This is a genomic window from Shewanella sp. 10N.286.52.A9 (assembly GCF_041468985.1).
Lineage (GTDB): Bacteria > Pseudomonadota > Gammaproteobacteria > Enterobacterales > Shewanellaceae > Shewanella > Shewanella japonica.
This window is the reverse complement of record NZ_JBFRJQ010000007.1, coordinates 115,343-230,685: the sequence shown is the minus strand read 5'-3', so window position 1 is coordinate 230,685 and position 115,343 is coordinate 115,343. Positions and strand designations below refer to the sequence as shown.

Annotated in this window: 89 protein-coding genes and 1 pseudogene (1 of these 90 cut by a window edge); 53 read left to right on the top strand and 37 right to left on the bottom strand. The window is 41.0% G+C overall.

From position 1 onward, the window contains the following. The 3 genes from fic to AB4128_RS07110 all read right to left on the bottom strand — a co-directional run. Window positions 1-275, bottom strand: the beginning of a protein-coding gene (gene fic / locus AB4128_RS07120; RefSeq protein ID WP_372037321.1) for a protein adenylyltransferase Fic. It extends 853 nt beyond the left edge of the window; only the first 275 of its 1,128 coding nucleotides appear in the window; it begins with the start codon at window positions 273-275; its stop codon lies off the left edge, out of view. A gap of 570 nt (window positions 276-845) precedes the next feature. Further along, window positions 846-2,168, bottom strand: coding sequence for an ATP-binding protein (locus tag AB4128_RS07115; protein ID WP_372037320.1), 1,323 nt, complete (start codon window positions 2,166-2,168; stop codon window positions 846-848). Window positions 2,169-2,664: 496 nt separating this feature from the next. Further along, window positions 2,665-2,802 (bottom strand): hypothetical protein, encoded by a 138-nt coding sequence (locus tag AB4128_RS07110; RefSeq protein ID WP_372037319.1) that lies wholly within the window; start codon window positions 2,800-2,802, stop codon window positions 2,665-2,667. Window positions 2,803-3,349: 547 nt separating this feature from the next. Here AB4128_RS07110 and AB4128_RS07105 point away from each other — a divergent pair. Both AB4128_RS07105 and AB4128_RS07100 read left to right on the top strand, forming a co-directional pair. Continuing rightward, window positions 3,350-3,868, top strand: coding sequence for a mobile mystery protein A (locus tag AB4128_RS07105; RefSeq protein WP_372037318.1), 519 nt, complete (start codon window positions 3,350-3,352; stop codon window positions 3,866-3,868). 8 nt (window positions 3,869-3,876) lie between these two features. After that, entirely contained in the window at window positions 3,877-4,479 is a 603-nt protein-coding gene (locus tag AB4128_RS07100; RefSeq protein ID WP_372037317.1) for a mobile mystery protein B, read from the top strand. A 183-nt stretch (window positions 4,480-4,662) separates the two neighbouring features. On the opposite strand, the gene AB4128_RS07095 is transcribed toward AB4128_RS07100, so the two are convergent. Continuing rightward, window positions 4,663-5,763, bottom strand: coding sequence for a Fic family protein (locus tag AB4128_RS07095; protein ID WP_372037316.1), 1,101 nt, complete (start codon window positions 5,761-5,763; stop codon window positions 4,663-4,665). 901 nt (window positions 5,764-6,664) lie between these two features. Between AB4128_RS07095 and AB4128_RS07090 the strand changes: the two genes are divergently transcribed. Continuing rightward, window positions 6,665-8,182 carry a hypothetical protein gene (locus AB4128_RS07090; protein WP_372037315.1) on the top strand — a complete coding sequence of 506 codons (1,518 nt, stop codon included), beginning with the start codon at window positions 6,665-6,667 and terminating at the stop codon, window positions 8,180-8,182. A 192-nt stretch (window positions 8,183-8,374) separates the two neighbouring features. On the opposite strand, the gene AB4128_RS07085 is transcribed toward AB4128_RS07090, so the two are convergent. Beyond that, entirely contained in the window at window positions 8,375-9,505 is a 1,131-nt protein-coding gene (locus tag AB4128_RS07085; RefSeq protein ID WP_372037314.1) for a hypothetical protein, read from the bottom strand. A 419-nt stretch (window positions 9,506-9,924) separates the two neighbouring features. Here AB4128_RS07085 and AB4128_RS07080 point away from each other — a divergent pair. The 11 genes and pseudogenes from AB4128_RS07080 (at window position 9,925) to rfbD (ending at window position 21,074) form a co-directional block, all read left to right on the top strand. Beyond that, window positions 9,925-10,919: pseudogene (locus tag AB4128_RS07080) on the top strand (DegT/DnrJ/EryC1/StrS family aminotransferase). Window positions 10,920-11,049: 130 nt separating this feature from the next. After that, window positions 11,050-12,216, top strand: a complete 1,167-nt coding sequence (locus AB4128_RS07075; RefSeq protein ID WP_055023137.1) for a nucleotide sugar dehydrogenase — start codon at window positions 11,050-11,052, stop codon at window positions 12,214-12,216. Between the two features lie 333 nt (window positions 12,217-12,549). Beyond that, the gene (locus AB4128_RS07070) at window positions 12,550-12,717 is read left to right on the top strand and encodes a hypothetical protein (RefSeq protein ID WP_372037313.1); all 168 of its coding nucleotides are present in this window, start codon (window positions 12,550-12,552) and stop codon (window positions 12,715-12,717) included. Between the two features lie 37 nt (window positions 12,718-12,754). Further along, a protein-coding gene (locus AB4128_RS07065; RefSeq protein WP_372037312.1) for an IS3 family transposase occupies window positions 12,755-13,914 on the top strand; the annotation gives its coding sequence in 2 pieces (ribosomal slippage) (window positions 12,755-13,004 and window positions 13,004-13,914; 1,161 coding nt in all). Then, window positions 13,911-14,930 (top strand): SLC13 family permease, encoded by a 1,020-nt coding sequence (locus tag AB4128_RS07060; protein ID WP_372037311.1) that lies wholly within the window; start codon window positions 13,911-13,913, stop codon window positions 14,928-14,930. The genes AB4128_RS07065 and AB4128_RS07060 overlap by 4 nt, the downstream gene beginning before the upstream one ends. Window positions 14,931-14,956: 26 nt before the next feature. Continuing rightward, the gene (gene cysC / locus AB4128_RS07055) at window positions 14,957-15,601 is read left to right on the top strand and encodes an adenylyl-sulfate kinase (RefSeq protein WP_055023135.1); all 645 of its coding nucleotides are present in this window, start codon (window positions 14,957-14,959) and stop codon (window positions 15,599-15,601) included. Window positions 15,602-16,091: 490 nt separating this feature from the next. Next, a complete protein-coding gene (gene glmM / locus AB4128_RS07050; RefSeq protein WP_055023134.1) occupies window positions 16,092-17,447 on the top strand; it encodes a phosphoglucosamine mutase in 1,356 nt (451 codons plus the stop codon). A gap of 142 nt (window positions 17,448-17,589) precedes the next feature. Next, window positions 17,590-18,654, top strand: a complete 1,065-nt coding sequence (gene rfbB / locus AB4128_RS07045) for a dTDP-glucose 4,6-dehydratase (protein WP_372037310.1) — start codon at window positions 17,590-17,592, stop codon at window positions 18,652-18,654. Next, the gene (rfbA, locus tag AB4128_RS07040) at window positions 18,654-19,568 is read left to right on the top strand and encodes a glucose-1-phosphate thymidylyltransferase RfbA (protein WP_372037309.1); all 915 of its coding nucleotides are present in this window, start codon (window positions 18,654-18,656) and stop codon (window positions 19,566-19,568) included. The genes rfbB and rfbA overlap by 1 nt, the downstream gene beginning before the upstream one ends. Further along, a complete protein-coding gene (gene rfbC, locus AB4128_RS07035; RefSeq protein WP_372037308.1) occupies window positions 19,555-20,175 on the top strand; it encodes a dTDP-4-dehydrorhamnose 3,5-epimerase in 621 nt (206 codons plus the stop codon). The genes rfbA and rfbC overlap by 14 nt, the downstream gene beginning before the upstream one ends. Further along, complete coding sequence (gene rfbD / locus AB4128_RS07030) at window positions 20,172-21,074, top strand: dTDP-4-dehydrorhamnose reductase (RefSeq protein ID WP_372037307.1); 903 nt, start codon at window positions 20,172-20,174, stop codon at window positions 21,072-21,074. The genes rfbC and rfbD overlap by 4 nt, the downstream gene beginning before the upstream one ends. A 156-nt stretch (window positions 21,075-21,230) precedes the next feature. On the opposite strand, the gene AB4128_RS07025 is transcribed toward rfbD, so the two are convergent. The 3 genes from AB4128_RS07025 to AB4128_RS07015 form a co-directional block, all read right to left on the bottom strand. Then, the gene (locus tag AB4128_RS07025; protein WP_055023185.1) at window positions 21,231-22,598 is read right to left on the bottom strand and encodes an RsmB/NOP family class I SAM-dependent RNA methyltransferase; all 1,368 of its coding nucleotides are present in this window, start codon (window positions 22,596-22,598) and stop codon (window positions 21,231-21,233) included. A 171-nt stretch (window positions 22,599-22,769) separates the two neighbouring features. Next, a complete protein-coding gene (locus tag AB4128_RS07020) occupies window positions 22,770-24,128 on the bottom strand; it encodes a BamA/TamA family outer membrane protein (protein ID WP_372037306.1) in 1,359 nt (452 codons plus the stop codon). A 337-nt stretch (window positions 24,129-24,465) separates the two neighbouring features. Next, window positions 24,466-25,137, bottom strand: a complete 672-nt coding sequence (locus AB4128_RS07015) for a DUF2461 domain-containing protein (RefSeq protein ID WP_055023130.1) — start codon at window positions 25,135-25,137, stop codon at window positions 24,466-24,468. Window positions 25,138-25,668: 531 nt separating this feature from the next. Here AB4128_RS07015 and AB4128_RS07010 point away from each other — a divergent pair. The 5 genes from AB4128_RS07010 (at window position 25,669) to AB4128_RS06990 (ending at window position 30,270) form a co-directional block, all read left to right on the top strand. Continuing rightward, window positions 25,669-26,100: a RimK/LysX family protein gene (locus tag AB4128_RS07010; RefSeq protein ID WP_055023129.1), complete on the top strand. Its 432-nt coding sequence runs from the start codon at window positions 25,669-25,671 to the stop codon at window positions 26,098-26,100. Between the two features lie 4 nt (window positions 26,101-26,104). Then, window positions 26,105-27,010 carry a 30S ribosomal protein S6--L-glutamate ligase gene (gene rimK / locus AB4128_RS07005; RefSeq protein ID WP_220753810.1) on the top strand — a complete coding sequence of 302 codons (906 nt, stop codon included), beginning with the start codon at window positions 26,105-26,107 and terminating at the stop codon, window positions 27,008-27,010. After that, complete coding sequence (locus AB4128_RS07000; RefSeq protein WP_372037305.1) at window positions 27,010-28,020, top strand: succinylglutamate desuccinylase/aspartoacylase family protein; 1,011 nt, start codon at window positions 27,010-27,012, stop codon at window positions 28,018-28,020. The genes rimK and AB4128_RS07000 overlap by 1 nt, the downstream gene beginning before the upstream one ends. 336 nt (window positions 28,021-28,356) lie before the next feature. Beyond that, a complete protein-coding gene (locus tag AB4128_RS06995) occupies window positions 28,357-29,028 on the top strand; it encodes a fumarylacetoacetate hydrolase family protein (RefSeq protein WP_055023126.1) in 672 nt (223 codons plus the stop codon). A gap of 252 nt (window positions 29,029-29,280) precedes the next feature. Then, on the top strand, window positions 29,281-30,270 hold the full coding sequence (locus tag AB4128_RS06990) for a diguanylate cyclase (RefSeq protein WP_055023125.1): 990 nt from the start codon (window positions 29,281-29,283) through the stop codon (window positions 30,268-30,270). Between the two features lie 89 nt (window positions 30,271-30,359). Here the strand turns inward: AB4128_RS06990 and AB4128_RS06985 are convergent, their stop codons facing one another. Next, a complete protein-coding gene (locus tag AB4128_RS06985; RefSeq protein ID WP_055023124.1) occupies window positions 30,360-30,920 on the bottom strand; it encodes a CBS domain-containing protein in 561 nt (186 codons plus the stop codon). 248 nt (window positions 30,921-31,168) lie between these two features. Here AB4128_RS06985 and AB4128_RS06980 point away from each other — a divergent pair, with 248 nt between their 5' ends. Further along, a complete protein-coding gene (locus AB4128_RS06980; protein WP_055023123.1) occupies window positions 31,169-31,843 on the top strand; it encodes a PilZ domain-containing protein in 675 nt (224 codons plus the stop codon). 37 nt (window positions 31,844-31,880) lie between these two features. On the opposite strand, the gene AB4128_RS06975 is transcribed toward AB4128_RS06980, so the two are convergent. Next, window positions 31,881-32,270 (bottom strand): MmcQ/YjbR family DNA-binding protein, encoded by a 390-nt coding sequence (locus AB4128_RS06975; protein ID WP_055023122.1) that lies wholly within the window; start codon window positions 32,268-32,270, stop codon window positions 31,881-31,883. 5 nt (window positions 32,271-32,275) lie between these two features. Beyond that, window positions 32,276-32,923: a hypothetical protein gene (locus AB4128_RS06970; RefSeq protein WP_231919074.1), complete on the bottom strand. Its 648-nt coding sequence runs from the start codon at window positions 32,921-32,923 to the stop codon at window positions 32,276-32,278. Window positions 32,924-33,198: 275 nt separating this feature from the next. Here AB4128_RS06970 and AB4128_RS06965 point away from each other — a divergent pair, with 275 nt between their 5' ends. Further along, on the top strand, window positions 33,199-33,618 hold the full coding sequence (locus AB4128_RS06965; protein WP_372037304.1) for a hypothetical protein: 420 nt from the start codon (window positions 33,199-33,201) through the stop codon (window positions 33,616-33,618). Beyond that, a complete protein-coding gene (locus AB4128_RS06960; RefSeq protein WP_372037303.1) occupies window positions 33,605-34,036 on the top strand; it encodes a hypothetical protein in 432 nt (143 codons plus the stop codon). The genes AB4128_RS06965 and AB4128_RS06960 overlap by 14 nt, the downstream gene beginning before the upstream one ends. A 295-nt stretch (window positions 34,037-34,331) precedes the next feature. Here the strand turns inward: AB4128_RS06960 and yghU are convergent, their stop codons facing one another. The 9 genes from yghU to AB4128_RS06915 all read right to left on the bottom strand — a co-directional run bounded on the left by yghU (window position 34,332) and on the right by AB4128_RS06915 (window position 58,566). Then, window positions 34,332-35,189 (bottom strand): glutathione-dependent disulfide-bond oxidoreductase, encoded by an 858-nt coding sequence (yghU, locus tag AB4128_RS06955; RefSeq protein WP_372037302.1) that lies wholly within the window; start codon window positions 35,187-35,189, stop codon window positions 34,332-34,334. 275 nt (window positions 35,190-35,464) lie between these two features. Further along, window positions 35,465-37,039 carry a methyl-accepting chemotaxis protein gene (locus AB4128_RS06950; RefSeq protein ID WP_372037301.1) on the bottom strand — a complete coding sequence of 525 codons (1,575 nt, stop codon included), beginning with the start codon at window positions 37,037-37,039 and terminating at the stop codon, window positions 35,465-35,467. Between the two features lie 212 nt (window positions 37,040-37,251). Beyond that, window positions 37,252-38,727, bottom strand: coding sequence for a CotH kinase family protein (locus tag AB4128_RS06945; protein ID WP_372037300.1), 1,476 nt, complete (start codon window positions 38,725-38,727; stop codon window positions 37,252-37,254). A 314-nt stretch (window positions 38,728-39,041) separates the two neighbouring features. Continuing rightward, a complete protein-coding gene (locus tag AB4128_RS06940) occupies window positions 39,042-39,299 on the bottom strand; it encodes a hypothetical protein (protein WP_055023117.1) in 258 nt (85 codons plus the stop codon). Window positions 39,300-39,347: 48 nt separating this feature from the next. Then, the gene (gene pfaD, locus AB4128_RS06935) at window positions 39,348-40,976 is read right to left on the bottom strand and encodes an eicosapentaenoate synthase subunit PfaD (protein WP_372037299.1); all 1,629 of its coding nucleotides are present in this window, start codon (window positions 40,974-40,976) and stop codon (window positions 39,348-39,350) included. A gap of 10 nt (window positions 40,977-40,986) precedes the next feature. Further along, complete coding sequence (locus AB4128_RS06930; RefSeq protein WP_372037298.1) at window positions 40,987-47,028, bottom strand: beta-ketoacyl synthase N-terminal-like domain-containing protein; 6,042 nt, start codon at window positions 47,026-47,028, stop codon at window positions 40,987-40,989. Then, complete coding sequence (locus AB4128_RS06925; RefSeq protein WP_372037297.1) at window positions 47,025-49,277, bottom strand: PfaB family protein; 2,253 nt, start codon at window positions 49,275-49,277, stop codon at window positions 47,025-47,027. The genes AB4128_RS06930 and AB4128_RS06925 overlap by 4 nt, the downstream gene beginning before the upstream one ends. After that, entirely contained in the window at window positions 49,274-57,697 is an 8,424-nt protein-coding gene (locus AB4128_RS06920; RefSeq protein WP_372037296.1) for a phosphopantetheine-binding protein, read from the bottom strand. Before AB4128_RS06920 ends, AB4128_RS06925 begins: the two co-directional genes overlap by 4 nt. After that, on the bottom strand, window positions 57,694-58,566 hold the full coding sequence (locus AB4128_RS06915; protein ID WP_055023112.1) for a helix-turn-helix domain-containing protein: 873 nt from the start codon (window positions 58,564-58,566) through the stop codon (window positions 57,694-57,696). The genes AB4128_RS06920 and AB4128_RS06915 overlap by 4 nt, the downstream gene beginning before the upstream one ends. Window positions 58,567-58,938: 372 nt before the next feature. Here AB4128_RS06915 and fusA point away from each other — a divergent pair, with 372 nt between their 5' ends. Next, the gene (fusA, locus tag AB4128_RS06910) at window positions 58,939-60,966 is read left to right on the top strand and encodes an elongation factor G (RefSeq protein ID WP_372037295.1); all 2,028 of its coding nucleotides are present in this window, start codon (window positions 58,939-58,941) and stop codon (window positions 60,964-60,966) included. Between the two features lie 192 nt (window positions 60,967-61,158). Further along, a complete protein-coding gene (locus AB4128_RS06905) occupies window positions 61,159-62,037 on the top strand; it encodes a 4'-phosphopantetheinyl transferase superfamily protein (protein WP_372037294.1) in 879 nt (292 codons plus the stop codon). Between the two features lie 193 nt (window positions 62,038-62,230). On the opposite strand, the gene AB4128_RS06900 is transcribed toward AB4128_RS06905, so the two are convergent. Continuing rightward, window positions 62,231-64,225: an alkyl/aryl-sulfatase gene (locus tag AB4128_RS06900; RefSeq protein WP_055023109.1), complete on the bottom strand. Its 1,995-nt coding sequence runs from the start codon at window positions 64,223-64,225 to the stop codon at window positions 62,231-62,233. 129 nt (window positions 64,226-64,354) lie between these two features. Here AB4128_RS06900 and AB4128_RS06895 point away from each other — a divergent pair, with 129 nt between their 5' ends. After that, a complete protein-coding gene (locus AB4128_RS06895; protein WP_372037293.1) occupies window positions 64,355-65,314 on the top strand; it encodes a LysR family transcriptional regulator in 960 nt (319 codons plus the stop codon). Window positions 65,315-65,352: 38 nt separating this feature from the next. Here AB4128_RS06895 and AB4128_RS06890 read toward each other — a convergent pair whose 3' ends face one another. Continuing rightward, window positions 65,353-65,991 (bottom strand): pseudouridine synthase, encoded by a 639-nt coding sequence (locus tag AB4128_RS06890; RefSeq protein ID WP_372037292.1) that lies wholly within the window; start codon window positions 65,989-65,991, stop codon window positions 65,353-65,355. 86 nt (window positions 65,992-66,077) lie between these two features. Then, a complete protein-coding gene (gene queF / locus AB4128_RS06885) occupies window positions 66,078-66,932 on the bottom strand; it encodes an NADPH-dependent 7-cyano-7-deazaguanine reductase QueF (RefSeq protein WP_372037291.1) in 855 nt (284 codons plus the stop codon). Between the two features lie 59 nt (window positions 66,933-66,991). Here queF and syd point away from each other — a divergent pair, with 59 nt between their 5' ends. After that, a complete protein-coding gene (gene syd, locus AB4128_RS06880) occupies window positions 66,992-67,639 on the top strand; it encodes a SecY-interacting protein (protein WP_055023105.1) in 648 nt (215 codons plus the stop codon). A gap of 125 nt (window positions 67,640-67,764) precedes the next feature. Here the strand turns inward: syd and AB4128_RS06875 are convergent, their stop codons facing one another. Both AB4128_RS06875 and AB4128_RS06870 read right to left on the bottom strand, forming a co-directional pair. Continuing rightward, window positions 67,765-68,538 carry a Zn-ribbon-containing protein gene (locus tag AB4128_RS06875; protein WP_055023104.1) on the bottom strand — a complete coding sequence of 258 codons (774 nt, stop codon included), beginning with the start codon at window positions 68,536-68,538 and terminating at the stop codon, window positions 67,765-67,767. Window positions 68,539-68,617: 79 nt separating this feature from the next. After that, entirely contained in the window at window positions 68,618-68,953 is a 336-nt protein-coding gene (locus tag AB4128_RS06870; RefSeq protein WP_372037290.1) for a hypothetical protein, read from the bottom strand. A 194-nt stretch (window positions 68,954-69,147) separates the two neighbouring features. Between AB4128_RS06870 and AB4128_RS06865 the strand changes: the two genes are divergently transcribed. Beyond that, window positions 69,148-69,534 (top strand): DUF3192 domain-containing protein, encoded by a 387-nt coding sequence (locus AB4128_RS06865; RefSeq protein WP_119968756.1) that lies wholly within the window; start codon window positions 69,148-69,150, stop codon window positions 69,532-69,534. Between the two features lie 13 nt (window positions 69,535-69,547). On the opposite strand, the gene AB4128_RS06860 is transcribed toward AB4128_RS06865, so the two are convergent. Then, window positions 69,548-69,778, bottom strand: coding sequence for a DUF2789 domain-containing protein (locus AB4128_RS06860; protein ID WP_055023101.1), 231 nt, complete (start codon window positions 69,776-69,778; stop codon window positions 69,548-69,550). A 127-nt stretch (window positions 69,779-69,905) separates the two neighbouring features. On the opposite strand from AB4128_RS06860, the gene AB4128_RS06855 reads away from it, so the two are divergent. Next, window positions 69,906-70,535 (top strand): GNAT family N-acetyltransferase, encoded by a 630-nt coding sequence (locus AB4128_RS06855; protein ID WP_055023100.1) that lies wholly within the window; start codon window positions 69,906-69,908, stop codon window positions 70,533-70,535. A gap of 57 nt (window positions 70,536-70,592) precedes the next feature. Continuing rightward, window positions 70,593-70,916 carry a DUF962 domain-containing protein gene (locus tag AB4128_RS06850; RefSeq protein ID WP_055023099.1) on the top strand — a complete coding sequence of 108 codons (324 nt, stop codon included), beginning with the start codon at window positions 70,593-70,595 and terminating at the stop codon, window positions 70,914-70,916. A 1,660-nt stretch (window positions 70,917-72,576) separates the two neighbouring features. Here AB4128_RS06850 and AB4128_RS06845 read toward each other — a convergent pair. Then, a complete protein-coding gene (locus tag AB4128_RS06845) occupies window positions 72,577-72,963 on the bottom strand; it encodes a DUF3301 domain-containing protein (protein WP_055023098.1) in 387 nt (128 codons plus the stop codon). Next, entirely contained in the window at window positions 72,960-73,985 is a 1,026-nt protein-coding gene (locus tag AB4128_RS06840; RefSeq protein WP_055023097.1) for a DUF3549 family protein, read from the bottom strand. The genes AB4128_RS06845 and AB4128_RS06840 overlap by 4 nt, the downstream gene beginning before the upstream one ends. Before the next feature lie 120 nt (window positions 73,986-74,105). On the opposite strand from AB4128_RS06840, the gene AB4128_RS06835 reads away from it, so the two are divergent. Both AB4128_RS06835 and truC read left to right on the top strand, forming a co-directional pair. After that, on the top strand, window positions 74,106-74,423 hold the full coding sequence (locus tag AB4128_RS06835; RefSeq protein ID WP_055023096.1) for a YqcC family protein: 318 nt from the start codon (window positions 74,106-74,108) through the stop codon (window positions 74,421-74,423). 10 nt (window positions 74,424-74,433) lie between these two features. Further along, window positions 74,434-75,282 (top strand): tRNA pseudouridine(65) synthase TruC, encoded by an 849-nt coding sequence (truC, locus tag AB4128_RS06830; RefSeq protein WP_055023095.1) that lies wholly within the window; start codon window positions 74,434-74,436, stop codon window positions 75,280-75,282. A gap of 196 nt (window positions 75,283-75,478) precedes the next feature. On the opposite strand, the gene AB4128_RS06825 is transcribed toward truC, so the two are convergent. Then, entirely contained in the window at window positions 75,479-75,661 is a 183-nt protein-coding gene (locus AB4128_RS06825; RefSeq protein WP_055023094.1) for a hypothetical protein, read from the bottom strand. 157 nt (window positions 75,662-75,818) lie between these two features. On the opposite strand from AB4128_RS06825, the gene AB4128_RS06820 reads away from it, so the two are divergent. From AB4128_RS06820 to purU, 3 genes are all read left to right on the top strand, one after another. Next, window positions 75,819-76,280 (top strand): flavodoxin, encoded by a 462-nt coding sequence (locus AB4128_RS06820; RefSeq protein WP_055023093.1) that lies wholly within the window; start codon window positions 75,819-75,821, stop codon window positions 76,278-76,280. Further along, complete coding sequence (locus tag AB4128_RS06815) at window positions 76,247-77,704, top strand: PTS transporter subunit EIIC (RefSeq protein ID WP_372037289.1); 1,458 nt, start codon at window positions 76,247-76,249, stop codon at window positions 77,702-77,704. Before AB4128_RS06820 ends, AB4128_RS06815 begins: the two co-directional genes overlap by 34 nt. A 259-nt stretch (window positions 77,705-77,963) precedes the next feature. Then, window positions 77,964-78,833, top strand: a complete 870-nt coding sequence (gene purU, locus AB4128_RS06810) for a formyltetrahydrofolate deformylase (protein ID WP_055023182.1) — start codon at window positions 77,964-77,966, stop codon at window positions 78,831-78,833. 105 nt (window positions 78,834-78,938) lie between these two features. On the opposite strand, the gene dapD is transcribed toward purU, so the two are convergent. From dapD to map, 3 genes are read right to left on the bottom strand one after another with little or no spacing between them, the layout of a single operon-like run. Continuing rightward, window positions 78,939-79,763 carry a 2,3,4,5-tetrahydropyridine-2,6-dicarboxylate N-succinyltransferase gene (gene dapD, locus AB4128_RS06805; RefSeq protein WP_055023091.1) on the bottom strand — a complete coding sequence of 275 codons (825 nt, stop codon included), beginning with the start codon at window positions 79,761-79,763 and terminating at the stop codon, window positions 78,939-78,941. 20 nt (window positions 79,764-79,783) lie between these two features. Further along, window positions 79,784-82,363 carry a bifunctional uridylyltransferase/uridylyl-removing protein GlnD gene (glnD, locus tag AB4128_RS06800; protein WP_372037288.1) on the bottom strand — a complete coding sequence of 860 codons (2,580 nt, stop codon included), beginning with the start codon at window positions 82,361-82,363 and terminating at the stop codon, window positions 79,784-79,786. A gap of 23 nt (window positions 82,364-82,386) precedes the next feature. Continuing rightward, window positions 82,387-83,178 (bottom strand): type I methionyl aminopeptidase, encoded by a 792-nt coding sequence (map, locus tag AB4128_RS06795; protein WP_372037287.1) that lies wholly within the window; start codon window positions 83,176-83,178, stop codon window positions 82,387-82,389. Window positions 83,179-83,514: 336 nt separating this feature from the next. Between map and rpsB the strand changes: the two genes are divergently transcribed. The 17 genes from rpsB (at window position 83,515) to tilS (ending at window position 103,475) form a co-directional block, all read left to right on the top strand. After that, entirely contained in the window at window positions 83,515-84,243 is a 729-nt protein-coding gene (gene rpsB, locus AB4128_RS06790; RefSeq protein WP_055023088.1) for a 30S ribosomal protein S2, read from the top strand. Window positions 84,244-84,360: 117 nt separating this feature from the next. Further along, window positions 84,361-85,212, top strand: coding sequence for a translation elongation factor Ts (gene tsf / locus AB4128_RS06785; protein ID WP_055023087.1), 852 nt, complete (start codon window positions 84,361-84,363; stop codon window positions 85,210-85,212). A 67-nt stretch (window positions 85,213-85,279) separates the two neighbouring features. Next, complete coding sequence (gene pyrH / locus AB4128_RS06780) at window positions 85,280-86,008, top strand: UMP kinase (RefSeq protein WP_055023086.1); 729 nt, start codon at window positions 85,280-85,282, stop codon at window positions 86,006-86,008. 127 nt (window positions 86,009-86,135) lie between these two features. Then, a complete protein-coding gene (gene frr / locus AB4128_RS06775) occupies window positions 86,136-86,693 on the top strand; it encodes a ribosome recycling factor (RefSeq protein ID WP_055023085.1) in 558 nt (185 codons plus the stop codon). A gap of 83 nt (window positions 86,694-86,776) precedes the next feature. Continuing rightward, the gene (locus AB4128_RS06770) at window positions 86,777-87,601 is read left to right on the top strand and encodes an isoprenyl transferase (RefSeq protein WP_055023084.1); all 825 of its coding nucleotides are present in this window, start codon (window positions 86,777-86,779) and stop codon (window positions 87,599-87,601) included. Window positions 87,602-87,622: 21 nt separating this feature from the next. Beyond that, on the top strand, window positions 87,623-88,480 hold the full coding sequence (locus AB4128_RS06765) for a phosphatidate cytidylyltransferase (RefSeq protein ID WP_065109144.1): 858 nt from the start codon (window positions 87,623-87,625) through the stop codon (window positions 88,478-88,480). A 6-nt stretch (window positions 88,481-88,486) separates the two neighbouring features. Continuing rightward, window positions 88,487-89,677, top strand: a complete 1,191-nt coding sequence (gene ispC / locus AB4128_RS06760; protein WP_055023082.1) for a 1-deoxy-D-xylulose-5-phosphate reductoisomerase — start codon at window positions 88,487-88,489, stop codon at window positions 89,675-89,677. 14 nt (window positions 89,678-89,691) lie between these two features. Continuing rightward, entirely contained in the window at window positions 89,692-91,053 is a 1,362-nt protein-coding gene (gene rseP, locus AB4128_RS06755) for a sigma E protease regulator RseP (protein ID WP_372037286.1), read from the top strand. A 30-nt stretch (window positions 91,054-91,083) separates the two neighbouring features. Next, the gene (bamA, locus tag AB4128_RS06750) at window positions 91,084-93,567 is read left to right on the top strand and encodes an outer membrane protein assembly factor BamA (RefSeq protein ID WP_055023080.1); all 2,484 of its coding nucleotides are present in this window, start codon (window positions 91,084-91,086) and stop codon (window positions 93,565-93,567) included. Window positions 93,568-93,623: 56 nt separating this feature from the next. Further along, window positions 93,624-94,121 (top strand): OmpH family outer membrane protein, encoded by a 498-nt coding sequence (locus AB4128_RS06745; protein ID WP_055023079.1) that lies wholly within the window; start codon window positions 93,624-93,626, stop codon window positions 94,119-94,121. Continuing rightward, entirely contained in the window at window positions 94,121-95,140 is a 1,020-nt protein-coding gene (gene lpxD, locus AB4128_RS06740; RefSeq protein ID WP_055023078.1) for a UDP-3-O-(3-hydroxymyristoyl)glucosamine N-acyltransferase, read from the top strand. Before AB4128_RS06745 ends, lpxD begins: the two co-directional genes overlap by 1 nt. A gap of 37 nt (window positions 95,141-95,177) precedes the next feature. Further along, the gene (gene fabZ / locus AB4128_RS06735; protein ID WP_055023077.1) at window positions 95,178-95,639 is read left to right on the top strand and encodes a 3-hydroxyacyl-ACP dehydratase FabZ; all 462 of its coding nucleotides are present in this window, start codon (window positions 95,178-95,180) and stop codon (window positions 95,637-95,639) included. Continuing rightward, a complete protein-coding gene (lpxA, locus tag AB4128_RS06730) occupies window positions 95,636-96,406 on the top strand; it encodes an acyl-ACP--UDP-N-acetylglucosamine O-acyltransferase (protein ID WP_055023076.1) in 771 nt (256 codons plus the stop codon). The genes fabZ and lpxA overlap by 4 nt, the downstream gene beginning before the upstream one ends. 8 nt (window positions 96,407-96,414) lie before the next feature. Beyond that, entirely contained in the window at window positions 96,415-97,584 is a 1,170-nt protein-coding gene (lpxB, locus tag AB4128_RS06725; protein ID WP_055023075.1) for a lipid-A-disaccharide synthase, read from the top strand. Continuing rightward, the gene (rnhB, locus tag AB4128_RS06720; protein WP_055023074.1) at window positions 97,581-98,210 is read left to right on the top strand and encodes a ribonuclease HII; all 630 of its coding nucleotides are present in this window, start codon (window positions 97,581-97,583) and stop codon (window positions 98,208-98,210) included. The genes lpxB and rnhB overlap by 4 nt, the downstream gene beginning before the upstream one ends. Window positions 98,211-98,424: 214 nt before the next feature. Continuing rightward, window positions 98,425-101,898 (top strand): DNA polymerase III subunit alpha, encoded by a 3,474-nt coding sequence (dnaE, locus tag AB4128_RS06715; protein WP_192022423.1) that lies wholly within the window; start codon window positions 98,425-98,427, stop codon window positions 101,896-101,898. A gap of 83 nt (window positions 101,899-101,981) precedes the next feature. Continuing rightward, complete coding sequence (tilS, locus tag AB4128_RS06710) at window positions 101,982-103,475, top strand: tRNA lysidine(34) synthetase TilS (protein WP_082419866.1); 1,494 nt, start codon at window positions 101,982-101,984, stop codon at window positions 103,473-103,475. Between the two features lie 175 nt (window positions 103,476-103,650). On the opposite strand, the gene AB4128_RS06705 is transcribed toward tilS, so the two are convergent. Then, on the bottom strand, window positions 103,651-104,538 hold the full coding sequence (locus tag AB4128_RS06705; protein ID WP_055023072.1) for a GGDEF domain-containing protein: 888 nt from the start codon (window positions 104,536-104,538) through the stop codon (window positions 103,651-103,653). 200 nt (window positions 104,539-104,738) lie between these two features. Here AB4128_RS06705 and AB4128_RS06700 point away from each other — a divergent pair, with 200 nt between their 5' ends. Further along, window positions 104,739-106,691: a monovalent cation:proton antiporter-2 (CPA2) family protein gene (locus tag AB4128_RS06700; RefSeq protein WP_055023071.1), complete on the top strand. Its 1,953-nt coding sequence runs from the start codon at window positions 104,739-104,741 to the stop codon at window positions 106,689-106,691. Between the two features lie 114 nt (window positions 106,692-106,805). After that, a complete protein-coding gene (locus AB4128_RS06695) occupies window positions 106,806-110,048 on the top strand; it encodes an SNF2-related protein (RefSeq protein WP_055023070.1) in 3,243 nt (1,080 codons plus the stop codon). Window positions 110,049-110,056: 8 nt separating this feature from the next. Here AB4128_RS06695 and AB4128_RS06690 read toward each other — a convergent pair whose 3' ends face one another. The 4 genes from AB4128_RS06690 to AB4128_RS06675 form a co-directional block, all read right to left on the bottom strand. Continuing rightward, the gene (locus AB4128_RS06690) at window positions 110,057-111,277 is read right to left on the bottom strand and encodes a CDP-glycerol glycerophosphotransferase family protein (RefSeq protein WP_144430122.1); all 1,221 of its coding nucleotides are present in this window, start codon (window positions 111,275-111,277) and stop codon (window positions 110,057-110,059) included. Window positions 111,278-111,383: 106 nt separating this feature from the next. Beyond that, window positions 111,384-111,776, bottom strand: a complete 393-nt coding sequence (gene tagD / locus AB4128_RS06685) for a glycerol-3-phosphate cytidylyltransferase (RefSeq protein WP_055023069.1) — start codon at window positions 111,774-111,776, stop codon at window positions 111,384-111,386. Window positions 111,777-111,821: 45 nt separating this feature from the next. Continuing rightward, complete coding sequence (locus tag AB4128_RS06680) at window positions 111,822-113,216, bottom strand: sugar phosphate nucleotidyltransferase (protein ID WP_055023068.1); 1,395 nt, start codon at window positions 113,214-113,216, stop codon at window positions 111,822-111,824. A gap of 8 nt (window positions 113,217-113,224) precedes the next feature. Continuing rightward, window positions 113,225-115,138, bottom strand: a complete 1,914-nt coding sequence (locus tag AB4128_RS06675) for a WecB/TagA/CpsF family glycosyltransferase (protein ID WP_372037285.1) — start codon at window positions 115,136-115,138, stop codon at window positions 113,225-113,227. Between the last annotated feature and the right edge of the window lie 205 nt (window positions 115,139-115,343).

Genomic DNA, 115,343 nt, shown 5'->3' with positions numbered 1-115,343 from the left:
GCTTGGCTGTCCTCTTGGGCGTACTGAAATAGCTTGTCGGTAGTGGTGACAATGTTTTCAATCTCACTACTGCCTTGCGCTTCAAGTAGCGGCAGTAAATTGATGAGCAAACCTTGATTTGGCAGAAGTTCACCCGCTAGCTTTAATTCAGCAAGGGCGGCACGAGCTGGAATACAGGCTTTGAGTATGGGTAAGGTTTCGGCTAACTCCCCAAGTTCGCTATCTAGCGGTAGCGGGGGTAAATGGTTGTATGCTTGGTCAGCTTGCCATTTCATGTTTAAAAAACCTTCTTATATCGACATAAATAGATAGTTCAGTGAGCTTATGTCGATTCAATCGACATGTAAAGCAATCATGTTTATAAAACTCAAATTAATCGACATATATTGCGATAAATAGGTGATTGTGTCGTTGGTATCAACATGTATAGAAATCAGCGATATATATACAGGTTAAATTTATATGTATAGAAATGCGTATTTCATAGGTACTGTCAACTTAGCGACTGTAGTGGGATAGTTAATTTGGCCACTACATAACGATGCATATGGTGGCCGTTGCCATTGTGTACTAACTTTATTGTGAGAAGATAGAAGCTGAGTGATAGAGGCCAAAAGTTTCTCGAGAGAAACTTTTTAAACGAAGCGCCTACACTACCGTTTTAAATCATGTTGCCATTATTTAAAACTGGCTTCGTATATTCGCAGTGCAAGCTTTGGCACGATGCGGCCATCCTAGAGTTTCCTGAGCTATAGAACTCAAGCCGCTGCATAATTGCTAGAATGATAAGAGTAAGGCTGTAAATCAATTAGTCATTATCCAAGCTTCTAAATAGGTACCTTTCTTCATCTTTTTAAATATTCCTTCACGGCAAACTCAGTGAAATAAAGTGGGACAACGAGGTTCTTTGTTTCTGTTGCTGGAGAGCCCTGAGTACCTGTCAATTTTATTGTTTTGTGGGGCTGGCACTTAGTGATATATGACACTAAAGACTTGGCTCTAGTGCGCTTACCGCTTTTGACTTCAATCGGAACAACCCTACCTTGCTCATCAGTAATAATAAATTCAATTTCAGCTCGTGCATCACCCCATGAATACGTTGGGTCGATACCTTGTGCAGCTAATTCCTGTTGCACGAAGTTTTCTGCAACATAGCCTTTGTAGTCAAAGCCCTGTTGCTTAACCTCTTTGTAGCTGATCCCTAGCATATGGTTAAGAAGGCCAACGTCAAACAGGAATAGCTTGACCATATTATCTTTCTTATAGGCAGCGAGTGGACTTTTAGGCATGCCATCAATGGGGAAATTCTTTAATACTAATCGGCATTTTTCTAACCAAGTAATTGCGCTTTCTAGCTCACCGTAACGAGATTTTCGCTCATGTATTCCCTTAAACTTAAAGCGCTTGACTGACTCGTCTATGACCGCTGAGAGCTGAGAAGGAACATTATTAAATACAGCTTCAATCAAGCCTGTATCGACTTTGCCTGAGTACTTACCAAAGTCACGCTGATAGCCGGATATTAGGTCGGCTTGAACACGAGACACAGCCGCTATTCGCTCAAGAATACTGTCATTAGCTGGCGCAAACCAACTGTTTACAGCTTCAGGCATACCGCCAGTGAAGTAGTAGTCAGTAAGCTTGTCGAATAATTTCGTATGTGCTGCTGCGTTGTTTACCTGCCCTTCAAATGCTTTAATGAGTGGGGCTTCATTAGATGCAAGTAGAAACTCATGAAAGGAGAGGGGGCGAAGGTTGTGCTGCTCGACTTTGCCAACAGGGAAGCTGTCTAACAAGCCGATATTAGAGCCACTTGCTGCAATATACATGTGAGGTGCTTTTTCAGCGAAGTACTTAAGCGACGTGACTGCGCGGGGGCATTCTCCTATCTCATCCAATAAAAGCAGATCCGTTGTCGGCTCGAATTCTTCACCTGTCAGTAGCTCAATATTAGAGATGAGATCTGTGGGTGTAAGAGAACCTGAAAAAGCATCAGCCATCTCGGGAGATTCAAGAAAGTCGATCCGTAAGGTGCGATTAAACTTACTACCCAGTAAGCTTTGAAGCAGATAGGTTTTGCCTGTTTGACGAGCACCATCGATCAGCAGAGGTTTACGTTCGGATCGCGTTTTCCACTCTAGTAGTTTATTCAGTAATGACCTTTGCATGACGAACTCCAGCACTTACATATAATCACATTACACTTTAATGCGCATAAAAAAGCAAGTTTTTACATTTTTATGCGCATTAAATGTTGGTGCTTTACAGTTGTCTGCGCTATAGATGAGCAGAACAAGGGGATATCTAGGTATAGGCTTGTCCGAACCTAATTTAGCTATTTGCTAATAAACCACACAATAGTGAACTGAATTACCTGTCATGTTCTGCGCTTTACTTGTTAACAACTCAGCTTTTAAATCTCAGCAATGAGCGGGGTTAAACTGTCTAAAAAAACCAATTTTAGACAATAAAGTCCCAGGCTAAAATTGATGGTTTATATAAGTTACTTAAAGGGCGGGATTTGTGACTAGATTATTAGATCAGTGTAGCAAAGAGGGGGCAAAGCAGAAACATAACAAACCAATTAATGATGTGAACTCAATATCTTTAAATGCATTTGACGAAGTAAATGATGTAGGGTCCTAAGTGATGTGACATTAGGTGCTACACAGAATCTGCTACAGGGTCAGTGTCATCAGCTAAATGATTAATAACGTCATCAGCATCTAGTTCAACTAACTCATGAGCACTTCTTAGGTTTATACAATATTCACCATTTTTATTAATCACAATCTTTTGCATTGTTGCTTCCATATTTGGATACCGCCAAATATTCACAATCAGTTCATCTTCAATTTGTTCTGTATTGATTGTGTAAGTCTGTTTGTAGTGGATTACTTAAACTGGCCACTAGCTTGTAGGTGATACTTATACATTGCTATGGCTGAGGTTATCTGAAATATGGAAGCTTTCAGAACTTCGTAAAGCGTTTTTCCAGAAATGGGTTAGACAGACTCTAATGTAGTGGCCAGAATTCATTGTCCACTACATCTTTTGTATTTTAATCCGATTACGCTAGCTATGGTTATGTATTTTTTTGAATACGTTAATCCATTTTTTGTATCAATTTTAGGATGCATTTATCATAATCTGCACTCTTAAGTGGATACGAATATTAAGAACTGTATCTTAAATGTGATACGGTTCTTATCAATCTGTAATCAATATTTAGTGCATTCTCTTTATATTTGTATTTATATTTCGATACAAAAATCATATTGCGTCATCAGATTTGAATACGTAAAATTGGGAGGCGTATCTGATTTCGGGTACACTTAAGGCGTGAACAATGGAGGGCGAGGTTACTATGTACTCTTTTCAAAGCAATATGCACAAGCAACAACCCGTTAAGAAAACGGTTTTAAGACAGTACAGAGAACTGGTTGATGCAGTTAGGGGAACGCTATTCCCCTCAACACCTAAAGAGGGTTGGATTAGGACAGTAAGAAAAGCTCTTGATATGTCAGGCGCCCAGCTAGGAGATAGAGCTGGCTTGACAAGAAATAGAATTTCGGTCCTTGAAAGGCGTGAGGTTGATGGCGACATAACTCTAAATCAGTTAAAGCAACTAGCTGAAGCTCTAGACTGTGACTTCTCATACACTCTAAAGCCTAAAAAGGCTGTATCTGACACAATGCAAGAGCGTGCGCTTAAGGTTGCGACAGTAGAGGTAAAGAAAGCATCTAAAAATATGTTTCTAGAGGCGCAATCAGTTAGCAAAGAGAAAGAAAATATCTTAATAAGTGAACTAGCCGAAGAAATTATGCGCGCAGGTGGTCGTAAGCTATGGGGTAAAAATAAGGAATAGAAAGTATTTTGAACATTGATGAGCCAGAAGGTGCTACACCGCTTGATCCTGATGATATGGAAGGGTTGAAACACCCACACGTAACAACAAGAGAACAACTTAACGAGCTTGAACAATCCAATATACTAGCAGGCCAGCAATGGGTTAGTGGTATCTCAGGCCTAACGCTGGATTCTATTTTCTCAGCTGAGTTTGTTCTTGCCCTCCATCAAAACCTATTTGGTGATGTTTGGACCTGGGCCGGGACCACTCGAAACAAAGAGTTAAATATAGGCTGCGATCCCTTCCAAATCAGGCCCAAGCTCCACAACTTTTTAGAAAATGCTAAGTGCTGGGTAGAGTTCAAACACTTCTCAAATCTAGAGCTCAGCGCACGTATACAGCACAAGCTTGTTGAGATTCATCCTTTCCCAAATGGTAATGGCAGACACTCGCGTATATTTACCGATGTAGTTCGCATCGTTCTGCTAGATGAGCCACCAATTAACTGGGCAGAGGGCAACCTAGAGAAAGTGAGCGAAGAGCGCAAAGCTTATACCTCTTGCCTTAAGGAAGCAGACAAAGGTGATTTTACTGCGTTCGTTAAATACCTAGAGAACCTTGGTAACTGACTTAAACAACACTAGTGGATAGTGTTGTTCTGACCACTTGAATAGAGGCTTTTTCATACTACAAGTAATCCGTCTAAAAGCTAATTTAGCAAAATCGCTAACTAACAATAGACCAACTTAAACTTTAATATGGTCTTACAAGCGCCAAGGAACTGATTGCTTTCGTCCAAGAGAATAGAATACCTATCTAGCTAGCAAGTATCTGGTACTTCGCCCACCCGCCTCAGACTTCACTAGACACCCACCATCGACCAGTGCCGATAAGTGTCTAGTGGCAGTTGCCTTACTTACCTTAGCAACTTTGTGATATTGACTAGTATTAATCCCATCTTCAAAATCTCCATCTAGCATTCGGTTAAGCACTTTGACTTGCTCAGATGTTAATTTAGTTTGGTCAATTCTAAGCCAATAATTGGTTTTGAATAATGCTTCATCTATTCCACAGAGAACATCTGCAAACGTTTCATTCAATATTTCAAGAAACCAAGACAACCAAGGGGTTATATCTAAACCTCCTTTTTGAGTTGTTTCTAGTACCTCGTAATAACGTTTACGGTTAGCTAATATACCCACTGACATAGCATAAAAACGGACAGATTGTTGTTCTGCCTGCGCCAATGCTAAGTCTGTTAATAAGCGTGTAATTCGACCGTTCCCATCATCTAAAGGGTGCAAGGTGGCAAACCAAAGATGGCATATTGCCGCTCTAATTAAAGGGTCAAGTTCCGTATCTTCTTTAGAGTCATTAAACCAAGTTATAAATGCGTCTAATTCTACATCGAGTATTTCCCTTCCTGGTGCTTCAAAGTGAATTACTGGCCTATCTATTCTACCCGAAACCACTTGCATTGGATGACTCCCCCTAAGTTGCCCTCCAATAGTTGGATTTAATAAAGTATAACCATCAGGAAATAAGCAAGAATGCCAATGAAGTATCCGCTTTTGACTTAAGGGCTCCTTAAGGTTTTCAATCGCATCTAGCATTATTTCAGCAAGACCGTCAGTTTGTATGGTGGTGGGAAACGGCTTATCTTCTGACAACCCCAATTTATTAGCTAAAGATGAACGAACCGAAAAAGCATTTAACTTCTCGCCTTCAATGGCACTTGAATGAACGATATTGGAAATCAGGGTATCTAGTAGACTTTGATTTTGGTCATTACATTGACTAGCCATTTTACCTAACAAAATACCTTGGTTTAGCCGAGTTTGCCTTACTAAAGGTGCTATTATTTTTTGGTTCCATGTAAAAACAGGCCAACTGTCCTGTTGCCATAACCACATAATTAGCCCCTTTGATTAGTTTTTTTATTCATCTAATCAGATTATTATTTATTTAGCGCCTTTATTCAGCTCAATATATGATGTGAATAAGGTTGTATTCACATCAAAGCATTGTTTGAAACAATATCTGGTTCATAATTTTAAGCATAGTAGTAACGGTATGGGCAACTAAACGTTGAGTGGCCTTAGCATCCGTATTGATTGAGTCAAAACGCCAAGAAATAGACTGTTCTCACCAAGCCTTACGGCTATGCAAAACAAGCAATAGATAGGTTAATTGATATTGGCTTTTAAAGGGATATAAAGGTCGGAATATAAAAACGAAAAGCCATTAAAAATGGCTTTTCGTTTGTCTTCGGTGGGCTGCTTTAGCAGGGATATCCGAAGCTCACATTTCCAATATTAATCAGGTTTCAACCTTCTGTCTATCGCTAGTAATTTGAATTTATTGTTCGGTGTTATGTGATTATTGAGAGGGCTTTACTTTGAGTTAATTGGCTACTGATTTAGGGGAAGATCATTTTCTTCGCGACATTAATTTGATGTTGAAAAGCTTAAGTATTAAAAAAATTGCTGATTTGTTTTTTGCTTTTTTTGCTTACCGTGTATTGATATTATCGAGATTTTGATCTTAGAGGCTTAATTAACACTGGTTTCAGAGGGTAATATTTTAATTTCTTGTTAAGTGTCCAATTTTTATATATTAGCTGGTGCAGTTAAGTTTTTAATGACCCTTGACAAGGGAGGGGTTGAACCAGTTATTATTGATTGCGCTTGTTCGGAAGTGTGTGTCTCGTGTATCAGTGGCAAAGCTTTGCACCGTTCTAATTTGAAATACTGGAATCCTTGGTGTGCTTTCACGAGTCAGACCATGAGTATAAACCTCATATAGAACATCATTATGCAAAAAAAACGTTTTACACCATCGGCCCGAGTAGATTCTGCTCAATGGCAAGCAAAACACTTGAAAAATAGCAGTAATCTTACATTAACAGAAGCAAGGGAGGCTGTAGCAAAAGTTTTCTATGGTTTCTCATCTTGGAATGACCTCAAGTATCACATCAACAAAACCACAGCTGGGCCATTATTTAAACAACTAAATGTCCCCCAAATGCTCAGGCTTTCAGAGCTCAATCATAATGATCTCAGTGATAAGCGTTGGTTCCACAGTATTAGAGCTGAGTTAGCTCATCGTCTTAATAACTATGTATTTTTAAATAATACAACGAAAGCTCAGATCGAGTTGATTACAAAAATATTTCGTTTTGAAACGGAATCACTAGTAGATTCGGATGTATGTATAGATCACTTAACCAATTTGTTCCCTTTTGAAGCAGACTTTTTCCCTGAAACTGATTGCAAAATAATGCTTTCAGAACTTAATGGAAAGCAATTTATTTTGGCTCTTATTCCTGTTTTTGATATTGCGAAGCTAAAAGCTCGACTCTCTGATGAAGCATTCGAAATGCTAGAAGATGAGTATCATTACATGTTAACCCTGCGTGAAACCTTTCCTGTTGCTTGGACTGATGAATACCGTAAAATCTGGGAGCAGAATTGCCTTCAATATATTGAGTCTCAGAAACTAAGAAAAACTTTGGATCCTGAGGATTACTATGAATCTTTAGACTTCGCAGATTTAACTGAAGGGTTATGCAATCAGCAGCTCCAACTTACTCAGTGGCTTCAAAAGGCCCTTCGTATTAATACTGGTGATGATTATAAGCCTAACCTAGTGTCTATTTATGGGAATAGTTACTGTATTTATGGTTTTCAAGTTGTCGATGAACAGACAGAAGATGCTGTGAATAAATTACAACCGTTCAAATTTAAATACGTTGGAATTGAGGATAGTGTCCTTTGCGTTACATCCCCCAAAGAATATTATGAGCATGTGTCCAATGATGAGTTCGTACTTGATATATTTCCAGATTGCCTTAAATCAATTTATCAAGAATATGCTTCAAAAAAGCAGACTGAATATATGGTTGTCATTAGCCCTGTTTTAGATAACAAGGAATATAGAAATTTACCTTGCCCCTCTACATCATCATATCCAAGTGAAAGTGATTTTTCGTGGTATTTTAAGTATTCAAACTCAAACGTTGTTGATTTTGTAGGGAAGCTGAAGCAAGTTTACGTTGAAATTAAGTCTAGCAATCACAAAAACTATTGTATAGAAGGAGTATTTAAAATCGGTAATATTCAATTGTGTACTGGAAAAGCAGGTGAAGAATGGTCTTTTGAAAATATTCTTCTTGAGAACCGTCTAAAAATAGATGGAAAAAAATTCACTCAGTTCTGCTTGTCAAACAAATTTGATTTGATAGTGGCCGAAATAGGCTTGAAAAAAACACTATGTATTTTAAAAACGGGCTTGGTTCAAAGTGAAAGATTGAAATGTTTTGAACGTGATTAAAGCAATTAGTAATAATAGGTAGTAGTTAATAAAAATTAACCACTACCTAACTTATTAATTTATTCAGTAAAAGTTGCAACTACAGGTAATAAAGTGCAGTTTATTTTTGCTCTCAATTTAGTTTAGAAATACAATTCTATTAGAATTAATTTTGTCTTTGGTAAGCCATCGAGCAGTTGACAGTTCATTGAGTTAGAATAAATCATCGTACATAGTTGGTCTAAATTCATTGTTAAGTGCTTTCATCCTGTGATCCAAGCATGCAGCTTGAGCTTCATTTGGATACATTTTAGAACCCATTATGATGTGCGCATACCAATAGTATTGGATCCCACTGATACTAAGAGCTGCCTTTGAAGATTGACCTCGTTTATTTTTTAAAACATTTCGCTTAGAGTAGAGTAAAGGGCGGGTAATTGAGTTAGTCAGACACTCTCTTATTAAAGATAAAAATATGCATTGCATCGATTCAACTTGTTTTAAATTAGAGGATATTGGCTGGCAAATAGCAAAATCATATAGGTGGTGATAAAAAAAACGCTCAAATTGGATTGAATAACCTTCAACTTTACCTTCTATCAAGGTGTCATAAATATTTCGGTAGAAACTGTTTTTAAGTGAACTAAATTCGCGAAGCTCCGATAGTAGATCGATGTTACTTTCTTTACACACCATTTTGCTAACAATAACATCATTTTCGTAACGAACATTAATACTACTGAGTTTGGGGAAGTTTGGTAGTATTGCGTTCGCTTGCTTGAGTGCTATTTGATAAAACTCCCTTTTTAATGATAAACCATATAATAATTCCATCCATACGGAAAGGAACCGGGGAATCATATCGGCAAATCTCTGGACTTCATTCCCTGTTTTCAAACCGCAAACCCTTGCAATTAGGTTTTTGGCTTTCGTATGAGAAATATTGAATTTAGTTTTTAAGCGATTAACCATACTTTTGATTTCAAAATGGTCATAAGAGTCTGCTCCGAATCTAAAGCTATCAATAATGGCTAAAGGAAATAGTTCTTTTTCATAGTCAAACTCACAAGAAAGTGTTTCATATACGAAGTTTTTGTTGCTGAGAGCTTTGTTCAGGCGCTTAAGATGTACAGGTGTTCGTTGAATTGCTTCGGATATAAGAACGTCTCTATCTATCTCGGTTGATAATTCGTCGATACCAAGTTGATTGTCAGTGATTGTACAGATCACATCTTCTGCAGAGAAATTCATCATTTCTTCATTAAGGAAAACATCAAGGCGTTGTAAGGCTTGATTGAGAAAGAGGGGGTTGATTAGTTGAGCTTGGAGTATATTTGAAAACATTTTTCACCTTTGCATTTATGCGTCACATTCGAAGACTATTGTGAAAGGGAAAAAGTTAATTGAGTTTTTATATAAAATACGTTTTGACTGCTTCGACCAGGGGGTAACATAAAACCGAAAATTAAAATACAGTCAAATTTTTAAACTGTCAATATTTATAACGACCTTAAGAAGCTTTTAAACTTTTCTGTTTTCGAAAATTACACTTTTAGTTCTTTATATCGTAAAAGTACACCACCGATGTTCAAATCATGTGAAAAATTCAGCTTTATTACTCAGGGAAGGATGGGGGGAAACTGTCTCAAATGGCCATTTTCAGGCAAAGATATGTCTCATGCTTAATATGGGTTCATTGTAAGTAACTGAATTTAACTTATAAAATGACTAGCTGTAAAAACGTCTAATAGGCCTAACTATCTATCTATTGGACTGGGCAAGAATGTCGTCATTTTGAAACTGAATTTGCGGCTTGGTGTGGTTGTGATTATGCAATTGCACTGGGTAATGGCACTTTGGCGCTTGATTTGGTTCTAAATGCCTTAGGGGTAGGTGCTGCTTTTAAAGGCACAGAGCTTGATGAGGTGATCACCACGCCTCGTACCTTTTTGGCATCCGCTTCTTCAATTGTTACCGCCGGTGCGAACCCTGTATTTGCGGATGTAGACTTAAATAGCCAAACGATTACTGCTGAGTCAATAGCAGCAGTATTAACACCGAACACAAAAGCTGTGATTGTAGTACACTTTGCGGGTATGCCTGCTGAAATGGATGCCATTATGGCATTGTCTGAAAAGCATGGTTTTTATGTGATTGAAGATTGTACCCAAACTCATGGTGCTAAATATAAAGGGCAGGGCGTAGGTACTATTGGTCATATTGGTGCTTGGTCTTTTGCCAAGACAAAATTATGACTACTGGTGGTGAAGGCTGCATGGTGACTACCAATGACAAAACGTTGTGGTCTAAAATGTGGTCTTATAAAGATCATGGTAAAAGCTTTGATGCAATTTATAACCGAGAACACCCACCAGGGTTTCGTTGGTTACATGAAAGCTTTGGTACTAATTGGCGTATGACTGAAATGCAAGGTGCGATAGGGCGCATTCAGTTAACTCGAATGCTAGATTGGACTGCTAAACGTCAATCAAATGCAAAAGCGATAGACACAGCTGTGGCAGATATAAATGTAGTCAGAACTGTTGTTGTGCCTGATTATATTGAACATGCAGAATACAAGCATTATTTATTTGTAAAGCCAGAGAACTTAGCCGAAGGCTGGAGTCGTGATCGTATTGTGGATGAAATTATGGCTTTTGGGGGCCAGCTTTTCAAGGCAGTTGTTCTGAGATCTATCTTGAGAAAGCCTTTGATAATACCCCTTGGCGTCCTGAATATCGTTTACCCAATGCATTAGTATTAGGTGAAACCAGTATAATGTTTTTGGTTCATCCTACATTGACTGAGGCTGAAATAGATAAAACATGTCAAATTCTTAAGCATGTCTTATTACTGGCACAGAAGTAAATTATTGAGGTTATAAAGAAATGAAAATAGCAGTTGCAGGTACAGGTTACGTTGGTTTATCTAACGCAATGCTTTTGGCTCAAAACAATGAAGTTGTTGCGGTTGATATAATCCCTGAAAAAGTAGAAATGCTCAATGAAAAAAAAGCGCCAATTGTTGATGTTGAAATTGAAGACTTCTTAGCTAATAAAACTCTCAATTTTAAAGCTACGCTTGATAAAGACTATGCGTATAAAAATGCTGAATATGTCATCATCGCAACTCCTACAGATTATGACCCAGAAACTAATTTTTTCAATACATCATCTGTAGAAGCGGTTATTAAAGATGTGATGGCCACAAACCCTAATGCTATTATGGTTATTAAATCAACTGTGCCAGTGGGTTATACTGCTCGGATTAAAGAAGAGCTGGGTTGTGATAATTTAATTTTTTCACCAGAGTTTTTGCGAGAGGGCCGTGCTTTATATGATAACTTACACCCTTCGCGAATTATTGTTGGTGAGCGCTCCGAACGGGCTCAAGTTTTCGCAAATCTTTTGGTTGAAGGTGCGATTAAAGAAAACATTGAAGTACTGTTTACAGACTCTACTGAAGCTGAAGCAGTTAAGCTATTTTCTAATACTTATTTAGCTCTTCGTGTTGCTTACTTCAATGAGCTAGATTCTTACGCTGAATTGCATGGATTAGATGCACGCCAGATCATTGAAGGAGTCGGATTAGATCCTCGAATAGGTAATCATTATAACAATCCATCATTTGGTTACGGTGGTTATTGTTTACCAAAAGACACTAAACAATTACGTGCTAATTATGTTGATGTGCCTAACAACATAATAAGCGCAATTGTGGAATCAAATACGACTCGTAAAGACTTTGTTGCGGAATCAATTTTAAAGCGTAACCCAACTAGAGTTGGTATTTATCGATTAATCATGAAGTCGGGTTCTGATAACTTCAGAGCATCGAGTGTTCAAGGGATTATGAAGCGCTTAAAGGCAAAAGGCATTGAAGTCTTTGTTTATGAACCAGTTTTAGAAGAAGAGGAATTCTTTCACTCTAAAGTCATTAAATCACTTGAAGAGTTTAAAGCGAGTTGTGATGTCATTGTTTCAAATCGCATGGTTGATGAAATTCGTGATGTTGCAGATAAAGTATATACTCGCGATTTATTCGGCTCAGATTAGTACTAGTTGTTAACCTAGTTGAATAGGTCTATCTATCTATTATGATTTTAGCGCTAGAGTATTGATTTACTTAAACTAGCGCTAACTTTTTCTGTCTCATGATCAAAAAAGTCGATAAAAATGTGTCTCATCGGTTTTTTGTTCACATTTATTCCTACAATTCCAGAGTAGTGCACAAGTTAAGTTTTTTCTTCGTGTTCTTTCATGCTCTCACATATAATATCCTAAGCTAGTTGTTCGCATTATTCATATTACCCTGTAAATGGTATAGTGGTGAGGCGTACGTATTTAAAGAAGTAATACAATATGATTTTTAAGTTTATGGAGCGGAAAATGGATTTTTTGCAAAGTTTATTTCGTTTAGAGCGAAGCCAGAAACGGTTAGTGAGTATCGCAATTGATACTGTTTTTCTAAGCTTTGCTTTTTGGGCTGCGTTATTAGTTAGAGTTGATGATGTCAGTGTGTTACTTTGTTCTGGTCTAATTCCATCGGACACTTAATTTTGAGACAGTATGGTCAATAAATTAAGAGGTCTATATGAGTCAAAAAAAATCACATAAGAGTTATCCGCAAGCATATAAAGATGAAGCCGTCTTGATGGTGCTAGAGCAAGGTTATAGCGTTGCTGATGCAGCAAAGTCTCTTGGGGTTAGCACCAGTTTGCTTTACAACTGGAAGGAAAAATACCAAGCCCTACAACAAGGTATCGCTTTAGAAGAGTCAGAACGTGATGAGTTGAAGAGATTGCGTAGAGAAAACAAAGAATTACGCATGGAGAAAGAAATCCTAAAAAAGGCAAGTGCCTTCTTTGCGAGAGAAATGAAGTAAAATTTCGCTTCATCAAACAGCAATCAAACCTGTTTCCTGTAGCACTGTTATGTCGAGTAATGAGTGTGAGTAAGTCAGGCTATTACGATTGGCATAAACGCCCTGCACACGTGATAAGCCTTGAAACACTGAAGCTTTATCGCCTTGTTCGACAGCTATTTAAGCAAAGTAGAGGCAGCTTAGGGAATCGTGAAATGGTGAAGAAGTTGCGCAAGGAAGGCTACCAGGTTGGTCGCTATCTCGTTCGTAAAATTATGCATCGCCTTCGACTCAAAGCTACCCAGCGACGAGCTTACAAGGTGACGACACAGCGAAAACACTCTGATGCCGTGGCTGATAATCTGTTAAACATGAACTTTAACCCAGTATCCGCAAATCAGGTTTGGGCAGGTGACGTGACCTATTTAAAGACAGGTGAAGGCTGGATGTATTTGGCAGTTGTAATGGATTTATATTCACGCCGGATCGTTGGATGGCACATAGACAAGCGTATGACCACGGATTTGATATCTAAGGCATTAATGAAAGCTTACAATCTGCGCCAACCGGCCAGAGGGCTGGTATTTCACAGTGACCGAGGATCACAGTATACCAGCAAGCAATTCGGCAAGCTGCTTTCTAGCTATGGTATTCGAGCTAGTATGGGGGATGTTGGTGCGTGTTGGGATAATGCAGTCGTTGAACGTTTCTTTGGTAGTTTGAAACACGATTGGTTTTTTAAAGTTTCTCAACCAACAAGGGAGTTTATGAAGCAAGATGTGACTGCTTACATGAAATATTACAACTTGGAGCGACTTCATTCTGCTAATGGTGATCTGTCACCTGTAGAGTTTGAACATTCTCAACTAAAAGTGTCCAATTTGGGTTGACCAGTACAGTGCGTGATGGATGCTTAATTAGTCCTGTTTCTCCAAGTGAAATTTTAAGACAAGATGATCGGTTAATTTTTTCAGGTGACATTACTAAAGTTGAACAGCTAGCTCAGTTTTCAGGCCTTAAAACCTTTGCTCACCAAAATGAACTGACAACCGCTAATTTAACTGAAGTGGTTGTGCGACCTGAAAGCATTTTAATTAGAAAAACACTGAAACATGTCGGCTTTAGAGCCTTGTTCGATGCTGCTGTTGTGGCTATTAGGCGTGATGGTGAGCAAGTGTCAGGTAAGTTAGGTGAGGTATGCATAAAAGCGGGCGATTTTTTAGTGCTTGCTGTCGGTGAAGATTTTAAATCTAGACGTAATATCAGTAAAAATTTCATCTTTTTAAGCGGAGTTGAAACAGAAGTCAGGCTAAGTGGTTGGCGGGCTTGGTTAGCGGTGGGCGGTTTTGTTTCTACCGTGGCGTTAGCTGCTTTGGGATGGGTCGAGTTATTTCAAGGGTTAGTGATTTTACTTGGCTGTCTTATTTTATCTCAGTCGATTAGTGTTAATGAAATCATGCGTAGGCTGCCCATTGATATTTGGTTAATTGTGTCTGCCGCTATTTTGTTATCTCATGCATTGGCTAATGCTGGTGTTGTTGGCTTTTTAGGTGATTGGATAAGCGATGGTTTTGACAGTAATCATGTTTACTTAGCTTTGATTATTATTTACTTTTTAACTTGGTTCATGACAGAACTTGTCACCAACAACGCTGCGGCCGCACTGATGTTTCCAATTGCTTACAGTGTAGCGTTAGGTTTCGGGGTGGATGTATTACCATTTGTAATGACGGTAGCATTTGCCGCCAGTGGCAGTTTTATTAGCCCTTATGGCTATCAAACCAATTTAATGGTGTTCAACGCTGGTCAATATAAATTTAACGATTTTATCAAAGTTGGTTTGCCGGTCAGTGTGGTTTATGGCGCTATTGTCATTCTGGCTGTGCCTTATTTCTTCCCTTTTTAACAACTTAAGTATTACAAGGATTTATCATGTCACAAACGCCTTATCAGTCTATTGACGTTAGCGCTGAAAAATCAACCGATGTTGTTTGGCATCTAGCGAGTGTTAGCCATGATGAACGTAGCAAGCTCAATGGGCATAGCGCCGCAGTGTTGTGGTTTACGGGGTTAAGTGGCTCAGGTAAATCAACCGTTGCTAATGCTGTAGATAAAATGCTCTATGATTTGGGTTGTAAAACCTATGTGTTAGATGGTGATAACGTCCGCCATGGTTTAAATGGCGATTTAGGCTTTAGTGATGCTGACCGGGTTGAAAATATTCGTCGTATTGGTGAAGTGTCAAAGCTATTTGTGGATGCTGGGTTAATAGTGTCTACGGCATTTATCTCGCCATTTTTACAAGACAGAGAAATGGTGCGATCTCAGCTTAACCAAGGACAATTTATTGAGGTGTTTATTGATACGCCTATAGCGATTTGCGATCAGCGAGATCCTAAAGGCTTATATAAAAAAGCCCGAGCAGGTGAGATTAAACATTTTACCGGTATCGACTCAGATTACGACGCGCCTTTAACTCCTGAAGTCCACGTTAAAACAGCAGAAAACGATATTGAAGTTTGTGCCAAGCAAGTGATTAACTATTTAATTGAACATCGCTACATCACTGTAAAGTAATATTCCGTTAGTTGTTGGTGTGTTTAATGCTATTTCATTACTGACAACTGACAACTGACAACTGACAACTGACAACTGACAACAGATAGCTAACTGCTGTATCAGCGCATTCGTACATCACCCCAAGAAAACCTACCCCAAAATCTCTAATGTTAGTGCCTTCTGTAACCTTCGCTTATAAAGTTGCTGAGATTAGCAAGACCTACCTAACCGTGTTGAGTCATGTTCACAAACAACCAATGTCAGCTACAGATAAGTTGTTTAGCTAATGCTAAGTAAGTCACCGAAATTCGATGTAGCGGCGACATAATTTGAACTCTATGAAGTGCTGTAAATAAATGTGGTTAAATTTGGTTGAAAATTAGGTAAACTTAGCCGCAGTGAATTTAAGCATTCGATTTTTAAAAGAGCAGTGAGCAGTGAGCTGTTAGCTATGCGCTAAGTGCCATCAGCAGTGAGCCACGAGCTTGTAGTTTTTAGTGGAGTAATAATGTCTCGTAAGTATTTTGGCACCGACGGTGTGCGCGGTAAGGTGGGGGAGTTCCCTATTAATCCGTCTTTTGCAATGAAATTAGGTTGGGCTGCTGGGACGGTTTTAGCGTCAGCAGGCACCAAAGAAGTGATTATTGGTAAAGATACTCGCATTAGTGGTTATATGCTTGAAACAGCAATGCAAGCTGGCTTTTCTGCGGCTGGCATTAACTGCGCGCTCGTTGGCCCAATGCCTACGCCAGCGATTGCTTATTTAACATCGACTTTTAGAGCCGATGCAGGTGTGGTGATCAGTGCATCTCATAATCCATATTATGACAATGGTATTAAGCTGTTTTCAAACTCGGGTACCAAATTAAATGATGCGCAAGAATTAGAAATCGAGCATTTACTTGATCAAGCGATTAATCATGGTGCGATGACGTGTGTCGATTCAGACAAATTGGGCAAGGTACGTCGTATATCAGATGCCGCAGGTCGCTACATTGAGTTTTGTAAAGGCACATTTGATAAAGATAAATCATTGACTGGTCTTAAAATTGTGGTTGACTCTGCTAATGGTGCGGCTTATCACATTGCTAAAGAAGTGTATGCTGAACTTGGTGCAGAAGTTATTAGCATTAATGACAAACCAGATGGGCTTAATATCAACGAACGTTGTGGCGCAACCCACTTAGATAGTCTGCAAACGGCTGTTATGGTTCATGAAGCAGACCTAGGTATTGCGTTAGACGGTGATGCCGATAGAGTCTTGTTTGTTGATCATAATGGCCATGCAGTTGATGGCGATGAAATCTTGTTTATTCTTGCTCAAGCAGCACACGCTAAAGGTGAATTACAAGGTGGTGTAGTAGGCACCTTAATGTCTAACTTAGGCCTTGAGTTAGCGCTAAAAGAGATGGATATTCCTTTTGTTCGCGCCAAAGTGGGTGACCGTTATGTGGTTGAGCAATTAAAAGAGACTGGTTGGCAACTCGGCGGTGAAGGCTCGGGTCATATCTTAAGCTTAAAACATACAACCACAGGTGATGGTGTTGTTGCTTCACTTCAAGTACTTGATGCGGTGATTGAATCAGGAAAAAGCTTAGCAGATGTTAAGGCTGGAATGACTAAACTGCCTCAGGTGCTTATCAATGTACGCTTAAATGCCGATAATGCCGATGAGATTATCGCTACTGAATCAGTTAAACAAGCAGTGTTAGCTGCTGAAGCATTTATGGGTGAACGTGGTCGTGTGTTACTGCGTAAGTCAGGCACTGAACCTTTAATTCGAGTGATGGTTGAGTCTACTTGCGCTGAAATGACCCAAACTCAAGCACAAAGTATTGCCGATGCGGTAAAGCTTGCGGGTTAATCGCCAGATTGTGAATCAGCTTTAATTTGCTTATGTAGCTATTAAAATTAACAATGCCAGCGTAATCTACGCTGGCATTTTTGTTTTGTTTGATATAATCCGTTGTTTATTCGTTGCCACTTTACGCTCTTACAGGACATTTATGCTTTTAATCACTGGCGGTGCGGGTTTTATCGGTGCAAATTTAATTCGATACATTTTAGACACTACCAATGAAACCGTAGTGAATTTTGATGCGTTAAGTTATTCAGGTAATTTAGCCTCTTTAAAGAGTGTAGAAACTAACCCTAGATATCACTTCGTACATGGTAATATTTGTGATTCTGATTCTTTGAAGCAAGTATTTTCGGACTTCAAACCTACAGCTGTAATGCATTTAGCTGCCGAGAGTCATGTGGATCGCTCCATAGATGGTCCTTCAGCGTTCATTGAGACCAATATTGTTGGCACATTTAAGTTATTAGAAGCAGCCAAAGATTATTGGCTAACGTTAAATGAGCAAGATAAGCACAATTTTCGCTTTGTTCATATCTCCACTGATGAGGTTTACGGTGATTTAAGCCAAGATGAGCCGGCTTTCAATGAATTAACCTCCTATAAGCCAAGTTCACCTTATTCAGCTTCGAAAGCTTCCTCTGATCATTTAGTCAACGCATGGCATCGAACCTATGGTTTACCCGTTGTGATGAGTCATTGCTCGAATAACTATGGTCAGTTTCAATATCCTGAAAAACTCATTCCCCATATGATTTTAAACGCCCTAGCTGGCAAAGCTTTACCTATTTATGGCGATGGTAAACAAGTGCGAGATTGGCTGCATGTTGACGATCATGTTCGGGGATTATTTAAAGTGCTCACTCAAGGAAAAGTAGGGCAAGTGTATAATATTGGTGGTTTGAATCAGATAACAAATCTAGATGTTGTTCACCAAGTGTGCGAGTTATTAGATGAGTTGGCACCATGCAAAAGCGAACTTAAATCATATGCTGAATTGATAACTTTTGTAGCTGATAGACCCGGGCATGATGTGCGTTATGCTATTGATATCACTAAAATACAAACAGAGCTTGGTTGGCAGCCAACAGAGTCATTTAAATCAGGTTTACGAAAAACTGTGCAATGGTATTTAAGCCACTTAGGTTGGTGCCAAAATATAATAGATGAAGGTTATCAATTGAAGCCATTTGACAGAGTGAATGCTAACTAATGACACAAATTAACTCATCTGCTTATAAAGGTATTATCCTTGCTGGTGGCAGTGGTAGCCGCCTTTATCCTATTACCTTTGGCACCTCTAAACAGCTGTTACCTGTTTATGATAAACCTATGATTTATTATCCATTGTCAGTGTTAATGCTGGCAGGTATTCGAGATGTGTTAATTATTTCTAGTCCTGATGATCTTACTAATTTTAAACGCTTATTGGGTAATGGTGAGCAGTTTGGAATTCAGATTACTTATGAGCCACAACCTTCTCCTGATGGACTCGCGCAAGCATTTCTTATTGGCGAATCGTTTATTGGTGATAGTAATGTCGCGTTAGTTCTAGGTGATAATATTTTTTACGGCCAAAGCTTTAGTGAGCAACTTAAAAAAGCGGTGTCGAAACCATCTGGTGCGACGATATTCGGCTATAGAGTCAGCGAGCCTGAGCGTTTTGGGGTTATAGGTTTTAATGACGAAGGGCTGGTCACCGATATTGAAGAGAAGCCGTTAAAACCTAAGTCAAACCATGTTGTCACTGGCTTGTATTTTTATGACAATGACGTTATTAATATCGCGAAGTCTATTAAACCTTCTCAAAGAGGTGAGTTAGAAATTACTGATGTGAATTCTGCTTATTTGAATAACAAGCAATTGAATGTCGAAATTTTAGGGCGAGGCTTTGCTTGGTTAGATACAGGTACTCATGACTCATTATTAGAGGCCAGTCATTTTGTGCAAACAGTAGAAAAACGTCAAGGGCTTAAAGTGGCTTGTTTAGAGGAAATTGCATTTATTAATCAATGGATTGATGTCGAACAACTGATGAAACAAGCTCAGCGTCATCAGCATACAGCTTATGGTGATTATCTAATGCTTATCCCACAAGAACATGGCAATTCATATGACAAATCATAAGACCAGTAACAGTAATAGTAACGGCATGAAAATCATCGATACATCACTGGCGGATGTTAAAATCATCGAACCTCAAGTATTCAATGATGACAGAGGCTTTTTCTATGAAAGCTTTCAAGCAGAGCGCTACCTGCAAGCATTGAATATAAATAAGCCTTTCGTACAAAGTAATGTGTCTCAATCTAAACGAGGTGTACTAAGAGGCCTTCACTTTCAAAGACAACAGCCTCAGGGAAAGCTTATTAGTGTCACTCGGGGAAGCATCTTTGATGTGGCAGTCGATCTTCGTAAAGACTCAAAGAGTTTTGGCAAGTGGCTTGGTGTTGAGCTATCGGCTGAAAATAAACGCCAAATTTGGATCCCTGAAGGGTTCGCCCATGGCTTTGTAACCTTATCAGAGCTTGCGGATGTTGAATATAAATGCACTGATTATTACGCGCCTCAGCATGAAGTTTGCTTGCTTTGGAATGATCCTGACTTGGCAATAAATTGGCCGATTAAAGACTCAATATTATCAACCAAAGATACGCTTGGTTTGACGTTGGAAGAGTTAGTGCATAAAGGCTTGATTTTTAAGGGTGAGATGTCGAAGGATTTAGTTCTGTGAAAGTTTGGTTAGTTGGCGCTGATGGTCAATTAGGCCAAAGCTTGATTGCCTATTTCAAACAAAACTCATCACTTCTCAGTGCTAAGTTCGAACTCCAGTCAACGAATAAATCTGATGTTGATATTTGTTGTTCAGATTCAGTGTCACGATATATGGCAATGACCAAACCAGACATTATTGCTAATGCTGCGGCTTATACCAATGTAGAACAAGCTGAAATAGATATTGAATTGTGCCGAGAAGTTAATCTTGTTGGTACCAACAATTTAGTGAAAGTTGCAAACCATCATAAAATCCCACTTATTCATCTATCGACCGATTATGTATTCGATGGTGAGTCAATTTCGCCTTATCTTGAAACTGATGATACTCAACCAGTTAATACCTATGGCGAGACCAAATTACAAAGTGAAAAACTGATCAATGAGGTATTAAAACAACACCTCATTATCCGTACATCTTGGCTGGTTAGTCAGTATGGCAATAACTTTGCAAAAACAGTATTAAGGTTATCTAAGCAGCATTCGCAGTTAACAATGATTTCAGATCAACAAGGCTGCCCAACCTTTGCCGATGACTTATCCGCAACGATATTTAAACTGTTGATGGCAATAGATGCAGGGCAAGCTGATTGGGGAACATTTCATTATTGTGGCAGTGCTGCCATGACTTGGTTTGAGTTAACCCAGCAGATTTGGGATGAAGCTTTACAGCAGAAAAAAATCAGTTCTAAACCTGAGGTTGTAGCTATTTCATCAGAGGCATTTGCTGTGCAAGCAAATACCAAAGCGCTAAGACCTAAATATTCTGTGTTGGATTGTCAAAAGATCAAAGAGGTTTGGGGAATAACTGCACCTGACTGGACTTGCTCTTTAAAGCGGCTTGTTGAAAAACTCTAATTTAGCCACATCTATTTTTACTGTTTTGGTTTTCATGACCAATAGTCTCGACCAATAAAAAGCCTTGTTTAGCCACATAACTCAATTGAGTAATTAACGAGTAACAAGTGAACTAAAAAGGCTTTAATCAGACTTTAAGTAAATAACACTCTCGTGCTATCGCTTCACCATTTTCGCGACAAACATACCGTCACTATTGGCTTCATAAGGCCATACTGTCAGCATTGTGTTTTGCTGCTGTGTAAATGGGTGGGTAATCGTCTCAAGAGTAAACTCTTTATTACTCGCTAAAAACGCTTCAACCACGGCTTCATTTTCAATTGGTGATAAAGAACAGGTGGCATAAACTAAACTTGCACCTGACTTAACTGCTTTAGCGCTACGAGTTAGAATGTCTAATTGAAGAGTTGGTTTGTCTTCGACACAGCTTCTGTCATCTATCCAACGCATGTCGGGGTTTCTGCGCCATGTACCAGTGCAACTACACGGTGCATCAACTAATACACCATCAAAATGATTAGCTTCAACCGGTAATGCTTCTGATTTCCAACGCGAAATTGAGATGTTGTTAAAACCAGCTCTTTTAGCGCGCTTGTTTAACTCTTCTAATGCTTTAGAGCGAATGTCGGATGATATTACGCTGCCATTAGACGTTGCTTTTGCTGCATCTTGCATCATCAATGATCTAAGTTGTAAGGTTTTACCGCCTGCGCCACTACAGGTATCCCACCAGTGTTCATCTGCTTTAGGCTGACAAATGTTACCAATGACTTGTGAGGCTAAATCTTGTATTTCTAACTGGCCATTTTTATATAGTTTAACTTCATTCAAGTTAATGCTTTTACTGCCTAAGCTAATGCCATCACTAAAGAATTCACTTAGGGATGCATCAATACCAGCTTGCTGAAGTTCATTTAGTGCCTTTTGAGTATCATGACTTTGTACTCTTGCCCAAATAGGTGGTCTAGAGCTCATGGCTTCTATTAGCTGTATTTGTGTTTTATGGTCATCAACAGGGCAAACTTCCCAAAACCAATCAGGTAGCAACTGAGTTTCAGTGAATTCAATGTCAGTAAATAGCTTATTAAGCAGCTGATTTTTCGCAACCACTGAGTCAGTGTTTACTACCTCATCGGAGGCAATAAGAGTCGTTATTATCTCTAATTGAGCATCAGAAAGTACAGCAAATACTTGCCAAGCATCAGCAAAGCTACGCCAATTATGTTGCTCTAATAATGCACATGCACTGAGCATTTTGTACCACGTTTGGTCGTCATGTTGTGAGCCTAATTGCTTAAGCCAGCCCCACCATCTAAATAGCCCAAATAAAGTTTCACGGATCACGCGTCTGTCTTTAGAGCCATGTTTTTTATGTTCACGGAAATAATTAGCCACAATCCTGTCTGCAGGCATTTTAGTGTCCAGTACTTCATCAAATAGCTTTTTGATGGTAGTAGAGTAGCTAAGCGCTCTTTTTTCTGCTGGTGTATTAGCGATTATGGTAGATTGTGGTGCTGATGGCATGGCGAACTCAAGAGTGGCTGTGATCACAAAGGATTTTTGTAATCTATAAAAATAATGCGCTATTTTAGCATGTCTTTAATTTTGGTTGAATATGTATAAGTGTTCATTGACAAACAGTGTGCTTGCCCTCTTTAAAAGGGCAGCTGTTATGATATAAAAGTAGCTATGACATTAAAAAGGGTGATCAACCATGACCCAAGCATTAGTGCTTTCATCAGATGTTGCAACATCAAGCCTGACTACAATCCCTGCGGTTAATGCTCGTAAAGACACGCCATAGTCGTATTTCATATCAGTTAACAATTCATCGGCGGTATAGGATTCACCAACGCGTCCTGCTTCAACAAAACCCACAAGTTGAAACCAATCTAAACGTAAAAATTTAAGCCAGCTTACATCTTCTATGGGGTTATATTTAAGGGTGTAGCGGTATTCTGCGGTAGCGTAGATAGATGCTTTATCATGAAAACGGTTACTTTCGAAGCCACGCATTCTATAAAAGCCGCCTAATGAAGCGCCCTCACTGTATGGGGCGTTATTATTAACCTTTCTACCACCTTGCTCATCGTATTCAAGTTCCCAAGAAGGGGAGTAACCTGTCCAAAAGTTCAACGCCAAAATTCGTTGGGATGCGTAATCTGATTGCCCAAATGAAAAGTATTTACTGGCTTCAAATTCTACAAAAGTCCAAGATTGTTCAGACTCAAACCAGCCTGCATCATGTGAGATTGATAGATACTGCTTACTACCAAAACTTGGGTTAACTGAAAAATCGGTATTGTTGTAGAGCAGTCCTAGCTCAATAGCGTGAACAGCACCATCGAGTTCATCGTCATCAAACTCATAACTTTCATAACGATTAAATTGCTTTAAAACAGCAACAGTGGCACCAGATTCAAGTGGGTTCCATACTTTACCGCCAGTCGGCTCTGAAGTTAATAATCCTCCAGTTAATTCATAAGTTACGCGACCTTTATCTTTGGTTGCGCCAATGGGTAAAGCATATTCAAGCTTGATATCCCACCAGTTTGATGAGCCGTCAGCTTGTAGAAATTGCTCGGTTGAGGAATCATTACTGCCAGGTAATGGTGTGCCTGGGGGAGTGTATCCATCACCTGAACTTGCATAAGCTTTTTGCTGCGGGTAGTAACCCATAAAGCCAACAAGACTTAAATAAAATCGCTCAGTCTTAGGGAGCTTATAATTCCAAACCCCGCCGCCTACACCATAACTGACATCGCCACCATATACGGTTCCGCCGACTGTCATCTGTTCTTGATAATAACCACTGACCATAGCACCCAGGCCAATATTAACGCCCATTGAATCCGTACTGAAAACATAAGGTAAAAGCAGCTTTTCGGCGCCAGTATCAGGCGTTTCACTTCGGTTTACAGAAGATTTTACATGGGCAGATGCGGCAGTTGATGGTTGGCTAAAAAGAGTTAACGAGGCTGCAATGAGTACGGCTAAGGGAAGTAAGCCTCTGAGCGGTTTAATGGCAACATTTTTATGGCGTTTATTCATCATCAGCAAGCCTTGTCAGTACATCGAGTTCAAGGGGATGTTTGTTGTTTATTTGTTGGCATTTTATTGAATAATATAGGTTGTTTAGCGAAAAAGGTACAGTGAATAAATGATTTTATAATAATTGAAGACTGTTCGAGTTAAGAGTGAAATACACGCCGGTAGTCCCTAAAAATAATTTATTTGGGAAGGAGGTTTACCAAATCATAAGAAGTTGATTTAGAGGTTTGTAAGCTTGGAGTCTATATAGTCCAAGCTTAATAAGAGTGTAGTTTTTAAAAGCCTAATTTTTCTAGAACCATAACTAGGAAGCTAACTAGAAATCTAATTAAGAAACCAACTAAAAGTCTAAATCGAGAGCGAAACAAAGGTAGCCCATCAATAGCGTCGTTTTCTCGAACTCTTTGGCGCAGTACTCTACAAAATTCTGATCACAAACCTGCTCAATCGTTATTGGTTTAATGGCGATAAAATCTTTGCGTTTTAATTCTTCTATAAGCGGATGCTCTTTATCAAAACCTCGAGGAGGCCTTACTAGGGTATCACCTGACAACTCAAACCCAGCTTTATCTAATGTGTTCAATGCCTTTTTATAACCATTTGGGTTTTCATCTATACAGTGGCGAATTGCATTTAAGGCTTTAGATTCAGGGTGCCAAATACCTGCAGCGAGGAAGCAACCGTCATTGGCTAAATGTAAATATAACCCTGGCGCATGGACATCTTTACCCTGAAAGTGTCTGAATTGAATACCAACATTTAACTTGTAAGGACTTTTATCTTTACTGAAACGACTGTCTCTTTGTGGTCGCATCATGCTGCCGCCTACCTTTTTAGGCACGGCAGTGAGGCGAGGTGATATATTTAAGATTGGTCCTTGCATGGCTTCAATAAACTTTAACGTCGGCGTTCTAACCCTATCTTCGTAATCTTGTTGGTTTGCTTTAAACCATTCGCGATCGTTGTTATTGGCAAGGAGGGTTAAGAAGTCAAAACTTTGCTGAGTATACATAACAGATCCTAAAAAAGGTGAGTCCAAAGTGTGCCACAAAAGACTACTATCTTTAATTCATAATGTTAAAAAACTCAGCTTGGAATGTAGGACTTATTTGATTACTAATAATACAAAGTTCAGTGGTTAACTTATAATCATCTTTTAAACTTGTCTCAAACAAACTGTTTTGTGTGTTAAAACGTCAATTTTCATTTACTTTACGGTTTTTGTTGGTTTTATATAGAGTTAATTGTTGTTTTTAGCTGTTTGAGAATGCAGTGCTTATAAGGTTATTACTTGTTGTTGGTGAGTTTTTTTATATTTTGTGATTTTTTTTGTAGTATTTTTAAACTTTAGGAGTATTATGCGCTTCCAAACTGATTGAGAGTAAGTTTTTAACGTGATATTAACTCAATTAAAGTGTTGTTTTGGCTAAAGTTGATACTTTTATATGGCTGCAATATTGTCAAAAGCAGTCTTATTAATTCCTTTATGCCTCTCAATTTAACGATATTTAACGAAATAAGGTTTTGTGAAAAAGGCTTAAACATGACAAAAAATGCATTAAAAATTCTTGGCTGGTGTGAATGGGCGACGTTTCCTGAACTTGGCAATGAACGGGTTAATATGAAAGTTGATACCGGTGCTAAGACGTCATGTTTACACGCATTTAGAATTAAACCGTTTATTAAACAAGATCAAGACTGGATCAAAGTCTGGATCCACCCTGAGCAAGAATCAGACAGAGAAATCGTGCAAGAGTTTGCGGTTTTTGATCGTCGCCACGTAAAAGATTCTGGCGGTCACATAACTAATCGCTACGTGGTTAAAACCCCAATTATTATTGGCGATGCGCAGTTTGATATTGAACTTACGCTGACACAGCGTGACAACATGCAGTTTAGAATGCTTTTAGGTCGCCGAGCACTGGCAGGGCGTTTTCTAGTGGATTCATCTGCAGCACATTTAACAGGAGCTTAAGGTTATGCGCATTGCAATTATGTCTAGAAATAAAGACTTATATTCTACTCGTCGTATTCAAGAAGCGGCGATAGCTCGAGGTCACGAAGTACAAATCATTGACCCGCTAGCGTGTTACATGAACATCAATATGATGGCTCCTAGTATTCACATGCGCGGTGAAGAATTACCGACATTTGATGCTGTTGTACCTCGTATTGGCGCTTCAGTTACCTTTTATGGTACTGCGGTTTTGCGTCAGTTTGAGATGATGGGTGTGCACCCGTTAAATGAATCTGTAGCGATTTCACGTTCGCGTGACAAATTACGTTCATTGCAATTATTGTCGCGTAAAAACATTGGTTTACCCGTTACAGGTTTTGCAAATAAGCCTGCTGATGTGCCAGATTTATTGGACATGGTTGGCGGCGCACCTTGCGTGATTAAGTTACTTGAAGGCACCCAAGGAATTGGTGTGGTATTAGCCGAAACCCGTAAAGCGGCTGAAAGTGTTATAGAAGCATTTATGGGCTTAAAAGCGAATATCATGGTGCAAGAGTATATCGCTGAAGCTGGTGGCGCTGATATTCGTTGTTTTGTGATTGGTGACAAAGTGATTGCAGCGATGAAGCGTCAAGGCGCTGAAGGTGAGTTTCGTTCAAACCTTCACCGCGGTGGCACTGCAACGATTGTGAAGCTGACTCCAGAAGAGCGCTCGACGGCATTACGGGCCGCTAAAACTATGGGGCTTAATGTTGCAGGTGTGGATATTTTACGCTCGAAGCATGGTCCTTTAGTGATGGAAGTTAACTCATCCCCGGGTCTTGAAGGAATTGAGCAATCTACGGGTATAGATGTGGCTGAAAAAATTATTCAGTTTATTGAGAAAAATGCTAAACCAAACAGCACTAAAACCAAAGGTGTGGGTTAATGGCGCTTAAGCGTGAAGCGTTTGCAATTGGTGAGTTTAGTATTGATGCTGGTACGCGTGCCAGCATCAAACTGCCCGCAGCAAAATTGTACAATGATACGCCGTTAGAGCTGCATGCTGAAGTGTTTCATAGTAAAAAGCCTGGGCCTGTATTATTAGTGTGCGCAGCGATTCATGGTGACGAGCTAAATGGCATTGAAATATGCCGTCGTTTGATTGATAAGGTGAACATTAAAACCTTAACTGGAACCTTGGTGGTTGTGCCTATTGTTAATGTGTTTGGTTTTATTCATCAATCACGTTATTTACCTGACAGACGCGACTTAAATCGTTGTTTCCCTGGCAGTGCGAAAGGCGCATTAGCGAGTCGTTTAGCTCACTTGTTTTCTAATGAGTTATTAAAGCAAGCTACTCATATTGTTGATTTACATACTGGTGCGATTCATCGCGACAACTTTCCGCAAATACGTTGCGATACAGATGATGAAACCATGATGGCGATGGCAACAGCTTTTGGCGCGCCAGTGATTATGGACTCAAAAGCACAGCAGGGTTCAATGCGAGGTTATGCTAACTCGCTAGGCATTGCATGTATTTTGTATGAAGCAGGTGAAGCGCTTAGGTTTAGTGAGTTATCGATTAAATCTGGCTTAACAGGTGTACTTAATGTGATGCGTCACTTAGGCATGTTAACCAGTAAGCTTAAGCCGACAGCTTCAATCAACGCTAGTCGCAGTTATTGGCTGCGAAGTGAATCAGATGGTTTAGTGAATATAAAGCGTAAAATTGGCGCAAGAGTCAGTAAAGGGTGTGTATTAGCCAATGTAGTAAACCCTTTAGGTGGAGAGTTGTCAGAACTTAAATCACCGACCGATGGCATTATTATTGGCTTAAGTAATATCCCTGTCGCAAATGAAGGCGAAGCACTGTTTCATATTGCACAGTTTGTTGGCGACGATATTGAAATTGCCAACGAGCATTTAGATGAGTTTATATCGACTTACGCATAATCAATAATGTCGTTGTAATTGTTATTGTAATGGTCATCGTTACTTTAAAAGCCACTGATTGAACTTTTATATTCAATCAGTGGCTTTTTGGTATCTACATTTGTCAAACTCAAGGCAGTCTATATTTCACTAAAGTCGCTAAGTCGCTAAGTCGCTAAGTCGCTAAGTCGCTAAGTCGCTAAGTTGGTTAGTTAGTTGGTAGATTAGTAGGCTGTAGAGTGAAGCCATTCGATTATTTTTGCACCTAGAAAAGATTTTTAATATCAACAAGGTATTTGATTAATCGGTATTTAATCAATAAGCTAGTTTGTCATTGCTATCTTGAGGTATGACGTAATGTTAAAAACAGTTTATTCAAGTTCAGGTCAGGAGCGATTAACGCCTTCAAAAATTATTTGTATTGGTAGAAACTATGTCGATCATATCAATGAACTTGGCAATGAAGTGCCGGATGATATGGTGGTATTTTTAAAACCCAACTCGTCAATTTCTGACACCTTAGTTTCGTTTCATCAAGAACCTATACATTTTGAAACTGAGTTGTGTTTTATGGTTAAAGATGGACAATTCTCTGCCGTTGGAGTGGGCCTTGATTTAACTAAACGAGCACTGCAGTCAACACTCAAAGCTAAACAACTGCCTTGGGAGCGCGCAAAAGCCTTTAATGGTTCTGCAGTGTTTAGTGAATTTGTTGCGCTTCCTCTTATAAATAATCATACCAAGTTCTGTTTTCAACTCACTATTGATGGCGAAATAGTACAATTTGGTCACAGTGACTTAATGATGTATTCGGTATCTGATATTCACACCGCAATTTCTGAGTTTTTATCGTTAGAAGATGGCGACATAGTTATGACTGGCACGCCTAAAGGAGTAGGGATGATAACAAAAGGTGCGACGTTTGAAGTTAAGTTATGGGTTGATATTGAATATGAGTCTTTTGAACAATTATTAGATGCTGTAAAAGATGTTAAGCCCATTATTACTCAAACTTGGATTGCTGAGTAAACTCGAGATGCTATCTCTATGCTCAGTGATTATCATCATTCTGGTTTAGCATTTCAAAAAGATTAGGGTCTTCAGCTATTAAAACTTCATTCATTAATTATCATATTGGATCGTGTGGAGTCTTGTCGTGACAGGCAGTATTTTCAACAAGGTCTATACTCAATGTAGATTTACAATTAAATAATCATGCTAAAGGGAAAGTTAGTCATTGAATTGACGACTTAATTAGCTTTTTAAAGTGGCTAGTTGAATATGACATTTCCTAATGAACGGATTAAAAAGTATTACCAACTTTATCAAGAGTTACTCAACTTTTCTGGGGTATCTTGGTGGCTCATTGACTTAGAGCAAGACAGTAATATTTTCTATTGCAATCAAATCATGCAAGAGATGTTCTCCTTAGACCCTCAACTTATTCAGCATTCTGTTAGTAAAACTTGTCCTATAGCTGGTGATTACAACAAGAATATTGCCTTAAAAGATTCAGAAAAAGCGCAACAAATTTTTGAGGATTACCATAATTTGAAGTTAGGTAATATCGATGAGTATCATAATCGATTTCCTTATTATGACGCTAACCAAGGTGAGATCCTTTACTTTACGAGTAAAGCGAGAGCAATACTTCGAGACGATTGCGGAAATGCACAATTACTTTTTGGGATTATTGAGCGTGAACGTACGAGTGCTAAATTGTTTAAGCTTTCAAAGCTTGATGCATTAACAGGGCTGAACAATCGCAGAGAGTTCGATTCTCAATTGGACTTTATTATCAATCTAGCACGAAGAGAGCGACAATTAGTGTCATTAATCATGTGTGATATTGATTGTTTTAAAGCTTATAACGACTTCTTAGGCCACTACCAAGGAGATCAATGCTTAATACAAGTATCGCAAGCAATAGCTGACGTATGTGTGCGTTCAACCGATGTGGTATGCCGTTATGGCGGTGAAGAGTTTGCTATTATTTGTTACGGACAGCAAGAAAGTGTGTCGCAACTCGCTGAAGATATTCGTTTGAAAATTGCCGAACTCGGCATCCCGCACCCAAGATCTAAAAGTAAAATCGTCACCTTGAGCTTAGGCTTTGTTTCTTGCATACCTAGCAACTTCACCTCAGCGAAAGAGATTATTCAAAAAGCGGATTTGGCCCTATATCAAGCTAAGACTTATGGTAAAAATCAGTGTGTTGCTTTCGATAATCAGATTGCTGAACAAGAAAGCCAACTAACACAGCAAGGCTAGTTTCTGCGTATATTCAATCAGGTTTATCGTCACTTACCTGAGATTTTCAGGTAAGTGGCTCCGTGATTTATATCGTTTAGGCAAAATCATTAATGGGCATTAGAGAAAATTTGACTGAAAGAAGGCCGTTGATGTATTTCTATTGGCATATTGAGTTTTCTGGCTAAGTCACTCGCTGCAATCAGCCCTCGGATATGATGCAATTCATGATCGATGACTAGCATGTGGTGCAAATTATTTTGTTGCAAAAGCCTGACTATATCACTGACTTTGGCTGTTGAAATTTGTTGATAGTCAAACGCTTGTAGCTCTTCTCTTGGCACCATCACTTCTGTGACTAAAAGCTCATCTACAGTAAGGTCTAGCTTTTTCGCGGTAACAAATAAATTATGGTCAGACAATTCTTGCAGCGTTATCACCCCTAAAAATTTATTGTTCTTATCAACAACTAATCTCATAAATGCATGGGTTTGTTCCATGATTATTGCTGTGCCCACTGCGCTGGTGGATGCATCAACGACAATAGGACGTGCTACATCAAAGTCAGTAAATACGTCTAACGCTGGAGAGTCTAAGCTGGGTGAGTCAGTGCTGGTAGACCAAAGTAAGTGATCGATAGATGCTGTGCTGAATAATTCTAGATTTCTCATATGTTAACTCCGTTACCTTATGTCAACGGCTGAGGCGACTGAATCTGACGACCGTCAATATTCAGGTTTGGTGCAATGTCTTTTATGTTTTACATCAAAAACCTTAACCTTGTGATATTCACCATAGACCTCTAGATACAAGAGGTGCAAGCACATGAATAACATTTAATTAAGGTTAACTCACTGTTGTGTATGTTAAATCTTGTGCTAATCTTTGATTGGGAAATAAAAGGTTCAGGGAAGGTAAAATGACCACAAAACAAATCAATACTAAAGAGGGGTTGTCTAAAGAATTTAAATACTTATTGGCTGGTACGCCTGTCAATATTGATATTGTGACTCCTGCAGGTAAAAAAGGGCGTTTTCGTACCATTTTTATCGGTTATCTACCTGAACAATTCATACTAATTCAATTTCCAGATGCAAATAAATTGGGAGGCTACAGCCAGTACATTACTCAGGGCTCACAAGTGACTGTTCGTGGTTTAGTGGAAGGTCATGAGGCATCTGTAATCGCATTTATTTCAACAATCAAACAAACCTTGAGTCAGCCATCTCGTATTATGGTATTGAATTTCCCAGATAATATGGTTATTCACAATTTACGTTCGACCAAACGTGTGTTGACAGATTTAACTGCCAATATCGCTTTAAGTGATAACCAATGGCAAGTTAAAATCACCGATGTTTCACTTTCAGGTTGTCATATTGAAGTTAGTGAAGGTGGAAAAGATGAGTTAACAGAGGGAGAGCAGATTGAAATCGTGATAGAGGCTACAGAACAAGAAAACCTCACCATTAAAGCCAGAGTGTGTAATGTTAAATTATTCGAAAATGGCGTGGAGTTTGGTTGTCAGTTCTTGGGTGAGCAAGACAATACTATCGAAAAAATCGTGCACACAGCTCTGCTTTCTGAAAAATAGTCTTGCTCAAATCCTATAAAAGGCTTTGACTTGTTCGTTATAAAAGCAGTTTGATGGCTGTTTGATGCTTCTTAGGAAGTTTGTCGACGACTAATAGGTATGAATTATCAATAATGCGCAATACCTCGCCATCTGGAATTAATCGAGATTCTTTAGATTTATCACTCCCAGTTGACTGTAAATAGATAGAAATCCAATGTTTCTTGTCCATATGATATCCCGTCGTAATATTGCTAAATATCTCTCTTAGGGCGAATGAGTCTTCAGGATCGCACTTTACATTAACCATCAAAGCATCATTTCGCCATGACATTAGTGCAAACATCTTCGAGTGAACTTTAAAAACGTGAGTAGATTCTCCGAATGGAAAGTCTTCTGTAGCAAAAGGTTTAGTCAGTAAATAATCTCTTATTGTGTCAAATTCCATGTGAGCTATTTCCGTTTAAGTGAGATATCACCACTGGTGACATTGAGCAGCTTGCCATCAATTGTGACAAGTTTCGCCTCTATATGCATCGACATTGGAAAGTTGATGTCAGGTTGCTTAATTATTACTTGGGCATAAGTACGGTACTGATTAGATAATACATAAAAATCATTATCAATTTGACAGTCAAAGAAGAAATATTTTTCACTTAAATTAATGTTTTCCAGTAAATTTTTGGATTGCATTAAATGCTCTTCTGTTGTGGTTATATGGCAAACATGCTGACTATTTCTCTGACCAAACTTAAACGAAAGTGCGGCTTTGTTAGCTAAATTTGTACTATGTCCGCCTAAATAAGTCTCCAAATGCAAAGCGGTTTTAAGCGGGGAAATCGTTTGAAGATGCCTTGTACTGTCAAGGTGCTCATCCGTTGCATGTACGCTAAAAACAATGCCGTTAAATAAGTAACAAATGATGATGCTTACTGTTTTGACTTTAGCCTTAGTTGGACTTTTGCTGTTAAAGCATGCAGCGATGAGGCGATTCGCTGTCGCTAACAAGTTTAGTTGGCTGGTATTAAAGTGGGGGCTTTTGCAGAGGCTGAAGGTGTCATAAATCCCCGTCACTGCTCTAAGTATTAATAGCTTGTTCATATTTACCTCATATGAAGGTGCTGATAGTACTGGCGCAATTTTGCTTTTATCTGTGTTACCAGTGTGCGCTTTTTACTCTTTAAGCGTTCTATTTAGCTGGTTTACATAGTTAACTTTGCGCCTAAAATTCAATGAAATCAATATAAAGTCGTTATGATTAGTGTTAATTGAATATGATCTATATTGCAATGAACAATAAAGGTACTTAGTACGGTTTACTTTGTGAGGAAACTTAATTAGTATATACACATGTGTATTAAGTGCCTTTGTTCATTATGCGAAAATTTCTTGTATCAAATATTGCTGATCGTCCACACCGAAAAATATATGCATCGCTTGGTAACAATGCTTTTTTCGATTTAGCACCTGGCCAACATGGCTGGGATGACTTTTGTTCAATCTCAAAAGGAGATTGGGTTTATGTCATCAATGCAAACCGTAAAATTCCAGTGGCTTATCAAGTTGAGGCCATATTAGATGAGATAGAAACTGAAGAACATCAGATGCTAGGTAGTCGACTGGTATCTGCTATCGGAGGACATACTCGAGTGCTATTTGGTAAGCCTGTTAAAAGAGTAGATACAATTTATACCAAGTTTGTTAGTGATAATGCTGTAACAAGTTCGAAGTTGAGGCCTGATGGCCAGATGTACCAGGGGTTTAACTGCGCTGAGGTCGTCGATGAATACCTTTAAAATGGGCAGTATTACATTTACTCATATCGCTAATATCAGTTTATCTCAAGCATGGCTTGTTAATCGTAATAGCGAAACTTATGGCTTATATGACTTTGAAGGTAATGAGTACGCAACAAGAAAGCATTGGTTTTCTTTGTTACCAAGAGACATTTCGGGGGTGTATTTTTTCAAGAAAGGAGATCAGGTTTTATATGTCGGCGAGAGTGGTCTACTCGGAAAACGTATTTGGTCACATGGTACGGCTGGCAGGTTAGTTAAAGAGGAGTTAATACGTGATATGGAGCTATGGATTGCGACTAACGTAACTGTACCTAGTCCGCTAAATGGTGAGCCTGTTTGTGTAAGGGGCGCTGTAGAAGCACAGTTAATGGCGATGTATTCACCTAAATATAATCGAAAAGAAGAGCGATGCTGATGTATAAGCAAACACAATCTTATGTCCGTTTAAATATTGGGGATTTTTGCCCGCATTGTGGTTTTATCATTACTTTACCGCCAGACGTACAGCCGACGTGCTTATGTTGTTGGAAAAAGCTTGAAAGTGATTAATCGGTAAAGGGGTTGTTGGTTAGCAATAATGCGATAAGCACTTGATGGTGTGCCTACCGCTTTATCAAACTTCATTTCCAATGGGAGTGAATCATATCAAAGGTATAGGCTCACATTATCAAAATTGAGTGGTCTACCAATTGATTGAGAAATTGTGGGTGTTATGGCTGACGTTTAAGCACATTATCAATATCTTCGGCGCTATGACGGTTCGCTAGTTGTTCCCACTCTTCTCCCCAGGTTCTATTAATGATTCTGCCTCGCGTGACAGCTGGACGTTGTTCAATGTCTTTTGCCCAGCGCATTAGGTTAGGGTAGCTTTCAACATCTAAAAACTCTGCTGCTTCATATAGGTTTCCAAGCACCAAATTTCCGTACCAAGGCCATGTCGCAATATCGGCAATACTATACTCATCACCCCCCAAGAAGCGGTGTTTAGCTAATTGCTTGTCAAGTACATCAAGTTGACGCTTGGCCTCCATAGAGAACCTGTCGATAGGGTATTTAAACTTTTCAGGGGCATAAGCATAAAAGTGACCAAAACCGCCACCTAAATAAGGAGCCGAGCCCTGCAGCCAAAACAACCAATTCATGACTTGGGTTTTAGCTGCTAAATCTGTTGGTAAGAAGCGGCCAAACTTTTCAGCGAGGTAAAGTAAAATAGCGCCTGACTCAAATACATTAATAGGCGTTGAGGTGCTGTTATCTAATAACGCCGGTATTTTTGAATTTGGATTAATGCTAACAAAACCTGATGAGAATTGATCGCTATCACCAATACTAATCAAGTGAGCATCATATTCTGCGTCAGTGATCCCTGCGGCTAACAGCTCTTCCAACATAATCGTGACTTTTTGGCCGTTAGGGGTGCCCATAGAGTAAAGCTGCAGTGCATGCTTCCCAACCGGTAAATCTTTATCATAGCGCGCACCAGAGTCAGGACGGTTTATACTGGCAAACTTGCCGCCATTTTCTTCTTCCATTACCCATTTTTTAGGTGGAGTAAATTCGTTTGTCATTGTGTACCCTCACTTTGAATCGCTTTAAACGGCTTTATAAGCATGGCTTAACGTTAACTGTATATATGATATTAGGGCATTTTTAAAATTAAAAAGTCTTATCAAAAAATAAACTGTCACAACAGGAAAAAATGACAACCAGAAAGAGGGCATAATAGTCAATCAGCCGCTAAATCTCTTGTCATCTGCATACATAGGGAAGTTAATCAGTGTTGAGCAAGATTGCGTCATAATCAACATGTAGGTTATGACGCTTTGGGTAATATTGGAGGTGATTATTTGGTGCGCTCGATTGTTTGCGTCCAAAATTGTCTCGATAAATGACGCGTTTTATTGGCTAATCGACTCATTTGTTCACACTTGTTTTGGGTGTCATCGGTTTGAATTAAGGTCAGGTTTGAAATCTCATCTATCTGTAAAATAGATTGGCTAATTTCTTCTGCGACCGCTGTTTGTTGGTTCATGGCTGTAGAGTTAAGCTCAGCCATTTCGTGTATGCGATTAATTGAGTTAAGGAGCTGAGCAAAAGTGTCATCCGCTTCTTCTGCTAAGGATACTGATAAATCGGCTTGCAATTGACCAGACTCCATTGCTTGAGTCGCTTCCTTTGTGGTTTTTTGAAAGTTCGTGACTATGTGTTCAATTTCTGATGTGGAATCACTGGTGCGAATTGATAATTGCCTAACTTCGTCCGCCACAACGGCAAATCCACGGCCAGATTCACCTGCTCGAGCCGCTTCAATGGCAGCATTTAACGCTAATAAATTCGTTTGTTCTGCGATGCCTTTAATCTCTCCTAGGACCGATGCGATTGATTGGCTGTCTTTTTCAATTGTATTGACCACCGCTGAGAAATGAACCACTTCTTTTCTAAGCTCGCCAATGGCATTGACCACTTTGTCCATACTATCGTGACCTTTACTAGCAGCCTCTTGGCTGGTGGTAATTTCTTGTGCTGTATTACGGATATTTTGATTAACTTCAGTGAAGCTTGCCGTCATTTGCTCCATTGCTGTTGCGGCCTGACGGGTTTGGTGTGTTTGTTCTTTAACCCGTTCACGAGTGGTCGATATAGTTTGATTAAGCTGCAGGCTTTCTTCGCTAATGGAGGTGGCTGAATCTGCCATCCTGCCGACAACACCCCCCATTTCAGTGACTAAGTAGTTTAAGGCTAATTCAATTTTTCCCAACTCATGTTGACTCGATGAAAAAATCCCGCAAGCAATTGGGTCGTCGATAATTTTTGTGGCCTTATTTTCAAGTTCTTTTAACGGCCTCGTTATGTAATACATGACAAATCCAGCCATTAATGGAATGAAAAAAGCGGCGACCAAAGTTGGCATGAAGAGCGAAGACACTACCCCTATCAAAGAAATAACGATTGCCCAAAGGCAAAGTGAACCCGTAAAGCTAAGCACTGGTGCTGTGGTTTCTCTGGGGGCTTTACCTTGATTTAACTGTTTGTAAATTTTTTCAGCGGAATTGATGTGTTCACGACAAGGTTTACGTCGAACAGACTGTAGTTCATGCATTTTGCCGTTTTCAAAGACTGGCGATATATAGGCATTAACCCAATAATACTTGCCTGTTTTGCTTTTATTTTTAACGATACCAAACCAAGGTTTTCCGTCTTTGACCCGTTGCCACAAGGATTCAAAAGCTGCTTTAGGCATATCAGGGTGACGAACAATATTGTGTGGTTTTCCGTGGAGTTCATCTGTCGTGAACTCAGAGATATCTGCAAAGGCTTGATTGGCGTATTTGATATTACCATTCAAATCAGTGGTAGAAAGTAAAATGCACTCGTCCGTCAGCGGTTGCTCTATATTGTTTGCCTTGATATCACTCATTGGAAATAACCAAACTAAAAAATAAAGAGGCATAGTGCCTCAGCTTTGTCACAATATGTTTGATTTAGGTCAATGACTTGTTAAGGTGTTATTTTTTAATAAGAAAGTGTGCGCTAGTAAACGGTTTTGCATTGATAGCTACAAAAACGAAAGTAGCCAGTGCTGCTTTCGTTTTCATTGCGTCGGTAAAAATGACACAAAAAATCTACAACCTATTGCGTGTTTAAGTAATCGATTACGGCGTCTGTACGACTTTCAGCGTGTTCAGATAAATCATCAACTTCTTGATAAAAGTCATTTGCAGACTCTAAAAATGAGTAACCTGTTAACTCTGTTGTGGCATAAGGCTCTATTAATGCTGAGTAACTGTCATAAATTGCCTGCATCTTATTGGTTTCATAGCTATTGCTAATAACGTCAGATAAATACTGGTTATAGCGTTGTCGATAAGTGTCATCAGCATAGATTTTGGCTATTAATGGCCAAGAATTTGAGTCTAAATCAGAGAAATCAAGTTCTAGTGCGCCGCCCATCTTACCCGTCTGTAATGCCTCATTATTATCCCATGGGATCCAAGTTAGTTTGTTTGTGTCTGGATCGTTGTAAAGATAATAATTATGGGGCATTAATCCGTAAGTATCCCAGTTTTGAATTACGTCATTCACTGCGAGATATTTCAAGAACACATCAACATCAAATATAGCTTCAAGGTTTTCACGCCAAGTAACAGGATCGGAAGTTGCAGTATCATCATGTAATGCGTCGAATAAAGCTAAAATATCTGACCAATCTTCATCATCTTCATTGGTTTTCTTTTCAAAACTATCTTCACTGAAAGATCCTTCAATAAAGGTCGCACCATCATCCTCAGGCTTATATAAGTTACCATCATCACTACTAAATTGAGTATCAATTACCGTGTCATCGACTTCTTCCACAAGGGTATATAAGCCAAAGTATTCAGGGCCATCACCATGGTCGATATATAAAGTATAAAAAGCAGTGTGAGAGACGGCTAAACCTGCATCTTTAAATACATCGGCGGCGACCTTTTCACGTAACTGTGATTCATCATCGTAATTATTTTTAAGACTTAACTTTTTAAAGCCATAAAATCGTTGATTGTCTATTTGCGGGTAGTCGTCTTCAAACTCATCAAAATCTAACTTAAAAGACAACTTGAGTACGCCTTGTTGCCAACTGGTTTGTAGTGATGAGTTACCCTTAAAACGGATACCAACTCGATACCACTGTTTGCCTTCGTAATAAATATCAGCTGGTACCATAATGGGGTTGTCATCTGTATCTACAAGGTTGTTTGAATTCGTCGTTGTACCAAAAGTGCCATAAGTATCAGTCATATCGTTAAGCATGATGGTCCAGCGATTTTTAGTGACCACCACATCAAGGCGTTTTACTTCATTGTCAGCAAACACTTCATCAAAGTTGGCATCTGCACTTTTGCTATGGGTATCATCGGTCCAATCGCTTACTTCAAAATCAGTGTCGCTATACTCCTCAACCGGTGTTTCAATTTCAGGTACTGTTATTACAGTCTCTTCGCTACTGGTTTCATCAGAACTATCACATGCAGTTAATAGGCATAAGCTAGTAAGCGGTATAATTAATAGTTGCCGAAATGGTTTACATCCCGTTTTAAAAAGTGAATAGAGAAGGGGACTGAACATAAGTAAACTCCTAAGTTAACCCGTAGTTGATAATGGCTAATATGAGTTTTTAATGTTATGTGATTAAAATGCAGAAACCGTGCAGGAACCGTGAAGCAATGAAGTATATTTTAATTACCTAATTTGAACCGTATCAGTAACAGCATTCCCTAAACTCTCAATTCTAAATTCACTATTCTGAATAACTTATTTTGGTGAGTGATTAGGTAAGTCGCCACTTGATAAAGTGGTCAATTAATTGCAATAAAAAAGGCATCTTTCGATGCCTTTTTTAAATGGTAATGATGAAATAATCTATGGGTTATTTCATCGTATTATTTTAAAAGTGCCACAGCTTCCATATCCAGTTCAATATCTGTGCAGCCTTTTGCGCAGTATATCCCTGGTGCTTTTTCGGCAGGTTTGGCATTTTTAGTATTGGGCGGTAATTGCAGCGTTAGTGGCTTGTTACATTCAGCACATGTTGCGCTATTGCCCTTTAGCATGCGTTTAATCAGATTTTTTTGTTGATTGAACGACTCAAGTGTTGTGCCATTAACCACTGAAAAATCAAGTTTTTGTGTTTCGCTCATTACCGCTACCTATATCCAAATGACTTAGCTTGATGACGCTTGGCAGGCTTACTTAACCTGATCAAGCGGGCTCCAACGCTGTAATTCTACAGGCAGTGCCACCCCTTGAGCGGTAAGTAAGTTTACACGCGCTTGATAAGCTGCGCCGTGCATCAAGTGTTTTGCTAAGTCTACCGCATTTCGCTGGGTATAATCATCTAAATAGCTGCCTTTTGCCCATTCGTTGAACGCGCCCAGTGCAGGACCTGCCCAAATTTGATAATCCATTTCACGGCCAGCTTCACCAGAATTAGACCAACGGCTTGATAAACCTAAATACCAACGGAAGATAAGCGCCATTTTACGCTTAGGGTTACCTTCTGCGCGCTCGATTTGTTTTGGATCGCGTTCATTAAAATGCGCCACTGTGCCAGCCCAAATATCATCAAGGGTCGAGCGGAAGACTTGTTTTTCAAGTTTTTCACGTTCTTCGGCAGGGATGGCTTCAATCGACTCATAACGGGTATAAATCTCATAAAGTTTATTAGCACGCATTGGGAATAAGGTGCCACGTTTTACCACTTGTAGCTTAACGCCCATCTCGAACATATCAGCAGCAGGTGCCATGGTGACATCGGCCATTTCAGTCGTAGCAAGTAGTTTACGCGTGTGTTCACTGGCTCCCGCTTCAACACAAGCTTGGTTAATTGAGCCTGTCACAATATAAGCTGCGCCCATATTAAAGGTTGCAAGTGCTGCATCAGGGGTGCCGACACCGCCGCCACAACCGACACGAATAGGGGTTTTGTATTGGTACTCGGCTTGGATTTTATCTTTAAGCGCTAAAATAGTTGGCAATAAGGTCACTAATGGACGGTTATCAGTATGGCCGCCAGAATCGGCTTCTGCTGTCACGTCATCAGCCATTGGCACTAATTGGGCGAGCGCCATTTGCTCTGGGGTGATTAAGCCTTCATCAACCAGTTTTTGCAGCATTTTAGCGGGAGCTGGTTGCATAAACTTACTCGCCACTTCTGTGCGACTTACTTTAGCGATAACCTTGTTGGCGATAACGATTTCACCTTGGCTATCACGACTTAAGCCTGCTGCGCGGTAATAGACAATTTGTGGTGTTAAACCCAAAAATGCTGATGCTTCAACTGTGCGCACTTTATGTTTTAAAAACAGCTCAACACTGCCACGCTCAAGCGCAGGTTCACTTGGGCTGTGAATTAAGTTAAACATGTATGGGCCATTTGGCAATGCGGCTTGAATGCGATTAATGGCTTGTTCAACACGAGATGGAATGAGTCCGGCTGCGCCGAACGAGCATAAAATGCCCGCTTGACCCAGTGCGATAACGAGCTCTTCTGATGAAATACCGTTAGCCATGGCACCAGCATAATAAGCATATTTAACACCATGAACACGGCGGAAGTTACTGTCGCCTAAGCTTTGAGTGCCAAGTGCTGGGGCAAATGCGCTGACAGGTAAATCCTGTTGGCTGTTCATGCTTTCAGTCATCACTTGTGCGTTTTGCGAAATACCTAAGCCTTTTTCAGGGTGGTTAATTAAATAACACGCCTGAGACAGTTCTTTTAATTTTTTACCGATAGCGGCATTGTCAAAGCTGGCATCACTTGGGGCTACTTGCCAAGGCCATGGAGAAAGCTTTTCGTTTTGAGTGCTAATAGTCATTATTATTCCTTTATGCCTCTTCGATACAGATAGCGATGTCTTTTACTTCGTAAATACGTAAACCGTCTTTGCTGAGGTTTGCGTCACCCACAATGATACGTTTGCCGTTTTCATCTTTGACTGCACTGATGTGCACATCTAACGACATTTGCTTATTCAATGGGTTAATTTGGCCACGGTACTTCCATTTGATGTCAGACAAAATCTGGCCAAATTTCGGGTTTGTGAAACCTTTACCTAGGTCTTTGCTAATGGCGTAAGTTTGCATTAACTCGATGATGGCTTCAACGCCTAACGAACCTGGCATCACTGGATCTTGATGGAAATGGAATTGGAAGAACCAATCACTTGGGTCAATGGTGCGAGATGCCGACAAGTAACCTAAGCCATTTTTACCGCCTTTTTCAACTATTTCAGCTTTGTCAATAAAGTTAAGTTGACCGCCAGCTAAGCGATAATGTGGTTGATTAGCGGGAGCATGGAACACGCGAGATTGCTTATCAAGTAAATCAACAGTGATATCAGCAGGGACGTTATTTTCAACATGCCATGGTTGAGTGATACGGCCGTTATCAATACCTAACTGGTTTTTAAGCGCATCGCCTTTAAAGTAGCCAAATACCGCACTGCCTTTGTAGAAGGGCTCGCCGTCAACACTTAAGTCAAATGTGAAGCTTTGAATGATGTTGCTACCAGCAATAACGGTTGATAATAGCTTTGAATCGTTAACAATGGTTTTACCACGTAAATCAACATCACGTAATAGTTCACCACTACCGTCTAAGTTACGGAAGAATAACTCTTCACCTGGGAAGCCTAATGTGGTGCCCATGTAGCCTGAAATAAAGCCGTTAGGTTGCAGTGAAATTTCCATCAACACTGAATAAGGCATGACAGAGGCGTGGCTGTTTTTAGCGAAATACCATGCATCAGTTGGCACTTCATATTCTGCGATACACGATGACGGCTTTTTCAATTCGCCACGTTTACCTTGAATATCAACAACTCGGGTTGTTAGCTGTAAGTCACCACATGGCGTGCGCGGCGGGATAAAGCCACGGTAAATACTAAAGTCCGGCCCAAAGCAGTTTTCAATATTGCCAGTGGCAAATTCGAACATGTGATACGCCGTGAATGGCAGGGTATCAGGAGTACGATTTGGATAATCTGGAATTATCGGCGCTTCAACATGTTGCAGTGGGATAACGCCTTTATTCGTAGGGGCATTCAAATCAGGCAGTTGAGCCATGAGTGGCGCATTGGTTGAAGCCGCTGGGTATAGAATATTATTGGTTGCTGAATTAATTCGTTCAGCTGAGACATCGACAGCGGGCGTATCATTAAGGTAGCGAGTACATTCGCTTTCTTCTTTGAGCATGACACCTAAGTTTTGGAAGTCCACGACCGCTTTACCATTGAGCAATATTTCAATATTGGCTTTGGCATATGGGCGAGGGTTAGTACCAATTTCAGTGACTTCCATGCGGTAAGTCAGCTCACCATGTTGTGGCAATACTTGGCCACGACAACGTACTTTTTGTGAAGCATTTTCAAGTGGCTGGAAGCGACCATTTTCAACCAAGGTGTGCATACCAATGTGCAGCATAAAGAACTGCAATAATTGGCCACAACCTTCAGCCATTAATGAACCAGCCATCACTTGGTCGCCCTTAAAGTGACAAGGGAAGTACCAGTGATCAGGTGCTAATTGTTTATGACCTTCAATAAAGCCTAGGCCCCAAGCGCCGCCATGAACATCTAGATTGCCCACTTGCTCAATCATCAAGAACTTTTCAGAGGCAAAACATAATGAGTCTTGCTTACCTGATGTTTGCTGGTGGTTATGGTGTTCGCCAGCAAAACAACTGCCGATGTCACCATTGAGTAAGTGATGAATTTGTCCATAGTCAAACTGGGTCTGAGTACAATGCAATAATGGCTCAAAACGTGGTTTGTTCGGTGTATTTAACGCTGCTTCACGAGTTTTAATTTCATCTTCGGTGTAAATAACCCCTTTACCGTCATCTAACTCTTGATCGGTAAAGAAGCCAGCACAGCCGCCATCCATTTTTAAAACCATCTTATCGCCGACGAAACATTCGTAAGAGAAGAAGAATAATAATGTCTCGCCATTCTTTGCGAAGTTGTTGATTTTAATGTCGTAGCGCAGTGTGTCACCGCCACGAGGTAAATCGCCTAAGAAAGTCAGCGTACAATCAAGCAAACGGTAAACACGCTCACCTTTGTTTTCAAAATCAATGCCTAAATAACTGATCAACATTAAATCACACTGGCCTGACTCAACAGCAACCGCCCAAGGAATTTGACCATCGACTAAGTAAGGAGCATCTTCAGGGATGTCATACTCGGTGGTCATGCTACAAGGCTTATATTGGTTCATGGTCGCATCGAGTTTAGTCACGCGAGATACCAGCAAATAATCAGTGGTCGGAAGACGTACACGGCGAGAGTAGTTATCAATCACGGCATAATCTGGGCCAAATACTTTGGCAATATCACCTTCGGCATATTCTACTAAATCAGCGTAGTTCCAAATACATGGCTTTTCCGCTGGAATAGGCGCTGTGTACGGCGGCACATTTGCATGATCCGGACGCAAGATTGGCGCAGAGGCTACTGGCTGAGCTAATACATTTTCAGCTTGGACGGGCGCTACAGCTTGTGCAGTCGATTGGGCAATATAAGGCTGACCATTTGCTTGTGCTACCTGCTGTTTTAAAAGCGCATCAGCGACTTTTAAGCCTTGCTCACGGCTCTTTAAAAATGCTAGTTGCGCTTGATGTGCTAACCATTGGTTTTGTTCAAAAGCGCTTAAATGCGCAGGCGGCACTTGGCTAACGGTTGCAGCAGAGCTCGTCACTAAAGACGTTTGAGCTGACTGAGCTGCTTGAGCAGTAGGCGTAGCCACCTTGGGTGTAGGGTTAAACTGGGTTGAACGATCAGAAAACGGCATAGAAGTCTCTGTAGTCATTGAATTATTGTTAGCGGACATAGGCGCTGAATTGGCATGAGCTGGGGCGATAAATTGGCCACGGTCATGTAGGTTCATTACAGTAGTAGGTGCAACAGGGTTAAGCTTGGCAACTTTCGCTCGAATACTGTCAATGTTATCCAGTGGCGCATCAACAATATGCTGGTAGATGTCACGACCACCTAAACTGACTTGCTTAACTAGGCTCAATTTCTTGGCCGTTTGCGCTTGTATATCAGTGTTCATACGAGTGCTCATCGCACTTGCTTGTTCAGCATTTTGGCTGATAAGAAGTTGTGAACACTGGTTTTCGCTCAAGGTAGCGATAATGACCTTTTGGTTAGGCTTATTGCTCAGTTTGCTATCCGAGTAAGCGTTCTGCACAGAAGTATTCAATCGAGTTTTCAATAAGCCATGCAATAAGCTGGCAATACCTGAAGCGGCAAAAGTATGTCCGATACAAGATTGCGCTTTGCTGGTGGTCGATTGGCTAAATAGCTGCGATAGCATTTGCGCATTATCAATATTAACCAAATCAGGTGCTTGGTTTAGCTCTAATAAATCAATATCAGTTGCGGCTAATCCAACAGGAGTTAACACGTCATCGCTAATGGTTGAAAGCTGGTCTGTATGACCAAATGCCAAACTGTCGATGGTGCCATAACTGTGGGTGCTTGCTGAATCTAGAGTATCTAACGCCCCTAAACCTTGATGTATTAGGTCGCAGTGCTCGCTATCAATCGCGGCTGCTTGCAATACAATTGCGCCAGCGCCTTCACCAATATTGAGTGCATCAGTTGAGCCTGTTTTATCAATGTTCACCGTCTTAAGGACAATATTTTCAATACTGCCAGATAAATCAACTGCTGCGATGATCACGGCATCTAGCGGCTCTTGACGCGACTCCATAGCCAATAGGTTTTGCGCCACATCTATACAACGATTTACCGACTGCTCGCCTGCTGAAATCGTAAAGGCTGGGCCATTAAAGTCCCATAACGATGAGATCCGCGACGCCATAATATTACCAATAAAGCTAGTGTATTGGTTCAGCTTGGCCGCATCTAAAACACTGTCCATCGCAAGGGTTTCGAGGGCTTGGTACTCATCGTCAGATAGGCTGACACCGTGCGCATTTAAGCTGGCTGCGATTTGAGTATGCAAATTAACGCGGCCGCGGAACTGATGTAATTCAAGTTCAGTTTCCATAGCGACTAGAACAGCCACTTTGCTACCTGACTCAAGCTTGGCATCATGAATCGCTTCATCAGCAACTTTCATTAATAACAATTGCTGTGAGATTAAGCGGTCATCTTCATTAGGTGGCACTTTAAAGCGTAAGAAGTCGAAATCAAATTGATCAATATAAGCGCCCATTGGTGCACTTTGTGCTAAACCAAATTGCTGCAACAACTCAGGGTGTTTGTCTAAGCCTTTCCAGCGTTTAGCGGGCAAAGTCGTAAATGCACTTTGGTTGCTGTTTACCGCAGCGGCAAAGGCATTAACGGTCGACAATGAACCAAAGTGCGATGCCATACCGGTAATATGCATTGACATTTGCGCATTGATGGTTGTTGCAGGCGTTACACTTGCATTATTGGGCGTGCTGAGCGCAGCATCAGGACTCTTTACAAAGTATGACTCAACCAATAAATGGGCATTACAACCACCAAAACCAAATACTGACACACCAGCATGACGAGCCGTATTACCTTCTTTATCAGGCCAAGGTAGAACATCATTTGGCAAGGTTGCAGGGCCAAACATTTCTGATGGTGATGCAATCGGTGCGCTGATGTTAATACTTGGCGGCAGAACACCTTGGCGCATTGCAAAAATCATTTTCATGATCCCTGGCATACCCGCAGCGGTGAGCAAGTGGCCTAAATTCGACTTAGCAGATCCAATCAGTGGCGTGTTACTGCCTTTGAGTTTGTCGCTAAAAAAGCGCTCCATTGAAGTCAACTCCACTTTATCTCCCAAAGGAGTGCCTGTGGCGTGACATTCAATCACCTCAATGTTATCTGGGCCAAAGTTTTCATCGTGCATGGCAGCATCGGCGTAAGCACGCTCGAACGCTTTAACTTGGCCATCGCTGTTTGGGCTTAATACAAATTGGCCTTTGCCGTCATTTGATAACCCGATACCGCTCACTAGGGCATAGATATGATCGCCATCGCGCTCAGCATCTTCAAGGCGTTTTAGCACTAAAACACCAGCGCCTTCACCGGCAAATAGCCCTTTTGAATTGCTATCAAAAGGCGCTGAAATACCATGGTCAGGGTAGGCATGGAAAATGGAAAAACCCATATTAATAAAGAATGGGTCAGCGCCAGAGACTGCACCAGCAAGCATCATGTCAGCTTTGCCTGTATGTAGGTAATCACAGGCAAGTTTTAATGAGTAAACTGAGCTCGCGCAAGCGGCATCAAGACTGAGTTGTGCTGCGCCTAACCCTAGAGCATCGGCCACTAGTTTTGATGCATTATGTGCAATGGCGCCATTAGACAAAGAGGCTGGCGTTGTTTGCACGCTAAATCCTTCACTATCAAAAGGCTGCAATGTGAAACTGGGTTGTTGCAGCTTATCTTGTAGCGCTTTTTCAACGGCGCTGTGATAAATCGGCACAAACAATTCGTTAGATTTTGCCGTTGGGAACGACAAGGTACCCATGACAATACCTGTGCGATTTAATATCGCATTATCTTGACTGTTAGTGATATCCACACCGGCATCATTGAGTGCTTTGCGCGCTGTGTCTGTTGCCCATAAAAAACTGTCGTCAAGACCATTAAACTGCGCAGCTGGAATTCGGTAACCATTGGCATCAAAACTGAAGTTTTGAATGTAGCCACCTTTGTCACAATAAAAACGGTCAGACTGGCCTTGAACACCTTGAAAGTCTGCAGGGTTTGCATTGAGCTTTTGGCTGCTAATTGTGCTTCGAGAGTCTTTTTTGTCTAATAAGTTTTGCCAAAATTTAGCGGGCGTATCCGCATCGGGATACTGAGTTGCTAAACCAACAATGGCAATCTTGGGAACATTTGATTGAGAACTCAAGATTGTTCTCCTTCTAATTGAGGGGCCAACATATTGTCTGTGTGGTGATTACTTCGTTTTTCTGCCGCCAATGTTGTCGTCAGTAAACCCGACAAGGTCTCAATAAGATAATCGAGCGAAATTGGGGCTTTATGAGTAATCAGTTGAGCAATACATTTAAGTAGCGCCGTTTGGTCATCGCCTTTTGCATTCACTGAAATGGCTTGGCATGTTTGCGCCATTTCAGAGGTGCGAGATATTTTGTCAATCAGTGTTGTCGTTTGTCTATCTGCGCCGATTTCGACAAATAGCGAGGCGCCCAATTGACGTGCATTATTGACTAATTGTGTAAAATCTAACGGCTGACAAAAGGTATCAGCAATAGATGTTGCAATCGCTTCACTGGTTAAATTAATCGGCAATTGGCTGGCAGCGCTGATAAATTTAATTTGGCTTGCGAAAGGTGCAATAACATCTTGCTCATGTAAAGGCTGCTGATAAAAGGCTTGTACGTTATCGCGAATAAGCATCGCAGGTTTGGTGTGCATTGCAGTCACTCGATTCGCTGCTATGCCGCGCTTACCAATTTGTTTAAGCAGCGCTTTACAGCTTTCTTCACAGCCTGCAAGCACACAAGTATCACCTTGGATGATGGCAAGATAAGCTCGGGGGAAATCAGCTAATACTTTTTCGATATCAGCAGGAGTTGCACGAACCACAAAGCTATTCCAAACAATGTCTTCACCGTGCTCAAGTTGCCATGCTTGACGCACGCAATCTAGGCGGCCAGAAATGTCTGTGGTGAAAATACTGTTAGTCTGCGTTGCTTCAATCATATTGTGCGGTGTTTTCCACACATCAAGACTGGCCCACATAGACGCTTCACCCATTGAGTAACCCATGGCAAAGTTAGGCTTAATGCCGAAATGCTCAGTGAGCACTTTGGTTAGGATGTAACTTGCGCCTACACCTGCAATAGCCAGTTCACCTAAGCTCATGTCGGCGGTTTTAGCATTTTCAGCATAAATGCTATCAGCTTGCAGCATGGCTTTGACATCACCATCTCGTTCAAGTTGAGCAAACAGAGCGGGGAAGTACTGTGGCAGTTGTGCAAACATTTGCGGGTATACCGTGCCCACGCCAGGGTAAACAAAACACAGGCCATTATTGCCAATTACTTTATCTGAAGTGAGATGAAAGCAGCTTCCTGACGGGGTTTTGTGTTCAATGCTTAAGTCGCTTTTAGCTTGCTCTTTGGCTTTAATTGCCGCAGTGGTCTCAGCTTTATCAATCGCGCTAAGCATGACATTGATTTCACTTACTGCATTAGCAACTGAATTTGCCATAACTACAGCCGATAAAGGCTGGGTCTGATCAAATTGCTTTAGCTGGCTAAGCATGAAGGAGATAGCTGTGCTGCTACTCTTGTCATTTTGCTCAGGCAGCGCTGCCAATTGAGTACTTAATTGTTGCAGCTGCTGTTTCATCGACCCAAGGTCATTGGCTGATACAGGCAAAAATAGTCGATTGTCATCTACCAATGAACTTGCTTGAGCAAGCTCAGTGCCTTGGACAAAAACGGCACTGTGTTGCTTAGTACCTTCACTAAAATTAAAGCTGGCAACGCGATTTTGGTGCATTTCAGTAAACCAGTATTGAGCATCTGTTGGCTGATTTGCTGAAACTGCATTTGGCACACTGCGAGTTGCAATGCTGCCTATCAGCATAACCAACTGGGCAAACTTATCTTTATAACAAGTTAATTGAGTCGCATCGACCTGAGTAGGTTTAATGTGTACACGCTTGGCTTGAGCTAAAGCCGCATTTATTGCACTTGGCATATCATCAGCTTCACCCATTCCAGTTAAGTAGGCATGAGGATGACAACGATGTTTAGCCGCCACAATCGCTGGCATCATTAATAAGCGATACGGTAATTCAGGGTGACTGAGTAAAACCGTATGTTGCTGCTCGATATGGATGATGGCTTGAGCAAAATAGTCATTAAAGCTAAGTGCTGTATTAACAGAACTTTCACTAAAAACATGTTCACTCAAACTCGCATCTAAGCTTGATACATCGATATCAAGATCAATTGCTGAAGCGCCAATGACTTCAGCTAAAGAGCAAGGCTTAATCGCTACAAAGTTATTGGCACTAAAATCATTGCCTGAAGATGTTGCGAATGAGACTTGCTCATTCGCAACTAGCTTTAAAGCAATTCGCATGCTTTTAATGGCAGACGTTGAAGGAGACAGTTGATTACTCACACAGACTCCTGCAAGTCAGCAATTGCTTTAGCAGGGGCAAGAAATGCCTCATTTAAGCTTTTGCTAATTGTTGTTTTTGCACTGCTCATAGTGCAACTCAAGCGACCATCTTGGTGATAAAGTGCAATATCAGCCGTTAACGAGCGGCTGGTACTTTTAAGCACATTCAACACTAAATAACCTTTATCGCCTGAGGCGAATGGGGCGTAAGTGGTTAATTCACCAATGGTTGACGGTAAGCTTGCAGCATCGTGTTTGATACGTGCCCACACTAACATGGCTTGTAAAAGTAAATCTTCAGCAAAAGCCTGACTACCACCTAACGCTATTTTCGGTGTAAAGCTTGCGCAATCTATAGCGTTAACTTGAGGCAACTCAACTGAACAAACCAATTGCTCATCGTTGGCAATTAACAACTGCTTTATTCCTTGCAGGCGAGGGCCGTGGAATAAACTGCCATTGCTATACAACTCACTATCAGTGCTAATGACTTTGCCTGAGCTTGCTAATTGCTGCGCATTTTTTGCCGCTGCAGGTAGCGTGGTTGAAACCGCTTCTTTAGCAACTTTCTCATTAATAACCTTCTCGTTAACAACCTTCTTGTTAACTACTAGGTTTGCTTGATACTGAGGTCTTAGCAAGCTATCAACGGCATCACTTTGCATACGGCTTGCAATCAGTGCTTTTAAGCCTGATTCAGTTTGCGTCAATGTCAGCGTTAATACTTGCGGCTCTTTAGTCTCAAAAATAATGCCTTTGAGCAATTTATAATCTTGAACCGTCACAGGCAGGCTACACAATTGCTGCGCAGTTTCACGCATCCATTGTATAGCACACACTGTTGGCAGTACTGGATTACCCGCAATGCAATGATCTTCAAGGAAGGGCATAGCAACAGGGTCTAGTACTCGTTCAACACTCACCGTGTTACTCACAACACGGTGACTTGCAGCATTATTTAAAGAAAGAATCAGCGAACCCTCGGCATTAAGCGAAGAGTCCGCATTAAGCTTTTTTACAGCTGCGCCTGTTTTATCTGCTGAGCTTGAGCCCTGCATACTTGAGCCAATTAATAGCTGTACGCCCGACTCAGACAATAGGCTGTGAGCAAACAAGTTTGCGCCTTTATCGAGTGGAATAACGTATACGCCGCGCTCAACAAACATTTTCTTTAATGCTGAACTGACCATTCCGCCATCCCAAGGGCCCCAGTTAAAGCTCATGACTTTTGCTTGCGGGTAGTTAGCTGCAAGTTGAAGTGCTGTCTTGTTGAGGATCTCATTAGACATTGAGTAGTCACTTTGGCCAGTATTGCCATAGAAACCGGCTGCTGATGAGAACATAGCAACCAGTTTTAACTTGCTTGCATCAATCGCATTGATGATGCCTGCAAAGCCCGACACTTTAGTGCCATATACACGGCCTAACTCAGCTAAGGTTTTGTCTTGAATATGTTTATCAGCGAGTACACCAGCACCATGAATGATGCCTGTAATCGGTTTAACACCTGCAAGAGATTGCTTGATGGCTGCATCTGAGCTGACATCCATGCTGATGTACTCAGCACTTGCACCGACAGCTTTAAATGCTGCTAATGAGCGATCAATTTCTAAACTGCTGGTAATCGGCCAAACTAAGGCATCAATTTGCTTAGGTGTTGGCTTGTTACCTTGAGATTGAATAAAACCAATCGCAGCAGCTTTTAACTGACTTATGTTTACTTCACTAACGTTAGGCGCAGCCGCTATGACACTCTTTGCCCAAGTTGGTAAATCACCCGCTAAATGCTCACTGCGACCCGCTAAAATAAAGTGCGACTGAGTTTGTTTGGCAAGAGTAAGGGCACATTCAAATGTGACGCCTTTAGCACCGCCAGTCACCAATACAGTATCTTCACTGTTTAAAGATGTGGTTTGGTAACGGGTTTGAGCAGTTGCCGTAGCTGATAAAGTATGACGACCTTGGTCGCTAATACCCACTTCAGCTGTTGCTGTATCAACATCAAATAACTCTGCAATAACGACTTGTGCTAACTCGACAGCTTCAAAGCTTGGGGTAATATCCAATGCTCTACAGAACACAGTTGGCCACTCATGACCTAATGTTTTAGTTAAACCTGATAATGCAGCTTGGTTTAGCTCAGCCTTTGCAAGCTCATTATTGTTTAAGTAACCGAATCCACCATCAATGCGGCTAACAGTCATAAAGCTTACGCGCTCAGTTTTAGCCAGTTCAGCAAATGATTGCTGAAGGTGTTTAGCCATCAAGAAAGCTTGCTCTACTGCTACAAAACTAGCATCACTTAAAGGCAAAGCTCCTTGTGCTGTTAGTTGAGGTTGTAGGTGAACAAAACCGGCGATCTTATGCTGCTTGCTAATTTGAGCAATGACATCGCTAATCGCGTCGTCATTGACCGCAGATAAAGTGAAGCTGGCAATATCACTGCTAAGCGGTGATTGCGCAGATGTCACTGACTCAGGGCTACGAATAACGGCGACGGTTAGGCCTGTTGCTACTAATTTTTCAGCTAAAACACCTGCGTTATGGCCGTCATCATTGATAACGATACAGGCGTCTTTTGAAAAACCGTCAACTAACTTATCCGCCGCTGGTAGCTTTTTTAGCGCAACTTCCTGATGAGGAGGTAAGTCAGTTGCTAACTCTGCTGTGGCTGTTGCAGGTGAAGCGTCAGTTGAGCTTAGCGTTGGCTGAGAGCCTTCAGCTGCACTTGCTGAAAGTTTAGCGCCTTCAGCAGGTAGCTTAGAGTTCATGTAGCTAACGATTTCGCCTAGGGTGCGACACTCTGCTAAATCTTCAGGATTTAATTCAGGTAAGCCCGGAAGCTCGTCTTGAACCGTTCCTAAAATTTCAACACGCTTGATCGAATCGATGCCTAAATCCGCTTCCATATCCATGCTTAATTCAAGCATTTCAGTTGGGTAACCGGTCTTTTCAGCAACCACAGTCATCATTGTGCTTTGCACTTGCTCTGCGCTCAGGGCTGTTTCTGCGGTTGAGGCAGCTACTTGAGCAGCGCCTGCAGCGGCCTGTGTATTACCGCCTGTGGCTGCACTTGTAGGAAGCTTGCTGTTCATGTAGCTAACGATTTCACCTAGTGTACGACACTCAGCTAAATCTTCAGGGTTAAGTTCTGGTAGCGTCGGAAGTTCATCTTGAACTGTACCTAAGATCTCAACTCGCTTGATTGAATCGATGCCTAAATCCGCTTCCATATCCATGCTTAATTCAAGCATTTCAGTAGGGTAACCTGTTTTTTCAGCAACTACAGTCATCATCGTGCTTTGTACTTCTTGTGCGCTCAAGGCTGTTTCAGTACTTAAACCTGATTCTGGTGTGACTGTGTGAGTCGCATCTGCAGTATTGCTGTTCATAGCGCCTGCGGCGGGTAGTTTACTCCCCATATAAGATACGATTTCGCCAAGGGTACGACACTCAGCTAAATCTTCAGGACTTAGCTCTGGCAGTGTTGGTAATTCGTCTTGAACTGTACCTAGAATTTCAACACGTTTGATTGAATCGATGCCTAAATCCGCTTCCATATCCATGCTTAATTCAAGCATTTCAGTCGGGTAACCAGTTTTTTCAGCAACCACAGTCATCATCGTGCTTTGAACTTCCTGTGCGCTTAAACCTGATGCTTGAGCAGCTACTTGAGAAGCGCCTGCTGCGGCCGGTGTATTAGCGCCTGCAGCTGAAGTTGTAGGAAGCTTAGAATTCATATAGTCAACAATTTCACCAAGAGTACGACACTCAGCTAAATCTTCAGGACTGAGTTCTGGCAGTGTTGGCAGTTCGTCTTGAACAGTACCTAAGATCTCAACACGTTTGATTGAATCGATACCTAAATCCGCTTCCATATCCATGCTGAGTTCAAGCATTTCAGTTGGGTAACCGGTTTTTTCAGCAACAACAGTCATCATAGTGCTTTGAACTTCTTGTGCACTTAAACCAGAAGCTTGAGCAACTGGAGCTACAACAGCTGTGCTGTTCATAGCGCCTGCGGCGGGTAGTTTAGAGCCTTCAGCTGGTAACTTAGAGTTCATATAAGATACGATTTCGCCAAGCGTGCGACACTCGGCTAAATCTTCAGGGCTTAACTCTGGCAGTGTTGGCAGTTCGTCTTGAACAGTACCTAAGATCTCAACACGTTTAATTGAATCGATGCCTAAATCCGCTTCCATGTCCATGCTTAATTCAAGCATTTCAGTTGGGTAACCTGTTTTTTCTGCAACGACTTCTAGCATGGTATTCAGAACTGTTTCAGCGCTAAGGCCTGAAGCAGCAGGGGCGGAAACGGCTGTGTGAGTTGCATTTGCAGTGTCGCTGTTCATAGCGCCTGCGGCCGGTAGTTTACTACCCATATAGTCAACGATTTCGCCCAATGTACGACACTCGGCTAAATCTTCAGGGCTTAGCTCTGGCAGTGTTGGTAGTTCGTCTTGCACTGTACCTAAGATTTCAACACGTTTAATTGAATCGATGCCTAAGTCTGCTTCCATATCCATGCTCAATTCAAGCATTTCAGTTGGGTAACCGGTTTTTTCAGCAACCACTTCTAGCATAGTATCCAGAACAGTTTGTGTGCTCAGGGCTGTTTGTGAGCTCAGGGCTGTTTGCGCGCTCTGAACTGTTCCTGCGCTTAAGCCAGCAGGAGTAGGAACTACAGGTGCACTTACTACAGGAGCGGCTACAGGAGCTGGTGCTTTAATTGGTTCAACACGTGGGGCTGGAGCGGCCATCGCAGCAGGTTGAGCTACAGGTGTGGCCTTTACTACTGGTGTGTTTACGACAGGAGTTTGTACAGGAGGTGCTACTTTCACCGCTTCAACTACTGGTGAATTAACAATTGGTGCGTTAACAACAGGAGCTGTAACAGGTGTTTGACCCGTTAGCATGTTTAATGCATTTTGGCTTGCCTGAGCTTGCTGCTCTAAAAACAGGGTGTGACTTTGCAGCGTTTGCGCTTGATGCTGATGGAATAACTCAATCGAGCGTTGCAAGCTTTCAGGAATGGCTTGGCCTGCAGCAACCATTTTACTTTGCTCAGCCATTAGGTGAGTAAAAGTATCGCCATACTGCTGTGGAATCGCTAAGAACTGCTGATGTAGATCAGCGGCTTGTTGTTGCGCGTTAAAGAACGCTTCTAAACTGCCTGAAGCAGGAGCAGTCTGAGCTGATGCATGAGGTGCTATTGCTTGAGGCGCAGCGTTAGACACTGTTGTTGCGCCAGCTGTGGCAACTTCAACATATTCAGTTTTAATCACTTCTTTTTCCACGATCTTCTCTACTACTTTTTCAACAGGTTTTTCGATAACTTTCTCAACAATTGTTTCGACAACTTGAGAGGTTACTTGGCCTGTTGCTAATGATTTTTCCATCTTGGCACGAGTATGTGCACTGATGTGGTTGGTTGCATTGAGTTTAACGTTCATGCCTTTTGGTACCGCAGGAGCTGCGATTTCAGCTTGATAAGGGTCAATGCTTGAGAGTGGCGCACCTAAAACGCTAAGTTGCATAGCTGCAACACGAAGTTGCACATCACTGTTGCCCTTAGGGTTTGGATTGATACTGATAACGGATACCGCTTCAGCTTTATTACCTAGGGTCGCTTCAACCAGTTTTTGCAGAATGTTCTTAGGGCCGAACTCGACAAATACGCGCGCTCCCGCATCATACATATTGTTTAATTGGTCAGTGAAACGCACTGATTGCAACATGTGCTGTTTGAACGCCGCTTTAATTGATTTTGCATCATTAGGATGCTTTTCGCCTGTCGCATTAGAGAATAAATCAACTTTGCTAGCGGTAAATTTGGCTTTGTCGATGGCTTTAGCGAATGGCTTTTGCGCATGTCCAACAAGTGGAGTGTGGAAAGCACCTGATACAGGAAGGGCAATGGCTTTAAAGCCTAAAGCGCTAATGGCTTTAGCTGCATTTGCACAAGAGTCAGTTGGGCCAGCAATCACTAATTGAGTCGCACTGTTGTAGTTAGCGACTTTAACACCTTCAAACTCGCTAATGCAGCTTTCTAATTTAGCGATGTTATCGCTATTTGCTGCATCATTTTCATTAGCTGGCAAGATAATGGCGTACATAGTGCCTTTATCTAGCTCATTGCCATCTTTATCAACTGCTGATGAAGCCATAGCTGCACCACGAGCAAATGATAATTGGTAGTAATCATCATTTGAAATTACACCTGCAGCACATAATGCTGACAGTTCACCAAAGCTGTGACCTGCAAACATATCTGCGCTAAAACCTGATTGAGTAAGCAGTTGGTATTGGCTCATGCTCATTACACCAATGGCGCTTTGCGCGTTATCAGTGCTGGTGAGTAAAGCTGCTTGCGCATCTTTATCTGCTTTTTCAAAGGCTGGAATTGGGAACATCACCTGAGACAGCGGGGTTTTATCAAAGCTTGCAAATACCTTGTCGGCCTTGATTAATTGTTGACGCATTTCAGGGAAATGACAAGCGACTTCAATACCCATGTTGACGTACTGAGAGCCTTGACCTGCAAACAATGCCGCAACTTTCGGTGTGTTAGCCGCTTTTTTACCTTTAGTTGTCTTTTGGCTGGCATTAATCGTGATGAGTGCAGATGAGCGATAGCTCGTACCTGATGGTAGTTGCCATGCTTCAGCGTCGTTACTTAGCTGCTTTAACGCTAAACCAAGTTGGGTGGTTAATTCATTAAGGCTTGAGACCACAAGGCCTAAACGCGCAGCTGAGTCATCTAAAGTGCGAACAGCATATAGTTTAGCAATGCGGGCAAGTTCAGCTTGTTCGATGCTGCTGTTATCTGTGCCTTTAAGCGCGCTGATGTCAGCGTTAAGCTTGTTGATTTCTGCAATGAGCTCAGCTTTATTGTCAGCGCTAATCAATAAGATTTGTGCGACTTGGCGCTGACGATATTTCTCATCACGGCTGTGCTCTGGGCTGTATTCTTCTAGTACTAAGTGGAAGTTTGTGCCACCAAAACCGAACGAACTTATACCCGCTCGGCGTGGTGTGCCATCAGGGCGAGGCATCCAAGGGCGAGTTTCAGTGTTAATGAAAAACGGTGAATCCTCAACATTAAGCTTAGGGTTAGGCTTAGAGACGTTGATGGTTGGCGGCAGCACTTTATGATGCAGTGCTAACGCCGCTTTAATCACACCCGCGGTTCCCGCAGTTGATTTAGTATGGCCCACTTGTGACTTAACTGAACCTAAAGCAATGTGTTGCTTGGTTGAGTCATTCTCACCAAATACAGATTTAAGACCATTAAATTCTGCCACATCACCCGCTGCAGTGCCTGTTCCGTGAGCTTCAATTAAGCCAACGGTTTCAGGTGCAAAGCCGGCGTCATCATAAGCACGCTTCAGCGCTTTAGCTTGGCCTTCAGGTCGAGGTGCATAAATTGATTTGAACTTACCATCAGATGAAGCGCCGACCCCTTTAATGACTGAGTAAATACGGTCACCGTCACGTTCAGCATCTTCAAGACGTTTTAATGCCACCATGCCAATGCCTTCACCAATCATCATGCCTTTTGAGTCGATATCAAATGGCTGAATCGTTTCATTGGTGGTAAACGCTGGGGTTTTTGAAAAACTCATGTACATCGATGGCGAGTTATCGGTACACACACCACCTGTGATCATCATTTCACTGCGGCCTTCAACCAGTTCGGTTAACGCCATTCGCATTGCCGCAAGTGAACCTGCACATGCTGCATCAACCACACAGTTCATGCCGCCTAAGTCAAAGCGGTTAGCAATACGACCAGCAATAACATTACCAAGCGATCCTGGGAACGAGTTTTCTTCCCAGTGAATGTATTGGTCTTGGAACTTTTTGATCAACATATCGCTGTCGGCATCGCTTAGGCCGCTGCTTTTAAATACTTTTTTAAGCACAGGGTATTGCAGACGTGCTGTTAGGCTGGCATTAATTTTTTGGCCACCACCCACACCCAGCGTAATACCAATTTTATCGGTATCGTACTCAGAGGTAACGCCCGCATCTGCAAGCACTTCTTTGGCAATCACTAATGACAATAATTGCGAAGTATCGGTCAGTTCTAGGATATTTGGCGGCAGGCCAAATTCCATTGGGTTAAAGTCCACTTCAGGGATAAAACCACCGCGTTTACAGTAGCTCTTATCTGGCGTGCTCTTGTCAGCATCAAAGTAATCTTCAGCGCGCCAGTGGGTATCAGGTACTTCGGTAATAGCATCAATTTTTTCGCTGATTAAGTCCCAAAACTTATTCAGGTAACGAGAGTTGGCAAAGATACTGGCCATGCCGACAATGGCAATAGGCATGTCTTTAAGACGTTTATTCAGTCTTGTATCTTGCGACTCGTTATTATCTTGAGAGCTTGTCTCAGGATTTGTAGGGGCTTGGCTCATTTTGAGTCTCCAGTGTTCAGCTGATCCTTAGCTGATTTATTTTTTTGGTTTGCCGCTTCCGTGGATTGTAAAACTGTTGCGCCAGGAAAGCGGGCTAAAAAGGTGTGGTAATTTTTGACTAATAACTTACGTAAATGAAACGGGCCGTGCTTTAACACATAAGCAATATAACGATTTGTCGCTTGTGTGTGATTGTCTTGATATATGTCGAGATACACCCAGTCGGTTGCAAAGTCGACACCGAGCAAAATGGAATAACTGTCAGCTTGAGTGAGTTGAGGTGGAATCGTTAACGATACAACCTGTACAACGTTATCTGGTGTCGCTTCAGGTAATGCAAGGGTTTTAGCGAGCGTTTCAGGGTTCAGCGTATAAGTCGCTACATCTGTACCCTGAACAATAGGCAGCTGATTAAAATAACGTTCAGGCACATGAGGGCTTTCAAATTCATCTAGTTTTGATATGCCGTAGCGCTTTAAACATCGGGCTAAACCAGAGCGAGAGACGTTAGGGTTGATAAATTGTTGTGTGACGTGAAGCAATCTATCCAGTGACATTTTTAATTGATAACGAAGTCCCACAACCACGTATTCCTCCATTGGTGAAAGAGTGGTTTTCAAATGATGTGGAGTATTGGGCGTATCACTGATTGAGTCGCGCTTGCGCCACTTTCTGACAGTGGCTTCCGAGATATTAAGAATCTTAGCCAATTGGCTAACACTGAAATCAGAAGTCTGAATAAATTGACGCATTTCAGGAGTCGTTGTTGCATTGCGATGGCGAACAGGGGCCATCGCAACATCGGTTTCTGATGTGGCTTTCTTAGCGGCTGTTTGAGTTACAGCGTGAGCTTTTCTATTTGCGGTCATTTAAGGACTGCCATAGTTCGATGAATACTCCGTACAATCTGTTGGGACTCGGTATAAAAACGTGAAGATTAACGTTTGTTCATCTTCAAAATTAGCGTTTTAGCACAATCGAGCATGCAGAGTACCTGAGGTTTCGGGTCGATACAATCACCCGAAACTAATTAATCACTGATACGACCAGAATTAGCTAACACTTGTAAGCCGAATGGGTGATTTTGTTATAAAAAACGTTGCCGATGTAAACACTGATCTAGGTCAATTCATCTGAGTTGTTAGCCCCGTATACTATTTTTATGCGCAATAAATAGCCAAACGTAAACAAAGTTAGACAAAAATATGGAAAGTTTAATAATGTGAAAACAGGAGGCCATTATGGCTGAGTTTACTACTGAGCAAACCCGTAATTTGGCTGTGCTCGGACATGTTGGAGCAGGCAAATCATCCTTGCTTGAAGCATTGCTGTATAGAGCTAAGGCAATATCGTTAAAAGGCAGGGTCGACAAGGGCACAAATCATGCTGATTTCACTGCCCAAGAAAAATCCCACCGTCACAGTTTAGAGCCTTCATTTTTACACCTTCAGTATCAACAGCATCATATCAACTTTATCGACACGCCTGGCTTACCTGACTTTTTCGGGCGAGCCTTATTACCTTTGCCTGCCGTTGAGTCAGTTTTGTTAGTTATTAATGCCGCCGTTGGCATAGAGTCTGTGACTAAACGTGCTTTTGAAGCTGCAAGAGCGCAAGGTAAAGCGGTGATTATTGCCATTAACCACCTCGACAGTAATCTCACGCGAGTGTCAGATGTGATGATCGACATTCAGCATCAATTTGGACACCGATGTTTACCGGTTAACTTACCCAGTGCCGATGGAAAAGCCGTTGTTGATTGTTATTTACATTGTGATGAAAGTGCAGAGACGTTATTTAGTCAACCTGCTAGTGCTAGAGATGAGCTAGTTGATACGGTACTTGAAGAAGATGAAGCGTTAATGACCTTGTATTTAGAGCAAGGTGAGTCGTTAACGCCTCAGCAGCTTCATGCTCCGCTAGAAAAAGCACTCAGAATGGGGCACTTAGTGCCAGTCTGCTTTACAAGTGCAGAACAAGATATTGGGATTAGCTCATTGTTAGAAATGCTGATCAAACTCATGCCAAGTCCACTTGAAGCTAATGCGCCACAATTTATGAAAGGATTTGGTGAACAGGCGACACCAGTAATAGTAACACAAAAGGCAACAGATCATGTTTTAGCCCATGTGTTTAGCGTTTTAATTGACCCATTTTTAGGAAGACTGGGTGTATTTAGGTTGTACCAAGGGACGCTGAATGTTGGCATGAAGCTGTTTATTGGCCAAGGCCGCAAACCTTTCAAAGTCTCTCACTTAATGAAGCTTCAAGGCGATAAACAAATTAATGTATCCCAAGCGTTTCCTGGCGATATTTGCGCTATTGCAAAATTGGATGCATTAAGTGTTGGTTCTGTACTGCATGATAGCCATGATGAAGATGAATTTCATTTACCAGAACTGGAAGTGCCGCAACCTATTTTTGGCCTAGCTGTATCAGCCAAACGTCGTGGTGATGAACAAAAGATCTCCGATGTTCTCAATAAACTGGTCGCTGAAGATCCAAGTTTACACATCACTCGAAGTGAAGTTGAAGGGCAAACCGTATTGCAAGGTCAAGGGGATTTGCATTTAAAAATTGCGCTTGAAAAAGCGCAAAATATGTTCCACCTCGACATGGATACTGATACGCCGGCGGTGGCTTATCGAGAAACCATCACCGAGAAAGCAAAATGCCGTTATCGCCATAAAAAGCAATCAGGCGGATCTGGCCAATTTGGTGAAGTTGAATTAGCCATAGAGCCACTTGAGCGTGGTGAAGGCTTTGAGTTTATTTCGAAGGTGGTTGGTGGCTCAGTGCCAAGTCAATATATTCCAGCAGTAGAGAAAGGCGTGCGAGAAGCCATGCTAGCCGGTGAGTTAGGTGGCTATCCATTACAAGACATAAAAGTCACGTTATTGGATGGCAAACACCACAGTGTAGACTCTAAAGAAATTGCTTTTGTGATGGCGGGTAAAAAAGCTTTTATAGAAGCAGTATCGTTAGCAAAACCTGTAATGTTAGAACCATTAGTTGATATGAGCATTTTAGTTGGGCAAGAGCATGTCGGCGAAGTGACAGGTGACATTAGTGCATCTAGAGGCATTATTTGTGGTACGCAGGCAAATGCCAATGGACTTGTTGAGGTCAGCGTTGAAGTGCCACTTGCCAATGTCAGTAGCTACTCTTCAAAGCTTAAATCTATGACAGGTGGAGAAGGTCAGTTTTCAATGCAGTTTAGCCGTTATGATGTTTTACCTAAAAAGGCGGTAAAAGCACTGGTAGATTGATTGGCTAATACTTATTGAAATAACAGATGATATGCAAAGGGTTAAGGATGGCTTAACCCTCTTTATTTGTCTAAATCTTCCATTATTTGCTTAAACCTTAGACGACATTTTCAATCAAGATTGTTTATGTGTTGAATTAGCGACCTAGAACAAGCGACAATGTCTTATTGCAATTATAAATGCGAGTTTAGTTTGAGCCCTTTACCCACTATTCAATTATTTTTTTGTCCTTTAGATACCAATTTATTAGATGAGAAAACCGTCTCTACAGTGCGTTCATGGTTATCTGATGCTGAGATAAATAAAGTGGATCGCTTTATTCAACGCGCTGCTCAACAGCAAGGGTTAATGGTGCGTGGGTATTTGCGCAGCGTATTATCGAGCTTTGCAAATATCGACCCAGACGATTGGCAATTTGAGTATGGTGAGAAGGGCAAACCTAGGCTATCGGCTGTTCAATATAAACAAACTGGCTTGCAGTTTAATTTAAGTCACAGTGGTAACTGGTTGCTTATTGGTGTCATTCACTCTAAAGATGACGCTTCAATGCCCATTCAATTGGGGGTCGATATTGAACGCTGCCGAGAAAGCACGAATATCCATTCAATTTTACATCACTATTTTTCAAAACCAGAAGAAGCGGCATTATTGGCGTTACCTGAAAGTCAGCAGCGTGAGCGATTTTTCGATTTATGGGCACTGAAAGAATCTTATATTAAAGCAAAGGGACTGGGACTGGCCTTGTCGCTTAAATCGTTTGCATTTGACTTATCTGCGCCGAGCTTAGCTAACTTAACATTAGATGATAAGTCGTTGCCAATTCAGCATGATATTTCACTTAGCTTATTGAAGCCTATAGACGTTGATGAGCTTGAACAGACTAATGATGTTGAGTCTTGTTATGAAGTCTCACCTTTATGGCAATGTTGTTTAGGTAAGCTTAATCATTCATATCGATTTGCTGTGAGTGTGGGCGAGTTCGCTTTTGGCGAAAAGCCATTAACACTTCAATTAAAGGCAAAAAAAATCAGCTGGCATGAACAAATAAAAATGTTCATAAAAACCAACTGATTTATCGAACTGTTAAGGTTTTTTGGATGTTTAACTGCTAATCAAAAACGGCTTATCAGAACAATCTTCCCTCACTTGTCTTAGTCGGTCATTTTCGCTTTAAACTCTCATGCCGTTACTCTTGGTAAAGTAGTGAATATCAGCAAAGAAGCAGAGTGAAAAACTTTGCAGCCGAATTTCGTTAAGTTATGAGCTAATGAGTATGCTGTAGCGGTACGATTTCAAAATCAGGATTAAATTGCACCAATGTTGATGCAATTTTGGCAAATGCTAATTTATCACCTTGCATACTCGCAGCTCCTGATTGCATTAGCGCTTTCATATCTGCTTTACCTAATAATATTGCCACGACATCAGACTTATTAATTGTCAGTGTGGCATCGGCTTTTTTGGCCTTGTCTACTTTGATATTACTCAAGTTTCCGTTACTTAACTCTACAAAGAGCGTGTCAGTTTTATCGCCGCTTTGTGTCACTACATTTAAAGTGATATTACCAAGTTCAGCAGCTTTTATACTGTCAACTTTAACCGCAAGGAAATCGAACAAGGTCGACATATCCATTTCGCTGATAACATCAGCGGATGCGGATTTAGGTGCGCCAGGTTTTATGCCAATACGTAACTCTTGCGCACCGGTTAAGTAAATATTTCGCCAACCAGCTCCTTCGGCTTGGTAGCCAAGTTGCTCATAGGTATCGGCAAGTAATTCTCGGGCTTGGGGGTGTTGTGGTTCGGCCATGACCACCTTATTTAATGCAGTGGCGACAAACCGATACTCACCTTGATTGAAGTCAGCTTGCGCTTTTGATACTACATTGTTAGCGCCGCCCATATATTCTACAAACTTAATTGCTTCAGCCTTTGTAGGTAAGGGGTTTAAGTTGGCTGGGTTCATATCAAAATAGCCTAAATACATGTTGTACACAGCTTTAGCGTTATGGCTGTATGTACCGTGATAACCATTGGTGTACCATTCGTTTTGGACATTTTGTGGAATGGTTTCCATGATTGCATCACCTATATCTTGTATTACCACACCTTCATTGGCTAAACGTAAAGATTGATTATGAACGAGGCCATAATTATCTCGCTGCATGCGAAGGTAATGATTAATTTCTTTATTTCCCCATACCGGCGCAGAATGCGAAGCAAATAGTACCTGCACATTTTCGCCAAATGCATTAATCATCTCGTTAATGTCTTTAGACCATTTTAATGCGTCGCGAACTTTAGCGCCTCGTAAGGTATAAATATTGTGCATACCATCATATGTTAATTCGCCTGACCATAGCGCCTTCATAGACGGTATATAGGTGATCATTTCACTGGCAGCTTCAGTGCCAGATGCATCCATAAAGACCATTTCAAGACCATCAATGGTCAAGGTTTCCCATTTGCCTTGATGATGAAGTTCATATTCAGGTTTGACGTAAGTGATTTCGCCTTTTGATAAACCTTTTGCTAACGCTGCATCGACAATTCCGTGATTGTGTTTATCGAGTGTAACGCCGTATTGGTAAGCAGCTCGCCGGCTCATGACATTACCCGCGAGTACATTTTCATCCACAATCTCTTGGGTAATATTATATGAACCATATACTTTGACATCAGGGTAGCGTTCCTGAACGCCACGGGCACCACCGAAATGATCTGCATGGCTGTGAGAGTAAATCATTGCCACAACAGGTAAATCTTTGCCCTCAGGCAAGTGAGCAAAAGCAAATGTTAATGATTGCTGAACAGCTTCTTTAGTTAATAAAACGTCATATACAATCCAACCCGTTTTACCTCGAATAAGGGTTAAGTTAGATAAGTCAGTGCCTCGCACTTGGTAAATGCCATCAGTCACTTTATAAAGTCCGTCTGGTACCATATTCAGTTGAGCTTGGCGATATAACGAAGGGTTGACTGAATCAGGAAGCGTGTCACTGATAAAGTTAAATTCTGCACGCAGTATCTTGGCGGTGGCTTCATCAAAAGAGGCAATTTTATGTCGACTAAAGCGCTCAAAAGCGGATTTATCTTCGAATGGTAACTTTTGTGCTATGGCTTTGTTGTGCTCTGCAGTAATGGGCGTCGCAGGCTTACCTTGGTAGTCAAGACTGATGTGGTCATGTTCGTGCTGCGCAGCAGCCGCTGCATTGGTAAATGATAAACTGATGACTAAAGCAACTCGTGTTTTTCTCATGTAAGCCTCGGGTACTTTTTATTGTTAAAGATAAGTTAACAATAAAAAGCCCAAATATAACTATAGCTAAAAATGGTTAATACATTTATCGTGTGAATGTATTTGGCGATATGTGTTATGGGAGAAGTGATGAAGCAAGAGAACTTAGAGTCTGATGCTCTTATGCAACAACAATTACTTAAGTTGGATCTTAACCTTATTAGAGTTTTTTGCTGTGTATGTGATTATCAATCTATTACGCTTGCAGCGGAGCACCTTGCATTAACTCAGTCGTCAGTCAGTAATGCTATCAATCGGTTTAAAGCGGTTGTGGGGGGTGAACTATTTATTAGGCAAGGAAGAGGGATCGCTCTCACTGCGATAGGTCAGCACTTGCACCGACAGTTAAGTTTGCCACTCATCGAAATCGAACAATGCATTAATAGCGTTAAAGCCTTTGATCCTTCGTTGTCAAAACGGGTATTTCATGTCAGCGCTAATGAATCAATTATTGATTTGATTGAAGCAGATATCGAAAAGTCACTGACGGATAAAGGCGTTGAAATCATTTTTACAGAAGCGATTTTAGATGAGGGTAATTTATATCAAGCCCTTAAAAATCAGCAAATTGATTTAGCGCTAGATATTGTTGCGCCAACTGAAGCGAGCTTTACCAGTAAGCAAATTGCCACCGAAAAGCTTGTTTGTGTTGCTAGGGCTGAGCACCCGCAATTTAAACATGGAATAGATGAAGTGTCGTACTTCGCGGCTAAGCATCTGTTTTATCGACTTCATCGTCATAACCAGCGAGTTGCAGAGATGATTTCAACAGACCATTTACCTGAACGAGATATGTATGGTGAAAAATCCTCTTTACTGACGATGTTATCTGGCGTGAGTAAATCCGATGCCATTTGTATTGCGCCTTATACCTACGCTAAAAACTATCAATCTATTTTTAATTTAATTTTGATGGACTTGCCTTTTGAAAGCCAAGTGATTTCGATTTACAGTATTTGGCCAACACGTAATCATCAAGACCCTGCGATAAAGTGGTTACGGGAGCTGGTGGAGTCTGCGATGGAGAAAGTGTATTCAACCAAGAACTAGGAAGTTAAGCCGATAAATGAATAGCCCCGTTTTATGGGTTAGCTAAGGTTAGGGTCTATTACTGAATCTAAGTTATTAAGTTCAATAACGTCGCCAGCACGCATATCATCAATTTGTATATCACCAATTCTGACCCTAACAAGCCTTAATGTGGCAAAGCCAACGGCAGCGGTCATTTTTCTGATTTGACGGTTTTTACCTTCAGTTAATGTGATTGAAACCCAGCTGGTGGGGCCATGTCTTGGATCGCGGATTTTTTTACCGCGTGAGGGAAGCGTTGGCTCTGCGTTTAGCTTGAATGCTTTACAGGGCAGAGTGAGATATTTCGTACCATTAATGCCAATCTCAACTCCGTTTTGTAGTTGTGACACCGCCTTGTCATCGATATCGCCATCCACTTGAACATAATATTCTTTTTCAATGCCTTTACTTCTCACTTTATGGCTCATCATGCCGTCAGTTGTTAGCAGTAATAAGCCTTCAGAATCATGGTCTAATCGACCAATTGCCATGATTTTATCTGGAAACTGACATAACTCGCCCAATAAGTGTTTTTTCTTTCGAGTTTCAGGCACAAACTGACTTAAAAAACCAAAGGGTTTAAATATTTTGAAATGCTTATGGGACTGAATATCGTCAGTTGTTGGTGTTAAACAAGTAACATTGTCTGTAGGCATGAAGGGCTCGGTATTACGACAGAAAATAAATGAATAAAGCCTAGGGATTAGGCTTTATTCATTAAGCTGATTGATGAATAAGCAATTTATTGTCTTGCTAAACGGTGCGTCTCTGGAGGTTGCTCAAAGTCGCTTCTGAATGGGTTGATATCCAATCCACCGCGGCGACTATAACGAGCATAAACAGTGAGTTTAGTACAATGACAGTATCGTTTTAGGTCGGTAAAAATACGCTCTACACATTGCTCATGAAATTCATTATGTTGGCGGAATGAGATTAAATAGCGCAATAGCTTTTCATGATTAATCTTTGGGCCTTGATAACGGATCATCACACTTCCCCAATCTGGCTGTGAAGTGATTAAACAGTTAGATTTTAATAAGTTTGACGTGAGTGTTTCGACAACATTTTTCTCTTCAGTGCTGTCTTGCAAGTACTCAGGGTTAAATTCATAATCATTGACTTCAATATCAAGCTCATCGATACAATTGCCAGGTAGTTCAACAATACGTTGAGTATTGAAATGCTTAGGCTCAATCACTTTCACTGTTACCTTACCATTAGCGCATTGGCTTAAGTCAGTGGTTAAGGTTTGCTGAACGTGCTCTACACTGTCAAAACGTGTTTGGTTAAAGCTGTTTAAATACAACTTGAACGATTTTGATTCGATTAAATTATCACTTTCGATAGCAAGGTAAACTTCAATCATTGCGACCATAGGTTTACCTTTGGTGTTCAACCAAGATAACTCGTAGCCAGTCCAAATATCTGCCCCTTGAAATGGCAGAGTATCAGTTAATTCAATAGCGTCGCGATTAAGTTTACGAGGAACCCCTTGCAGCAGTGAAGCATCATATTCTGCTTGATATTGCGTTGATTGACCTAAAGTGAGTCCTTTAAGTGCATCTGCATCACTATAGGGGTCGTGATTGTGTGTCATCTAGTCTGTTTCCGTGTCAAAATAGACTTTTATTATAACCCAAAACTGGAGCATCTTAAGTGTCTTGTTCAACTTCATTGGAACATTTTTCTAGCCGTTATATACAAGCTTATCAGGATGTATTAGACGAGTTACCCCGTTATTTCCCACTTGGTCAAGGATCCGCTTGTATTGAAGGCAAGTATGATCTTGAATCTGACGATGCGGTTTTTTGGAAAGCGGTAAAACGAAAAAGTAATTCAGATTTCAGTAATGTAGAACATGCATTAGACATCAAGCTTCATCAAGATATTAATGCCTTTTATGGTGAGTTTTTTTCTGCGCCACTTTTTTTCGATTCTAAATGGGGAGAAGGGGAGTTACTGCAGGTTTGGAACCAGCAAGATTTTGAATCTTTGCAACAAAATGTGATTGGCCACTTAATGATGAAGAAAAAGCTTAAACAAGCACCAACTTGGTTTGTTGGCGTATTAGGCGATGGCGAACAGATGATTACTGTCGATAATGAAGATGGCAGTGTGTGGATTGAAATTCCAGGTGATAGGCCCAAAGATAAATTAGCCGATAGTCTTGCGGAATTTATTGATGCGCTAACACCACGAGTAACGCCGCCGGTAGAGCCGATTGTAGAGGAATATGTTGTTCACCCAGGTATTTGGCAGCGAATGAAAATGATGTGGAATGATTTGATTAAAGGCAAGAAATAATTGCTTATTCGGACAGAAAATAAAAAAGCCAGACTATAGATGTGGTCTGGCTTTTTTATTGAATGAACCGATAATGCGTTATCAGCTAACTCGTTGTATTAGTATCTATTGACGAGAAGATAATATTACTGATGATCCCATGAGATATTCGATACGATTCGACATGGCTCGCACCTAAAGTGGAACATGTCTAATAATGGCTCATCTAAACGCCACGCTTTTGAGCCGCAACGTGGACAAGCTCGGTTTTTTTCACTAGCAAGGTTTTCGCCACCGACACGGTATAAATAATAATAAGTTGGGATTTTAGTTAAATACTCAACTCTGCCCCTTATATCCCAGCCCCGTCTAAATAAATCACTTTGATGACTGGTAATTTCTTCTAATGCTGCAAATTCAGCCTGAGTGGCCGCTGCCATTTGTAATTCATCACAGGCTTGCCATTCTGTCTGCCAGCGAATGACGCGTTTATGATCGCCGTTAAAGGTTGCAGGCAGCTGATACAGTGGAATGGGGAGCAAGTTATCGCCAGATCGGATAGGTGAACACATATGCACATAGCTGGTATATAACACTTGCCAGCTAGGTTGCTCCGTATTGCTGACTTCAGAGTTAATATCTTGACCTATATATTTCTCGCGCGGGGCTAACAGTTTTGCGTCTGTTAATTGTTGTAAGGCTTGTTTAGTCCAAGGACTATTGTGACGAGTTGCTAAGCTGGTTTTTTCTGGCATCAACAATCGCACTTTAAACTCACCTTCGTTAAAGGCGACTGCAAATTCTCTTCCCAATATTTGACCGTTTGCTCGTAATGATTCGAGATAATGGTTGATGGCTTTTTCTGCCGCGGTGATGGTGGTATCCGCAAAACATTCAAATCTGAGCTCAGTGACAAACATGGGAGTTCCGTTAATGTGTAAAGTGTTTGGGTGTCGTTAAAAAGTCTTGTGGTCAATCTAATTTAAACTAATAACAGCCTTATGATTGATTTTCTAATTGGGTTATACGCTGTTCTAGTAATTCAATTTTTTTGTCAAAGTCAGCTTTCATTTGTTGGATTTGCGTTTGAAATAGTTGCTCAAGTTGTTGTCGCTCAGTATTGGCTGTTTGTTTGGTCGACTCTAACGCATCGCCTAAATCTGACAAGGTTTGCCACTGATCTTTTGGGATAGCTTTAAACTGCTGCAAGCCTTGGATTAACAAAGGCATTGGCACTTTACCACCCAGTTTTCCTTTTACTAATGCCATCGTCGGAGTGTGGCCATTCATTGCAATGGTTTTGGCCGCTGCGAGGACTTGTTCGATTGGACTCATAATTAGTGAAAATCCTCAATGTTGATTGGTGAAAATGATGATTTAATCAAATTTTATTTTAAAAATATAATAAAATCAATAACATAACTTTTGGCATGTTTTTAGCTTAATCATAATGGACAACATTATAACGTATCTCAAAAACAGTTTGAGTAGAAATTACGTGAGAATCATTTTAATAATAAGGAAATATCATGAAAGCAAAATTGGGTTTAGCATTGTTAATGGCTGTAAGCAGTCTTTCATTGAGTGGTTGTGTGTTGAATGTGGGTGATCACGAAGGTAATCGCAGCAGTTCTTATTGGGAAAAACAACAACAAACTAATCGTACTAATTTATCTAAGTTGACGATTGGTATGGCGCGAGATCAAGTAACGACTCTAATGGGTACTGCTGATTTCAGTGAGGCTTATGTTACTCAAGCTGACGCAGACAGTCCGAAAAAAGAAGTCCATGTATTCTTTTATCGTACTCAGTGGAGCAAAGGTGATGGTAAAACCACTAAGGATGAATGTACTCCTGTGGTGATCAGTGATAATAAATTAGTTGGTTGGGGCGATACGGCTTACCAAAAAATCTAGACTGTAGTTACTGTTATTGCCTTAATAATACGTCCAGTTGGTCGACGAGTTCTGACCACTGGGCGTCTTGCGTTAAGGCCTCTGTAATAAATGCTTTTTGTGCTTCATTCCAAAAGCTAGCTTGGGTAATTGGTATTTCGTTAGGAATGTTATGCGTAGTAATAAAGTGCTCAATTCCAGTCGGTGATGCATCCAGTCCGAGTTGTTCAAATAGGTGGTTTAACGTTATTGAGGTGGTATCCATGATGACGACCTTATTAAGAAGTGAATGGACTTATCTGCATTAAGCCTAGGCGAGCGGATTAAAATTGCAATATGTTTCAAACTTGTTAACTTGTAACTATTCACTGAACTTCAATGAGACTGAAATTATGGAACAGACTACTATGGCGGAATATCTTGCAGTGTACCTGACAGCAGAAGATTTACGGGTGGCAGCGTCGATAATATACAACGCCTATCATGATGATCCGTTTTTCATTGAAGCTTTGTCCACGGCTAATAAAGCCAGTTACGAGCAAAAATTACGTGCCGCTATCAGGGAAGAATTAACTGAATTATGGCAGCAAGAGCAGCCTTTAATTGGCTGGTTTAATGGTGAAAGGTTGATTGGTGTTGCCTGCGTGATTACTCATCAAGTGCCATTAGGTGAAAGCCGCTATTGGCATTGGCGTTTGAAAATGGTGCTGGGAACCGGTTGGAGCTCCACGCAAGCCTTAATCAACAAAGAGAATAGTATTTTAGAAAGCCTACCAAGTAATCAATATGGCATTCTGCAGTTTATAGCTTTATCGCCCATTGAACAGGGTAAAGGGAATGGCGCTAAATTAATTCACGCTGTGTTAAGTTGGTGTGATGACCAACCTGAACTCGATGGTATCGGCGTGTTTATTAATAATCCTAAACACGGTGAGTTATTTATCCGTGAGGGTTTTCAGCACCTTTCTCAACTGACGATCGGCACTGTAGATGGTGAAGTATTGATATATTCGAGTAAATAACTCGGTTCGCAGTTTATATAGTGAGCGTATTGATTTAACCGCTAGGTAGGATGGAAAATGAGCACGAAAAAATACCAAGACTTTAATTCTTTTTATCCTTTTTATTTATCTCAACATCAAGATGTAACATGCAGACGACTTCACTATATCGGTAGCGGAATTATTGTAGTCATGTTGATTATAGTGTTGTTATCACAACAATGGTGGCTTTTATGGACATTGCCCGTAATTGGTTATGGCTTTGCTTGGGTTGGTCACTTCTTCTTTGAAAAGAATAAACCTGCCACCTTTGAGTACCCCTTTTATAGTTTGCTTGCTGACTGGGTCATGTTTGCACAAATGTTAAAAAATAAACTCGGCCTCAAGAAAAACTCAGGTTAAGTGTTAATCAGGAATGTAAGAGATCTCTCACCTTACTGTAGGTTTTAATATTCTTTAATCGAGTTAATTTCTTTTATTTAATTTTTATATTATTTTAAAACAATAGTTTAGTTGTTTTGGTTTGACGTTGGCTATTGTGAATATTTTGTTTCATCCACTTTTTTCCATTTTTCTATTACATGATTTCAATACAATAAAGTCACTAAGCAATTAATTGAATGACCAAACAAATCGTTACAGGAAGTAACTTTTTAAAAAGTCAGTGAACAGTAATAGTAGTGCTTAGAAAGTATTTGGCGATTAACACTCAGGATGAGAGTTATTGTTACGAATACATGTAATGGTTTTCAGGATGAAAGTAGGACACGCTCAAGGAGTGGGTAAAAGCTCAGTTAAGGATTAACTGAAACATGGATGACCCCAAGTCAGGAAGATATGGGTAGCAGGAAGCAAATACCAGGAAGGTAATTTTAGGAGTTAGATTCGGTCAAAAGGATTGACTGTTCAAAGGATTGAGAACTCAAGTATGGCTTAAAAGGCATATACAAGGATATTGAGTAAAAAAGGAATAAGGGAGCAAGGAGCAAGACGATTCGCAAGGATGGAGCAGGGAGCACAACTTAGCAGGATGGCTAACAAAGCGTAAAACTGGCGCAACCTTACATGTTAGGGTTGCGCTTTTTATTATATGAGATATTCATTTGTTAAATATGTGAACAGCTTAACTGCTTCAAAAGTGCATTTGTCTACCTGGTTTGTAAGAGATATCTCACAAGGGATGTAAGAATAATCGCTTTTAAAATAGACTTACACCAAGTGTTTTTTTTAAGTTACTGATAATTTTGACTTTATTATGTTTGTTTGAGATTTGTAGTGTTGTTTTTTTGTTAATCTGCTGTTTTGTGCATATTTATTTATTCGTACATCTCTTAAAATATACCCAAGCAGTAAATGCACGAGAGAGATAATTTGTTCATCAGGATGATGATTAAGAATTCACTTTCTCGACGACAGTAAAACAACCGTTATGGATAACGGCAGTGTCAAAGGATGATACTGACATCATTAAGATGAAGGGTTTTATTGTAGAAAAGGATTTTTAGGACATCAATAAAAGGATTTACGCTGTTATGGATAACAGTGATTGCATTGGATGCAAATAATTGAATCATGGATGTCATGGAAGAAAACCAAGGATGAATTAAAGGACACGCTTAAGGATTTGAGCAGGCTCGGTCAAGGGATAATCGAGTAAGAGGGACAGTACTTCAGTGTACAAGGAACATCAAGGATTGAATAAGGATAGCGCACGGAGCAAGTTAGACGCATGGATGGTGCAGGGAGCACAAAAATAGCAGGAAGGCTTAACAAGAGTACAAGAGGCCGCGGCAATTTATTGTCGCGGTCTTTCTTTTGGAATTTGTAAAGTTTGGACTCAAGTTTATTTTGGCAAGGTGAAGCGTTAATTACCGTTATTTTTTACTTTTTAAAGGCATGCATTGGTTTAGGCATTCTGGTGCAAGTGAAAACTCTACTTTACCTCTACTTTTACTATGACTTTTCACGCTTATTATCGTGTTTTTAAAAGTGTTAGCGACAGATATAAAAAACGCTATCAAAATGATAGCGTTAGTGATAATAAAGCGCATCAGTGTTGTTATTATCGGCATTTACCCGAATTGCAGCTCGAAGCACCGCCGCAACCACCAAATTTGCCTTTAGCCATTGGTGCGTCCATCCATTCAGGCTCTGGGAAAATTGGCCAATTAATTTTTTCAATTTTTTTGCCGTGCATGTTGATATGGCCACGGTATTGGTTAATACCGTCGGTGCTGAACTCAAACATGAATTTAGCTCGCCAACATAACCCTGTTGTACCGCCAATACTCGGTTTTGCCGACTCCATTGCGATAGCAAGCAGTTGAACCTTCTGACCGGCGCAAGACTTTTCAGCATAACGGCGGCTGATCTCTGCCATTTGGCGTAATTGCCAAAAAAATGCAGCGACCACTACAACGGCAACGATTAATATAAAATCTGACATCATTGGCTTACGGCCCTAAATAATCCGCCAATGGCGGAAGAAAGTGTGGCGCTGCGGTCGGTACTTCTTAAATCTAGTAATAGCGATTCTCGCAGGCTTGGTATTGCTACGATATCAGCAAATACTTGATTAAAGAAGTTTTGCGGTTGATTGGCTAAAACTTCTAGATAAAGTTTGCGAGTTGCATCATCTTTTAATGCTATCCAGCTTCTTGCTGCAATAGTGATCAATAAGTTTTCATCTAATTGCTGAAAATTAACCAACTGTTTAATGGCTTTTTGGGTCAATTCAGGCTGAGACGATAGCGCTCGCAGATAGATATGTTTGTGCTCAATGTCTGCTGCCGATAATTTATCAAAAATGGTTTCGGCCAATGAGTTTGAGATGGTGACATGTTCTAAACACTGACACACAGCAGCTTGTACTTCTAAAGGCGCGAATGAAAATGAAGCATTGATGTGTTTGTCATGATCAAATTTGTCTAAACGAACACAGACATCAGCAATGCCCTGTAAACCCAATTGTTGCCAATTATCGCTTTGGGCTTGTGTTTCACCTAACTGTGCAAAATATTGAGCCGCATATTCATATTGTGCAGATGCTTGTTGGCTTAGCTGTTTTTTTACCAATGCGTTAAATAATGCTAACTTTTCTTGGCTTGGTTTAAAGCTAAATGGGTGATTGGCATAGCGTTCTTGTTCTTCATCAGTTAACGCTTTTGTTGGATCACGTCCAAGTGCTTCTAAAATCATTTTAATGAACTGACTACGCTGAGCTGGTGACAATAAGCCACGCTCATCTAACGGGAGCTTTAAAAACCAAATAAAAGGTGGCTGCTCTTCACGCCAAAATACAATGGCAAATTGAGCGTGACCTTGAATTGGATATGGGTAAGGCGTGTTTAGCGCTTCAATTTGGCTAAATAGCACAGGGTCGATATTGGCTACTCTGCGGCCTAAATCATAAACCTGAAATTGGGTATTAGCAGTGTCGAGGAATTGGCTTAAGGTTTCGAGTTGTGTCATGAGAGCTTATTTTTCGCGATTAACTTGCCGCTATTATAGGGTTAACTGCCGCCTGATGATATGATTAGTCGCACAAACACCTGTGATATTTTTAAACCGTTTAAGCGATAATCTTCTGTTATGCCTTATATTCAAACTGTTCAATTACTAGAGTCGCTGGAACAGCAACTTAAAATCAATCATTTATGGTCAATCCAATCGCCATCTGATGCTGAGCTTGCCAGTGTTGCTCCATTTGCCTGCGATACGTTACGTTTCGAGCAATGGCTGCAATTTATTTTTATTCCTAAGATGTCGATGTTGATCCAAACACAATCGCCGTTACCTAGCAAAATTTCACTGGCTCCGATGGCTGAGCATGTGTGGGGCAATCGAACTGAACTCGCTGAGTTAACCAAGCTTTTAGCTGTATTAGATAATCTGTTAACGGGTCAATAAGGTGAAAGTGATGACTGAAGAAAAATACATAAGCCCGTTTGCTGATGATGAATATATTGGCACCGATATTGATTTTGCTGAAGACGCTGAGAATGATGAAGTCGCGCCAGAATTGGAAATATTATTTCAAGATGAGCATATCGTTGCGATTCATAAGCCTGCAGGTTTATTAGTTCACCGCTCTTACTTGGCAAGAAAAGAGCGATTTTTTGCGATGCAACTTACTCGAGATCTCGTCGGTTGTCATGTTTTTCCGGTACATAGGCTCGATAGGCCGACATCTGGTGTGCTGTTGTTTGCCAAAAATAGTGAAGTAGCACGGGCCTTGTGTGAGCAATTTGAACAACATCATGTGAAGAAACAATATTTAGCATTAGTGCGTGGCAATATGCATGAAGCAGCGAGACTAGATTATGCCCTTAAGGTTGAGCTGGATGATGTCGCGGATAAAAAAGCCCGTAAAGATAAACCTGCCCAAGATGCTGTTACAGACTATGAGCCGTTATTAAATGCTGAGATCCCTTTTAGCTCTGGCCGCTATCCTACCAGCCGTTTTTGTTTGATTAAATTAACGCCTCAAACTGGTCGAAAGCATCAATTGCGCCGCCATATGGCTCATTTGCGTCACCCCATTATCGGTGATACGACTCATGGCGATGGCAAACAAAATAAGTTTTTTAGAAGCCACTTTGAAATTAACCGACTTTGGTTAATTGCTAAGTCGCTGCAGTTTACTCACCCGGTGACCAACGAGTTAATGCATATTGAAACAGAGCTTGAGCAGGAATGGTCAACTTTATTTGACCAATTTGGTTGGCAAGAACATTTGGATATTGATACTCCCCTAGACATAGCTTAATTGGCTCTAGTCAATATAAAGGCTTGGTGTGGGCTTAATAAGGCTTGGTTTAGGCTTAGATTAGAAATATCAAAGAGATACTCAATGCAGTATCTCTTTCTAATGCGTTACATTATCTTTCCGCTCACAGCATACGTATCTTTTATGTACTTAATATAACCATTCTCGATACGGGTTTAGCGCTTAAGAGTCTGCGTTAACTGGCTTTAAAAGGTGCTTTGGTATGCTCAAGTAAAACTGATTTAAGCTTTTCAAACTCTTCAATCTTCTCAAGTGGCTTACTGGTATCTTGTTGCTCAGACCGAAAATAGAAGTTACGCCTAATGTGAGCGGACTTATGTTGCAGCTTAAACAATCTGTGCCTGTTGGCTTGACGCATAACAGTAACCTTAAGGTATATGTAAGTTATTACTTTTGTTTGTATTTCATACTTGCAGCTTAGCGTGAGAATACAGTATGGTGAAGTTATCAACCTCATGTCTTAGCCGCTAGCTAAGTGAATAATAGAAGTTAGTTAACTTGAAGAGAAGTATAACATGGAAAAAGTTAATTTAGTGTTTGGCACCGTATATGGCAGTGCTCAGTTTGTTGCTGAAACACTGGCAAGCAAAATTGCTGAACTTGATTTTGAAACTAACCTTATTCAATCATCTGATTTAACGGGATTTGTGCCTAAGGAAGATGAACTATTAATCATAGTTACTTCAACTACAGGTCAAGGTGATTTACCTGATGATATTGCGCCTTGGTTTGCTGAAATGAAGTCCGCAGCGCCTTATCTTCCTGGTTTACGTTACAGCATTATTGGTTTAGGTGATTCAAGTTACGAGACTTTCTGTGGCGCGGCTAAACAATTCGATGAATTATTTGCAGAACTTGGCGCCAAACCGCTAACAGCGCGTTTAGATATTGATGCATGTGAAACCATGGAGCCAGAAACTGACGCGGTGCAATGGATACCAACATGGCACTCAGCCGCTCAGTCTCTCAATCAATAAGACGATTAAGTCAGCAGTGGTTTAAATTTGCCCAGCGCCTCAGTCAGGCGCTGCTCATTCCTATTGCCATTTTACCTGCTGCTGGTGTGATGTTGGGCTTGTCATATAATCCACTTCCTTTTATTCCTCAAGAACTTGCGACGGTATTTTCAGCTGTTGGTAATTTAATCTTCACCATGATGCCATTGTTATTTGCGGTAGCAATTGCCATTGGCTTTTGTAAAGACCAAGGTATAGCGGCTTTTGTGGCGGTGTTTGGCTTTGGTGTTTTTATCTCGTCAATGGGGGCATTTACTGCAATTTATCAATTGCCTGCTCGACCTTTATGGGGAATTGACACCATAGATACAGGTATTGCTGGCGGTATTTTAGTGGGGGCGATGACATGTTTTGTGGTGAGAATGAGCCAAGATGTCAAATTGCCTGCGATGTTTTCATTTTTTGAAGGCCAGCGAAGTGCCGGTTTGCTGATTATTCCTTTTGCAATGGCATTGGCATTTTTGTTGGCTCACATATGGCCAACGCTCGCTTATCAGATAGATAGCTTATCACTATGGGCCGTTTATCAAGATCCTGCATTAGCTTTTGCCGTTTACGGCACGATAGAACGTTTTTTGATTCCGCTGGGGCTTCATCACATTTGGAATGCCCCATTTTATCTTGAAGTGGGTCAGTACTTTCATGAAGGTAAAATGGTTAGAGGTGAGATAGCACGTTATCTTGCTGGCGACCCTTTAGCGGGAAATCTAGCGGGAGGCTACTTGATTAAAATGTGGGGATTACCTGCCGCAGCGCTTGCGATTTGGCGCTGCGCTGATAAATCCGAACAAAATCGGGTTGCAGGAATTATGCTTTCTGCTGCGGCAACTTGCTGGCTGACTGGTATCACTGAGCCTATTGAATTTGCTTTTATGTTTGTCGCGCCGCTGTTATTTATTATTCATGCGTTATTAACTGGTGCGGCTTATGCGATTTGCATCTTGCTTGATATCAACCACAGTGTGGTGTTTTCTCATGGCTTGATTGACTTTAGCGTGTTATTTGCACAATCAAGTAATACCAGTTGGTTTTGGTTTTTAGGCCCATTAACGGCGTTTATCTATTATTTGATATTTAGGGTCAGTATTGTTGCGTTTAACTTGAAAACTCCAGGGCGAATAGCAGCAGAAGATACCGGAAATAAAGAAAGTTTACGTGCAATGGTCAGTGCATTGGGTGGTCCTGAAAATATCATTGAGCTTAATGCTTGTTTAACCCGCCTAAGAATAGCTGTAGTTGATCCTGAATTAGTTGATAAGCCACGTTTAATGAGATTAGGTGCTAAGGGAGTGATTAAAGTAGGTAAGGGCGTGCAGGTCGTTTTTGGCACAAAAGCAGAAAGTTTACGCAAGTTACTACAAAGGTACTTGGATACAAGGCAGTAATGCTTGCTCTGGCTTATATTTCATAAGGCTGGATTATCTTCTAAGTGAGCTGTATTATTGGTCATCTCTAGAGCGTATAAGATAAACAATTCATAATTATTCCTCCTTTAAATTAAAGATTCTGTATATGGCTTACCTTATTTATCAAATTACCCATAAATATTGATGTTCTTATCTTGTGCTTGCCCTAGCTGTGTTATTAATGAATTAATTTAGTTTGAAAGGCCTATTGGCAAAAATTGATGTGAGTCGTGTAGTTATGAAAAAAAACCAATCTGATACCCCTGCATTAAGTGTAGATCGTAAAATTCTTATTACTGATTGTGAAGATGCACAAGGCTTGATTGCCAAAATTACCGGGGTATGTTTTGCCCACCACCTAAATATTGTTAAAAACACCGAGTTTGTAGACCATCAACAAGGACGCTTTTTTATGCGTACTGTGCTTGAAGGTCATATTGATGATGATGCTTTGCTAGCCGATCTTAGGCAGGTGCTGCCTGAGCAAAATCATATGAAATTGGTAGATGCTGGTCGTAAGCGCATCGTGATCTTAGTGACCAAGGAAGCGCACTGTTTAGGTGATATTTTAATGAAGTCCTATTATGGCGGCCTTGATGTGGAAATTGCTGCAGTTATTGGTAATTACGATAACCTGCAAGCATTAACTGAGAAGTTTGATATCCCGTTTCATCATGTTTGCCATCAAGGGATTGATAGACAACAACACGAAATGGCCATTTTAGAAATCATTAAGCAGTACTCGCCTGATTATATTGTATTAGCAAAATTTATGCGTATTTTGACGCCAGAGTTTGTTGCTCATTATCCAAACACGATTATTAATATTCACCATTCATTTTTGCCAGCCTTTATCGGTGCATCACCATATCGACAAGCATGGGAGAGGGGGGTAAAAATTATTGGCGCAACTGCGCACTTTGTGAATAACTGTTTAGATGAAGGGCCGATTATTAAGCAGGATGTGATTAATGTTGATCATAGCTTTAGTGCAGAAGAATTGGCGCATAATGGCAGAGATGTTGAAAAAAGCGTTTTGAGTAAAGCCTTACAATTGGTACTAGATGAGCAAGTTGTGGTGTATGGCAATAAGACAGTGGTGTTCTAACTATGCTTGTATTTTGTTACTGCAAATAGTCACAGTAAAATGTTAAGTTTATAAAAAAGGCCTCATTACGAGGCCTTTTTTGAATCATTTATCAGATGATTAATATTAATCAACGATACGTAATAACTCGTTAATACCGACTTTTCCGCGGGTTTTAGCATCGACTTTCTTAACGATGATTGCCGCATATAAGCTGTAAGTGCCACATTTAGAAGGTAGGTTACCTGAAACCACTACAGAGCCTGCTGGTACGCGACCGTAATGTACTTCACCAGTTTCACGGTCAAAAATACGGGTACTTTGACCAATGTAAACACCCATTGAAATTACGCTGCCTTCTTCAACAACAACGCCTTCAACAATTTCACTGCGTGCGCCGATAAAACAGTTATCTTCAATAATGGTCGGGCCGGCTTGTAATGGCTCAAGTACACCACCAATGCCGACACCACCAGATAAATGCACATTCTTACCAATCTGTGCACAAGAACCAACTGTAGCCCAAGTATCTACCATAGTGCCTTCATCCACATAAGCACCTAGGTTTACGTAAGATGGCATGAGTACGGTGTTCTTACCGATGAATGAACCTTTACGTACCGTTGCTGGTGGTACAACACGGATTGCTTCTTCTTTAAATCTTTCAGCTGTGTAATCAGAGAACTTTTGCGGTACTTTATCAAAGTACTTAGTGTCACCACCTTCAACCACTTCGTTGTCAAAGATACGGAAAGAAAGTAGTACTGCTTTCTTTAACCATTGGTGTACGTGCCATTCGCCATCAATCTTCTCTGCAACACGAGCTTGGCCTTTATCAAGCATGCTAATGACAGTTTCGATATCTGCACGAACACTTGGCTCAACTGTGCTAGGTGTGATGTCCTGACGAGCCTCAAATGCAGCTTCTATGCGTTGGCGTAATGCCTCCATTACTATCTCCCAAATTGTGTTTATTGATGTAAAGGTTGAGAAAGCGCTCCTGAAAGCGCTTCGGATAATTGTGTTTGTTGTTCTTCATTTAACGCTTGTCCATCTGAAGTTTGCAGAATGAAGAAGTCTTCAGCTCGTTCGCCAATAGTGGTGATTTTAGCTGATAATAACGTGGTATCGCAGCGATATAATACATCACCGACTTTGGCCAGTAATCCCGGGCTATCCAATGCAATAAGCTCCATCATACTTGTATCATGCTTTGCACCTGGCAAGAAACTCACTTGTGTTCGAACGTTAAAAGGTTTCATGATACGGGCCATTTTCCTAAATTTAGGTGGTTTAGGTTTTTGGCTCGCTAATGCTTTTTCAAGCGACTTTTTAATCGATTGAATTCGCGAGAGCTGAGTGATGGGTTCGCCATCTTGCTCTAAGATAACAAAGGTATCTAGGGCGTAATCATCATTTGATGTCATGACATTTGCATCATGAACATTAATATTTTTATTGTCTAATACTGTCATCACCGTGGCGAATAACTTTGGCTTGTCTTTAGCATAAACAAATAGCTCGCTGCCGCCACGTGTCGTATGCTTTGAAATAAGCACTAATGGCTTTTGCTTGTCATGCTTTAGCAAGGCTTCTGTGTGCCACGAGACTTGATTAGGCTGATGGCGTAAAAAGTAATCGTCTTTAAAGCGCAGCCACAGCTCGTTGATGCTTTTTTGTTTAAGGCCACGTCTAAGTAGTTCTTTTTGCGCTTTTTGTTGGATTTCTAATACGCGATCAGCAACATCAATAGGTTTCTCTTTACCGCGCGACAGCACCCTTTGAGTTGAAAAATATAAGTCTCGCAGTAATGAACCTTTCCAGTTATTCCATGCTTTGTGATTAGTCGCGCATATGTCTGCCACAGTTAGACAATACAAATAACTGAGGTGCACGGCATCTTGCACTCTATCAGCAAAAGTGGCGACAACATCAGGATCAGAAATATCACGACGCTGCGCTGTTACCGACATCACCAAGTGATTTTCGACCAACCAAGCCACGAGCCGTCCGTCATGATCGCTTAATCCATGTAACTTACAAAAATCAAGTGCATCAGTCGCGCCGAGTTTACTGTGGTCTCCGCCACGGCCTTTAGCGATATCATGAAAGATTGCGCCTAGAACCAATAACCCTTTTTTTGGTAATTGGTTGATCAAAATCGCCCCGAGTGGAAACTCATCTTTCTGATCTGCTTGGGCAAATCGGTCGATATTCAACAGCAATCGATGTGTATGTTCATCAACAGTGTATGCATGGAACAAATCAAACTGCATTTGGCCTTCAATTTTGCGCCACGCAGGTAAGTAAGAAGATAAAATCCCATGCTTATGCATTAATGACAAGGCGGCAATTCCACGAGGATGCTTTAATATTGCCATGAAATACTTGCGGCATTCAGGATTATCTTGCAAAGGACCTGTGAGTTTACGTCTTGCTTGCCTTAAAAGGCGCAACGTCGGGGCGTATATTCGTTGAATATTAGAGTTACGTGCCACTTGTAAAAAGAGATTAAGAATTTGTTCTGGCTGGTTTTCAAATACACTTTCATCCAAAACTTCAATATAACGGCCGCGGCGCTGAAATTGATTATTGATAGGGTATATCGTTAATGACGTCGTTTGATTAAGTGTTGCCCGTTTAAACAATTGCAACAGCATTTCATTCAGCTCCATCACACGTCTAACCGTGCGATAGTAACGCTTCATCATTTGCTCAACAGCCAGTTGAGTGGCATCTTCATAACCCATTGCTGTCGCTACTTGGCGTTGTAAATCAAATAGCAGCCTGTTTTCATTTCTACCCGACGTCATATGTAGAGCAAAGCGTAGTTGCCATAAAAAATCACGACATTCGAGCAGCTCAGTTAATTCAACAGGAGTTAGGAAATCATGCTCAACTAAATCTTGTAATGAGGCGGCATCAAAATGACGCATCGCTACCCAAGCAATGGTTTGAATATCTCTTAAACCGCCAGGGCAAGATTTGATGTTAGGTTCTAAATCAAAAGCGTTGGCTTTTTCGTGGCGCAGATCTTGTTCTTCTTTTTTGCCTAAAAAGAATGTTTGCGAAGGCCAGAAGTCAGGCTGGCGGATAGCATCGTATAATTCGTCGTATAAACGGTTATCACCCATTAATAACCTTGCTTCCAACAGATTGGTAGCAATAGTGATGTCTTGAGCACCTTGAGAAAGTGTATCTGCAATAGTGCGAACACTATGGCCAATTTCTAACCCAGAGTCCCACAGGTAAGTGATGAACTGACTGATGGCATCTTTAGCTTGCTGACTGGTTTCATCAGATTGGGATAGCAGTAGTAGGTCGATATCTGAATGCGGATGCAGTTCTCCTCGACCATAACCGCCCACAGCGATTAAGCAAATAGATGCTTGGTCTAAACCAAACTTTTGCCAGCTGTCGAGTAAAAGAGCATCAACAAATTGGCAGCGCTGCTGAACTAAGTCCGTAATTGGCTGTTTAGCAGTAAATTGCTCCAATAAGCGCTGGTTGAATTCGATGAGGGTGTTTTTTGCTACCAGCGCTGTGTTCATTGATGTCCTTATTGAGTGTTTAGTTATAACGTTCTTGGGAAGTCTTCTTCGCCACGTAAGGTTAATACCTCAACACCAGTTTCAGTAACGAGTAAGGTATGTTCCCATTGAGCTGATTTTTTACCATCTGAGGTGGTGACTGTCCAGTTATCTTCTTTATCTAAAACAGTTGTATAACGTCCTGCATTAATCATTGGCTCAATTGTGAAACACATGCCGGCTTTTAATACAGTATTGTCATTGTTTTTGTAGTGAACCACTTGAGGTTCTTCATGGAAGCCTTCACCAATTCCATGACCACAATAATCTTGGACAATTGAGTATTTGTCCAAGCCTGATTTACTTGCTTTGATGAATTTTTCTATTGCAGTACCAATTTCACCTAATTTAACACCAGGTCGTACTTTTTTAATCGCAAGATATAAGCTTTCTTGAGCGATACGAGCAAGACGTCTGTCTTTCGGGCTAACATCGCCAATTAAAAACATTTTTGATGTGTCACCATGGAAACCATCTTTAATGACAGTGATATCGATATTTAGAATGTCGCCATTCTTTAGTTGGTAACCGCTTGGAATTCCATGACAAACGACTTCATTAACTGAAGTACAAATTGATTTAGGGAAACCATGGTAATTTAATGGTGCTGAAATCGCGCCATGTTCTTCGGTGTATTTAGCGCAGATATCATTGAGTTCATCTGTGGTCACACCGACCTTGACGTGAGGTGCAATCATTTCCAGTACTTCTGCTGCTAATTTACCCGCAGCACGCATTTTTTCGATTTGTTCTGCTGTCTTGATGACTATGCTCATGAATATTCTCTTACCCTTGTATCGGTCAAAAAAGGCGTAAATAAATTTGTCAAAATTTGTGCTTTTTACCCAGTTATGGTATAAAGCGCGCCGTTATGTTTAAGTCTTAATGAACGAGTCATTTGAATTAAGTATAAATACTTTCTTCACTTACTGCTTCACTAAGCGTAAAATATGGCGGCCATTATACATGTTATAGATGGCAATTTAACTAAATACTAAATCACACACGTATCGACACATTCTTCGGGGTGCTCTTAGTGCGCTATTTTAGCAAGCAAGAGTCGAAGGTATGGGATTCGTGGAGGTCTAACCCCCCAAATTAAGGTATATAAAATGACTACTGTTTCAATGCGCGACATGCTTCAAGCTGGTGTTCACTTCGGTCACCAAACTCGTTACTGGAATCCTAAGATGAAGCCTTTCATCTTCGGTGCACGTAATGGTGTTCACATCATCAACCTTGAGCACACTGTGCCAATGTTCAACGAAGCATTAGCGTTCATTAGCAACGTTGCTTCTAAAAAAGGTAAAATCCTTTTTGTTGGTACTAAGCGCGCTGCTGGCGAAGCTATCAAAGAAGCTGCAATCTCTTGTGACCAGTACTACGTTGATCACCGCTGGTTAGGCGGTATGTTAACTAACTGGAAAACTGTTCGTCAGTCAATCAAGCGTCTTAAAGAGCTAGAAAGCCAGTCAGTTGACGGTACTTTCGACAAGCTTACTAAGAAAGAAGCGTTAATGCGTACTCGCGAGCTAGAGAAGTTAGAAAAATCTTTAGGCGGTATCAAAAACATGGGCGGTTTACCTGACGTATTATTCGTTATCGGTGCTGACCATGAGCATATTGCTATTAAAGAAGCTAACAACCTAGGTATCCCAGTTGTTGCTGTTGTTGATACTAACTCTGCTCCAGACGGCGTTAACTACATCGTTCCTGGTAACGATGATGCTATGCGTTCTATCCGTTTGTACACTACTTCTGTTGCTGCAGCTGCTAACTCAGGCCGCGGTCAAGATTTAGCTGTTCAAGCTGAGCAAGACGGTTTCGTAGAAACTGTTTAATAAGGTGTGATGGTTACCATCCCCCTTATGTACCAATAGTTAATTGGTGAACAGGGGCCTTATGGGCCCCTGTTTTTAAATGCAATATTAGACGAATTTAAAATAGAGGATTTAACAATGGCAATTACTGCTGCCCAAGTTAAAGAACTTCGTGACCGCACTGGCGCTGGCATGATGGATTGTAAGAAAGCACTAACTGAAACTAACGGTGATATCGAGCTAGCTATCGATAACATGCGTAAAAGTGGTGCTGCTAAGGCTGCTAAAAAAGCAGGTAACATCGCTGCTGAAGGTACTATCCTTATCCAAGCAGGTGAAGGTTACACAGCTTTATTAGAAGTTAACTGTCAAACTGACTTCGTTGCTAAAGATGCAAACTTCTTAGCATTCGCTAACGAAGTATTAGCTGTTGCAGCTGCTTCTAAAGTAACTATTGAAGATCTTAAAGCACAATTCGAAGAAACTCGTGTTGCGCTAGTAGCTAAAATCGGTGAGAACATCAATGTTCGTCGTGTTGAATACATCGATGGTGCTTCTCAATCTTCTTACCGTCACGGCGACCGTATCGGTGTTGTTGTTTCTGGTGAAGCTGACGAAGAAACATTAAAGCACATTGCAATGCATGTTGCTGCTTCTAAGCCTGAATTCGTTAACCCAACTGACGTTCCAGCTGATGTTGTTGCTCGTGAGCAAGCACTTCAAGTTGAAATCGCGATGAACGAAGGTAAGCCTCAAGAAATCGCTGAGAAAATGGTTATCGGTCGCATGAAGAAGTTTACTGGTGAGATCTCTCTTACTGGCCAAGCTTACATCATGGAGCCAAAGAAAACTGTTGGCGACATTCTTAAAGAGAAAGGCGCTACTGTTTCTAACTTCATCCGTTTAGAAGTTGGTGAAGGCATCGAGAAGAAAGAAGAAGATTTCGCTGCAGAAGTTGCTGCACAAATTGCTGCTACTAAAAAAGCATAAGTAATTATCTCTTCATCCCCTAAAGCCGCAGCAACCGCTGCGGTTTTGTTATAATCAGGAAAAAATTATGAGCACCAATCCAAAACCTGCATTTAGACGCGTTCTTTTAAAACTAAGCGGCGAAGCGTTAATGGGCGAAGAAGGCTTCGGCATTGACCCTAAAGTTTTAGACCGTATGGCTCAAGAAGTGAAAGAGTTGGTTGAGTTAGGTATTCAAGTTGGTGTTGTTATTGGTGGTGGTAATCTATTCCGTGGTGAAGGCTTAGCGCAAGCTGGAATGAATCGTGTTGTCGGTGACCATATGGGGATGCTTGCAACTGTGATGAACGGCCTAGCGATGCGTGATGCACTGCACCGTGCCTATGTCAACGCACGTTTAATGTCTGCAATTCCTTTAAAAGGTGTTTGTGATGACTATAACTGGGCAGAGGCAATTAGTTTATTAAAATCTGGCCGAGTTGTTATTTTTGCAGCTGGTACAGGTAACCCATTTTGTACAACTGATTCAGCAGCCTGTTTACGCGGTATCGAAATTGAAGCAGAAGTTGTACTTAAAGGCACAAAAGTTGATGGTGTTTATTCTGCTGATCCAATGAAAGATCCTGACGCAGTTAAATATGATACTTTGACCTATGACGAAGTATTAGAAAATGAATTCAAGGTAATGGACTTAGCGGCATTTACGTTAGCCCGTGACCACGATATGCCTATTTTAGTTTTCAACATGAATAAACCGGGTGCTTTACGCCGTGTTATCATGGGTGAAGATGAAGGTACGCATATTAAAACGAAATAATCTCATAAAGGTTATTTGTTTAAACTAAATGTATACCAATGAGCGAATATCGACATAGCAACGACTATGTGCCATTCTCAGATTATCGCTTAAGTAATAAGTATTTGTGACCAAAAGGATATTTATCGTGATTGATACAATTAAAGAAGATGCTCAAGAGCGCATGACAAAATGTGTTGAAGCTACTAAAAACCAAATGGCTAAAGTACGTACTGGTCGTGCTCACCCAAGCCTACTTGATTCAATTCAAGTGTCATATTACGGTGCAATGACACCACTTAAGCAAGTGGCAAACATTGGTATTGAAGATTCTCGCACATTAAATGTAACTGTTTTTGATGCCACTATGGTTCAAGCTGTTGAGAAAGCGATCATGAGTTCAGACTTAGGTCTAAACCCAATGACTGCTGGTAACGCAATGCGTATTCCATTACCTGCACTGACTGAAGAACGTCGTAAAGACTTCATCAAAGTCGTACGTGGCGAAGCTGAAAATGGTCGTGTTGCAGTACGTAATGTACGTCGTGATGCTATCAGTGAAGTTAAAAAGCTTGAGAAAGCCAAAGAGTGTACTGAAGATGACGTTCGCCGTAGCGAAGATGAAATCCAAAAGTTCACTGATGCAAGCATCAAGAATATTGATGGAATTTTAGCTGCTAAAGAAAAAGAATTGATGGAAGTCTAATTCTCAACCTAGCAAAGCTAGAGTTAAAGCGCCGTGTAAGGTTATACTACACGGCGTTTGTCTATTTGAAAGGGTTGTAATAGATGTCATCCACTGTTGGATATGAGCCAGAAACAAAGTCGAGTGCTGATATTGCGTCATCAGAACAATTGCCAGGGCAATTATCTGAAGCAGTAAAGCAGTCGCTACCTAAGCATGTCGCTATTATTATGGACGGTAATGGCCGCTGGGCTCAGCAGCAAGGAAAACCAAGGGTGTTTGGTCATAAGGCTGGTGTAAAAGCTGTACGCCGAGCTGTGAGTGTCGCGAGCCAACTAGGCATTGAGTCACTGACCTTATTTGCATTTTCAAGTGAAAACTGGCGCAGGCCAGATAAAGAAGTCAGTTTACTAATGGAGTTGTTTTTCTCAGTATTACAAAGAGAAATTAAACTACTGCATAATAACCATGTAAGATTAAATATCATTGGTGATACCAGTCGTTTTTCTGCACGTTTACAAAAACAGATTGAAAAAGCACAACAACACACTGCAGAAAATACCGGATTAGTGCTTAATGTTGCAGCTAACTACGGTGGCCGTTGGGATATTTTACAAGCAGCTCAAAAGCTTGCAGATAAAGTTGCCCAAGGCGAGATTGAGTCAAGTGAATTGACAGAAGAGTCGTTAAATCAACAACTGTGTATGAGTGAACAGCACGAAGTAGATTTAATGATACGAACTGGCGGTGATTACCGTATCAGTAATTTTATTTTATGGCAGGCTGCATATGCAGAATTGGTCTTTACTGAGACTTTGTGGCCAGACTTCAACGAGCAAGCTTTTAAAGATGCACTTGCCGTTTTTGCCAGTAGGCAGCGTCGATTTGGTTTGACTGGCAGTCAAATTGAAGAAATACGAGCTGTATAAAAAATTTAAGAGGCTTTTGCTTTGTTAAAACAACGAATTATGACTGTACTATGGCTCCTTCCATTAGTGATAGGTGCCATTTTCTTTTTACCAGCAGAATATTTTGCTTGGGCACTCGTGCCTGTTTTTATGATTGGAGCAAAAGAGTGGGGGAGTTTTATTGACCCACAATGTACAGTCACTCAATGGACGTTTACCGTCACGGTTTCGTTAATTCTTATTGCACTTAATATATTTGTTCCAGTTGAGGCATTATGGCTGAAAGGCCAAGTTCATCCTATCTTTTTAGCCGTCATTTCAATTGGCCTTTTTTGGTGGGTAATTAGCACCTTGTTAGTGTTTACTTATCCTAAAAGTGGCAGCATTTGGCAAGCCAGTCCGATGTTAAAATCAATGTTTGGACAGTTAACGTTAATTCCCTGTTTTGTCTCACTTATCACCCTCAAGTCAATCAGTGCTAATGTTGATCCTTACTTTGGTGGTACTTTAGTCTTTTTAGTCATGCTAATTGTTTGGGCAGCTGATACAGGAGCTTATTTTGCTGGTCGTTCATTAGGCAAGCATAAATTGATGCCGAAAGTGAGCCCTAATAAGACTTTAGAAGGCCTTGGTGGTGGTTTAGTTGCGACTATGGCGGTTGTGGCAGGTGTTATGTATTACTCACCAGAACAAGAGCTTGGGCTTGTCATTGCGGTTACCTTAATTACGGCAATGGCTTCAGCATTTGGTGACCTGTCTGAAAGTATGTTTAAACGAGCAGCTAATATAAAAGACTCAGGAAAAATCTTACCGGGTCACGGTGGTGTATTAGATAGAATGGACAGTCTGACTGCAGCATTACCTGTTTTTACTTTCATTTATCTCGCATTCTGGATTTAATCAACCATGCAAAATATGGTCATCCTTGGAGCCACGGGCTCTATCGGAAGCAGTACGCTAAGTGTTATCGAGCATAATCCAGAGCAATACTGCGTTTATGGTTTAGTTGCCAATGCCAGTGTAGAAAAGATGCTTCAATTGTGTCTGAAGCATAAACCTCGTGTTGCGCATATGGTGGATTCAACTGCGGCGCAAGCGCTTAAAGAAGCGATACCAGCGAACCTCAATATTGATGTCACCACAGGCGCCGATGAACTTGAAAGTCTTGTTACAGCCACTCAAGTAGATACCGTGATGGCAGCAATTGTTGGTGCAGCGGGGTTAATGTCAACTTACGCTGCGGTTAAAGCGGGCAAAAGGGTGCTATTAGCCAATAAAGAGTCACTGGTGATGTCTGGTGAACTTTTTATGAAGGCTGCGCGTGAAAATAATGCGACGCTACTGCCAGTCGATAGTGAGCATAACGCAATTTTTCAATGCCTCCCTGCCGATATTCAAGCAAATCTCGGAACCTGTGATTTAACGGCATCTGGTATTTCTCATATCTTATTAACGGGTTCTGGTGGACCATTTCTGACCTCAGATATTGCCGCTTTAAGTGCAATGACACCAACACAAGCATGTAATCATCCTAATTGGTCTATGGGACCTAAGATTTCTGTTGATTCAGCCACCATGATGAATAAAGGGCTTGAATTTATTGAAGCGCGCTGGCTTTTTAATACTAATAAAGAGCAATTGAAAGTGGTGATTCACCCTCAAAGCGTGATTCACTCCATGGTGCAATACAAAGATGGTTCAGTGATTGCACAAATGGGTAACCCTGATATGCGCACTCCCATTGCGCATTGTATGTCTTTTCCTGAAAGAATTTACGCTGGAGTTGAACCTTTGGATTTTTTCAAAGTCCGAGAATTAAGCTTTTGTGAACCTGACTACCAACGTTTCCCTTGTTTAGCTCTTGCGATGAAAGCATGTGAACAAGGTCAAGAGGCTACAACTGTACTCAATGCAGCAAACGAAATTGCTGTTGATGCTTTTTTAAATGAAAAGATTAAGTTTACTGATATCGCTCGTGTTAATGAGTCCTGTTTAGAACGGGTATCACATTCAGCATTAGGTACGATTGAAGATATTATGGCGTTAGACGGGCAAGCTCGTATAATCGCAAAAGAAGCAATCAAATCGATTAACTAGTTCGTAGGAGAACAATGTTAGATTTTTTATGGAACCTGGGGTCATTTATTGTCGCACTGGGTATTTTGATTACTGCACATGAATACGGACATTTTTGGGTTGCACGTCGTTGTGGCATCAAAGTAGAACGTTTTTCTATTGGTTTTGGTAAAGCCATTTGGCGTAAAGTGGGTCAAGATGGCACTGAGTATGTCGTTGCCATGATCCCTTTAGGTGGTTACGTCAAAATGCTCGATGAGCGAGTTGAGGATGTGCCTGAAGAGTTAAAAGATCAGGCATTTAATCGTAAAACCGTTTGGCAACGGATTGCGGTTGTGTCCGCAGGACCGATTGCAAACTTTTTATTTGCTATTGTGGCACTTTATTTAATGTATCTTATTGGGGTCCCTTCACTAAAACCTGTTATTGATACAACAAGAGCAAATACTCCAGCCGCTCAAATTGAGCTAAAAGAACCGATGCAAATTGTGGCAGTTTCTGGCCAGAAAGTTAGAAACTGGGAGGAAGTTAACCTTGCTTTAGTTGGCCATATTGGCGGTAAAGAACTGGACATTAGCTTAGTTCCTTTATCTTCGACAACAACATCGGAAAAAACTTACATACTAGATATCCGTGATTGGCAATTTGATCCAGACAAAGAGTCACCTATTGGGGCTATGGGTCTAGGAATATATCGCCCAGGAATTAAGCCTGTGATTGCGCTTGTAACCAACGGTAGTGCTGCCGAAATCGCTGGTTTACAGTTGGGTGACGAAATACTCAAGGTAAATGGTCAACCTTATCAAGATTGGAATGATTTTGTTGATGTGATACAAACGTCTGCAAACAAAGACGTTAACCTGACCATCGCACGTAACAATAAGCAATTAACTATCATTGTCACTCCGCAAGCACAAACAAATGCAAACGGAGAAACCATTGGCATTGTTGGTGTAAGCCCAACTCAAATTGATTGGCCTGAAAGTATGCGCTTCCAGCTTGAGTATGGCATAGTAGATTCCTTTGCTGCAGCTGCAGATAAAACCTGGCAACTGGTTGTTGTCAGCTTTAAGATGATTGGAAAATTATTTACCGGCGATGTGTCGGTGAAAAACCTGAGTGGACCTATATCAATAGCTCAAGGTGCTGGCACCAGCGCAGACTATGGATTAGTGTATTTTCTTGGGTTTATCGCACTCATCAGTGTGAACTTAGGGATTATTAATTTAATGCCTTTGCCAGTACTCGATGGGGGACACTTGCTGTATTACTTTATCGAAGTGATTACGGGTAAGCCTGTACCAGAAAAGGTTCAGGACATAGGATTCAGGTTTGGTGCAGTTATGCTGCTGTTGTTGATGAGCATTGCCATCTTCAATGATTTTTCCAGACTCTGAGCAGGGAACACAAATAATTAGAAGTGCTCTATGAGATTTAATAAACTTTTTGCCTCGATGATTTTAGTCGGTGCGTCATTTTCAGGCAATGGTGTGGCTGATACTTTCCAACCATTTGAAGTGACCGACATCCAGATTGATGGTTTACAGCGAGTTGCACTTGGTGCCGCCTTGCTTAGTCTCCCCGTTAAAGTGGGCGATACTGTAGATCAAATTAAATTACAGCAAGCGATTAAAAGCTTGTACGCCTCAACTAACTTTGAAACGATTAACGTTGCTCATGAAGATGGGGTGTTAATCGTTACAGTCAAAGAGCGTGCGACAATTAGTGCCGTGACCTTTGAAGGTAATAAAGACATTAAAGATGAGCAGCTTCAAGAAAGTTTAGATGGCTCAGGTATTAAAATAGGTGAGTCTCTCGATAGAACCATGTTATCGGGGATTGAAAAAGGCTTACAAGACTTCTACTACGGTGTCGGTAAATATGGCGCAAAAGTAGAAGCTGAAGTCATTAACTTACCACGTAACCGTGTTGAGCTGAAGTTTAACTTCACTGAAGGTCTTGCGGCTGAAATTCGCCAAATCAACGTGGTTGGTAACAGCGTGTTCTCAGATGCAGAATTGATCGGTTTATTAGAGCTTAAAGACTATGTTGCTTGGTGGGATTTATTCGGCGAACGTCGATACCAAAAGCAAAAACTACAAGCAGATTTAGAAACGGTAAAAACCTACTATCATAACCAAGGTTACATTCGTTTTGAGGTGACTTCGACACAAGTTGCGATGACACCTGACAGAAAAGGATTGTATATCACCATCAATGTTGATGAAGGTGAGAAGTATCAGGTTTCTGAAGTTAACTTAACCGGTGAGCTAATGGGCCGTGAAAAGTTAATGAAAGCGATTTTGCCGATTAAAGAAGGTGATACTTACAACGGTGGCGATGTTACGTTCACCGAAGAAATGTACAGCAAATACCTTGGCCGATTTGGTTATGCTTATCCAGAAGTGAAAACCTACCCTGAAATTGATGACGAATCTAAAGAAGTTGCGCTAAACATCAATGTTAACCCTGGTAAACGTGTCTACGTTCGCTCGGTTAATTTCACTGGTAATACAGTGACAAAAGATGAAGTAATGCGTCGTGAATTACGTCAAATGGAAGGTGCATGGTTAAACTCTGCACAAGTTGAACAATCAAAAGCACGTCTTAACCGTCTAGGTTACTTTGAGACCGTTGATACAGAGACTGTTCAGGTGCCTGGAAGTGATGATCTTGTCGATGTCGCATTTAACGTTAAAGAGCAACCATCGGGCTCATTTAACGCTGGTGTTGGTTACGGTACTGAATCTGGTCTGAGCCTTCAGTTTGGTGTTCAGCAAAGTAACTTCTTAGGTACAGGTAACCAAGCTGGCGTCAGCTTAAACACCAACAAATACTCTAAGAATGTAAACTTCTCTTACACTGACCCATACTTTACTAAAGATGGCGTGAGTTTAGGTGGTAGCATTTATTGGAATGAGTTTGATGCGAACGAGGCTAACCTTGAGCGCTATAAAAACAAATCTTATGGTATTGCATTAAATTCAGGTTTCCCGATTAACGAATACAACCGTTTAAACGGTGGTATTGGTTACCGTCATAACCAAATTTCAGAAATTTCTGCTTATGAACAAGCATTACGTTTCTATAATGTTTATCGTGAGTCAGATGATCCTAATGCTGATTTAAGTTTTGATAACTTTGAGCTTAATGGTGGTTGGAGCCGCAGTACATTAAACCGTGGTACTTTCCCAACCGACGGTTCATCACAGCGCTTTAGCGCTAAAGCGACCATTCCAGGTTCTGATTTACAGTATTTTAAGACAGATTTGGATACTAACTTCTATTTCCCATTAACTCGTAATCATAGCTTTGTATTATTGACCCGTGCACGTTTGGGTTATGCTAATGGTTATGGCCAGTTTAATGATAATGACCAAATTCTTCCTTTCTGGGAAAACTACTATTCAGGTGGTAGTAGCTCATTACGTGGTTTCCAGTCAAACTCTGTTGGTCCACGTTCATTCTATTTATACCGTGGTAGCGAACCATGTTCTCCAGATCCTTCTGGTGACAGCTGTTCATTACCGGGTGAGCCAAATAGAGTACAAGTGAGCTCAGGAAGATCGATTGGTGGTAACGCAATTGCGACTGCCAGTATGGAAATGATTGTGCCGACTCCATTCTTGGATGAAGCTTATTCAAATTCAGTACGTACCAGCTTCTTCGTTGATGCAGGTAACGTATGGGATACCGAGTTCGATTATGACTCGTATAGATATCTTCCAGCCGATGAGTTTGATAAATTGGAAGATTATAGTGACCCAAGCAGAATACGTGCCTCTTGGGGTATGAGTGTTCAGTGGCTATCGCCGATGGGACCTATGGTGTTTAGCTTGGCTTGGCCGATTAAAGAATACGAAGATGATGAAACTGAGATCTTTTCGTTCAATATTGGCAAAACGTTCTAAAACAAATACACTCGGCAAGTTTTGCTGATAATAACAAGGAGTCTATTTTGAAAAAGATGGTAAATCGCGCGTTAGTAACAATGGCATTTTTAAGTGCACCTATGATGGCACATGCTGAGAAAATTGCTGTGGTTGATATGGGCGAAGTGTTTGAGCAACTACCTCAACGTGAACAAATTTCACAATCACTAAAAACTGAATTTGGTGACCGTGTTGCTGAAGTACAAAAAATGCAAGAAGAAATGCGTACTATGGTTGAGAAGCAGCAACGTGATGGCGCGTTGATGAGCGACAGCCAAAAGACAGATCTTGTACGTCAAATGGAGTCGTTAAAATCTGACTTCCAACTAAAAGGCAAAGCACTTGATGAAGATATGCGTCGTCGTCAAGGTGAAGAGCAAAACAAGCTTTTAGTTAAAGTACAAGAAGCAATCAACACTATTGCACAGAAAGAGTCTTATGACATCGTTCTTCAACGTGGTGCTGTAATCTTTGTAAAGCCAGAAGCTGATATCAGCGACAAAGTTGTTCAAGCGTTAAGTAAAGGCAACTAATGAAAACTGTGACTTTAAAAGAGCTTGGTCAGCTGTTGGGCGCAACGATTTTGGGTGATGATTCTCTGGAAATAACCGGAGTTGCGACCCTTGAAGATGCTGCTTCAGATCAACTTTCTTTTTTAGCCAATAGTAAGTACCGTGCACAGCTTGAATCTTCTCAAGCTGGTGCGGTGTTATTGAGTGAAAAAGATGCCGAAGATTACTCTGGTAATGCTTTGGTTTTAAAAGATCCTTACGTAGGATTTGCACGCGTAGCGCAATTACTTGATACCACCCCGAAAGTGGCAACAGGTATTCATCCCTCAGCAGTTATTCATGCTTCTGCCCAATTAGGTGAGAATGTTGCTATTGCGGCGAATGTCGTGATTGATGCCAATGTGATTATTGGCAATGATGTGCAAATCGGTGCTGGAAGCGTTGTCGCAAAGCAATCAATTATTGGTTCTGGCACATGTTTGAAGGCAAATGTCACCTTCTATCATGACGTGATAGTGGGACAAAATTGTATCTTTCATTCTGGTTGTGTCATTGGCTCTGACGGTTTTGGCTATGCCAATGAGCGCGGTAACTGGATTAAAATTCCACAAACCGGTGGCGTGAGAATTGGTGATAATGTCGAAATCGGAGCTGGTACTACAGTTGACCGTGGCGCATTGTCACACACTGAAATTCACGATGGCGTTATCATCGATAACCAAGTCCAAATCGCCCACAATTGTGTTGTAGGCCAAAATACAGCAATTGCAGGGACATCTTTCTTAGCCGGTAGCTCAACTTTGGGCAAATATTGTATTGTTGGCGGCGGAAGTGGAATTGCAGGTCACCTTAAAGTGGCGGATGGCACACATATTTCAGGCAGTACCAATGTAACAAGCGAAATTCGTAAGCCTGGTCTGTATTCATCTGCTACAATTGCAATGGATAATAAGAGCTGGCGACGTAATACGGTTCGTTTCCGCCATTTAGATGAATTGTTCAATCGTGTGAAAGAGATTGAGAAAAGAATAAAAGATTAGCAGTAAATGGCGTTAACGCCATTTCGAGGAATTACGTGTGGCAAACCAATTGAATACAATGGATATTGAAGAAATTCTTCAATATCTTCCTCATCGTTACCCATTTTTACTTGTCGATCGTGTTTTAGATTACACCGTTGGTGAATCATTACATGCGATCAAAAACGTGACGTTTAACGAACCTTTCTTCCAAGGCCATTTTCCTGTTAAACCTGTCATGCCCGGCGTGTTAATTATTGAAGCAATGGCACAGGCTACTGGCTTACTTGCATTTAAAACCATGAGCCCAGATCCTTCTCCTGATGTGCTATACCTACTTGCTGGTGTTGATAAAGCCCGTTTTAAACGTGTTGTTTCACCAGGGGATCAATTACATTTTCACGTTAAAATGATTAAAGAGCGCCGAGGGATTGGTGTATTTGAAGGACAGGCATTTGTTGATGGTGAACTAGCTTGTTCAGCCGAAATAATGTGTGCACGCAGAGAGATTAACAAGTGATTGATAAGTTAGCATTCGTACATCCCGATGCAAAAATTGGTAACAACGTTACCATTGGTCCTTGGAGTTATATCGGCGCTGATGTTGAAATCGGCGATGATACTTGGATTAGTTCCCATGTGGTTATTAAAGGCCCAAGCGTCATAGGTAAGGGTAATCGCTTCTTTCAATTTTCATCTATTGGTGAAGAATGTCAGGACAAAAAATACGCAGGTGAGCCAACGACATTAATCATGGGCGACAACAATATTGTTCGTGAAAATGTCACCATTCATCGTGGCACGATTCAAGACAATAGTGAAACGCGTATTGGTTCGAACAATTTATTGATGGCTTACGTGCACATTGCTCATGATTGCGTATTAGGCGATAACATCATTATGGCTAACAATGCGTCAATTGCTGGTCATGTACACGTCGGTGACTGGGCAATTTTAGGCGGCATGACAGGCGTACATCAATTTGTTCATATTGGTGCCCATGCGTTTACTGCAGGTTCTTCTACTATCTTCCAAGATGTGCCGCCATTTGTGATGGCTGCAGGTAGCCCAGCAATCCCTCGTGGGTTAAATGTTGAAGGTCTTAAGCGCCGTGGTTTCACTAAAGAAACTCAACATGCTATTCGCCGTACGTATAAATCGTTGTACCGTAAAAACCTGACAATTGAAGAAGCATTAGCTGAAATTACAGCCGATGCTGAATCAGATGAACATGTAAAAGGGATGGTTGAGTTTATTAATGGCTCATCTCGCGGGATCATTCGATAGAAGATAACATGACAAATAATACCCCTCGTATATTTGCAATGGTCGCCGGAGAACTCTCCGGCGATATTTTAGGTGCAGGATTAATAAAGTCACTGCAAAAACAATACCCTGATGCACGATTTATCGGTATTGGTGGGCCACAAATGGAAGCGCTCGGTTTTGAGAGTTACTTTTCATTTGAAGAGCTTGCTGTCATGGGGATTGTTGAAGTCCTCGCGCGATTACCACGACTGCTAAAAGTACGCGCGACGTTAATCAAAAATATTTGTGCTGAAAAACCTGATTGTTTTATTGGCATAGATGCACCCGATTTTAATATTGGTCTTGAGCTTAAACTCAAAGCACAAGGGATTAAAACCGTTCACTATGTCAGTCCATCTGTATGGGCTTGGCGTCCAAAACGTATTTTTAAAATTGCAAAAGCAACCAACATGGTGCTGTCATTACTGCCGTTTGAAAAAGCATTTTATGACAAGCATCAGGTACCTTGTACTTTTGTTGGTCACACTTTAGCTGATGATATTCCCATGGAAAGCGACAAGCTTGCAGCCCGTGAGCAGCTTGGCTTAGATCCGCAAGCGGAATATTTAGCGATTTTGCCTGGTTCACGAGGTGGCGAACTCAAGCAACTTGCCGAACCATTTATCAAAGCTGCAGTCATTATTAAGCAAACCTATCCAGATATTAAATTTGTGACGCCTTTGGTTAATCAAGCTCGCCGTGAACAGTTTATAACGGCACTTAAACAGTTTGCGCCAGATCTTGAAATCGAATTGGTTGAAGGACAATCTCGTGCTGTGATGGCGGCATCAGATGCCATATTGTTAGCATCCGGTACAGCGGCGTTAGAAGCCATGCTTGTTAAGCGTCCGATGGTGATGTCATATCGTGTTAATGCGATGACATACGCCTTGGCAAAGCGACTGATGTTGGTCGAGCACTATTCTTTACCAAATTTATTAGCGGGTCGTGCGTTAATCCCTGAAATTGTTCAAGATGAATGTAACGAGAAGAATATTTCTGCAGCTGTGATTGAACAGCTAAATCGTGACTTTACGCCATTGAAAGCTGAGTTTGAGCAAATCCATGAAACCCTTCGCTGCAACGCCAGCGATCGAGCTGCAGACGCTGTTATCGAATTAATAAGCCACTCTCCACTGCAAGAAGTGAAATCATGAGCAGAATACCGACAGTCATTAAAGGGATTACACCTGAGCAAGTTGCGTATATCACTCGTGGTGTTGTTGCTGGTGTAGATGAAGTTGGCCGCGGTCCTTTAGTAGGGGATGTGGTGACTGCCGCTGTTATTCTTGATCCTAATCAGCCGATAGCGGGGTTAAATGATTCTAAAAAACTATCAGAAAAGCGTCGAGAGTTATTGTTTAACGAGATAACAGATAAAGCCTTAGCCATTAGTGTTGGTAGAGCAACGCCAACCGAAATTGATGATATCAATATTCTGCACGCCACTATGTTAGCAATGCAGCGAGCTGTTGCTGGATTATCCATTCAACCAGAAAAGGTTTTAGTCGATGGTAATCGTACCCCTGATTTTGGTATTCAAAGCCATGCGATTATAAAAGGTGACGGATTAGTAGCAGCGATTAGCGCAGCGTCAATTATCGCTAAAGTCACTCGCGATCGTGAAATGGATGCATTAGATGCCAGATATCCTCAATATGGATTTGCTAATCACAAAGGTTATCCAACAAAAGCTCACTTCGAAGCATTAGAAGCACACGGCGTACTACCTGAGCATCGCAAAAGTTTTAAGCCTGTGATGGCTATTCTTAATCAGTCATGATGAGCGATGACTTTTAGTTCATTATTTTTACCTCATTATTTTTAGATTATTATTTGTTACGAAGCCCTGTAATTTCAACTTACGAGGTCAGGGCTGAACCGTTGACTTTCCGCTTAGATTGATATTAATTTCGCTATTATAAATTGGCGTAGTTTGCTAATCTGGTCAGCGGTTTTTTCCTTTTAATCATGCATTTCAAAGATACTCATATTCTATGTCCGATCCTCGTTTCGTCCATCTCCGTGTTCACAGTGATTTTTCCATGTCTGATGGCGTGGCAAAAGTTAAACCTATTCTGGCGAAAGCCTCAGAACTTGGTATGGGAGCATTAGCAATTACTGACCAGAATAACTTTTGTGGTCTAGTAAAATTCTATGGCGGTTGTCATGGCGCGGGAATAAAACCGATTATCGGCGCTGACTTTTGGATGAAAGTGCCAGGTTTTGCGGATGAATACTGTGCTATTACCATTATCGCCTTAGACAATGACGGTTATCAAAGCTTAACTCAATTAATCAGTGAAGCGTATTTACGTGGCCAGCTTAACGGCAGAGTGGTCATCGATCAGGAATGGTTAGTTAAATTTAATCAAGGCATCTTGCTGATTTCAGGTGCTAAAGATGGCGATATTGGTAAAGCGCTATTGAAAGGTAACATGGCGCAAGTTGAAGAGCTGGTGTCATTCTATAAAACCCACTTCCATGACCGTTACTTTTTAGAGTTGATCAGAACGGGCAGACCGGATGAAGAACGTTATCTTCATATGGCTGTTAAACTGGCTTCAGAAAATGAATTACCTGTTGTTGCAACTAACCAAGTGGTGTTTTTAAAAGCCGACGACTTTGAGTCTCACGAAATTCGGGTTGCGATTCATGACGGCTTTACGTTAGCCGATCCTCGTAGACCTAAAAAATACAGTGAACAACAATATCTCCGAACCGAAGATGAAATGTGTGATTTGTTTGCTGATATTCCATCTGCATTATCAAACAGTGTTGAAATTGCCAAACGCTGTAATGTCACGATTCGTTTAAATGAATATTTCTTACCTAATTTCCCAACAGGCGATTTGACCATTGAAGACTTTTTGGTTGAAGTGTCTGAAAAAGGTCTGGAAGAGCGTTTAGAGTTTTTATTCCCTGACGAGCAAGAGCGTAAAGAGAAACGTCCTGAGTATGATGAACGTCTCGATGTTGAACTAAAAGTGATTAACCAAATGGGGTTCCCTGGTTACTTCTTGATCGTAATGGAGTTCATTCAATGGGGTAAAGATAATGGCATACCTGTTGGACCGGGACGTGGCTCTGGTGCCGGTTCTTTAGTGGCTTATGCGCTTAAAATTACTGACTTAGATCCATTAGAATACGATTTGTTATTTGAACGTTTCTTGAACCCTGAACGTGTATCCATGCCCGATTTCGACGTTGACTTCTGTATGGATCGCCGTGATGAGGTAATTGACCACGTTGCCGATTTATATGGCCGTGATGCAGTATCTCAAATTATTACCTTCGGTACGATGGCGGCAAAAGCGGTAGTACGAGATGTTGGGCGGGTGTTAGGTCATCCTTATGGTTTTGTTGAACGGCTTACCAAAATGATCCCAGCCGAGCCTGGCATGACACTGGCTAAAGCGTTCGAAGTCGAGCCGTCACTGCCAGAAGCTTATAATAGCGATGAAGATGTCAAAGAGCTTATTGATATGTGTCGCCGCCTTGAAGGTGTGACCCGAAACGCGGGTAAACATGCTGGTGGTGTTGTAATTTCACCGACAGTCATCACTGACTTCTCACCACTATATTGTGATGCAGAAGGCTTAAACCCAGTGACTCAGTTTGATAAAAATGATGTTGAAACGGCTGGCTTAGTTAAATTCGATTTCTTGGGATTAAGAACCCTAACTATTATCGACTGGGCTTTGCAGATGATTAACCCTCGCTTAGAAAAAGCAGGGGAAGAACCTGTCAGAATTGAATCCATTAGCTTGACTGACCCTAAATCATTTAGATTATTGCAGCGTTATGAAACCACGGCGGTATTCCAGTTGGAGTCTCGTGGTATGAAAGACTTGATTAAACGTCTGCAACCCGATTGTTTTGAAGACATGATTGCATTAGTGGCGTTATTCCGCCCAGGACCTTTGCAGTCCGGCATGGTAGACAACTTTATTGAGCGTAAGCATGGCCGTGAAGAAGTCTCATATCCTGATGCAGAGTATCAACATGAGTCGTTAAAAGACCTACTAGAGCCGACATACGGTATTATTTTATACCAAGAACAGGTTATGCAAATTGCGCAGGTATTGGCTGGATATACCTTAGGTGGCGCGGACATGCTTCGTCGTGCTATGGGTAAGAAAAAACCTGAAGAAATGGCTAAGCAACGGGGTACTTTCGAAGCTGGCGCAATTAAGAATGGCGTTGATGGGCCATTGTCGATGAAAATTTTCGACTTGGTAGAAAAGTTCGCGGGCTACGGTTTCAACAAATCTCACTCGGCTGCTTATGCGCTTGTTTCTTATCAAACCTTGTGGCTAAAAACCCATTATCCTGCAGAGTTTATGGCAGCAGTAATGTCCGCTGATATGGATAACACTGATAAAATTGTGATTTTGGTTGATGAGTGCGAGCGTATGGGCTTGCCAATTATTCCACCTGATGTGAATAAGGGATTGTTCAAGTTTACTGTCGATGACGACTTAAACATTGTTTATGGGATTGGCGCGATTAAAGGGGTGGGTGATGGCCCTGTAGAATCGATTTTAAATGCGCGTAAAGATGGCCCATTTACCGATTTGTTTGATTTCTGTGCTCGTATCGATCTTAAAAAGCTAAATAAGCGGGTGATTGAAAAGTTAATTTGCGCAGGAGCACTCGATAACTTAGGTCCACATCGTGCGGCCATGATGGCGACCTTACCTGAAGCGATTTTAGCTGCTGCTCAACATGCGAAAGCTGAAGCAATTGGCCAGAATGATATGTTTGGCTTACTTAATTCTGAGCCAGAAGATAACAAACAAAGCTTTGTCGAATGTCCTACATGGCCTGACAAAGTTTGGCTTGAAGGCGAGCGTGACACATTAGGTTTATACCTTACTGGTCACCCAATTAATCAGTATTTAAAAGAGTTAAGACAATACACTTCTGGACGATTGAAAGACGTTCACCCAACTGATCGCGGTAAAACCGTTAAAGCTGCAGGGTTAGTTATTGCCACTCGAGTGATGATCACCAAGCGAGGCTCAAAAATGGGCTTGGTCACTCTTGATGATAAAAGTGCGCGATTAGAAGTCATGTTGTTTACTGAGGCATTTGAGAAATTTAATCATCTTTTAGAAAAAGATCGTATTTTGATTTGTGAAGGTGAAGTGAGCTTTGATGACTTTGCTGGCGGTAACCGAATGACTGCACGCAATATTATCGAAATCGGTGAGGCGAGAAGTCACTTTGCTAATGCGGTAGAAATTAATGTTACTGCTGAGGATATTAACCCTGAGTGGCTGGAAAAATTTGAACAAGCGCTTTCGCCTTGGAAAAATGGTAGCGTACCAGTAGTGATTAATTATCAGCAGCGTGAAGCCGCAGGGCAATTACGTTTAGGGGATGAGTGGCGTGTTAATCCTACCGATGAGCTGATGTTAGCAATTGAAAGCTTGGTCGGCTCGAGTAACGTTAAGATTGTTTTTTAGTGTTAACTCTGCGTAACTTTGTCGTGTTAAGTGCGCTGAGTAACGCACTGGATTAATCATAGTATGTTAAAAGGGACAAGCTGATGAAAATCATTAATATCTGTGAAGCGATTAAGCAGCACACATCAGCTTTGTTACCGATTAACAGCCCAGCTGGTGCTGTTAATGCTGCTCATCATTCACCGAATAAAATTGTGCTGGCATACAGCGGCGGGGTTGATTCTGAGTGTCTTTGTTACGGCTTGAGCCAGTTTGCCCAGCAAAACCCGCATATTTCATGTTTATTGGTCCATGTGCATCATGGTTTAAGCCCAAATGCAGATGAGTGGGCGCAGCACTGTGTATCACAAGCGAGTCAATATCAACTCCCTATTCAAGTAGAGCATGTCTCATTGACTAAAACATCTCGGACGAGTCTTGAAGCAATCGCCCGAGATGCTCGCTATCAAGTTTTTAAAAAGTACCTTAATCCTGGTGATATTCTCTTAACGGCCCATCATCAAGATGATCAGCTTGAAACGTTATTACTAGCGTTAAAACGTGGTCAAGGCCCGAAGGGATTGGCAGCTATGGGGAGCATTCAAGCATTTCATCAACAAAGTTGGGTCATTAGACCTTTACTGGGCTTTTCTCGTAGTGACATTGAGGCATTTGCAATCGATAAGTCATTAATTCATATCGAAGATGAGAGTAACTTAGACACCCAGTATGATCGAAATTTTCTGCGTCAAGATATCATTCCTAGACTAAAGCAACGTTGGCCGAGTATTGCTGCAACAGCATCTCGCAGCGCGCAGCTTTGTGCGCAGCAGCAATCTATCGTTGACGCTGAAGTGACTCAGCGACTTCCTGAATTCATTACATACTCTCCGAGTTTTAGTTTATCAGGCCCTGGTTTAGCGCTATTAACATTCAAAGAACAATCAAGTGAATGGCAAAACTTGCTGTTACGCGGTTTTATTTTAGCTCAAGGCTACAAATTACCGTCTCAGTCGCAGCTTGAGCAAATTGTGAGTCAACTATTGTACGCTGCTAATGATGCTAACGTAGATGTCCAGTGTGCTGGATATTCGATTAAACGTTTTGCTGGATGTGCCTATGTTGTACCCAAGATCAGTAAAAAGGACTTAGAGGAATCACAGAGCATTGATGCTGAGTTGCTGACTAATGCGATTCAGCGGTTAGACATGCGAACTGAAGAGGTTTGTACTGTTGAGTTATCCAGTCTATCTATTAATAATTTAGAAGGTGAGCAATCACCCCAACCTTTACATGTTTCAGTGGGAGCGAGTACTCAAGGAGCGCGACTATCGATAACGGATTTAACCTCGGTTAGCATTGCCTTTACAGCGAAAGGGAGTACCCGCTGTCAACCCCACTTTAGGGATAAAGGACGAGAGCTTAAAAAGATATGGCAAGAACTTGCCGTTCCGCCTTGGATGAGGGATAGAGTAGCTTTGGTTTTTTATGGCGAAGTGTTAGTTGCCGCGATTGGCTTGTGGGTCGATAAACGCTACTTAGCTAAAGCTGATGAAATCGGTTTACTATTAAACTATAAAATGCAGACATCAGATTAACGTTTACAAACAGTTACTGCATTTCTTCAAGGTAACTTAGTATAAAACGGCAATCTTTTTACTCACTAAGAACGCTCAACGTTAAAGTGATTCGCTAATATAGCTGAACACTCACAATTATCTTTGTGATTTATTATCAATAATTTAACTCTGTTAAGTTTTGTCTATTCATACCTTAGTCATTGCAAATTCTAAAACAATTTCTGCCCGCATCTTTGGCTTCATATAACGCCATGTCAGCACTTTCATACAGTTTATCTTGGGTTTGTGCGCCACTTGAACTTGCCACGCCTAAGCTGCATTTAACTTGAAAAGTGCTCATTAACGGATGTGACTCCATGGTGTTAATGATACGCTGACACAAAGGCGTCATTTCGAGTGCATTTCCTTGAGCTATAATTATAAATTCGTCACCACCAATACGAAAAGCTTGATCGGTATTTCGAATAGCGTCATTAATCAGTTCAGCAAATGAAGATAAAATCGTATCGCCAAGTTTATGTCCGTGTTGATCATTTACACTTTTAAAGTTGTCTAAATCGAGCACAACCAAAGAGATATCACCTTGGTTTCTGTTGGCTCTGGCCAATGCGCTCTTGATACTTTGTCGATAATAATAGCGATTACCTAAGCCTGTTAATGCATCAAACATGGCTTGATTCGACATTTGACTGTACTTAGTTGCATTTAAAAATGGTTGGCAAAACAATTTTTCAATTTCATTAAGCTGTATTAATTGGTCGGGTGTTAATGGTGAGCTAAGGTAATATTTGATGCTATAAGGCTCACCAAAGCCGCTAATCACTCTTTGTTGATTAAGTCCATGACAACGGCCCCAGTTTAGTTTTAGCTGGTGATTCAGTTGTACACCTTGGATCGGCAATAATTGGCCTAGTGATTTGCCGTAACTGGCAAAGACCGTTCTTGGCTCTAAACTTGCGTGCATTTGCTGCAAGATTTCCATCAAATTATTATCTGAGTTGTGATCTTTGCCAGCTGTGTAAGGCGCTGATTTTCCCCAGTTTTGTTCTGGATATGGCTGTGAAGCTATGGCGTAATCCATTTTTACTACCTCATTTGATGCAAATACATGCGAATGCGAAACATATAAATAAAATTGTTTTTACCTGTATCAAAATGTAAGCAAAAACTGTGCCTGATATTTTTAGTTACTAATTATCATAAGGTTATTGTTAATTGGTTTTATTGTTAATAGACTGTTTCATTGAATCGCTATTTTATTGACTCGGAGAACTCGCATTTATGGAGCACAGCATCTTTATCCATATTCTCTCAATGCTCGTGATAGCTATTGTGGCTATTTCACTGCTAAGGCGATTTGGTTTACCTCCCATTCTTGCTTACCTACTCACAGGAGTAGTGAGCGGTCCTAGCGGTTTTCATTGGTTCACCCAGCAGCAAATGCATTCAGTGGCTGAGCTTGGCGTTGTGTTATTGATGTTCAGTTTAGGGCTTGAATTCTCTGTACCTAAGTTGTGGTCAATGCGAAGAACGGTATTTGGCTTAGGTAGTGCGCAAGTTACCTTTACTGCGCTGTTAGCTGGTTTGGTGGCACTGCTATTTGGCCAAGATATGATTTCAGCCATTGTTATTGGTTCTGCAGTTGCATTGTCTTCAACGGCGATTGTATTAAAGCTGGTTAACGAGCAAGGGTGGATGCGAAGACGTCACGGCGAGCTCTCTGTCAGTGTGCTGCTCTTTCAAGATATTGCAGTGGTGCCGCTATTAATTATCTTACCTTTACTATCAACCAATGGTGAGCCGATAGGCTTTCTAGATATTGCTTGGGGTATGCTTACAGGCATTTTGGCATTCATTGGTTTGATGTCTTTCGGTAAGTGGGTGTTACCTCGAATTTTTGACGAAGTAGCCCGTTCTCGTTCAAATGAATTGTTCGTGTTATCCACCTTAGTTGTTGTATTAGTCACAGGAGCCTTTACTCAGTGGTTAGGTTTATCGATGGCGCTCGGTGCTTTTATTGCGGGTATGTTATTGGGTGAGAGTCAATATCGTCGTCAACTTGAAGCTGATATAAGACCATTTAGAGATCTCTTAATGGGTCTGTTTTTTATCTCTATCGGTATGCTGCTAGATTTTACGATTGTTGCGCAATTTTGGTGGCAAATTCTATTAATTTTAGTTGCTGTTTTAGTGACTAAAACTGTCGTGGTATTCGGTATTTTAAAGTTGGGCGGTGAACAGTTTAAAGTGGCGTTAAGTACAGCCATTAGCTTGGCACAAGTGGGTGAGTTTAGTTTTGTACTGTTAGCTTTGGCGGTTAATTATCAGCTATTAGAAACTCAAATGAGTACCATTTTTGTCATGGTGGCCGTTTTGTCTATGTCAATTGCGCCTTGGCTTATCAGAAACAGTGTTGATATAGCGCAGGCTATCGAAGGTAAAACATCACGTAAAAAACAGATTGAAGATGAGTTTCAATTGCCGCCACCAGAAGACGGGGATTTAGTATTAATTCTTGGTTACGGCCGAGTGGGGCAAACCATCGCCCGATTTTTGAAAAAAGAAGCAGTGCCATTTGTGGTGTTAGATCTTGACCCTACGAGAGTGTCAGAAGCTAAGAATGCTGGCGAACCTGTATTTTTCGGTGACGCTTGTAAAATGGGGTTATTAAAACAAATTGGTATACGTCGTGCCAGCATGGTGGTCATTACATTTGGAGAGTCTCGCCAAGTGGAAGATTGCCTGGCACTGTCGCGCAAATTGGCGCCAGATACTAAGATTTTAGTGAGAACCACGGATGATGCAGAGCTTGATAGTTTAAAAGAGATGGGCGCCACGCAGGTTATTCCCGAAAAGCTTGAAGGCAGCTTAATGCTGGTATCCCAAGTGCTATACAAATGTGGGGTGCCACTACCAAGAATTATTAAGCGATTAGAATCAGAAAGGCGTAACCATTACCAATATCTTCATGGCTTTTTTACTGGAGCTGAGACGGATATGACCTTAGAGCTACTGCATGCGGTGTCGTTAGATACTGGTTCTAATGCGGTTGGTAAGCGCATCGCTAAAATCCCTTGGTCTCAGTTTGGTGTTGAACTTAGAGCGGTAAGAAGGAAAGGCGAGGAGATAAGTCCTGCACCAGAAGACTGGGTTTTCGAGCGTAATGACATCATCATGTTGGTTGGTAAACCACGCTCAATAGAGGCTGCAGAAGAGTATTTATTGCAAGGTTGATGGTTTTTTTTGAAGATGGCTAATTACAGTAGAATTTTGCCATCTTCTTCCATACAATGGCTAGTTACGTTTGTTGTTGAGTAGCCATGTGGTTACTGCTTGTATGGGATAGTCATGTCGGCCAAATTGTTTAATCTTCCTATCAAAATAAGCTTAGAGTTGATTGCTAAGTTATTTTCATCAGTTCAATTACAAAAAGCGCAGAATTATCTCATTGAAGGCCGAGTGCTTGAAGTGCACGCAAGCCAAGAAAATCATAATGTTGAATCTTATGTGGCTGGCTCTGCGATCGAGCCTTATCGCCAAGACATTACTCTGGTAAATGTTAATCACAAAATCGTGATGAAATCACATTGTACTTGTCCTGTCGGCTCCAACTGTAAGCATGTTGCAGCCGCCTTGTTAGCGCTAATTGATAAAAAACCAGTTGAAGAACAACGATTAAGCCAGTGGTTGATGCAGCTTGAAAAGCAAGATTTAGTGCACGCCACAGAAGAAGATGAAGAAAAAGATCGAATTATTTTCACGCTTTCTAGCGACCATCATGGCATTTTTGTCGACTTTAAGCGCAGTAAGCTAAATAAAAAACAACAGTTTAATAAGGGCAGTAAAATTGCCTTAAATGATGTTAAATATCATCTACCTTGGTGGATCAGTCCTGAAGATAGTCAGATTATTAGCTTGCTGTTATCTTCTTCAAAAAGTGCTTCAAAAATATACCTTGAGGGCGAAATTTGCGCTCTTGCATTAACAAAAATGCTTGAGCTTGGTACGTGCTTCTGGGAAGAGAATCGCACACCTTTAACGTTAACTTCTAAACTGGCTCCTGATTTTGTTTGGCAAGAAACTGACGCCCGTCATACTCAAATTAGCATGAGTATGCCAGAGCTAGATAATTGGGAGTTTATCGCTACCAACCCACCAATGTTCGTTGACTTAGATTATTTAAAAGTTGGCTATTTAGACACGGATTTATCAGTAGATAAATTAAAGCTGCTGCAACAAATGCCGCCAGTGCCATTAGATAAGGTGGATGATATTAGCGATAAAATGCTGCGTCATTTTTCACCTAAAAGTGTGCCAGTTCCCAGTGAGATTGAATTTCATGAGATAGAAGATCCGCTCAAAGTCTCGCTAACCTTTACGATGGCACAGCTTGATGACAGTCCTATGATGCAGCCTGTGCTACAAGTCGAGTTTCTGTATGGTGATATCAGCATTGCTGGTAGAAAAAGCCGAGAGAAAATTAACCTTATCAAACAAGGTAAGGTGCAATATCAAATACATCGAGAGCTTGAGTTAGAAGCTCAAGCACTTGAATGTCTCGAAAGCCTACAGTTACAGGCGATTGATAACAGTATCCTGACCTATAACAATCAACATGTTAGCTATTTTAGCCTTGGTTTAATGCCAGAGATGGTTAACGAGTGGGCGCAACTCACGACTTTTGGCATTATGACCTTAGAAGATTTAGGCTATAACGTGGAATTTGCTGCTGACTTTGACTTAAATATTGTTGATGCAGATATTGAGGTAGATTTAGATGACGATGAAGATAGTGGTTGGTTTTCGTTATCGTTAAATGCTGATATCGAAGGGCAGAGTGTGCCGCTGTTGAGCCTTGTTGCCCGTTGGCTCCAGCAAAATGGTGAGCCTGATGATGAGCAAGAGCTTATTTTACCTGGGCCAAATGGACGGTTTGTCAAAATCAAAGCCAAAACAATTAAGCCGCTAATTTCGGTGATTCAAGAGTTATTTCAGCGAGGCGGTGGTGATGTTCTCGAAGTCCCACGTAACCGAGCTGATTTGCTTAATGAATTGTCAGAAAGCGATATTAGATTACTCAATGGTGAAAGAGTCAGGCATTTAGCGACAAAGTTAGCCGAGTTTAAAGGGATTGAGTCAGTTGCATTGCCCACAGGGCTTAATGCCACTTTGCGAGACTATCAAAAACTAGGGTTTGATTGGTTGTGCTTTTTAAAAGAATATCAACTGGGCGGTATTCTTGCTGATGATATGGGCTTAGGTAAGACGTTACAGACATTGGCATTTTTATTAAAAGCCAAACAGATGAAAGCGCAAAATATTGACTCGAGCAGCACGACGTCATTAACACCAAGACCGAGTCTTATCGTTTGTCCTACTAGTTTAGTGGGTAACTGGTATAAAGAAGCGCAAAAGTTTACTCCCGAGCTAAAAGTGTTGGTTATTCATGGCAACAAGCGTCAAGCATTACTCGAAAAAATCGAAGAGTTTGATGTCATTATCACCACATACCCTCTGATTTTACGTGATGAAATGGTGTATAGCGAATATAGCTTTGAGCACATTATTTTAGATGAAGCACAACAAATCAAAAATGCGCAAGCAAAGGTGACTCAAGCGTTAAAGACTTTTAAAGGTCAATTCCGTTTGTGTTTGTCAGGCACACCGTTAGAAAATCATTTAGGTGAATTAAAGTCGTTAATGGATTTTTGTTTACCAGGATTATTAGGCCAACATGCTTACTTTAATAAAGAGTTTCGTGGCCCAATTGAGAAACAAGCTGATACTGAAAAGTCAGCTATTTTGCTAAACCGAATTGCTCCATTTTTACTACGTCGTACTAAAAACGAAGTGATGTCGGAGTTACCTGAAAAAACCATCATAGTACAAACCCTTGAACTGGAAAAAGATCAACGTAACTTATATGAAAGTATCCGCTTAGTGATGGAGAAAAAACTGCGAGAACTGTTTGCAAAACAAGGTGTTTCAAGCAGTCATATTGAGTTTTTAGATGCGTTATTAAAACTACGCCAAGCCTGTTGCGATCCTAGACTGGTTAAGTTAGAACAAGCTCAATACGTTGAAGATAATGCGAAGTTAACTTGGCTGACGCAAAACGTGCCAGAAATGGTTGAAGAAGGCCGAAAGATCCTAATCTTTAGTCAGTTCACAGGTATGCTGGCATTGATTGAACAAGAGTTTATTAATATGGGTATTCCATATAGTAAATTAACTGGTCAAACTCGACAGCGCCAAGATGAAATCGACGCGTTTCAAGAGGGGGATGTGCCGGTGTTTTTAATCAGTTTAAAAGCGGGCGGAACTGGGCTTAATTTAACCGCTGCAGATACTGTGATTCACTTTGATCCATGGTGGAACCCCGCAGCAGAAAAACAAGCGACCGACCGAGCGCACCGCATTGGTCAACTAAATCCAGTATTTGTTTATAAGCTAATTGCTCAAGGTACAGTTGAAGAGAAAATTCAAGAAATGCAGCAACATAAACAAAGTCTTGCAGATAGTATTCTCGCTGGAAGTGCCAAAAGTCAGTGGCAAGGCAATGCCGATGACTTACTGGCACTATTGAGATAATGCAGCTGCTAAGATTGACTGACTAAATTATCAAGTACAGTAAAGCTTTCAATATGCTGATATTGCCAATAGAGCTGAGTTAACTCAGCTCTATTTTTTTTGTGTGTTAACGAGGCAATATTGGGGCTTTCACCCATGGTGTGCAAATACTTTAACAGTACATCAAATTCAAAAATGACTTCGCCTGCCATGGGGAGGCTCTCTGCGTAGGGGTAACACTGGCGGCTATCAGCTTGATATTCTCGATGATCGAATTGAAAAAACACAATGTCGGCTCGGGTCTGCAACATGTCTATGTATAAAGATGAATAGTCTGTGATCAGTAAATCAACGTCATTGATGATTTCATAAGTATCTTGCCAATCAGAGATATTAATAATATTCGGATAGTGACTAATATCATTGGCTAAATCAGCTTCATTAGGGTGTAAGCGCAATAATAATAGCTGCTTATTGTAGACGAGTGCTTCCGATAAGCTCTCAAAATTAATGGCTTGTAGATAAGGGTTAGTGTGAGCTTCCCTATCACTCGCAATGCCACTGTCTCGCCAAGAAGGGGCGTACAATAACACCTGTGACACATTATTATTCTGTTTCAATGTTTGTATTATGGATGTTGATTTAGGGTATCGCTGATAAAAATCTGTACGAGGATTGCCCGATAACAACATATGGTGCTCGCTAATATGAAAAGCTGTAGCAAATAATGCTGAGACTAAATCGCTTGGAGCAATCATGTAATCTGGAGCAATTCTTTGCTGGTGGTATTGCGTTAAGGAGACAAACTTTTGATGCAAACTCTGAGGGTGATAAATCGAGAATAATGGGCCGTTATTGATATCATATTCAATACGTTTTAATGGCGAACCATGCCATAAATTAATCTTGACAGCTCCTTTGGCAAAGTACTGATTCACATCTCCAATATAGCTGTTATACACGTAATATTTGGCAGTAAGGGCATGGAAAATGCCTTTTATACTCCAACGATAATAAGCTTCATAACCTTGAATGGTCAGTTGAGCAATAACATCTTTGTCACCGGAAATCCAAATAGAGCGAATCGTTTTTGCTTGTTGCCAATGCAGGTATAGGTACTTACTATTATCTGCGAATTTGTTTTTATAGCTTCCCATCACAGCCTTTTGAGTTCTTGGAAACAAGGCTGCAATAAAATAGATGGATTGAGTGACTACAAACCTGATGCTGTTGACAATGTATTGGCCCAATTTATGATCCCATAACAATTGAAAAATCCGTTAAATACAGAATAGCACTAATCAAGTTAACTGCCAGATATAAAAGAAATTTATTAAAAATGTTACCTGCCTGCAATTAAGCAGGCACTGCAAGATTATTTTTAATTTCAGTCGTTGAAATATCATCGGTACGAGTAAGATATAACACATCACATTGACTTTTTAGATGATCAAATTGACCTTCCCAGTCGTCACCGATAGCAAAAACATCGACATCAAATTTCTCTATATCGGTACTTTTTTGTTGCCAGTTTTGCTCAGGAATGACTTTAGATACATATTTACAAGCAGCAATGATTTCACTGCGTTGCTCATAACTGAAAAATGCAGCTTTGCCTTTCATTGCATTAAATTCGTCGGTGGACACCCCAACAATAAGTTGGTCACACATTTCGCTTAAACGAGCCAGTAATCTAACGTGACCAAAGTGAAATAAATCAAAAGTACCGTAAGTTATAATCGTTTTCATAATGATATTCCTTAATCGTATTCATGCGATAAATGAGTATTAGGGTTAACCTTTTATAACGATGTCCGTATTGGCTTTATTCATTTGCTGTTGCAACAGGTTGACTAAATATTGTGGTTTATTCGCTTGTTCAAATTCTATTTCAACCATTTGGACTTCTTCGATTGGGGTTGTTTCATCAAAATTAAGTTGTACTGGTCCATAAACACCATATGGCGTAGAACTATTGATTTTGCTTTGGAATTGCGTTGAGGCACCAAACAAGTTGAGGTCTCCTTTGGCAGCACTCCAAAGTTGAGGTAATAATGCAAAACTAGGGCTAGCAATATTGAACTTGTGTACTTTAATCGGTTGATTATCATTGCTAACAACGGTGTCAGTTACTATGGGTTTTCTGGGTTTATTAATGCATGCACATAAAAATAACGTCAGTAAAAGTGGCGATAATAGGACGTATAGTATGAGTAATCCTGCACGCTGAACTAACGTATTGTATTGCGTTGGCTCTTGAACTGACTTGGCAATAAGACTGGGATCTTCAATACGAGTCCAGCTATTGGTTTGCGGGTCTATCATCAAGTCTTGCGAGATGATTTTATTGTTTACACTGAGCTGTGGTCCAACATATGAGTTAGGTAAAATGATGCTGTTTTGAATGGTGCTATCTTCAATAAAGCAGTACTCACCGACAACTACGCCTTCAGTAAGCGATGCTTTTGGAGATACTTTTGTAAACTCGCCGATGGCGCCATATACATCTGTTTTTGATAAATCAGGTAATTGACATTGCGCTTCAACAATCAAATGTTGCTTGGTATTGTTTGTCGCTATCGCACGACCTTTAACGCAAAAATCACGACTGTTGATGACATATTCAGATGCTTCAACATAGGCAGCTAAACTATCTAAGTAAAAGCATTCACCATGAAGTAACTGCGCAACACTATCTGCATGGTTAACTTCTTTCGTCTCAAGCGGCCAGTTCATTAACTCATGATGTTTCCAACCAGCGGGTAGCATCATCATTGCTGGATTACGCTGTGACATTTTTGCATGCACAAACTTTGATGGCATTAGACTGGCAAATTCAATAAAACGACCCAAACAAGGACTGCGTAACATATCTCCACGAACCACCAATGCTTGGGTGTCTTTGTTGATACTCATGCGAGACAGCACGCTATTAACTTGCTCTTCAGGTTTGCTTAAGAAGTAATCTATTTTTAATCCCCATTGCTGACCATTTCCGAGTTGGCTTTCGATTTTTTTTGCGTCGCTACAGATGACTAGCTTCACGTCGGTAACACCTGCTGACGCTAAGTCTTCTAAGGTATATTCAACCAATGCTTTATTAGCAACGGGCAAAAGCGCTGGGCAGTATTGTTGATTTAAAGGGGCTAATTCATTGCCTGTACGATTTGCAAATACGATAGCTTGCATAATGTCTCCTAGTAGGCGCCGCGCGCCAAAAGTACTGCCGGAATGGTTTTCAATAACAAGCTGATATCTTCTTTTAGTGATTGCTTGTAGATATAGTCAATGTCGAGTTCTACTTGCTTATCAAAAGGGATATCTGAACGTCCGCTAACTTGCCATATGCAGGTTATACCTGGTTTAACTCCCAATCTGCGACGGTCACTTAACTGATATTGGCTTACTTCATTAGGTAGTGCAGGTCTTGGGCCAACTAGTGACATATCACCAATTAATACGTTCCAAAGTTGCGGTAATTCGTCAATTGAAGCCTTTCTTATCAGTTTTCCTATCGTGGTGATACGCGGATCTTTTTTCATCTTAAAGATTACGCCACCTTGCATTTCATTGTTTTTCTTGATTTTTTCTAGTCTTTCTTCTGCATCAATATACATTGAACGGAACTTCCACATCGTGAATGGTTGATTATTACGACCACTTCGAGTTTGTGAAAAAAAGATTGCTCCTTTTGATTCAACACGGATGCATAAGGCGGTGAGTAGGAACAAAGGCGCCAATAGGATTAGCAAAATGCTAGCGGCCACAATATCAAATGTGCGTTTTGCAAATTGACCACATTTGATTCCAAAGAAATACCAGCGACGCTTATTTTGGTTGTTCACTTGGCCTAGATTAGTTGCAATGTTTGTAGGTGCTTGTTCAATAGATGCATGACTTAAACGTTTTTGCTTTAATACTCGAGCGATAAAAAGTGGGTTACCAACCACATAACGTTTCCACATACGTGTTGGCTCTTGGGCTAAGCGCCATACCCACTCCATACCGACTTGTCTTACTGCAATTGGTGCTCTTGAAACGTTATTGGCAAAGAAGTCAAATAATCCACCCACACCAACAGCAACTCCAACGCTAAGTGCTGATTTATGCTGACGTATCCAAGCCTCTTGTTTAGGTGCGCCCATGCCAACTAACAAGATGTGCGCTCCAGATTGATTGATTTGTTCAATAACTTGCTGCTCATTTTCATCGGTTAAGTAACCGTGGTGACAGCCTACAATCTCAAGGTTTGGATATTGCGCAGCCAAGTTAGCTGCGGCTTCGTCGGCAGTGTTACCTTTGCCTCCTAAGAAGAATAATTTGATGCCAATTAAGGATGCTTTCTCGCAAAGTAATGGCAGCATATCTGTGCCGTTAACATTATCTTTAAGGCCGATATGATGTAGCTGGCAGGCAATCCTAATACCGCTTCCATCAGCAAACACTTGATCGCATTGATTTACCGTATCGCGATAGTCAGAGTCACTCGCTGCAATGTTTAAACAATCGGCATTTACGAAAGCAAATTGTTTAGTGCTAGTCGATTGTGATGAATGGATAAGTAACTCAATACTTTCATCCATGGTGTTGTTATCGATATCGACACCTAAAAGATTAAACTGTTTTGGGTAGTTTAATTGTGTTGAAACAACCACTAACTTGCTGATTAGGCATTTAAAAATGTTCGATACATAACCGAAGAGGCCAAATGTTGGCACTGTATTGGGGTTAGTATTGATATGCGTAATGCCCATACGGCGCTGCATTTGTTCAACTGATAAGATCCCTGGGCGCTGGTTAGCGTGGCTTGGCTCAAATACGGCGTACTCAAATGACGTACCTAACAATCCAACTTGGCCTTTTAAGACACTAAACAGCAAAGGGAGTGTCGAAAATCGGCCTTGTGAGAATGTCCGAATCGCAACTTCCTTTCCACCAGAATGAATAAAAAGTGTTTCGAAAATAGGGTGCTTAGAACAGGCAAGGAATGCCACTTTCACTACCCAAATCGGGCTTGATAAGATCAGAATGCTGCATGCCACAACCCAGTCGAAAACTAAGATGCTAATAGGCGTTTTATGTGAATGAGTGTTGTTAGGTGCAGTTTTCATATGTTGCCTCACACAGGATCGACGTAATTGATACCTTGGTAAAGCAGGAAGTGTTCCAGCTTTTTAAGTTGTTGTTATTTAAGTGGTTGTATTGGCTTTTACTGTGTTGAGGAATGGTTGGTAACAGGCGATTACCATAATGAAAAAGTCGGCTTTGCAGATTGCAAACAAGTCTGCAAAGCCAAACAGGGAAGCTTTTTCATAT

Bases quoted from the DNA above. Each gene is read 5' to 3' on its own strand.
- AB4128_RS07020 (WP_372037306.1), bottom strand. From the start codon at position 24,128: ATGATGAATAAACGCCATAAAAATGTTGCCATTAAACCGCTCAGAGGC.
- yghU (WP_372037302.1), bottom strand. From the start codon at position 35,189: ATGACAAACGAATTTACTCCACCTAAAAAATGGGTAATGGAAGAAGAA.
- AB4128_RS07025 (WP_055023185.1), bottom strand. From the start codon at position 22,598: ATGCCATCAGCACCACAATCTACCATAATCGCTAATACACCAGCAGAA.
- AB4128_RS07085 (WP_372037314.1), bottom strand. From the start codon at position 9,505: ATGTTTTCAAATATACTCCAAGCTCAACTAATCAACCCCCTCTTTCTC.
- AB4128_RS07095 (WP_372037316.1), bottom strand. From the start codon at position 5,763: ATGTGGTTATGGCAACAGGACAGTTGGCCTGTTTTTACATGGAACCAA.
- dnaE (WP_192022423.1), top strand. From the start codon at position 98,425: ATGTCCGATCCTCGTTTCGTCCATCTCCGTGTTCACAGTGATTTTTCC.
- AB4128_RS06700 (WP_055023071.1), top strand. From the start codon at position 104,739: ATGGAGCACAGCATCTTTATCCATATTCTCTCAATGCTCGTGATAGCT.
- pfaD (WP_372037299.1), bottom strand. From the start codon at position 40,976: ATGACTATTAGCACTCAAAACGAAAAGCTTTCTCCATGGCCTTGGCAA.
- cysC (WP_055023135.1), top strand. From the start codon at position 14,957: ATGTCACAAACGCCTTATCAGTCTATTGACGTTAGCGCTGAAAAATCA.
- rpsB (WP_055023088.1), top strand. From the start codon at position 83,515: ATGACTACTGTTTCAATGCGCGACATGCTTCAAGCTGGTGTTCACTTC.
- AB4128_RS06995 (WP_055023126.1), top strand. From the start codon at position 28,357: ATGTTAAAAACAGTTTATTCAAGTTCAGGTCAGGAGCGATTAACGCCT.
- AB4128_RS06835 (WP_055023096.1), top strand. From the start codon at position 74,106: ATGCCTTATATTCAAACTGTTCAATTACTAGAGTCGCTGGAACAGCAA.
- AB4128_RS06980 (WP_055023123.1), top strand. From the start codon at position 31,169: ATGACCACAAAACAAATCAATACTAAAGAGGGGTTGTCTAAAGAATTT.
- AB4128_RS06820 (WP_055023093.1), top strand. From the start codon at position 75,819: ATGGAAAAAGTTAATTTAGTGTTTGGCACCGTATATGGCAGTGCTCAG.
- rfbA (WP_372037309.1), top strand. From the start codon at position 18,654: ATGACACAAATTAACTCATCTGCTTATAAAGGTATTATCCTTGCTGGT.
- rfbB (WP_372037310.1), top strand. From the start codon at position 17,590: ATGCTTTTAATCACTGGCGGTGCGGGTTTTATCGGTGCAAATTTAATT.
- AB4128_RS06850 (WP_055023099.1), top strand. From the start codon at position 70,593: ATGAGCACGAAAAAATACCAAGACTTTAATTCTTTTTATCCTTTTTAT.
- AB4128_RS07010 (WP_055023129.1), top strand. From the start codon at position 25,669: ATGACAAAAAATGCATTAAAAATTCTTGGCTGGTGTGAATGGGCGACG.
- lpxB (WP_055023075.1), top strand. From the start codon at position 96,415: ATGACAAATAATACCCCTCGTATATTTGCAATGGTCGCCGGAGAACTC.
- AB4128_RS06695 (WP_055023070.1), top strand. From the start codon at position 106,806: ATGTCGGCCAAATTGTTTAATCTTCCTATCAAAATAAGCTTAGAGTTG.
- ispC (WP_055023082.1), top strand. From the start codon at position 88,487: ATGCAAAATATGGTCATCCTTGGAGCCACGGGCTCTATCGGAAGCAGT.
- tilS (WP_082419866.1), top strand. From the start codon at position 101,982: ATGAAAATCATTAATATCTGTGAAGCGATTAAGCAGCACACATCAGCT.
- AB4128_RS07105 (WP_372037318.1), top strand. From the start codon at position 3,350: ATGGAGGGCGAGGTTACTATGTACTCTTTTCAAAGCAATATGCACAAG.
- AB4128_RS06985 (WP_055023124.1), bottom strand. From the start codon at position 30,920: ATGAGAAATCTAGAATTATTCAGCACAGCATCTATCGATCACTTACTT.
- AB4128_RS07000 (WP_372037305.1), top strand. From the start codon at position 27,010: ATGGCGCTTAAGCGTGAAGCGTTTGCAATTGGTGAGTTTAGTATTGAT.
- tagD (WP_055023069.1), bottom strand. From the start codon at position 111,776: ATGAAAACGATTATAACTTACGGTACTTTTGATTTATTTCACTTTGGT.
- AB4128_RS06825 (WP_055023094.1), bottom strand. From the start codon at position 75,661: ATGCGTCAAGCCAACAGGCACAGATTGTTTAAGCTGCAACATAAGTCC.
- rfbC (WP_372037308.1), top strand. From the start codon at position 19,555: ATGACAAATCATAAGACCAGTAACAGTAATAGTAACGGCATGAAAATC.
- AB4128_RS06890 (WP_372037292.1), bottom strand. From the start codon at position 65,991: ATGCCTACAGACAATGTTACTTGTTTAACACCAACAACTGACGATATT.
- AB4128_RS07115 (WP_372037320.1), bottom strand. From the start codon at position 2,168: ATGCAAAGGTCATTACTGAATAAACTACTAGAGTGGAAAACGCGATCC.
- rimK (WP_220753810.1), top strand. From the start codon at position 26,105: ATGCGCATTGCAATTATGTCTAGAAATAAAGACTTATATTCTACTCGT.
- AB4128_RS06675 (WP_372037285.1), bottom strand. From the start codon at position 115,138: ATGAAAACTGCACCTAACAACACTCATTCACATAAAACGCCTATTAGC.
- fusA (WP_372037295.1), top strand. From the start codon at position 58,939: ATGGCTGAGTTTACTACTGAGCAAACCCGTAATTTGGCTGTGCTCGGA.
- AB4128_RS06900 (WP_055023109.1), bottom strand. From the start codon at position 64,225: ATGAGAAAAACACGAGTTGCTTTAGTCATCAGTTTATCATTTACCAAT.
- map (WP_372037287.1), bottom strand. From the start codon at position 83,178: ATGAGCATAGTCATCAAGACAGCAGAACAAATCGAAAAAATGCGTGCT.
- AB4128_RS07070 (WP_372037313.1), top strand. From the start codon at position 12,550: ATGGATTTTTTGCAAAGTTTATTTCGTTTAGAGCGAAGCCAGAAACGG.
- pyrH (WP_055023086.1), top strand. From the start codon at position 85,280: ATGAGCACCAATCCAAAACCTGCATTTAGACGCGTTCTTTTAAAACTA.
- lpxD (WP_055023078.1), top strand. From the start codon at position 94,121: ATGAAAACTGTGACTTTAAAAGAGCTTGGTCAGCTGTTGGGCGCAACG.
- truC (WP_055023095.1), top strand. From the start codon at position 74,434: ATGACTGAAGAAAAATACATAAGCCCGTTTGCTGATGATGAATATATT.
- bamA (WP_055023080.1), top strand. From the start codon at position 91,084: ATGAGATTTAATAAACTTTTTGCCTCGATGATTTTAGTCGGTGCGTCA.
- AB4128_RS07075 (WP_055023137.1), top strand. From the start codon at position 11,050: ATGAAAATAGCAGTTGCAGGTACAGGTTACGTTGGTTTATCTAACGCA.
- glnD (WP_372037288.1), bottom strand. From the start codon at position 82,363: ATGAACACAGCGCTGGTAGCAAAAAACACCCTCATCGAATTCAACCAG.
- AB4128_RS06770 (WP_055023084.1), top strand. From the start codon at position 86,777: ATGTCATCCACTGTTGGATATGAGCCAGAAACAAAGTCGAGTGCTGAT.
- dapD (WP_055023091.1), bottom strand. From the start codon at position 79,763: ATGGAGGCATTACGCCAACGCATAGAAGCTGCATTTGAGGCTCGTCAG.
- AB4128_RS06860 (WP_055023101.1), bottom strand. From the start codon at position 69,778: ATGGATACCACCTCAATAACGTTAAACCACCTATTTGAACAACTCGGA.
- rseP (WP_372037286.1), top strand. From the start codon at position 89,692: ATGTTAGATTTTTTATGGAACCTGGGGTCATTTATTGTCGCACTGGGT.
- AB4128_RS06960 (WP_372037303.1), top strand. From the start codon at position 33,605: ATGAATACCTTTAAAATGGGCAGTATTACATTTACTCATATCGCTAAT.
- AB4128_RS06705 (WP_055023072.1), bottom strand. From the start codon at position 104,538: ATGGATTACGCCATAGCTTCACAGCCATATCCAGAACAAAACTGGGGA.
- AB4128_RS06920 (WP_372037296.1), bottom strand. From the start codon at position 57,697: ATGAGCCAAGCCCCTACAAATCCTGAGACAAGCTCTCAAGATAATAAC.
- AB4128_RS06945 (WP_372037300.1), bottom strand. From the start codon at position 38,727: ATGTTCAGTCCCCTTCTCTATTCACTTTTTAAAACGGGATGTAAACCA.
- queF (WP_372037291.1), bottom strand. From the start codon at position 66,932: ATGACACACAATCACGACCCCTATAGTGATGCAGATGCACTTAAAGGA.
- AB4128_RS06845 (WP_055023098.1), bottom strand. From the start codon at position 72,963: ATGATGTCAGATTTTATATTAATCGTTGCCGTTGTAGTGGTCGCTGCA.
- AB4128_RS06680 (WP_055023068.1), bottom strand. From the start codon at position 113,216: ATGCAAGCTATCGTATTTGCAAATCGTACAGGCAATGAATTAGCCCCT.
- AB4128_RS06975 (WP_055023122.1), bottom strand. From the start codon at position 32,270: ATGGAATTTGACACAATAAGAGATTATTTACTGACTAAACCTTTTGCT.
- AB4128_RS06915 (WP_055023112.1), bottom strand. From the start codon at position 58,566: ATGACCGCAAATAGAAAAGCTCACGCTGTAACTCAAACAGCCGCTAAG.
- AB4128_RS06870 (WP_372037290.1), bottom strand. From the start codon at position 68,953: ATGAGTCCAATCGAACAAGTCCTCGCAGCGGCCAAAACCATTGCAATG.
- tsf (WP_055023087.1), top strand. From the start codon at position 84,361: ATGGCAATTACTGCTGCCCAAGTTAAAGAACTTCGTGACCGCACTGGC.
- AB4128_RS06895 (WP_372037293.1), top strand. From the start codon at position 64,355: ATGAAGCAAGAGAACTTAGAGTCTGATGCTCTTATGCAACAACAATTA.
- AB4128_RS06745 (WP_055023079.1), top strand. From the start codon at position 93,624: ATGGTAAATCGCGCGTTAGTAACAATGGCATTTTTAAGTGCACCTATG.
- purU (WP_055023182.1), top strand. From the start codon at position 77,964: ATGAAAAAAAACCAATCTGATACCCCTGCATTAAGTGTAGATCGTAAA.
- AB4128_RS06865 (WP_119968756.1), top strand. From the start codon at position 69,148: ATGAAAGCAAAATTGGGTTTAGCATTGTTAATGGCTGTAAGCAGTCTT.
- AB4128_RS06965 (WP_372037304.1), top strand. From the start codon at position 33,199: ATGCGAAAATTTCTTGTATCAAATATTGCTGATCGTCCACACCGAAAA.
- rnhB (WP_055023074.1), top strand. From the start codon at position 97,581: ATGAGCAGAATACCGACAGTCATTAAAGGGATTACACCTGAGCAAGTT.
- AB4128_RS06950 (WP_372037301.1), bottom strand. From the start codon at position 37,039: ATGAGTGATATCAAGGCAAACAATATAGAGCAACCGCTGACGGACGAG.
- AB4128_RS06970 (WP_231919074.1), bottom strand. From the start codon at position 32,923: ATGAACAAGCTATTAATACTTAGAGCAGTGACGGGGATTTATGACACC.
- AB4128_RS07090 (WP_372037315.1), top strand. From the start codon at position 6,665: ATGCAAAAAAAACGTTTTACACCATCGGCCCGAGTAGATTCTGCTCAA.
- AB4128_RS06875 (WP_055023104.1), bottom strand. From the start codon at position 68,538: ATGTTTGTCACTGAGCTCAGATTTGAATGTTTTGCGGATACCACCATC.
- AB4128_RS06990 (WP_055023125.1), top strand. From the start codon at position 29,281: ATGACATTTCCTAATGAACGGATTAAAAAGTATTACCAACTTTATCAA.
- AB4128_RS06840 (WP_055023097.1), bottom strand. From the start codon at position 73,985: ATGACACAACTCGAAACCTTAAGCCAATTCCTCGACACTGCTAATACC.
- AB4128_RS06940 (WP_055023117.1), bottom strand. From the start codon at position 39,299: ATGAGCGAAACACAAAAACTTGATTTTTCAGTGGTTAATGGCACAACA.
- glmM (WP_055023134.1), top strand. From the start codon at position 16,092: ATGTCTCGTAAGTATTTTGGCACCGACGGTGTGCGCGGTAAGGTGGGG.
- AB4128_RS06815 (WP_372037289.1), top strand. From the start codon at position 76,247: ATGGCACTCAGCCGCTCAGTCTCTCAATCAATAAGACGATTAAGTCAG.
- AB4128_RS07110 (WP_372037319.1), bottom strand. From the start codon at position 2,802: ATGCAAAAGATTGTGATTAATAAAAATGGTGAATATTGTATAAACCTA.
- AB4128_RS06855 (WP_055023100.1), top strand. From the start codon at position 69,906: ATGGAACAGACTACTATGGCGGAATATCTTGCAGTGTACCTGACAGCA.
- AB4128_RS07015 (WP_055023130.1), bottom strand. From the start codon at position 25,137: ATGTATACTCAGCAAAGTTTTGACTTCTTAACCCTCCTTGCCAATAAC.